This is a genomic window from Streptomyces sp. NBC_00258 (assembly GCF_036182465.1).
In the GTDB taxonomy this organism is placed as follows: domain Bacteria; phylum Actinomycetota; class Actinomycetes; order Streptomycetales; family Streptomycetaceae; genus Streptomyces.
In genome coordinates this window covers 230,687-345,337 of record NZ_CP108081.1, presented here as the reverse complement: position 1 = coordinate 345,337, position 114,651 = coordinate 230,687, and the positions used below count along the sequence as shown (strand labels likewise).

Sequence of the window (114,651 nt, the reverse complement as noted above, 5' to 3'; positions counted from 1 at the left end):
GCTCGCGGGCACGGTGGTGGGCGCTGGCCATGGACGCCTCGTGCTTCGGCAGCAGGGCGGCCAGGGCCGGGGCGTGGGGCACCATCGTCAGTTCGGGAATGACAGTGGTGATGTCGAGGCCGAGCATGTCCTCGCGGCCGAGCATGGCCTCGAGGGTGGGCACGACGTAGTCCAGGCCGTGCTTGGGTGCGCCGGGACCGTAGCCGCCGCCGCGCGCCGAAATCACCACGGCTGGACGACCGGCGGCCGGCGAGGGAGCCTCGAAGTCCATGGTGCGGCCGAAGACCATGATCTGGTCCAGCCACGCCTTGAACACCGACGGCATCGTCAGGTTGTACATCGGGACCGTGAAGAGATAGGCGCTTGCGCCGAGGAACTCTTCGATCAACGCGTCCTGTATCGCGGCCGCCTCGGCTTCCTCGGGCGTGTACTGAGCGGGGGCGGTGGCGCGGGCGTTGATGCCGGCCGCGGATAGATGAGGCACGGGCGAAGCAGCCAGGTCGCGGTGAACGACGTCGCCGCTCCAGCCGTCGAGGAGGGACTGCGCGACCTGGCGCGAGACCGAGGCCCTGCCGAGCGAGGAGGAGTCGATGTGAAGCAGGTACGACATGGGTTGGGTCCTTTGGGAGTGGGTGTGAGCGCGCTCCAGTGATCCGAGAGCGGGCCCGCACGAGGGGCTGTTGTCGTGGATTGGTGTGTGATCGCCCCGAGGGCGTTACATACTGGTAGTGCGGTTGCACACCGGATGAGAGGTTGTTGAGATGGCGTCAGCGCGACAGATCGCAGGTCCGTGCCAGACATGGCCGGAGGACAGCGCGTTCATCCGCGAGGTGCTCGACCGCATCGGCGACAAGTGGACCGTGCTGATCATCAGCACCCTGAACGCCGGTCCGTTGCGCTACTCCGACTTGCAGGCGAGCATCCCGGGGATCTCCCAGCGGATGCTGACCCAGACGCTCAAGCACCTCGAGCGTGATGGGCTGATCACCCGGACTGCGTACCCCGAGGTCCCTCCCAGGGTGGAGTACGAGCTCACCAAGCTGGGCCGGTCGCTGATGGGAGCGGTCATGGCGATGGCGGGCTGGGCCGCTGCCCACCACCGTGAGATCGCCGCCAACCGGGCGGTCAGCGAGCTGACCGGAGTCGGCCGAGGCAAGGCCGCGGTCAGCGCGTAGACGAACCGCCGTGGTGGTGCCTCACCGCTCCGCAGCGCCGGGCGTGTCGTGCGCGGCTGTCTCGTTGAGAGCCTCACCGCCGCTCGTCTCGTCGGTGGGGTCGATGTGGCAGACCCCGGTGTCGGGCTCGCACCACCCGCCGGCAGGGGCCGCGACGATCTGGAGGCCACCCTTCGGCCCGCTCATGACACACGCTTGCTCGACACGGGCCCGGCCACCTGCTCCAGCAGCTGGCCGTAGACCGGAACCTTCTGGGCCCCCGGGGCAGCGACCCGCCGATCGAGGACGACGAACGGCACGCCGGTCGCGCCCAGCTCCACACCTTCGGCCCGGTCGGCACGTACGCGGTCGGCGAACTCACCGCTTGCGAGGATCGCGTGCACTCGCCGGCTGTCCAGCCCGACCGACTCGGCGACCCCGGCCAGGGAGTCAGGGGCGTAAGGGTTGAGGGCGCCGACGAAGAAGCCGTCCTGGACAGCCGAGAACAACTCGAACCCCAGCCCCTCGTCGTTGGCGTACTGCACCACGCGGTGCAGGTCGAAGGTGTTGGCACTGAGACGATCCAGCGTGAACTCGAGGCCCTCCTTGCGGGCGATCGCCTGGATCCGGCGCTCTGCCGCCATGAAGTGGGCGGCGGTTCCGCCGTGGGTACGAATGAAGGCTTCCTCGACCATCTCCGGCTGCTTTGGCGCGGCAGGGTTCAGCTCGAAGGACCGCATTACGACCTTGAACCGATCCGCGTCCGGGCGCTGCTCGATCGCGGTCCGGAGCCGGTGCTTGGCGACGTAGCACCACGGGCAACCCAGGTCGGACCACATCTCGATGACGACCTGCGCCCCCTCGGGGTGCGTTACCTGCTCAACCATCTTCCTTCCTCACCTCACTGCTAGTGCGTAACACCATCATGAGTGAGTAAGGGAGAGCTTACAAAAGGCACTTTCAAGTGCGTGGACACCGCGCGACAGGCACTGCACGCTCATCTGCGAAGAGCCCTCATCGCTGGCCGCCGTAGGAAGGCATGCGGCAGGGGAGGCCGGCCCCGTACGTGCTGAAGCTGTGCAATGCGGCTTCAGCACGTAACGCTGCAGGTCAATACATCAGCCAGTCACCTCTGCCGGTAGCTGGCGATCGCCTCACGCAGCAGTTCTTCTGTGCGGCCCCGGGGCGCCGCCTGCTCCATCAGCCGGTTCAACACCAGCCGGTACGTCTCGGTTTCGGCGGGGCGCGTGAGGTAGATGGCGCTGTCGATGCTCTCCACGTAGACGACCTCCGGCGGCCCGCCATCCCGCAGCCGCAGATGCGTGATCGGGTAGGGCGGAGACACATCACCGCTGTTGACGAACTCGACGATGCGGATGTTGATACCTGGGATTTTGCCTATCTCCAGCAGCTGCTCCAGCTGGCGGCGCATTACCTCTGCTCCGCCGCGGGGCCGTCGGAGCACGCCTTCGTCCAGCAGAGCGGTGACGTGGGGCCGGTCCTCCTGGTGCAGAATGCGCTGGCGTTCCATCCGCAGAGTGACACGCCGGTCGTTGGCGGCGTCCAGAGGGAGCGCAGCCGACACCACAGCGTGTGCGTACTCGCGTGTCTGCAGCAGGCCAGGGACGACGAGCGCCTCGTACATGATGATGCGTTCGGCGCCTTGCTCAAGACTGATCAGCCGACGCAGGAAGCCCGGGGTCACATCGCTGTACTGGGTGTACCAGGCGCCATTCTGGGACAGAGACAGAAGGTATTCGATCTCTGCCGTTTCTTCGCGGCTCGCCCCGTAGAAGACCGCCAGATCCCGCACATCACGCACTTTGGCCGGACTGACCGCTCGCTCCAGGCGGCTGACCTTCGCAGCCGACCCCCGGATCACCTCGGCTGCCTCGCCGAGAGTCAACCGGCGATCGAGACGCAGCCGACGAAGACGCTCTCCCAGCAGACGGGCCGCGGTCTCCGGCGGTTGCCGCGGCAGCGCCGTCACCGGTACCGCGCGGGCCTGGGGCCCATCTGATCTGTCGCGCACATACACTCCTTCGCGAGACCAACGCTTGTCCGAGTCTTCCAGAGTTGAGCGGCATGCGGGTCCGGACAAGCGCTGGCTTACGCCGAGTTACGCAGTCATTCCGTCGAACTCGCCGTTGCGGGCGCCGGCTACGAAGGCCGCGAGTTCCTCGCGCGTGTACACCAGCGCGGGGCCGCCGGGATGGCGGGAATTGCGCAGAGCGACGCGCCCGTCGGGAAGGCAGGCGACTTCTACGCAGTTGCCGGCCCCCTGACTGGCTGTGCTCTTCACCCAGGTGACGTCCTGGATCTGGTCGGCGGCCACGCCGTTGTCGTACTGCATGCCGGTCTCCTCGTGAGTGATGAGATCCGCCGCGATTTCTCATATGCAATTGCACGGCGGGTATGTCATGCAAAGGTAGGGGTGGCCGGACGGCCTGAAAATCCCTCAAAAGGGTTCCTCTGACCCCGCGGTGCACACGGCGTCGGCTCCGCGGTATGCACACCGTCCGGTTCCCTCTGGTGTGCGCATCTGTCTCTCTGGGGGCGGCTCGGCCCGGCGCTGCTGCCGACACCGGCAGCAGGGGATCCAGGCAGGGCGATCCGCGGCAGAATCCCGGCGTCGGAAGGTGGCCTTCTCCCGCCGTGCCGGAGCCGGGCGCGGCGGCAGTGGCCCCCTCTCGTGGGTGCCTGGTGCCGCTCAAGTGGCGCACTGTCTTTGGCATCCGACCCTGCGGCCAGATGGTGCCCATCCCGTCACTCGTGCGGATCACGGGCGCCGGATGCGTCGTCGTCATCGGCGTATGCCCGCTCGGTGAGCAGGGCTGTGGCTCCGCTTCTGCCGCCACTGCGATGATCGCCCTGTCCGTGAAACGGAAACTGAGCTGTGCCCGGTACGGACCTGCGCCGTGCCCACGTCCGATGTCTGAGACGGCATCCGCTGGGCGGCAGGCTGCGGTCGTCCAGCCGGCTGCGTGAGACGGGCGGTGCGGTCGGCGAGGGGACTTGTTGTCGGTGCCTGCTGGGACACTCAAAGGGCGGAGCACGTTCAGCAAGGGAGATACCTCATGGCTCGCAACAGCGGATTCAAGATCAACAAGAAAGGCATCCGGGAGATGATGGGAGAGATCCAACGGGAGGTGGACAAGCACCCGGTCACCGCCCGGGTGCAGGCCGATCCCGAGGTGTCCTTCGGTGACACGAACGTCTTCAACGGGCCGGTCATCCACGGCGACGTCCGCGGCTCTCAACTGGCGTGGGGCAACAGCTCCGTGAGCCAGAGCCAGGACCAGAGCAAGCCCATCGCCCCGGGCTTCGAGGCCGTCACCGAGGCCGTGGTGGACACACTCCGGCAACTGCCCACGCTCGGTGTGTCTGACGAGGAGCTTGAAGACGCCTCGGCGGTGGGGGAGGAGATCCTCAACCAGGTCGTTCAGCCCGAGCCTGACCGCGGCGTGATCCGGCGTGCTGTGGCCGCCCTGAAGGGCTACCTTGCGCCGATCGCCACGGGAGCGGTCACGGCTGGGGCTGTCACGGGTGGCGAGGAGACGGCACGGGTTTTGATCGAACGTCTCAGCACGGCTCTGTAGGACCCGGCTCAAGGCCTGGTGGATGACGGATGCCTCTGCTGTGCAACCCACCCGGGTGGGTTGCACAGCAGAGGCATCCGTACGGTCCGGACGCGTTCGCTGATCCGATCCCTGCAGCACCGACCCGAGGTCCACGGCTGGCCAGCAGGAGGGAAACCGGCCCGTGCGGCAGGCTGCTGGCGGGCCCGGCCGGCAGGCCAAGCGCTGCTGCCGCCCCACTGCCTAACGTGACGGTACCCCTGGCTGCAGGACGGCACCGTGGGCAGGAGGAGGCGCGCCGGGCTACCGCCTGTTCCTCGGCGGTGGCAGCAGTGCTGTATCGCAGCGGAGACACGTTGTAACTCAGCGACGCACCACCGGTGTGCAGGACATCGGCTGGCTTGTAGTTCGGCAGGTAGGAGGAGTTGTCCCAGCGCAGGCCGAAGGAGGAAAACTTCCACTCCGCCAGCGGGTTCGTTTCGACCCAGGGCGCTGGCCACTGCGGTTCGAACTTCATGTTCCAGATGGCCCCCTGCCCCGGTTCTGCCCTCCTGGACACCATGAAGTGAGGGTCGGCCTTGATCTGGGCGACACTACGGGGGCCTGGGTCCAACCCGCCCTGAGTCAAGGCGATATTGTCCGGAACGGTCACATAGTTTGGGTCTGTGCCGACCAGCGTCGCGTCGATGGCGTTCGTGCCAGCCGCGTAGAAGTCGGAGAAGTAGTAGTCGAAATAGATCTCGCGCGAGTCAGCCGCCGGCACCGTCGCGATGGCCGACACGGTCATCTGCGTGAATCCGACGACCTTGCCGTTGACGATCCATTCGGCAGCGAACCAGCGGGACTCGCACATCGCGAAGCGCGAGGCGATCCACATGCTGGCGTCATTGGCGGTGTGTGCCTTGCACTCCGCAAGCGGCATGGTGCGCTGTGGGTCATCGACAACCCGCGGTGCGAGGCCGGCAGACGGGACGGGTTCCCCGACAGTGACGTTGTGCTGCACGCCACGGACTCCCTCGGGGCCGGTGCGATGCACTGCCGAGGTTGCGCCCTTGCATCAACGGCACCGACGTTGCTGCGGGCTGGGAATAGGAGACCGCGATGGGAGTCCTCGGCGACAGCGCAGATGGTGCAGCGGAAGAGTATGGCGCTTGCCCCGTCGCCGAGGTGGGTCACGAAGTGCTCCAGCTGGGTTGCCTCGTGCCCGCCGCCCATGCGCACGTCGAGCCGGAGCTGGACGAGAGCTTCGGGGTGCGCCGCCAACTCGGTGTGTCCGACTTCGCCGATGAAGACGGTCGCGTTCTGGCAGTGGACGAGCCAGCGCGGATCCCGCCAGACGTGGAAGCCGGGTGTGCGGCGGGTGACCTCTCGTAAGGTCTCCTCGGTGATGCCGTCGAGCACTTCCGGTCGCAGAAGTAGCGGCGAACCCGGAGAGAGACCGCGACCCGCCGCGAGCCCAACGGCGGCTCACCCAAGCTGCGTTGATACGAGCTGTGCGCCCGTCTCGCCTGCTTGCGAGCGACCCGGCCGGTGGACACTGCCTCCACCACCAGGACGCCGGAGGAGTCGCTGACCCGCTCCACTTGCACGGCGATTCCGGGAAACAGCACATCCTCAACCGTCTTGCTCGTCACGGCAGGAACACGCTGCCGAAACGTCCCCCGTTCTGGCCCCGGACCTGGGGATTCATCAAACTGCGGACAGAGCCAATCCCAGGGAGCGTCACCTGCTTCCTGCGTGCGACGCCCGCTGACCACGGGAGGCAGAACCAGCAGAACCAGCGGAGGCGTACGCAGGTTTCGCGGTCACCCGGAGTCCGGCCGGAGTACCAAGCGGACCAGCCGAGAGCAGCCCGACGCCGAAGCCGCCCTGCATCAGGGGGCGGCGAACGGCTCTCGTGCGGGCCATGCGAAACTTTTCACATGAATCTTAGTCGCGTCTCTCCTGCCGCCTTGTTGGTTGCCGCGGGGGCGTTAACCCTAGGCGCCTGCGGCAATGGTGAGACCGGGAGCGGTGACCAACCGGACTATGCAGCCAGTTCTGACGGCATCTCCACCGTCGCCAAGGCCGAGCGGCAGCCGACGAACGATGTCAAAGGCGAAACCCTCGAGGGGAAGCAGCTGGATGTCGCCGATTTCAAAGGCAAGATTATCGTGATTAACGTGTGGGGTTCATGGTGTCCGCCCTGCCGTGCCGAGACCCCAAATTTCGTGAAGGTTGCCAAGGAGACCAAGGCGAAAGGAGTGGAATTTTTGGGTATCAATACTCGTGACGCCAACCGGCGGCAAGCCATCGCCTTCGAAACTGACTACAGTGTGCGATACCCGAGCTTGTACGATCCAACGGGGAAGGTGGTCTTGCATGGATTCCCCAAGGGAACCCTGAATCCGCAGACCGTCCCTTCCACGATCGTTCTCGACCGTGACGGGAAAATCGCAGCCCGTTCGCTGCGTCCGCTTTCCGAGGAAAACCTACGGAAGATGATCAGCCCACTGCTCGCGGAGAAGTGATCCGGTGGAATTCCTTGCCGAAGCCCCTGCCCTGAACACAACTGTTCTTGATGGCGCTATTCTCGTCGCCCTACCCATCTGCGTGCTTGCCGGCCTTGTGTCTTTCTTCTCGCCATGCGTTCTTCCGCTCGTGCCGGGCTATCTCTCGTATGTCACTGGAATCTCCGGAACTGATTTGGCAGCAGCCCGCCGCGGTCGAATGGTGGCCGGTGCTTCCCTCTTTGTCCTTGGGTTCACCGTCGTATTCGTGTCAGGAGGTGCGCTCTTCGGCTTCTTCGGCTCCACACTCCAGGAGTACCGGGGCCTTCTGTCGAAGATCCTCGGTGTATTGATGATTTTTATGGGTGTGTTCTTCATGGGATTGATGCCATGGCTGACACAGCGTGAATTCCGCTTTCACAAGCGGCCGGTGTCTGGGCTCATGGGCGCCCCACTGCTGGGAGCTCTGTTCGGTGTCGGCTGGACACCGTGTCTTGGCCCCACGCTCTCCTCGGTGACGATTCTCGCGGCCAGCCAGGGAAGCGCCGGTCGCGGGGCGCTTCTGACCGTCGCATACTGCATCGGGCTCGGGCTGCCGTTCGTCCTGGCGGCCGTTGCCTTCCGTAAGTCGCTCGGCGCCTTCGCCTGGATCAAGAAGCGGTACGTGTGGGTTATGCGGATCGGAGGGATCATGATGATCGCGACCGGCCTGCTGCTGCTGACGGGAATCTGGGACAGCATGATCCAGTCGATGCAGGGCTGGTCAAATGGCTTCACCGTGGGGATCTGAGCGACAGCGCTTTCCCTGTGGGCGCGGGGCATAGACAGCGGGCCGATCCCCTGGCGGCCGAAAGACTCCAGCAAGGCGGCGCCCGGGCCAGAGCAGCGTGTTTGCATGGTTCCGTGCAGGTCGGCCGTGCACAGCGCGGGCTGACGTGCCCGCATGCGCAGTTGGCCTTCGGCATCCACTGCTCGGTGGCGATCGCGCGCGACCGGGTAGATCCATGACCAGGCGGACCCAGTCGCCTCCGCGTCACTGATCACGACGACATCTCAAAGGCTGCGAACATCACTGACCTCAAGATCCTCGCAGGTCGACGTATGGACTTGGTCGCCGACCGCACCGGTATGGTCAATCGCCTCAAAACACGCAGCTCACCGATGTCATCCCCGGTCCGGAGCGGGCGTTGGATCTGACCAGTACAGGCCCGCTCGCTTTGCTGATCGTCTGTCAGCCCCCGTCGCGCTGCGCCAGATCGACAGCGGCCGGCTGGTGACCTGGTTGCGCACCGCTACGTCGTCCGCGCCGACCGGTTGGCCGAGATGATTGTCCATGCCGTCGAACATCAACACACCGGCCTGTCGGAGGAGCAACGGGCCGCCCGGCTGGTGCACACCCTGGCGTAGGAGCTGCTGGCCCTCAAACAGGAGGCTGCCGAGCTTGATAAAGCCATCGGCGTCCGGGTTCGCGACCACCGGCCGTTGAAGTGATTACCAGCATGCCGGGCCTGGAGATCATCCTCGGCACGGAGTCTGTGGCCGCCGTCGGCGGCGGCATGGCGATCTCCGGCGCCACCGTCGCCGGTTTCGCACCAGTGCCTCGTGACTCCGGGACGATCAGCGGCAACCCTCGGCGTCCTCAGCAGTACAACCGTCGCCCGTGGAGAGCTCCCTGCAGCTCTGCACTGCTTCAGGATCCGGCACTGCGAGGAGAATCGCGCCGGCTCTACAACGACAAAAACGCCGAGACCAGGCGCCACACCCAGGCCGTGCTTGCTCCGGCCTGCCGTCGCGTCAACGTTCTCTGGCCTACGGCGTAAACGGACGACGCCACGAACTCACGCTGCCTGCCGCTCTCACGGCTGTCGAGAGGCGACATCAAGGAGACAGTTTTCTCCGCCAGCGTCTCTGCGCTGTTTCAACGGGAATTCCTGATGGAAGGATGCAGCAACTTTTCGTGGTGAGCGCCCCGATGCAATCGGGGCGCTCACCACGATGAAAGGCGGATTTTACATCAGCGCGAATGTGCAGGATTCATGGCTACGACGTGACGCTATACGTGTTAGAGCAAGTCAGCCCGGAACTGTTGTTGCCGATGCAGACCCAGAACGTATAGGGCCTGTTCTCAGTCAGGTTTCCGCCCACGGTCTTCGTGTACGGAGCGCTGTGCCCCAGTGTGTCCGCTACGCGAACGGGACTCGTGCTCAAGTAGGCACTGATGCCGTAGCCGTCGCCGTAAACATCGACTGCCTCGAGCTCGTCCCCGGTCGCCCTCCAGTACGCCGATCCGACCGCTCTGCCATTGTGGTAGATAACCGCTGAGCGCGACCCGTCACTCTGCTGTGCACTGACAGAGAAATCGACGTTCGACGGACCAGCAGCGGCAGTTCCTGCGCCCACGGTCAGGACTAGGCCGATGGTGACGCCGGCAGTCGTCAGCAGCTTTGCGGCACGCTTTCCTATGGAGATGCTCATTCCCACCCGTTCGTTGCACGAAATGAAGGTCGCCCAAGAACTTAATCGAACTCACAACCAAATGCTAGGCATATATTAAGCCTCGACGAAATCTCGCCAATGATCAAATCGGGAAGAATGCCCAGCTTATGGGTGGAATAGCTAATTCCCCTCTGTAGTGCCCCGCACAGTGTGATTCGCCGTGGCATGCCGAAAGTTGCGGTGCGATGGTGTTCACGCTCAAGGGCCGTGGGAGAGAGTGGTGGTTTGCCCGTGTGAGTGGAGTCCTGCGATCACTTGGACGATGTCACTCATGTGTTTGCGATGGCCAAGGTGGCGGGCGAAAGCTGGCCATTTCTTCAGGCACGCGGCGCCGGCTCGACATGGATACGCTGTGAGTGCTCCTTGCCAACGTCGACCCCGGCCCAGATCTTTAACATGGCCGCCTCCGCCAGCTGGTTGTTATGCAGGGCTTCGGCGTAGTCGGCGGGCGTCCGTTTCGTGATCACTTGAGGCCGAGCAGGGCGAGCGGGCGGTCCGGGTTGCGGGCGTTGTGTCGCAGAGCTGCGGCGATGTTGGTCGCGCCGGCGAGCCGCAGGGCGCCGATGGCGAGGTTGCGCCAAGTGGCCATCGCCCGGGGCGCGTTGCCGGTTCGCAGCTGTGAGGCGTCTTCGGCGAACGTGGTGTCTCTGACGTGGTGCAGGGCCTCGATCTGCCAGTGATCACGGATCAGGGTCGCCAGCTGGGCGGGGTTGGCTTGCTCGGCGGTGAGGCTGGTGACGGCGTAAACGGTCTTGATGGTGGTCCTGCCGGTCTTGCGGTCGGTGCGACGGCGCTTGATCTGCACGGCCTGCCGGGCTCCGGGGAAGAGCAGGCTGTTGACCGTGACCACCTTGGTCCGTCGGATCTCCGAGCGTCCGTGGCCGATGCCCCGCACGCGGCCCTGCAGCGGGATCTCTGCCCACGGAAGGGATCTGAGCTGCTTGCGGAGCTTCTTCTGGTTGCGCTTGACGATCACGATGTAGTGGGCTTCACGGCCGAGAAGCTAGTCGGCATGCTCGCGTTGGGCGTGCATGGCGTCGCTGGTGACGACCACCCCGGCCAGGTCGGCCATGGTCTCCAGCAGCGGCTTGAAGCAGGTGATCTCGTTCGTCTTCTCGCCGACGTCCAGCTGGGCCAGGACCAGGCCGGTGGTGTGCTCCAGGGCTGCGAGCAGGTGGATCTTGCGGCCCTTCGCTTTGGCCGCTCCGCGAAGGCTCTTGCCGTCGACCGCCAGGCCGCGCAGCCGGCCCTGGGTTCGGTTTTGGCGGTCGGCGAGCCAGCGGCCGACTGCGAGGTCCAGTGCGTCGCCGTCGATCCGGGCCAGCAGTCGTCGGACCGTCGTTTCCGCAGGCAAGGACCGTTTGGGGAACAGAGGGTCGAGTCGCACGCCGACGTGTTCCAGTACGTGGGGTGGAGCGTCGGTGATCCATTCGCCGACCGCCAGCAGCGACGTTGCCCCCGCCAGCACCGCGCACGCGGCCAGGGCAAGGACGCCCACCAGAGCGTGGCGCACTCCACGGGGATCACGCGGATCGGGCACCTGGGCGAGGCGGCCCAGTAGTCCGGGCACTTCTTCCGGCTCGGCCTCTGGATGCTCGCGGAGTTGGTCAAGGGCAGGCGGGATCAGCGATGATGCTTCGGCAGGCACGGTCTTCCAGGCAGGTCACGGGGCGTCGAGAACTCCATGATCTTGGAAGCCGTGCCTGTTCCGCTCTCCTTGGCGGACCGTCATGAACCGGATACCCGGCGACTACGCCGAAGCCCTGGCTTGCCAGGCCCGGACCGACGCGTCACCATGAGGAACAGCGACTCGTGGGCGACCAGGTCACAGCGCTGCAACTGCCAGTGCACTATTCGTGGTCAGGGTTGAACTCGCCGAACTGTCGCAGGAATTCATCCGCCGCTTCGACAATCACCTCTACGGGGTCCGCGACACGGCGAAAGTCAAACCACTCACCATTGATCCGCCTCTGGTCGAACCTGTCATGCAGGTGGCGTTCCAGAAGAAATCCCCCACGGGCACTCCAACGCAGGACAAGGGGAGATGCGGATCCCGCCTGCAGCGACTTCATCCGGCCCTCGATCTCCGTGGCCACGCCGATCTTCACGGCCTTCGGGTTGTCCTCCGACGACACGACGTACACCCAACGGCTATCAAGTGCAGGTTGCTTGGGAATGCGACGACGCACGCTCATCACAGCCTCCACGCTCTTCATGCGGTCCTCCAGATCCTCGTACTCGCGCGCCTTCTCCTCGATGATCTTCGTCGCTACTGTGTTGAGAACGGCACGAGCCTCCTGGGCAGTGGCAGCACCAGATTCGATCAGATCCAAGATCTCGATGACAGCAGGGATCTCAATATCTGTGCCATAACTGGGCGCCTCCCGGCGTACTTCACTTCCTTGGAACAACCTCCAATTCAGCGAGACGCCTCGGATTGGGCAGTCCGCAATTTTCAGATGCACGGTGAAGGTCTGACCCACGAAAAAAGCCCTGTCGTTGACGTGTACAGCTGAGGACCACTGAAGTCTGTCAGGGGCCACTGACACTGAGACTGCGTCAGGAGAGCGCTGCCGCGTGCTGCCGCTGCCGTGGCCCGCATAGAGCATGGGCGACGCGTCTCCTTCGCTGCCTTTGCCCCGGCCCGAAACGGGCCTCGGCTGTCGCTACGGGCTGCAGTACACGGTGAAGACTCCCTTGGTCAGGGCCCTGGTATATGTGCGTGTCTGCGAGGAGATGCCGCTGCTCGCTGCCGCATACGGATGCAGACAGGCCGGGCTGGGCGATGACGGTGTTGATGTGGGGCTCAACTGGAGCGCGCCTACACGGATGCGGTACAGCATCCTCGATGCTGCCGATCAGGCAGGGCTCTGGCCGGGATGGCGGGCGGCCCACTGGACGATGCGGTTGCAGAGAGGAGTGGAGGGCCGGACAAAGGGCCTGCCCGGGGATGACTGCGCGTGGATCTACGGAAGATTGCAGAGGCATGCGCGGTGGGTGCTATTTTGTCCCGCAGGGGGAGTGGCGAGCTCGATCTCGCGAGGTAGGTCAACTTCCCGAAGTCGTGTTCTCCGCCAGCCGGTTGACCGGGCACGGTGGTAGGACTTGCGCTGCTCAGGCAGGCTCGATCAGTAGTGGGGAACGTGGCGCAAGCAGGGTCGCATTCGGCGGCAGGGCAGATGACTGGGTACCTCTACCAGTGCGAACTGGCCCTTTTGGAGCTGGCCCGGCACAGCTGGCAGGACGCCACCGTGGAAGTCCGTATGGAGCTCCTCGACGACATCGAGTTCCTGGACCCGCAGGACAACACACCGCGGGAGCTCCTGCAGTCCAAACACCGTGAAGCAGCCGGCCCGCTGAGCGAGACCGGAAAGGACTTCTGGCGCTCCGTCGCCTCATGGATCGACGCTCTGAAGGCCCTCTCCGACCGCTCAGAAACGTCGATGCCTCTCCTGCGCCTGGTCTCGACCCAGATCGCCATCGAGAACACGTTCCTGCACCAACTGCGCCCCGGAGCCGGCAGAGATGCGAGCAAAGCGCTGGCACGGATGGAGGAGGTCGCCAAGGACGAGGACGGGCCCGACGGCACCGCAAAGGACCGCGCCCTGTTCATGGGGCTGACCCCCGCCCAGCGCCATCAGCTCGTCAGTGCCATCACCGTCAACGACGGCGCCCCCGTGATGTCAGACCTCGACTCTAGTCTGGCCAAAGAACTGGGGATCACGCCAAGCGGCCACGCTCAGGCCGCCCTCGACGAGATCAAAGGGTGGTGGTACGGAATGGCTGTCCGGCTACTGGAGCGCAAGAACCGAGACCGCATGCTCCCCTCCGTCAAGGCCGAGCAGCTCATGTGCCGTCGGGACGAGATCATCGGCCGGTATGCCGGCAAGAGCCTCCCGATCACGCAGAAACTGAACGACCTCACCCAGGCCGAGATCTCCGGCTATGCGGACCGTCTGGTCGTGACCCAGATGCGCTGGATCGGGCTGCCCGACGACGAAGTTGCCATGCATCTGCGTGACTACCACTACGCACGAGCACAGCGCTCCGAATGGCTGCGGACCTTCAAGGTCACCCCGGAAAGACTCGAGGAGTACGAAGGCGAACTCCACTACGAGTGGGAGACCGCCTTTCGCCGCCGCACCCGCCGCATCCGCGACGACATGAGTGAGGCAGACCGCCAGTGCACCGGCCAGGAAATCCTGGACGACACCATGGACAGAGTCGCGGACACGCCGCTCAACCCGGGCAGCGTCACCGCTCCGTGGATCGGCAAGGGAAGCATCCACGGCCTGTCCGACCAGGCCGACACCGCGGACGCGGACCGGGCCGTGGGCTGGCACCCCGACTACGGCCAACTGTGCAAGCGCCGCAATGAAACGCAGGAACAGTGACGACGGACCTCCACCGCAATGTGCCCGAGGCGCAGGCGCTGTTCAACCCGGCCTTCGGCGCCTACCTCCTCGCCAGCGGCATCAACGCCGCCGTGAAGAAGGCGGAAAGGCCGCTGCCCTGGCCCAGCGCCTTCCTGATCCTGCCCTTCGTGCTGCCCACAGACACCCGCGGCTCCCTGCCCGCCAAGTCCACCGTCACACTGACGGCCTGGGCGCACGACCACCCGCGCCTACGCGCTGCCTTCGCAGAACGCGCCGCCGTCCTGACCGATTACACGCGCGCCAGCCTGCGCACAGCCATGCGCCACCACGCCATAGACGTCACCTCCTCCGGGCTGATCTGCCCCCGGACTCCCAAGCCGGCCTCCGCCGCACCCGGTGAAGAAGTCGCCGACTGCGTCCGGGCAGCGGCACTCATCGGCCGCTGGCTCGCAGTGACCGACCCGCCCCGGGCGTTCACCGTCCTCGGTATCCGACCCTGACCCGTCCCCGTACAAGGAGTCCCAGAACCGCCATGCAACTGCTCGCCCTGGCCCTCTACCACCGAGACGGCAGGAAAACCCCCAGGGTCCTGCGGTTCCGCCCCGGGGCGCTCAACATCCTCACCGGCGAGTCGGAGACCGGTAAGTCCGAGGTCCTCAGCATCGTCGACTACTGCCTCGGACGCCGGGCTCCCAACCTGCCTGACGACGTGATCGACCAGACCGTCGGCTGGTACGCCCTCCTGATCGCCTTCGCCGAAGGCGCTCGCATGGTTTTGGCCCGGCCCCGGCCGACGGGTGCCTCCACCCTGCACGCCTTCACCCGCACCGGCGACACCAGCCTGGACATTCCCCAGGCCCACGAACTCGTCCACAACTCCAACGTCGCGGCCCTGCGTAGCGAACTCAGCGCCCGCCTCGGCATCGAGGACTTCCACTTCCAGCCCCCCACCGGCGCAGGACGCAGGCCCTTCGACGTCTCCATCGCTCAAGCGGCCCTGCTCTGTTTCCAGAACCAGAACGAGATCGCCGACCAGACAGCACTGTTCCACCGCCAGACCGAGTCCGGCATGGCCCAGACGCTCAAGGACACCCTGCCGTACTTCCTCGGCGCCGCAGGCCCCGAACAGGCCTTGCGCCGCCACCGCCTTGGCGAAGCCCAGCGGGCGCAACGCGCGGCCCAACGCAAACTCGACGACGTCCTGCGCCACCAGCAGGCCATGGACGCCAACGGCATCGCCCTCGTCCGCCTGGCGGAGAGCGAGGGACTCCTCGCCGACGCACCCGCGGCCCCCGACACCGCCCAGGTCCTCGACCTCCTTCACCAGGCACTGGCTGCCGTACCCGAGACCGCAACACCGCTGGAGCTGCGCGGGCGGCGCCAGGGACTCAACGACGAACGCCGTGCCCTGCGCGAACAACTGCAGGAATACGACGACGCCCTGGCCGCAGTCGGCCGCTGGCAACAGCAGGGCCGTGCCTTCACGGGCGAACTCCACCTCCAGCTCGACCGCCTCAAGACACTCGACCTCCTCGGCCCCGAGCGTCAGCACGACACCAACGTATGCCCCATGTGCACGCAGACCCTGGAACAGCCAGACCCTTCGGCGCAGGACATCTCCGAGCTGACCGACCATCTCGCGCAGGAACTCGCCCAGGCACAGACACTTCAGCCCGTCCGCGAAGAACACCGACGCGCTCTGCGAGACGACCGCGACCGCGTCACCGAACGCCTCAGGCTGAACGGCGCTCAGCTCAGAGAACTACTGGAGCACGACGAACACCTGCGCAACCTGCAGGAGCAGCACCTGCGCGTTGCGCACATCCAGGGCAGGATCGCCGAAGCACTCACCCGGACCGGAACCGACAGCGACCTCACCCGGCTGCGCGACGACCTTGCACTGGCCCAGGAGCACGTCGCCACGCTGGAACAGCTCGTCGACGAGGACGACGTCACCGCCGAGACCGAACGCCGGCTCGCCGACATCGCCGTCGGCATGACCGCATGGGCGAAGCGGCTCAACCTCGGGGGAGCAGCCGACGCCACCGAAGTAGGGATCAGCCTCAAACTGCTCAACGTTGTCCTGAGGCGGCCTGCCGGGCGCCTTCCGCTGACACGGATCGGCAGCGCCAAGAACCACATTGGCTACCACCTCGTTGCCCATCTCGCCCTCCACACCTACTTGCGACGCAACAACCGGCCGGTCCCCGGCTTCCTCATGCTTGACCAGCCCACCCAGGCGTTCTTTCCCGAAAGGCCACGCGACGCCTCAACCGTCCAGGACGCCGACTGGACCACTGTCACCGCCTACTTCAAGCTCCTCAACGACGTGGTACAGCTCAACAACGGAGGCTTGCAGATCATCGTCTGCGACCACGCGAACCTGACAGAGGGCTGGTTCCAGGACGCTGTGATCGGCAACTGGCGCCCCGACAGCGAAGGCAACCGCAACGCCCTCATTCCTCTGGACTGGCTTGCCTGACGACACCACCGGGTACGGCTGCCGAACCGTACCCGGCGCCCCTCCTTCTGCGCTTCCCAGATGTGGCGACCGCAGTACCGGCGCCCGTCCTGCTTTCACCCCGGGGGCGGGCTGCTGCGAACCCTGTGACGAAGAGAACCGTCGTCCTTCTCGAGGACGTCGAAGCGGACGGGCGGCGGACTCGTGTCCTGAGACCAGCGGCAATGACTGGCGCGTCCGGACTGCTGATGAGCGACGAAGGCCGGTGCCGGCACGTGCAGTCGGAGTGCAGGGGCATGGGCGCCGCTCCTCGAAGCGGTATTCCCCCGCCTGTAGGAGAGGATCACGAGACCGGTCAGGCGGATCCGGCCTGGAACGACGTGCACGATCCTCGGTCAGCGGCGCTTACCAAGAGTCGGAAGCCCGCCGTGAAAGGTCGCCACGTAGCCGGGGCTCCTCGGCCTTCCTGCGCACCCGGGCGAGCGCTTTGTTCTCCAGCATTGCAGGCAGACGATTCGACTGTGGGCCACATCATTTGAGCGCTTCTGGGAGCCGGAAGACATGCGCTGGGCCACTGGAGCCCGGAGACCGCAGACAACCGCGCCAACCGTGCCGAGAGTCGCTCTGGGCCCCGCCCTCCGGAACCGGGACAAGGTCACATGCCGCCAGTATCCAGGCCACCTCATCGTGCTCTCTTTGCCGACGCGAATATGTAGGCGCTGACCGCGGTCGTGAACCGGACTGATGCTGGAGTGTGGGGCAAGCGCTTCCTGTTGGCGCACACACGGTTCATGCAGAGGGTGCCCCTCTCACGTCCGAGCCGAACGGCTTCGGCGCCCGGCGCGCCCTGGCCGATCTGAACAATGCGGCGCCTCGGGGTGCTGACGGCGCCCTGATGCTGGAAGCAGCCGAGGGGGAAGGCCCGGCGGCTCGAACGGAGCCCGGACTGAGGGCACGTGGCGGGCCGCCTTTCGATACGTGCGCAGACCGGGGAGCGGTCGCATGGCGAAACCACCGGAGGGCGACGAGCCCGCGCCCGCCCCGCCCGGGCGTGGGGCCCCGAGCAGACAGGACCGCTTGGTGTCGGACGGGGGCCGGCGCCGGGGCGCCTTCGCCATGCGCCGGGCGGGTCGGACTACACATCGCGGAACCTTCCCCGGCCCGCCCGGTAATCCAACGGAACCGACTAGCCACAGGCGAGTGGGTCGAGATGGAGGTAGAAGCGCAGGCGGTCGTGTCGAGGGCGATGCCGTACATCTCGGCGAACGCCCCGTCCGCGGCCCGCGCCCGCTCCTCGTTCGTCCATGTCTCCCGCGCGTTGGCGAGCAGCAGCGGCCAGGTCGGTGTAGCGGTCGGCCAGCCCGAGGTGGCCCAGGTCGATGAACCCCGACACCTTCAAGGTCTGCGGGTCGAGGACGATGTTGGGCAGGCAAAGGCACCCGCGGCAGACGACGGTGTCGGCGGTCTCCTGGTCCCCTCGCCGCGCGACCTGCGGGGCGAGGCGGGCCAGCAGCTCCGCAGGTCGCGTGTGCTGCTGCTCAAGGGGGGAAGGACCTCCGGGGTCACCGCCTCGCGGGTCACGACGTCGCGCGCCACGGCGACCATCGCGTCCAGTCTCGGCGGAACGGGCACTGCCACACGGGTACGTCGTGCAGCCGGCGGCCCGCGTCCGCGATGCGTTCCCAGAAGACTCGCAGGTCCGCGGCGGACACCTGGTCAGCGGGTACGCCGGAGACGGCACTGGCCACCAGGCAGGCACCCGCGTCACCGGAGTGCCAGTCGAGGACCCGGGGTCCCGCTATGCCCTGGTCGCCCAGCCACGCGACCCGGTCGCGCTCGGCCTTCAGGCTGGCCGCGTACGCACTTGACGTACCGGGCGACGTCCATAGTGCAAAAGACGGCAGCTCTCGACTCTCCGGCGGTGACGGGCAGCCAGTCGCCGTCGGCTCCATCTGCGCCGAGCAGCACCGGCGACACGGTCTGAGGTCCGGGACGGTCGCTCATGGCGGCCACTCCAGACGGCCAGCCCGGCACCCCCCGGCTCGGTCCGTAGGAACCCCCGCCGGTGCCACGTACCCGGTCCGCGGCAGGGCGTGATCCAAACGAAGAACCCCCGTACCCGGAAAGGCCGGAGGGGCGGGGACAGCGAATGCTGTCCCCGCCCCTCCGGCCTTTCCGGGTACGGCTACCGGCGGCCCTTGCCCTTCTTCGGGCGCTTGGGCTTCTTCCCCGGCCGATTCACCGGAGGCCTCGTCGCCGGAGCGTTATCGGCGTTCGCCCGGTGGCCGGTCTCCTTGACCGCGAAGAGGAAGACGATCACGACGAAGGCCACACCCGCGGCCACCCCGGCGGAGATCATGCAGCCCGTCGGGCCCAGCCCCACCCAGAAGGCCAGGGCACCTATGCCGGCAGCGCATACCAGCATCGCCGTCAGGACGAGCAGCGAAACCGCTCCGGCGCCGAGGTGCGAGTCGCGGTGCATCGCCGTCAGGAGCCGAAGGCCCTTCCGGCTCACCGTGAGGTCCATCTTCTCCATGTCCAGGATCGGCTCGGCGCGCAGGCCGGGCTCCTCGTTCGAGAGGTCAGTGTGCTTGCGGCGTGCCATCGGCGGCCCTTTCGGTTGATTTCCACCGCCCCGCGTGCGCGGAGGCGATCCGATATCCCAACGCGATGCTATCAGTCGTGCGCGCGATATCAGCGTGAGTGATGTACCGAAAGTGATTGTTAGTCAGTCGAAAGGTTCCCATATGTGCTCGTGCAATCATGCTGAAAGGGGCTTTATGCCATGAACCTGACATGCTTGCCGGATCGGTGGGTGTACTGAGAGGCGGTCGCGAGAGCCGCTCAATCCTCCCTGGGGCTGCACTCTTCCGGACCCTTGTGGTGATCGCTTGCAATGATCACTTGTGGTGATCACTGTGTGGCGCTTGCTGTGGTGGCCGACTGCAGCTACTCTCGGCTGCATACTTCAAAAAGAGAGGCATCCGGCTTGACTTAGCCGCCTGAAAAGCACACTCTGTATGTACAAAGTCTGCATCAGAGTGGCATGGTGATGCGGATCCTGGGGAAGAAGTACTGAGGGAAGGAAGCGACCATGTCCAGAACTGCTGGCACCACGATTGGCGGAGGGCGTCCAGCTACTTCGGGACGAGGGGCCAGCCCTCTGGAGCGGGTCACCGTCAACCTGACGGCCAGGGCCTCCAGGGCGCTTGAGACCACGGTGGGGCTTACCGGAGACAGCAAGACCGACAGCATCAATCGAGCTTTGACCGTGTACGCCTACATCGAGCAGGTGCTCCAGCAGGGCGGTTCCATCGCTGTCCAGGAAACACCGGACGCATCCCCGCAGAAGCTGGTCATCTTCTAGCCCAAAGCAGCAGCTTGACCTTGACGAGTCGCTGACGGCTTCAGTGCGCGATTTCCACTGCCCCCGGTATCCCAGCCTCGGCAGGCCTCCGCCCCCGAAGCCCACCCTCCTTGAGGAAGCAATCCCCTGTTCCGTTGGGGGAGGCTGCAGCCGGCAGAAGACCATGGCGCAATCGATGGGCGGGGCAGAGCGCCACGAAGCCTGTTCCGCCCATTGCATTGCCACCCGGCCTGGGCGCAGGGACGCGACCGCACAGACAAGCGCAACAATCCCCCTGCTCCCGGCTTGCCACCACCGCCTCTTGGGCTCATGCACCGGACAGACTGCGGCGTATCCGCGCCGAACTCGATTACAGGAGGGGGCAAGAGCCCGGCGCAGCGGTAAGACCAGACCGACTTCCCCTGTTGCACGGCGGTGTCGGGGTCCCCGAAAAGCCTGTGCATCACGGTGGCTTGACGGGGAGCATGGACTGCGTGAACGTCAGGAACACTGCCCCCGGACGCGGTGATCTGGAGAAGATCGCCGAGTTGGCGGCGCAGGCCGATGACCAAGTAGTCAAGCAGCACACCGTCTCGCGGGCGCTGCTGCGCGAATTCGCTGCTCCCGCCAACCGGGGCTGCGGCTGGCACGTTCAGCCGTACGACCTGAACCACCCCGAGCGCCGACTGAAGACCCGGACACCCCGCGGCGTGGGCCGCATTGAGAACTTCGTGTCCTACGCCTCGGCTTCGCTGGAAGCACTGTGGGGTGAGGTCGAACAGGACCTCCCGGACGTCTTCACGGCAGCCAAACGAGGCGAGGCACTGGAGGACCCGCACCCGCGCAGGGTGCTGCAGGACCTGATCGCACTGCACTATGTGCGCTCCCAGCACTACCGTGAAGTGTTCCACCGTGTCTTCGCCGAGACCTACCAGGAACAGCTCAGTTGGCTGCTGACGGAAGGCCGGCCGCTGCTGGAGAGGGCCTCTGTGGAGCGCACGGGACTGCACACCGCGGGCCCTCAGGGGCTGCAGCTGCGGGCCGACGAAGTGCTCGGCCTTACCGTCGGGGCGTACCGGAACGGGGCGCTGCTGCGTGTGCGGATCGAGGATTCCTTCGCCAAGACTCGGCAGTTCGTTGCACGGATGGGCCTGGAGATCCTCGAGGCGCAGGAGAGCGAGTTCCTGATCGGGGACAATCCGGCGCTGACCGTGCGCTACGAGGGCAATCAGCTTCGCTACAGCATGGCGCTGGGAGATGCCCACAGCGCGGTGCTCCCCATCGGCCCCCGGCACATGATTGCCCTGGCCGCCACCGATGCGTACGGCCGCATCCCCGCAGCCCTGGTGGACCGGATGAATGTTCTCCAGATCAAGGCGGCCCGCCAGTACGTGTACACACGGCCGCACAGCCCGCTGGCAGCGCTGATCAGCGAGGTAGCCCCGCAGTGGATCAAGGAGCACCCGCAGCCGTAACCCGCAGCCAGGCACAGCGCCGGAACGGGGACGGCTGTCGCGCGAAGACGGGCGGACCGGTCCGGCACCGAGCGCCGTGGATCGCCAGAGTGCGCGCACTCAGGTGCCTTTGGTCACCATTTTCTCGCGTGGTCGGTTCGCCACTCGGCAAGGGCGCTGTGCCATCGTCGCGTGGCCGGGCAGAGCACGGTGTTGCGGGCACAGCGAGGGCGAAGGCCGCGCGGCGTGAATCACGCGACCCCGCTCTGCCCGGGGCTGTCAGTTGGCGGGGATTCCGGAGGGATGGCAGCGGCGCGCCTTGCGGCCGGAACCACAGGGGCAGGACGCGTTCTTGGCGACGTTGCGGCCGGGCCCCTCCGGCGGGCGCGGCGTAGGACGGCGGACCATGCTCTCTCCGCGGGTGCGCCAGCGCTGCAGAGGCACGGGAAAGCTGCCGGCGCGCTCGAGCACCCAGGGGCCGATGACGCTGTACGCCTCGTCCCGCGAGCCCGCGGAGAACTCACGGATCTCTTGTTCGGTGCCCTTCAGCAGCAGCCCGGCGACTGCCGGGTATTGCTTGCCCTCAAAAGCACCGAGGCCCTGCACCTTGAAGATGTCCTTGGCGAAGGCGGCGCCCGCGGCCAGCGCCGCGCCGGTGACCACGTCCCCCTCGTCTTCGTCATCAAGCCGGTTGAAGAGCCGGACGAGAACGCCTTCCGCGTCGCTGACGGGCAGGTCCTTCTCGCGCGCCAGGACGTCGGCGTATCGTTCCCGGATCTCGTCAGGCGTGCGGTAGGAGAACTCGTCCGCCTGGCTGCAGTGTTCGAAGTGCAGCGTGTAGGTGCCGGGCTGCAGTCCTGACTCGTGGGCGGTCACCGCGCTGGTGGATTCGAAGCCCACGAACCGCACCACGGGGTATCGCACCGTTCCCTTGCGGGCCTCGTCCCCCAGGCGCGAGTTGGGGGAGAACAGGTACGGGCACACCTGCGCCGCGTACAGCGCGCACACTTCGTGGACCGGAGCCTCCCCGCTGATGACGCCGTTCGGCAACGGCCCTTCCTGGAACACCGTCTGCCAGCGCAGCTCGTCGGCGAAGGGCAGACCGCACACGGCACACCAGTCGAACGCGGCCAGTGCCAGCTTCCGCCGCTCGTTGATGGAACCGAAGTTCACTTCCTCGGGGCTGCGTTCCACCGTCGCGATCACCGGGTAGCCGCGGCGGTCGACCGCCAGATGCGCCATCCTGCGGGGCAAAGCGACCGTGCCCTGCGGTGCATGCCTCAAATCCAACCCCCTGCAACCGGCCCGATCCTCGATCGGGCGCCCCCACGAACAGGACATCATCATGCACGGTGCTCGGGGAAACGTCACACGAAAGCATGATCTGCGCACCGTGGGTGCAACAGCGCGCACAAGGCGCCTTCGCCCCGCCCGTCAGAATGGACAGGCCTGGGCTTGGCCGGGGACGTGTCTGTCATCCTGGGGGCACTCTCTGCGCTGTGTCAGACCTTGACGCTACTGTCCTCAGATATGACTGCATCCCGCCGTCCGGCGAGCGAACTGCCTGCTGACCCGGCCCGGTTGCGCCTGGTCTACACCCATGACCAGTCCGCCGAGCTCTATGACCTTGAGGACACCCTGGAGTGGTGGCACGTCTCGGTACGTGCCTTGCACGAGGAGGGCCAGGAGTGCCCCCAGGGGTGCAGCGCGGCATGCGAGGGGGGCACGCAGATCGGTTATTTGAGCCTGTGCCGGCTGCGTGACTACACCGGGGACAACCGGTGGGTCGCCGCCGACGCAGAATCGGCTGATCTGGAGTCCATTGCCTCCACTGTTCTCGATCCCCGGACGGGGCAGTACACGGACGCCTTCGATGAGGCCATCGAATGCCCGGTCGGCGACCTGCTGATCCTCGACCGGGTCTTCCTGGACAAGCCATGGCGCGGTTTCGGGCTCGGACCCGTCTTCGCGGCCGAGGCGATCCGCCGTCTGTCCGGCGGCTGCTGCGCGGTGGCCGCCGAACCCAACATGGCCGAGTGGCCCGGCGACCGGGAGGACGTGTCCGAGTCCTACCGGCAACAAGCCCGCCGCAAGATCGGTGCCCTGTGGGAGAGTATTGGGTTCACACCCTTCCAGCGTGGGGTGCACCTGCTGGACACTGCTTTGCGGGAACCCGCAGACCGGCTGGCCCAGCGGCGGCAGGAACTGCATCAGCTCTCGCAGGCCTACCGTCCGGCAGCCGCCTCACCCTCGGCCGTTTCGCAGCCGGAGGCTGCTCCACCGCGGAAAGCGCCCGCGACGGAGCAGCAACGGGGCTCCACGGAGGGATGGTTGGAGACCATCGGGAGCCTGCGGGCCGATGACACGCTGCCGTACCTGCGGGGCCGCTGTGCACGGGCCGGGTGGGACAGCCGTGACAAGGCAACAGCGCTCGCTCTCGCGGCCAACGTGACCAGCCAGACAGATCTGCGTGAGCTGGGCGCACAGATCCCCGACGTCCACCACGGACTGCAGAAGGCCTTTGCCGACGCGGTCGCCTTCTCGGCAGAGTCCTTCGGTGTCGGCCCTTTCCGCGAGGACCCCAGCCTGCTCGGGCCGTTGGCGACGGTGTGGGTCTACGGATCGAACCTGCACGGCAAGCACACCGGCCGCTCCCACGGGGTCGGTGACGCCTGCCAGCACGCACGGTCGCTGAGCCCGCGCCTGGAGCGGATCTCCCTCGCGCAGTTGCTGACTCTGGAAGACTTCTGGCAATGGAACGGCCCCATGTGCTCGTTCTGCATCGGCTGGTCGGGACAGCGCCTGACCGAGGAGCAGTACGTTCACTACCTCGGCGTCACGGCCGACAGCCCGCGAACGGCCGCTCCTTGAGGACCAGCTTCGGCATGACCGCAGAGGGACGGCGGCAGACGAAACGGCAGTGTCCTTGAGGAGTGCGGGGCTGGACAGCAGCCCCGGCCGCTCGCCCCGAAACGGCTGGCGGGAAGCGGTCAGGCAGACGCTCAGCGCGGTGTGCCGATGTCCTGCTGCGGGGGCCGCCGCTGTCTGCTCCCTGCGTCAGCACGTAGAGGAAGACCTGTCTCCTGGCCCGATGGGAGGGGCGGGAAGAGGAGACCGTGGCGTTGAACCCGTTGAACCCGTTGAGCCCTTGGTGAGCGTGCGCCACGGGCGGAGTGGCTCTGGGGCTCACCGGGATGCGGCGGGTTTGACGGTCGGGCTGTAGTACCTGTGCCACATCCCGCTGGTGATGGATGCCACGACAGCTCGACCAGTTCCGGTAGCCGGTACCGCTGGATGCGGCGCGTCTAGGCCTGGTCACGGCCGCCACGGTGAGCGGATTCGAGGAGGCTGCTGTAGGAGACGGTCATCGTGCACCGCCGGGCGGGTTCGGGCGGCGAAGCGTCCCCGGCTCCCCGCACCCACCCATGAATGCAGATGCAGACGCCAGCCTCGGCCATCCACTTCGTACCACACGGCGTGAGTGCTGAGGTGTACCCGCCGATGTATCGGTTCAGAGGCGCTTGAGGAAGTCTTCGAGGACGTTGGCGAAGTCCTGGGGGGACTCGAAGAAGGCGAAGTGGGCGCCGCCCTCGCCCCGGGTCAGGACGCGCAGTTCGGCGTTCGGGATGTGCGCGGCGGTCCAGGCCTGCGAGGCGGGCGCGACGTGGCTGGCCTCCCCGCCGATGACCAGGGTCGGCACGGCGATCCGGGGAAGTACGTCACGCCAGTCTTGCATGATGTGGTCCAGGAGCAGGCGTGCTCCCCAGGGCATGGGGAGGAGGAGGTTCTCTTGGTAGAGCCAGTCCAAGTCCTGCGGGGGGATGTCCTTGGTAAGCATGGAGGTCAGGAAGTCCAGCCGAGTTGCCTCGGAGTCCTGCGACAGCATCGCCCGGGCGAAGGCGGCGGCGCCGTTGTAGTCGAGGATGGCGCCGAACCGTGCCGCCTCGGAGGCTTCCAGCCACGGCAGGATGGTGCAGGCGGTGGGCTGGTCGACGATCACCAGGGAGCGGATCTGCTCGCTGCCGAAGAGCTCGAAATAGGACCAGAGCACGGACGCGCCCATGGAGTGACCCAGGAGATGGGCCCGGTCGACGTCGAGGTGGGCCAGGAGCTGGTGGAGGTCAGCGGCGAGCGTAGCAACGCGGGCGCCGTTGTCGGTGCGGCCGGAAGTGCCGTGGTTGCGCATGTCGTAGGTGATGACGCGCTGGTGGACGGGCAGCAGCGGCAGCAACCGGTCGTACATGGCCTGGGACTGCGACCATCCGTGCAGCAGCACTAAAGGTATGCCTTCGCCGCCGGTGTCCCGGTAGGTCAGTGTGCATCCGTCCCGTGTGCTGACGGTTGCCGTGTCAGTGTCCATCTACATGTCCTTTCGTGCTGCGGACGCGAATGAGTTCCTTTTGGCGGTGCGGTTCGTCCATGAGCGTCATCATCGTGATCCCGAGGTGCAGTGCCAGGCGGGTAGAACCGTCGCTCAGGTCGAGACCGGTCAACTCGATGATCTTACTCAGTCGGTAGTAGAGCGTTGTCCGGTGGATGTGCAGGTCATCGGCTGCGGCAGGACCCGAACCCGCATGCGCGAGGTAGGAAGTGACGGTCTGTAGGAGAGTCCCGTCCGGGTCGGCGGCACGCAGCAGTTGCAGCTCCTGGGGCAGGAGGGCGGGCACGAGTTGATCGGCGGGAATCATGAGAAGCGGGCCGAGCGCGCCTAGGTCGCTCCAGGCAGCAACCGGGCCGGGCGCGACGGCTTGGGCTCGGCAGGCCAGCCGGGCCTGGGCGGCGCTATCGGCTGCATGGATCAGTCCCGGCACGGTGGAGCCGATGCCGGCGACACAGCTGAAACGTCCTGCTGCCAGGTCGGCGCTGCGTTGGAGCATCGACGCTGCGTGGTCCTTGAGGGTGGGAATGTCCGGGATGCTCTGGGAACCGAGGAGCAGGAGTCCCATGTCGCCGCAGACGGCGCTGAGGACGGCGGCACGGCGCAGCCGGGGTTCGGTGGCGACGGCGTTGCGCAGGGCGACTTCGACGTGCTTGGCGCCGGCGTTGTCGGTGGCCTTGGTGCAGGTGAGTTCGATGGCGGTGACGTAGGTGAAGCGTTGGGCGCGGTCCCCGGCGCTGAGCTCGGCGGTCGCCCGGCGTCGTGCCACGGGGTCGGAGCTGATCAGGTCCAGAACGGTGAGTTCCTGGACAGCGGGATCAGTGGTCTGCCGGTCGCGCCGGGCCACCAGGAGGACCGCGACGGTGTCGGCGACTTCCTTGATCTCAGCCTTTTCACCGGCGTTCAGTGAGCCGTCGGCGTCGATGACGACGAGCAGCCCCACCGGCTCGCCGCGCCAGCACACCGGTTGGCAGTATCTGGCGCGCATGCCCAGTTCCGGGTTGGCGGGCACTACGCCGGCTGTGGTCCAGGTGGCGGTGCCGCTGGCGAGCATGTAGCCGACCGCCCTGCTGTCGGCCTGCCGTCGTAGTACGGCGGTCACCCGGACCGCGTCCTCGTCGCCGAAGTGGGCGCTGTAGTACAGCAGCCGTACGGCTGGATCGTTGACCGCGACGGAACGGCGCAGCCGACGCGCCAGCCGGTCCACCATCCCTTGAACGTCCTCGTCTGCCACCATCTTGGCACTCTACAGAAGTAGGAAGATCACCCGTCAGAACTCGTCTGCCGATGGATGCACCGAGGGTTCCCTTGCTGGAAGAGTGGCCAGTGCCAGCAAGGACCGTGCGATCGCCCGGTTCCCACGTTCATCTTCTGTCGAACCGGATGTGACGCGCTGGCAGCCATCAGAGCAACTCTGAACACCAGGAGAACCGGAATGCCTTACATCACCAGCGTTGACGGCACTCAGATCTACTACAAGGACTGGGGCACGGGCCGGCCGGTCGTCCTGAGCCACGGATGGCCGCTGAACTCCGACTCGTGGGAGGCACAGATGCTCTTCCTGGCCGAGAGCGGATTCCGCGTCATCGCCCACGACCGCAGGGGACACGGCCGCTCCACCCAGACCTGGGGCGGCAACGAGATGGACACGTACGCCGACGACCTGGCGGCACTGATCGACGCCCTGGACCTGAACGGCGTCAGCCTGGTCGGCTTCTCCACCGGCGGCGGCGAGGTGGCCCGCTACATCGGCCGACACGGCACGGCGAAGGTCGCCAAGGCAGTGCTGGTCTCCTCGGTGCCGCCGTTCATGCTCAAGACGCCCGACAACCCGGGCGGAGTAGACGTCGAGGTCTTCGACGGCCTGCGCGCCGGTTCGCTGGCCGACCGGTCCCAGCTCTACAAGGACCTGGCCGCAGGACCCTTCTTCGGCAACAACCGCGACGGGCAGGAAGCCTCCCAGGGCATGCAGGACGCCTTCTGGCGCCAGGGCATGCAGGCCGGACACCGCAACGCTTACGAGAGCATCGCCGCATTCTCGGCCACTGACTTCCGCTCCGACCTGGCCACGTTCGACGTGCCCACCCTGGTGATCCACGGCGACGACGACCAGGTAGTCCCCTTCGAGGTCGGCGGCAAGGCCTCCGCTGCCCTGATCCCTGGCGCCCAGCTCAAGGTCTATCCCGGCGCCCCCCACGGCATCACCGACACCCACAAGGACCAGCTCAACGTCGACCTGCTGGAGTTCCTCAAGAGCTGACAGCCAGCCGGTTGCGGCGATTCGCCACCGGGCTGGTCCCGCCGCCCACGCTTGGATGGGCGGAACCAGCCCGGCCACCGCTCGGCCCTCACATCCGAACCGCGGAGACGACGGAGGAACTCGACCGCTAGTGGGGGCGGCGCATCATGCTGCTCCTTGCGTCCGGACCGCCGTTCGGCCCCGGACAGGTCGGAGCGAGCCGGAGCACGAAAACACCCGGCGGTCACCGCCGCGACCAGCGCACGGGCTGCGAACTGACGCTCCCCCAACAGAGCGTCGACCGGGCGCTGTCGAGAGCGCGGGCACCGGTCGCAGGCGGAGTCGCTCGCCTGAAGCCCCCCGGATCTTCTGCAGAGCGCGGTGCAGCCCGAATCGAATGACGTCAATCGCAGCAGCCGTCCTCACCCTCGAGCGGCAGCGCTGAAAGACCTCACTGGCTCGATACCTTCGGGATCTCTCCTGGATTTACCTGAAATGCCGGTACTAGATGGCACAGGATGAGGGGCATTGTTGCTGGCCCCATGGCTGGGGGCTTGCCAGGCGCAAGGGGGGACTGTGGCGGAGCTCGTCATGATGACGGTGGACGGTAATGGCGAAGGCACTGCCGTCTTCGAGGTCGACAGCGCCTTGGCGGGCTCGGACCTGGAACTTGCGGCGGGCGATGGCGTCGTAGCCCGAGCCGAAACCTCTCTCCGTGAAGCCCTGGACCGTGTGAGGCCAGCTCTGTCGCAGGTCTCCGAAACGGTCCGAGAACTCAAGCCGGATGAGATGGAGATCCAGTTCGGGCTGAAGATTGGTGGCGAGAGCGGCGTGATCATCGCCAAGGGGACGGCAGAGGTGAATTTCGCCGTCCGGGTGGTCTGGAAGCGTGCCTGATCCGCATGCACGCTCGGCGGGAAGGGTTCATCGTAAAGATCCGGTCAGCGGCCTCGGGCGTTCCTATCGGCCTTGGCTTCGTGGTCGGAGACCGGCACATCGTCACCTGTGCACATGTCGTCAATGCGGCGCTCGGGCGCGACAAGCACCACCGTGAGCTTCCCCAAGACGACGCACGCATTCAGGTGGAGTTCGTATTGCTCGGCGACGTCGACGGCGCACCGCTGCGTGTCTGTCGGGTGGCGGCGTGGGATCCGCCCGCGGGACCGGGCGGCGCTGGACGTGACGTGGCCGGCCTGGTCGTTGTAGGTGCAGACACGCTGCCCGTTGGAGCCGGGCCGGCGCGGTTGGTCGATGCGCGTATCGGCCTGACCCCTGATGCGCAGGTGGCGGTGTTCGGCTATCCAAGTGCCCCCGACCGTAAGGACAAGGGAGCTTGGACCAGTTGCTCCATACGGGGAGCAGTCGGTGGTGGTTTGATCCAGCTCGATGCCCGCGCCGAGGCAGCCTTGCGAGCTCAGCCCGGTTACAGCGGCGCGCCGGTTGTGGCAACGGATCGCTGGGGCGATGCGGCGGTGGGGATGCTCGCAATCGCCAGCAAAGGAGGCGCGGCGCAAGATGCGTATGCGGTGCCCCTGTCGGAAGTAGCGGCCGTATGGCCCGAAGTCCTGGGCCGGCTGGTACTTCCTCCCTGTCCGTACCGAGGGCTGCAGGCGTTCACGGCCGCAGATGCGCAAGCGGGCGTGTTCGTGGGGCGCGAGCGCGAGGTCAAACGGCTCCGGGAGATGGTGAGGGCGCAGCCGCTCGTTGTCGTCACCGGCCCTTCCGGAGTCGGCAAGTCGTCGCTTGTTGCGGCTGGTCTGCAGCCTGCCCTCGCCGCCGACGGATGGACCGTGGCTTCCTTCCGTCCGGGTGTAGCCCCCTATGAGTCAGTCGCTCGGGCCCTGCTTGATCTTGAGCGTCCCGGAGCAAGCCACTCCCTTGAACAGCTGGACCATCGAGCGCAGGCGCTGCGCGAGGACGGATTTTGGCCCGTAGCTTCGCGGGTTGCGCTGCTGACCGGCAGACGGCTGGCCCTCATTGGCGATCAGTTCGAGGAGGTGCTCAGCGGGAGCCCGGACACGGAGAAGGCACTGGAGTTCCTGCAGCATCTGCTGCCGCCCTCAGACCTGGTGCAAGACGCAAACGTACGGCTGGTCTGCACACTGCGCGCCGACTTTCTTCCCGACTTGCTGGAACTACCCGATATCGGTTCCCGTCTACAGGACCGGCAGTTGAACGTATCCCCGCTGGACGAGGCAGCACTGACACGGGTGATCGTGGAACCCGCACAGCTAGCTGGCGTGGCCTTCAGCCCGGGACTGGCGGAGCAGATCGCGGGTGAGGCCAGCAGAGCGGCAGGCAGTCTGCCGCTCCTGGAATTCACCCTGACCGAACTGTGGCCCCTGCAGCGTGAACGCCAGATCAGTTTTGACAGTTATTACGGCCTGGGAGGCGTCGCTGGAGCTCTGAACCAGCATGCGGAGAAGGCCTACTACTGGCTACACGACCAACTCCGCCTGGATGAGCAACGCATCCGCCGCGCACTGCTTTCCATGATCCGTGCCCGCGGCGGGGCAGCCAGCGCCGTCCGCGTCACCGCCGACCGTGCCCATCTCGGCAGTGACTGGTACATCGCCCAGCTGCTCGCCGAACCGGACCGCCGCCTGGTCATCCTGGGATCAGACGGACCCCAGACGGCCGAGATCGCACACGAGGCCCTGATCCGGGAATGGGACAGACTCTCCGCCTGGGTCGAAGAGGACGCCGATTTCCAGCAGTGGCTGACCGTCATGGAAGAACGAGCCCGAGACGAAGACCTGCTCTCCGCCACCCGAGTGGCGGAGGCGCAGCGCTGGCTGGGGGAACGCCGAACCGACATCCCTCAAAAAGTTGCCAATCTCATCCAGCTCAGCAGCGAAGCAATCCTCGAACAACAGCAAACTCAGCAGCTGTTAAGCCAATCTCAGCAGATAGCAGCACAATTGCGGCATCAGACCGTGGAGTTGGAGGAACGGCAGAGCACCCTTCAGGCATCCAATGCTCAACTGGAGCAGAGGGCCTCGCTGTTGGCCCAGCGAAACCGCGACATCGAAGACAAGAACGCCGAGATCGAGGACGCCCGGCAGGTCCTGGAGGAGCGCGCCGAGCAACTCGCAGTCTCCATGCGCTACAAGACCGAGTTCCTGGCGAACATGTCGCACGAGCTGCGCACACCGCTCAACTCGCTGCTGATCCTGGCCAAGCTGCTTGCCGACAACGATGAAAAGAACCTCTCGCAGAGGCAGGTCGAGTTCGCCGAGACCATCCACGGCGCCGGCTCCGACCTGCTCCAGCTGATCAATGACATCCTCGACCTGTCGACGGTTGAGGCGGGCAAGATGGACGTCTCCGCCACCCCTGCCACGCTCGTACAGCTCGCCGACTATTTGAGGGCCGTCTTCAGTCCACTGGTAGCGGAAAAGGGCCTCAACTTCTCCGTACGGGTGTCCCCAGATCTGCCTCCCACGCTACTCACCGACGAACAGCGACTGCTGCAAGTGCTGCGCAACCTGTTGTCCAACGCGATCAAGTTCACCGATTCCGGAGAAGTCGAGCTGGCCATTCACCCGGCCGGCATGGAGATGCCGTCCGCCATCCGGCTGCAGCTCCTTGAGGCCGGGTCGCTGTCGGGCCCAGATGCTGATCTCATCGCATTCGCCGTGACCGACACCGGGATCGGTATCGCGGCCAGTGAGATGGAGGTCATCTTCGAGGCGTTCCGGCAAGTGGAAAGGATCACCAGCCGCAAGTACGGCGGTACGGGCCTCGGACTCAGCATTTCGCGAGAAATCGCGCGGCTGCTCGGCGGCGAGATCCATGTGCGGAGTGAACCAGGGCACGGCTCGACGTTCACGCTGTACTTGCCCCTGCATCCGAGCGAGCCATCGCAGGACGACGAGAGAGTGGCAATGGCACAGAACGAACTCGCTGCGCTCTTCAGACGCCGTCACGGAGCGGGCTTGCCTCAGCAGGAGGACGCCCTGCCTGACGCCCAGGCGCCGTCTGCGCGCTCGGGCCCGCGCCAGGCATTGGGGGAATCAGCACGAGGCATCCGCTTTGACGGTGAGAAAGTATTGATCGTCGATGACGACGTACGCGGCATCTTCGAGCTCACCAACATCTTGGAACGGCACGGTCTGGACGTGCATTACGCCGAGAGCAGTGACGAGGCCATCAACGCTCTGGAGCAGCACGATGACATCAAGGTGCTCGTGATCGACATCACGCTGCCGGAGGCGGACGGCCCCACCGCAATCGCGAAGATTCGCCGGGCGCCCAAGTGCAGTGGGATTCCCATCATCGCACTGGCGCCGGACGGTGCACTCGGCAGTCAGGAGCTGGCTGTCGAGGCAGGCGCCTCCAGTTGCGTGGCCAAGCCCGTCGACCTCGATGTCCTACTGCCCCAGCTGCGCCGGTGGATGGAAGAATCCGCCGACGCCCCTGAGGCTGCCCCAAGATAGAGGCGCATGACGTGGCCAAAGAGTCTTGTGGAGAGATAGCCATGGAGAGTTGGTGACGACTGCGCGGCCAGAACGCCGCTTCACAGTTGCGGGAACGCTCGCAATGAAGGATGGCAGACTGGCGAACGGAGACGGCTTTAACCGCTCCAGCTTCGGAGGGGAAGAAGCCGAAGCACACACCGAGCACCACGGTGGAGCACCCGAGCGCAACACTGAGTCAGCAGGACCCCTCCGTATCCGCATCCCCGGGATCATGCGCTGTTCCCTGGAGGGCATCTGACCGGCGCCCCGGCGGGTCTGGCGGTCACCTTGACGGTCTGGCTGGACGCGCTCCTCGACGCCCGGGGATCGACTCGGCCGCCCTCGGCGGGCACCCGTACGGAGATTGGACCGCACCTCACTGCGGCCTGCACGCACCTGCCCGCGTACGCGACGCACGGCTGCGCTTCCTGTCGTTGTGATCACGAAGTCGCCCAGACCGTCGGCGTACGGGAGAGGGGTGCGCAGCCTCTGCCCGTCGGCTGTTGTTTGTGGGAGCTACGGTCACTGGTCACGATCGTGGATGCTGCCCCGTGACCTCCGAGGAGGGCATTCGTTCCTGTGTGGAGGCGGCCCGCCGCGGGCCGGGACTGCGCACCTGCGGAAGGTCGTCGCGGTTCTCATCGCCGGCGAGGGCGTCCTGTGCCATCAGACGGTAGCGGTGCAGCAGCAGGGCCAACTGTTCCGGCTGTGTATCGACGCTGGCCACCAGCGCTGCCAACAGCTCGGCGCGTGAGGTGCGTTCACCGGCGGCTGTGGCGGCTCGGACCAGGACGTTCAGCCGACGGTCGACGTCCTCCGGCCACTGCACTGAGGTCGTGCGGCGCTGTTGCTGCAGATGCAGCAACTCCATGGCTCCCCCTCGGTGACAGCAGACCAATAACGAATATATATTGCGTGCATGGTAACGCTGCTGCAAGACCGTCAGACGTCCGCGGGCCTGGGGGCCGCGCTGGGAAGGGTGCGGGTGGCGGGCCGGGAGCTGCGGCCGACGCCGGTGTTCGACACCTACTGGCGGTTCGCGTCGGCCAGGCAGGCCGTGTACGAGGCGCGCCTGGCGGGGCGGCCCCAGCCGTGGAGCGAGGACCCGATCCTGTCCAGGCACCGGTTCACCAACTGCTACCGGGCTGCCGACCGGGTCAGTCAGGCTGTGGTCTCGGACGTGATCTACTGCGGCCCGCAGCAGTGGGAGGAGGTGTTCTTCCGCACCCTGCTGTTCAAGATCTTCAACAAGGAGTCGACCTGGCGGCTGCTCAACCGGGAGCTGGGGGAGGTGCGTTGGGAAGGCTACGACTTCCGGGCCTACGACCGCGTCCTGTCAGAGGCCTTCGCGCGGGAAGAGCGCCTGTACTCGGCTGCCTATATCGTGCCGCCGCCGCAGCTGGGGGAGGAGCGCAAGCACCGCAATCATCTGCGGTTGCTGGAGATGATGATGACGTCCGGCGCCCCGGAACGTGTTCTGGACGCTGCGACGATGCGTGAGGTCTACGAGGTACTGCTCGGCTATCCCGCGCTCGGTCCGTTCCTGGCGTACCAGTTCGCCATCGACCTCAACTACGCTCCGCAGCTGCCGTTTTCGGAGATGGACTTCGTAGTGCCCGGGCCGGGCGCCCGGGACGGCATCCGCAAGTGTTTCGGTCCGGCGGCCGACGGCATCGAAGCCGAGGTCATCCGTTACATGGCAGTCTCCCAGGGCGAGCACTTCGCCCGCCTGGGTCTGACCTTCGCCGGACTGAAGGGGAGGCCCCTGCAGCTGATCGACTGCCAGAACCTGTTCTGTGAGGTCGACAAGTATGCGCGCGTCGCCCACCCGGACATCGCCGGCATCAGCGGCCGCAGCCGCATCAAGCAGGCCTACCGCCTCGACGGTGCGCCGCTGCGGGCGTGGTTCCCGCCCAAGTGGGGCCTGAACGGCTGAGATGTGCCGCCGCCGCACCGGTGGCCGGCCTGTCGTCCCGGGCGGTGTGTTCAGCTGCCGAGGCCGAACAGCGGGGTGGTCAGGGCGTCCTGGAGGGTGCCGAGTTCGGATTTGGTGCAGTCCAGGCGGGCGCAGCCGGCCATGACGGTCACCGTGCCGGGGGTGAGTCCGGCGTGCCGGGCGACCCAGGCGCACAGACGGCCCAGGGCGAGGTAGTTGCCGTAGGCGCGGTCGAACATGTAGTGGCTGCGGTAGTAGGCGGCCAGATGCACGGTGTTGTTCGCACTGTCGAGCTGGAACGAGCAGTGGCTCAGGCAGGGGAAGTCCAGCGGCTGCGTGTCCAGTGCCGCGGCCCTGACCACGGCCTCGGTCCCGTCGGTGGGCTGCGCCGGTACGTCCTCCCAGGCGGTGTCGTCGGCCTCGACATGGGCGGTTCCGGCTTCGTAGACCGCGTTCCATTTCGCTGAGGTGCGCAGCTTGTCCAGGCGCTGGATGACGCGGGCGAGCTGGTCGACCGGTTCCGGTTTTCCTGGGGTGCCGGGGTAGGCGACGAGCCGGCCGAAGTAGGTGCCGTGGGCGTTGCGCCGGACCTCTTGCAGCCGGGGGTAGAGGGCGCGGTAGCGGGCGGCGAGTTGGTCGTGGGTGGTGCAGGTGGCGGCGAGCTGCGCGGGGAAGAGCGTGTTGACGACGGTGTCGATGGGGTAGAGCGGCTGCTTGGTGCGTGCGGCGCGCACCCGGTCGAGTTCGGTGCGCAGGTGGGTGTCCTCCTGCAGGGGGCGGGTGATGCGGACCACGGTGTGGAAGGCCTTCTTGCCAGGGATCTCGGACAGGCGGGTGCAGGCTTCCACCCAGGCGCGTGAGATGTCCGGGGCGTCGACGGTGAACGTGTGCATCGGCTCGCTCCTGGTTCGGCAGGTCGGCGGGGTGCCGTGGGCGGATGGGGCGTTCAGTGCCAGAAGGCGTCGGAGCCGTCACGGCTGGGTGTGCGCTGCAGCGTCACCCGGAACAGCGGCGCGTCCGGGGCCGTGATCGTGGCGGTCATGGTGGTGTCGCCCTCGAGGTCCTCGTTCACCCACACGGCGCGGGGCCCTTCCGCAGCGTCCGGCAGTTCCAGGAAGGACATCTGGCTGCCGCTGCCGGGCGGGGTGCGGCTCAGGCCGGCCGGCAGGTTGTCGTAGAAGGCTGCGGGGATGCCCAGCAGCACGCAGTCACCGGCAGTGACCCGCAGGGTGGCGCCGTGTGCGGCGGGCAGCAGTACGTGGGCGTGGGCCTGCGTCCCGAGCGGCAGCCCGCCGGTCAGGTCCGCCTTCAGGGAGGCCGGGGAGTGTTTGAGCCACATTGCCTCGGTGGACCGGTCGATCAACTTCAGCCGTACAAGGTGGCGCACCGTCGTGGCGTACGGCGTGCCCAGCCAGCGGGCCATCCGGTAGGCGTCCAGAGGCGACCCGGGGCGTCTCAGGCCGCACCGCGACAGCGCGGCGCGGGCGGCCGACAGGGGCATCAGAAACCAGGAGGCAAAGGCCTCGGCCTCCCGCTCGTGCTGGGGCCACCCCTCGCCCCACCGCCCCGAGGACTGCTCCTCGTGATCGATGCTGGTGCCGTGACCCAGGCGGTGATGGCCCAGTTCGTGAGCGGCGGTGTGCCGCATGCTCACCTCTTCGAGCCCTGTGTTCACCAGGCACGCCGGCCCCCCGGCAAAGCGGTCCACATACAGGCCCAGCAGTGCGCCCAGCCTCCGTCCGACCACCTCCACGCCTGCCTGACGCAGCGCGCCGAAGACGTCGACGTACCCGTCGGCAGGAGGGCCCAGCTCCTTGTGGGCCTGCGCGGCCGCGATCATCGCGACGCCGTGGGCGCTGTTCCAGCTCACGCACCGCCCTCCCCGGCTCTCTGCGGGACGCCTGGCCCTTCCTCCTCGGCCTGCCGGCGGGACTGCAGGTACTCGATGAACTTCGCCACCTCGATCCGGTCACCCTCGTTCAACGGCCGTGCGGTGCGCGGAAGTCCGGCCAGCGCGTGCTCACCGGCATCGGCAGACTCCTCCTCATCCAGGAAGTACGAGGCCGGAAGCCGGTAGAGACGGGCAAGCTTCTGCAGCTCCATCACCTCCACCCTGCGCACTCCGCGCTCGATGTCGCTGACCGCCGAGCGCACGATGCCGGTCCGCTCGGCGACCTGCTGCTGCGACAGCCCCAGGTACTCACGGGTGGCCTTCAGCCGCTGGCCCAGCCGGGCCCGCTGGTCGGCATCCTCCGTGTGGGATGGTGTGTTGCCGTTCATCGTTGGTGCTCCTTCGCCTGCATGGTGTCGTACACAGTCTCAGCGAACGCCCACACCGAACGCAGAGAGCGCCCGGCCTCGGCGTCGGCGGGGACGGAAATGCCGAAGTGTTCCTCGACGCGCGCCAGTATCTCCATGACCAGCACCGAGTCGACCGGTAAGTCCTGTCCGCGGGCGGCCAGTTCCTCGTACACCTCCTCGAGAGGTCTGTCCTGGTACTCGGCCAGAAACTCGATCACGATGTCCACGATCTCCTGGACGCTCTGTAACGGCATGCTCTGCTGTCGCTCCTTTCACTCAACTCCCGGACAGGCGGCCCGGCGTGACCTACTGTAGAGCGATGTCGGAATATCCGACAGCCTTGTTGGAAGATCCTTCATGGGAGTATGCGTGCACCTCGCCCGCTATCAGCAAGCAGCCCTCAAGACCCTCCAGCCCGCCTCCGACGGGACCGACCCGGTCCTCATGCCGCTGCTCGGCCTCGTCGGCGAGACCGGATCCGTGGCCAGCGCCTACAAGAAGCGCCTGCGCGACGGCGCCGACGCAGGCCCCTCCAAACAGCAGCTACGCGAGGAACTCGGTGACGTCCTGTGGTACACCGCCGCCCTCGCACACTTGCTCGGCCTGGACCTGGAGGACATCGCCGCCGCCAGCCTGGAGAAGACCAAGGACCGCTGGCGTGCCACCCCCGACGACCAGCGCCCCCGCTTCGACGCCGACTACCCGCCCCATGAACAACTGCCCCGCCGTACCACCGTCACCTTCACCCCCACCCTCCAGCCCGACGGCCGCACCGTCATCGTCCTCACCCGCGAGGACGGCAGCCCGGCCGGGGACCCCCTGACCAGCGCCAGCCACATCGAGGACGACTACCGCTTCCACGACGCCTTCCACCTTGCCCACGCCGCCGTCCTGGGCTGGTCACCCGTCAGCCGTTTCCTCCTCGGCTGCAAACGCCGCAGCCGCCCCGGCATCGACGAAGCCGAAGACGGCGGCCGCGCCATCGCCATCGAGGAAGGCATCAGCGCGCTCATATTCGCCTACGCCAGCCGCCACCACTACTTCGAGGACCTCCGCCACGTCGACCACGAACTGCTCATCACCGTCGACCACATGACCGCCCACCTTGAAGTGAGCGTGCTGCGCGCCGCTGACTGGGAGAAAGCCATCATGACCGGGTACACCGCCTGGCGGCAGCTACGCAAACACGGCGGCGGCCATCTCCGACTCGACCTGGACGCCCAGTCCTTGACCTTCATAGAGCCCTGACCACCCGCCGGCCTCGGGATGCTGTGGCCCCCGCATCGTCCGGGCGAGCCTGCGCCGCGTCCGGGGCAGAGCCTGCCCCCCGTTGCCGGCCGTGCCGCCACGCACCGCCCGCACGGCCCTCGGCGCCGACCCGCACCCTCGACCTGCGACGGTGCGCCACTCGTGAGCGTCGGCGGCGAGCGCAAGCAGCAGGAAACGAGGTCGAGCAAACGTGTGAGGGCACGCGTCCGGGCGGGAAACGGGTACGAGGCGCGCCGCGAGCCGGACTGTCCAAGATTCCAAGATCTCTCTACGGTTGGTGTCCGATGCCCTGAGGGGCACGCGATATGTGAAGGGGGCTGTGTGGAAGCCGAGTTGGCGGCGCTTGCGGCGTCCGGGGCGACGACGCTGGTCGGCCTGATGGTTTCGGAGTCGTGGGAGCGGGCGAAGAGCGGCCTGGCCCGGTTCTTCGGACGACGGACCGCGGGCGAGGCCTTCGAGGAAGAGCTCCAGGCGGCCAGCGATGAGTTGGACAGTGCCCGGGCGGCAGGTGACGAAGGTGCCCTGGCAGAGGTCCATGCCCGGTGGCGGCAGCGGCTGGAAACAATATTCCGGGAGGATCCCGGCGCCGCGGAGGAACTGGGACGGCTGTTGTCCGAGCTGGCGCCGGACGCGTCGCGCACCTTCGTCAGCCTGGTCGCCGGAGGGGTGAACTACGGCCCCGCCTTCCAGGGGTCGCACATTCACGGTGGCATCACCTTCCACGTCCAGTCGCCGCCGTCGTCTGCGGCCGGCCTGACGTCCAGGCCGGATCAAGTACCGCCCGTGACCATTCCGTTCAGTAACCGGACGGTCGAACTTGCTGCTCTGGACGGCGTGCTCGGTGCGAGAGCGGGCGGTGCCAGATCCGTCGATGTGGGGGTGCTGGACGGACTTCCTGGGGTCGGCAAGACAACCACGGCCTGGCAGTGGGCGGACAGGGCGCGAGGGCGCTTCCCGGACGGGCAGCTGTACGTGGATTTCGCGGCCCTGCGCGATCAGTCCGCACCGGCGGCCGCCGGTGCGGACGTCTCCGAAGCCCTGGCGATGTGCCTGAGGTCGCTGGTGGGAAGCGATGACGGCATTCCGAGTTCGCTCGCGGAGCGCACCAACCTGTTCCGGTCGCGCTCGGCCGGCCTGCGTATCCTGCTCGTCCTTGACGACGTGAGCCAGCCCGCCCAGGTGCGTGCGCTGATCCCCAAGGGCCCGGGCAGCGCGGTACTGGTCACCAGTCAGGCCAGGCTCGGCGAACTGTCCCTGGACGGAGCCCGGTTGATCTCCCTCAAGCCACTGGACGCCCACGGCGGGCTGGCGTTGCTGAAGGACCGGTGCGGGCAGGAGGCGGTCGAGGCCGAACAGGAGGCGGCGCAACGCCTGGTGGAGCTGTGCAGCGGCCTGCCGGTGGCCCTGCAGATCGTGGCGGCGCGTCTGGTCACCGATGACGCTCTGAGCATGACGGCACTGGCTGGGGAACTCGACGACGAGGCCGGCAGGCTGGCCGGGATGGCACTGCAAGGAGAGGAGTACTCGGTGTCCGCTGTTCTGGGTCCCTCCTACCGACTGCTGCCGCCCCCCACCGCCCGGCTCTACCGCCTCCTCGGATGGCTGCCGGTCGGCACGTTCGACGCCGGGGTGGCCGCAGTCGCCGCAGACATCGACACGCCCAGCACCAAACGCCTGCTGGGCGCCCTGGCCAAAGCGAGCCTCGTGGAGACCATGGGCGATGGCAGGTACCGCATGCACGATCTGGTGCGCCTGCACGCCCGGGAGCGCGCGACGGAGGAAGAACCGCAGACCGAGCAGGCGGCGCTCGTCGAGCGGGTAGGCACGCACTACCTCGTCCTCGCCGCGCTCGCCGACCGGGCCCTGCGCAGGGACCGGCTGCGGATCGCCCAGCTGTCCGCCCTGCTGCGAGATACCCCCACCCCCTTCGCGGCCGACAGCGGCCCGCCTCCACTGGAATGGCTGGACACCGAACGCCCCGCCATCCTGGCGGTACTGCGCACGGCCGCCCGGCACGGGCTGCACACCCTGGTCTGGCAACTGGCCGAGGCGTTCACGGCCCTGTTCCTGTACCGCCGCTACCTCGCGGCCTGGAAGGAATCGCTGGAACTGGGCGCCGAGGCGGCTGCCGCAGCAGCGGCGTCGGCAAACACGGTGGGCGAGATCGCGCAGGCCATGGCGGCCGAAGCACGGCTGCGCAGCCTGCTCTCACGCCCCTTGCTGGACCTCGGCGAGAACGACCGGGCACGAGCGGAACTCGAGACGGCCGTCGCCCGCGCCGAGGCATCGGGCCACCTCGTCCTGCGTGCCTCCGTACAGGAATTCCTCGGACGGTACCGGGACCGCTTCGATCCATCCCGCGCCGCCGAGGCGTACCAGCACTCCCTTGAACTCAACACGCGCGCCGGGGAATCCCGCGGAGCGGCCATCGCCGCCTACTTCCTCGGGTGTGCCCAGGACGCCCAAGGCGAACACACGGAAGCCATGATCACGCTGCGCCGGGCGCAGCGCGGCCTGGCGGACGGTGAGGAGCCTGATCTGCGGATGGCGGCCCGGGTGACCGCCGCCATCGGAGTCGTACACGACCACCTCGACGACCCCGAGGAAGCGATCCGCACACTGCGCGGCGCGGCCCGGGCTCTGCGGGAGCAGCAGGCGACCCACTACGAGGCACAGGCCCTGGTGCAACTCGCCGACATCGCGCAGCGGACAGGAGACCGCGAGGACCTGGTACGCACCTGCCTGAGCCGGGCCGTTGAGATCCATGACGCGGCCGGCAGCCGCTTGGCGGAGAGTCTGCGGCGGCGGCTGGAGGACCTTGAGCGCTGACGACTGCTGCCTCGGCCGGGCACCGGCTCCCGGGCCGCTACCTGACCGGCGGGGCGGGACGAAGACGCAGGACCACATCCTCGTCCCGCCTGCCACCGATCCGCAGGAGCACCCGGGTGTCGTTGAGGGGATGTCCCGCGCGCAGACAGGCGTAGACGACCGCGGCGGACAGGCCCGGGTCCATTGCCGGGCCCGTAGCCGTCGCCTCGACGACCCGGCCGTCTCGGAGCCCGACCAGGCAGCCGCTGCCGCGCACGGCCGAAGCCGCCAGGAGGCTTCCAGGCAACTGCGCGAGTGTGTCCTGGATCCATCGCAGTGCCCCGACCACCGTGGACGCACAGTGGCGTTGGACGAGTACCGAGGCGCTCTCGGCCAGTCGGCGGTCGCGCTCGTCGTCCGCACACGCCAGATAGGCAAAGGACGCGGGCGCGTCCGCGCGCGCCTCGCCGTACGCGGAGACGGCCGCCGGAAAGCGGCACACGGCCACCGTCAGGTCGCCGCCGTCCTCGGTGACGCTGGTCGTCACCTGCCACGAGGTGACCGACGAGGCAGGCGGATCCGGAACCGGCAACACCAGGGCAGACGGCGGTGCGGAGGACGGCTCCGGGAGCTTCAGCAGACCGTAGAGGGCGGTGCGAAGCCGGGCGAGGGCATGTCCCGGTTCAGCGAAGGCATGCTCCGCGACTGCGGCGTACCGCTGGAGTGTGTGCCCGCGTACGACATCCTCCACCTGCTGGAGCAGGCCCGCGCGCGGATCGAGCAGGGGCGCGGCAGCAGCCATCCTGTGGACGGCCGTCCCAGGCACCGCGTCGCCGCCGAACGAAGCAAGCAGCAGCGGTATACCGGCGGACGCACCGTACAGCGTCACCGAGCCGTGGTCACCGACAAGCACGTCCGCCGCGACGAGCGCGGGCCGCCAGGCATGGACCGCCGGCATCAGCAACAGCCCCGCCTCCAGGGAAGCGGCCAGCAGAGTATGGATCTGCCACGCCCCGTGAGCCGACCACACATTGGGGTGGATGACCGCACCGACCCGGTACTCGTCGCAGGGAAGCTGCGCGAGCAGACGCGGAAGAAGGTCCGAAAGACTGCCCAGGAGCGAGGTGGGCCCCCAGGTGGAACTCACCATGACCAGACGCTGATGCTCCGCGACCCCCAGCGCCTCCCGGTATGCCTTCCTGCGCGGCCGACTGCCGACAAGCTCGTCGAAGCAGGGATCACCGACCAGCAGGGTGCGCCCGGCGGCCTTCGGGTGCGTGGCGAGCAGCTGTTCCTCCTGCGCCGGGTGCGAGACCGCCAGCCACACCCGTCCCGTCTCCAGCAGGGAGTCCGGTACGACCCCGGAGACCCTGTCGCCCGAACTCCGTGAATCCGGCACGAACTTCTGGAAACCCACCCCGTGCGGCAGCACCAGAACCGGGCAGTCGCCCTCCGGCACCTCGATGTTCTCGCTGGCGGAGAGGATGAGGTCAGGGGTGATGTGCCCCAACTGCTCCCAGGGCATGACCCGACACCCGGCACCGTTGAGAAGGTCGACGACACCGGCGTTGAAGGCGGACGTCGGGTCGTAGGCGAAGACGACCCTCACACGACCGTCGCCACGCAGAAGAGCCGGCAGCGATTCGAGAACGCGCACGGTCGAGGTGACCGTACGGGCGGCGACGACCAGGGTTCGCTCGCCGTGGAAGGTGCTCCACCGATGGGCATCGCGCCCTACCGGCACACGGAGAGGCTGACTACCGAACACGGCAGCCATCCCTAATAACAACACAGCCTCCTGCGCCGGTCAGCGGCTCGCGGCTCGCGGCTCGCGGCTCGCGGCTCGCGGCTCGCGGCTCGCGGCTCGCGGCTCGCGGCTCGCGGCTCGCGGCTCGCGGCTCGCGGCTCGCGGCTCGCGGCTCGCGGCTCGCGGCTCGCGGCTCGCGGCGATGGTGCGCTTATCGCATCTCAAGCGGATTGGCAATCTCTTCTAGCAGTGTTGCGGCGGGTGGGCAGCAGGATGACCCGTACACGGTAACGAACTATGTCGATCGCACGGTACGTGCCGGTTGGCAAGACCAGGCGCATGCAGAGGTTGACGCGCAGTCATCGCCAGGCAGACGTTCCATTGCTGCCCGCCGCTGCGATGCCCGAACAGGATGGGTGAGAGCTGCTGCAGATTTTCTAGTCATTCATAGTCATCTCTGGTCGTGTGTCTTGCGTACTTTGGTCTCGTGAAGCTTGCGGAGTGGGCCCGTGAGCAGGGGGTGAGTTACCAGACCGCCTGGCGGTGGGTGAAGGACGGGAAGATGCCCGTCCCGGTCCGCCAGGCGCCGTCCGGGACGTGGCTGGTCGACCAGGTCGCCGTCCAGCCGTCCGGGCGGGTGGTGGCGTACTGCCGCGTGTCGTCCCCTGACCAGAAGGCCGACCTTGAGCGGCAGGCCGCCCGGGTCGTGTCCGGTGCGAACGGGCTGGGCCTGGCTGTCGCCGAGGTCGTCGCCGAGGTCGGCTCCGGGTTGAACGGCCGGCGCCGCAAGCTGCACCGGGTGCTGTCCGACCCGCAGGCGGCGGTGATCGTGGTCGAGCACCGTGACCGGCTGGCCCGGTGCGGTGTCGAGCACCTCGAAGCCGTGCTGTCGGCGTCCGGGCGGCGCCTGGTCGTTCTCGAGCCGACCGAGACGGCTGACGACCTGGTGCGGGACATCACCGAGGTGCTCACGTCGATGTGCGCGCGCCTGTACGGGCGGCGGGCGGCGAAGAACCGCGTCGCCCGCGCGGTGGCCGTGGCGACCGGCGAGGACCAGTGAAGAAGTTCCAGCCTCAGCCCGGGTTCGTGGTGCAGGCGTTCCGGTTCGCCCTGGACCCGAACGCCGCCCAGGAGAGCGCGCTGCGTTCGCACTGCGGTGCCGCGCGTGCCGCCTACAACTGGGCTGTCGGCTGGGTCGAGGCGTCGTGGTGGCAGCGCAAGGCCGAGGAGACGTACGGCGTTTTCGAGGCGGAGCTGACCGAGTGGCGGCCGTGGTCGCTGCCGTCGCTGCGGAAGGCGTTCAACGCCGCCAAGCACACCGATGCGAGGTTCGCCGCCTGGTGGGAGGAGAACTCCAAGGAGGCGTACTCCACCGGGCTGGCCAACGCCGCTGCCGCGTTCGACAACTACAGCAAGTCCAAGCGCGGGCAGCGCAAGGGCAAGCGGGTAGGTGCGCCCCGGTTCAAGTCGAAGCGCAAGACGCGCCTTGCCTGCCGGTTCACCACCGGCACGATCCGTGTCGAGTCCGGCGGCCGGCACGTAACGCTGCCCCGACTAGGCACGATCCGCACCCACGAGCCCACCGTCAAACTCCTGGCCCGCGTCAAGGACGGGACGGCCCGCATCCTGTCCGCGACCGTCCGCCACGAGCGGGGACGCTGGTTCGTCTCCTTCCAAGCGGAGGTCAAGCGCGACCTCGAACGCGTGGCGCGCCCGGACACAGCGGTCGGTATCGACCTCGGCGTGAAGACCCTCGCGGTGACGGCCGACAGCACGGGCGAGATCCGAACCGTCGCGAATCCCGGGCACTACGACGCCGCGCGCAAGCAGTTGCGCCGCGCCTCCCGGACCGTGTCCCGCCGTCAGGGCCCGGACCGGCGCACCGGACGCAAGCCGTCGAAGCAGCGGGAGAAAGCCAACGCTGCACGCAACCGCGTGCACCACCGGGTGGCGAACCTCCGCGAAGACGCCCTGCACAACTCACCACGAGCGTTGCCGCCGAGTACGGCACCGTCGTGGTCGAGGACCTCAACGCCGCCGGGATGCTCCGCAACCGGCGGCTGGCCCGCCGGATTACCGACGCCGGATTCGGGGAGATCCGCCGCCAGCTCGACTACAAGACCCGCCAGCGCCACGCCACCCGCCTCGTAGTCGCCGACCGTTGGTACCCCTCCTCCAAGACCTGTTCCGGGTGCGGCGCGGTGAAAGCCAAGCTGCCGCTGCACATCCGGACCTACGCATGCGACGCCTGCGGCCTGGTCATCGACCGGGACGACAACGCCGCGCTCAACCTCGCCGCTCTCGCGGCGGCATGCTCGACCGGTACCGCAGTGGCCGGAGACCGGGGCACCCCCAAGCGGGTGTCGAAGCCTCGCGGAGCCGACCGTAAGACCCGCGCCACCTGCCCCCGTCGTATGACGGAGGCGGGGCGGGCAGGTGGCGCAACCCTGCCGCAGCAGCGGCAGACAGAAACTAGAGACCGTACTCAAACCGAAGCCCTCACGCTCTGGTGACGAGGCGGACCTTCCGGGCAGAAATGCCCGGAATACTGAGACCTGACTACGGTCTGGGCAACGGGTAACGGAACGCTGTCCCTGTGGCGCCCGAATGCTCGACAATCACACGAAGCAGCGATGATATGGGCACATCCACTGCTCTTCATCACGCTCCGTCGTTGACAGCACGTGGAGAGATGCCCGTCGGCCGTACGGGTCGGCGATCTCCCGGGCAGCAAGGGGCCTGTCATGGGGCGGACGAAGAACCGGAAGAACAAGGCGCGCCTCTGGCGCCAACGGCAGCACCTCAACGCGGCCGTGCCGGTACCGACGGCGATCAGCTGGACCCCGCTGAAGCAGACCTGCGGCTGCGTCGTCGACTGGGGATGGTCGCGCGACACCGCCAATCTCTTGGCGTTCCGCGACTGGTACATCAGTCAGCTCGGCACACCGTGTACCTGGCACACCAGCCCGGAGGAAGGTGCTGGCGGCGGTGGCCTGCCCGATGTGCTGATGATGTGTACTGAGCCTCAAGTCCTGCTGCATGCCCGCAGGGCCACAGGCGATTGGTGCCGAACTCGCGGCCCGCCGGGCAGCCGTCCTGGACAAATCACAGCAGGACACCATGCTGCTCGACGACGACCCGGCGGGATTCCGCAGCTGGCTGATCGCTGAGACACCCGACCCGGCCCAGGCCTGGCTCGAGCACGAGCTGACCGGACATTGTTCTCAACCAGGGCTGCTCCGCCCTGCCGCGGGATCTGCTTGAACACTTCCCTGAACGGCTGCTTGCCCCGCTGGCCGGCCCTCAGCCGGAGAGCGCGCTGCAACGTGTGCTTCTTTTCCGCTGCCCGCGGGCGGGTTGCTGTGTGCGGACATGACTGGTCGTGCCATCCCGGAAAAGTCGCGGACGGCGAGCGGTGCTCGCACTGCGCCTGCCCGTCCATGCAGCACGTCTGAACCCTCCCGCTCCCGAGTAAGGAACGCCTACCGTGAACAGCGCTGCAGAACTCTGCCCGCTCCCGGCACCGCCCAGTACCTCCACCCACTTCTCCGTCTGGGATCTCGTCGAGGAATGCTCTCGTACCCCGGCTCACCGATGCTGCGATTCTGTGGCCTATCACTCCGTCATCCTGGGAACCTCGGTCGCCCGCACCGGCGTCCTGGCCTTCGCTAACCTGGTGGTAGCCCCTTATGTGCAGCTTGAGCGGCGCAACCTTGCGGTCGAGGCCGCCAGCTTGGACGGCGTCGTGATCAGCGACGGCAGGCGGCGCTTCCAGCTCCTGCCGAAATTCTGGGCAGGCGCACACCGGCTCTGCGACCAGCCCTGGTGTCCCGAGAAGCCCGCCTGCTACCGGACGCTGTGCGAGGCGCACACGACGGAGGGTGGTAGCGAGACCGTCCGCGAGCAGACCAGTCTGTTCGCCGAGCGTTACCGCCAAGAGCGGGACTGGATGATCCACGTCCAACACGACCTCATGAGGGAGCTCATGGAGGTCGCGGTCGCGGTGGGTCTGCCCGCCGCCGAGCACGCCCAGTACTTCGCTGAGCGACTCCACCTCGCCGACGCCGACCAAACCGATGACTGGGACTATGAAGAGCGCGAGCCGGCGATCAACGAAGACCAGGAACGTCTCCTGCACTCCGTGATCCCCCGGCAGAACACCGTGCCGATCAGTGAGCAGCGGGGCGTTCCCCGGCAGATCGGCCCTCTCGACCCACTGCAACTGCCCGGCTCCCCACGGGATTTGAGGCTGGAGTTCTCCTATAAGCCGGAACGCTTGGCGCCCTGCAGCCAGGACACCGTCCAGTGGTGGAGCGTGAGCGTGAACCACCGGCCATCGGATTCCGACCCTGAGCCTCCTCTGGGCCACATCGGCCGGCTGGCACTGGCGCGGCTGAGCTGGGGGCAAGAGGAATACACATTGGGTAGCGTGCGCGGCGAGCAGTACAGCTTCGGCCGCCTGGCATCGACCGTCTTCGATGCCTGGCAGGACCCGGACAACAAGATCCATCAACTCGGCCTGGAAGCCCACGGCGACCTGCTGGTCCTCCTCGATGTCCAACTGGACCAGGCTTGGAAGGGATTCGGCCTCGGCGCCTTCCTGGCCGTAGAGGCCCTGGACTTCCTTGGTGCGGGCTGCCGTCTGGCCGCTGCGGACATCGATGATGAGGACTCACCCCAGGGCCGCCTGGTGCGGGCGGCGGGATTCCATCTGCTCGACGGCGGCCTGGCTATCCGCAACTGCGTGGGCTCGCGCAACGACGGGCATCGGCGTCAACTGGCTCTGCAACACGACCAGGTGGCCCGGTTCGCGGAGCCGGAGCGCGGCGTCCACGCCGAACCCCCTTTCTGAACAGGGGAATTCTCCACGCTGGCGGTCTTGCTGGTGCGTGGGCCTTGGTGGTTGGGGCAGGATGCGCGCGCATCCTGCCCCAACCACCAAGACACCCCGTCGTGACTGCTGTCTGTCAGGGTGACTGCAGGGGCGACGCATGCGTCGCCCCTGGTTTGGGGGTGATCCGTACGCAGCCGCACCGATCAGGATCCAGCGGGGCCAGGTCGGACGGTGTCGCCGGGCCATTGCCGCAGGTGACCGTGTAGTGCTCGGTGAGGACCTGCAGCAGTGTTTCGGCGTCGCGGACGCCGTCCTTGAGCGTTTTCCAACCTCAGGTTGACGCGTGGTGAAGGACGAGGACGGCCTTCACCATGTCGGTGATCCGGACAGATGTAGAGGTTCGCATCCGCGAGACCGACCTGGCCGATCCGACCTGCGGACTGCGCGCCGGACTGGTCGACGTCGCTCTGACCCGTGGGCCGTTCGACGAGACAGGTCCGACAGTGCACGAGCTGCGCGTCGACCCAGTCGGCGCGATGCTGCGCGACGATGATCCACTGGCCCGCCGCGACCGCCTGAAGGTGGCCGACCTGGCAGACAGGGGCTGGTTCCAGTTCCCGGACGGCACGGATCCGATCTGGCATTCGTACTGGAACGGCGGGGAGCCGCGCGAGGGTCCGGTGGTACGCGCTGTCCAGGAGTGCCTGCAGGCCGCGCTCTGGAACGGAACAGTCGGCATTGCCCCGTTCGGGCACGACCTGCCCAGGGAGCTGGCTGTGGTGCCGCTGATCGACATTGCGCCGAGCCGTGTGGTAGCGGCGTGGAATGAGGGTGACCCGAATCCGCTGGTCCGGTCGTTCGCTCAGATCGCCACAGTCGCTTACCGGGCTGAGCGTTCCGTGGCCGGCGAAGGCATGGCATGTCCGCGTGCGTACCGTGAGTGGGGGCGACAGCGCTCGGCGGGTACATCAACACCGACTCGTCGTCCTGCACCGTAAACCACACGTCCCGGGCCTAGGCCGGCGCTCTAAGGGGTCCTTGCAGAATGATCCTCTTGTGGCACGGTGGAGGTGCATGTGATTCCGTGTTTTGTGGGGTGCGACCATGGCGCGGCGGAAGCCGTGGGAGGTCAGTGACGAGTTGTGGGCGGTGATCGAGCCGCTGTTGCCGAAGCATGAGCGGCGGTTCCGGCATCCGGGGCGCAAGCGGATCGATGACCGCAAGACGCTGCAGGGTGTGCTGTTCGTTCTCTACACCGGTATCCAGTGGGAGTACCTGCCGCAGGAGTTGGGGTTCGGTTCCGGTCCTACCTGTTGGCGGCGGCTGGCCGAGTGGCAGGAGGCGGGGGTGTGGGAGGAACTTCAGCGGGTGCTGCTGGACCGGCTTCGGGCGGCGGACCGCCTGGACTTCGACCGTGTCACCGTCGATGCCTCGCATGTGCAGGCCAAGCGGGGGCGAAGCAGCCCAAAAGTCGGCCCGAGTCCGGTTGACCGTGCACGGCCGGGCTCGAAGCACCACGTGCTGACCGAGGCGCACGGCATCCCGCTGCGGGTGTCGCTGACCGGCGGTCATCGCAACGACGTCACCCAGCTCCTGCCCCTGGTCGACAGCCTTGGGCCAGTGAGGGGCAAGCGGGGCCGGCCCCGGCGCAAGCCCCGCACGTTATACGCCGACCGCGGCTACGACCACGACAGCTACCGTCGCCGTCTGCGTGAGCGCGGCATCACGCCGAAGATCGCCAGGCGCGGTGAGCCGCACGGTTCGGGCCTGGGCCGCGTCCGGCGGGTCGCCGAGTCCGCTATCGCCTGGCTCCACGGACCCCGCCGCCTACGGACCCGCTGGGAAACCCGAGACGACATGCACGACGCCTTCCTCCAGCTCGCCCACTGCATGACCCTCGCCCGCAAGAACCCGGCTTTCTGAAAGCACCCCTAAATGGACGAGTCAGGCGCCCGGGCAGGGTCGTCCCAGGGGGCTGGGGGCCTGGAGGTACGCAATTGCCTCCATAGCGGTACGGCGCTCGTTCCCGGTGGGGCATCGAGACCTGGGGGGCGGGCTGGCCGTTGGTGATGATGTTCTGCTCGAATCCGGCCGGGGTGAGCATGTTGTAGACACGGCCGACTTCGGATTCGACGCGGAAGCCGTGGCGGACCTTGGGCGGCAGGTAGATGTAGCTGCCGGGTCCGGCCGGGATCTCCTCGTCTCCGATGGTGAACACGAAATCACCTTCGAGGATGAAGAACGCCTCTTCCTCCTTGTCGTGGACGTGCGGTGGGGCGACGAGTCCTTGGGGACACAGTTCCTCGAACGTGCAGGACCGGCCGTCGGTCTGGCTGCCGTCGGCGAGCACTCTCCAGTACGTGCCGACGTTCCAGTAGGCCGGGGACTGGTCCGGCGCCCAGACATAGGGGCGGGCGGTGCCGGCGCTGTGGGGGAAGCTGGTCATGACGGTCCCTTTGGTCTTTAGTGCATGGGGGAATGGATGACGGAGTCGACGGTGATGGTCAGCAGGAGCCGGGTCTGGCCCGGGCCGCCGTACGAGGCGTAGGGGTGGCCTGTGTACTTCTGGGCGAGTTGTTCGATGCTCTCGGCGGCGCCGTCGGTCGTGGTGCTGGTGACGCGTCCCCGTACGGAGAAGTAGCGGGAGGTGTCATCCGGGTCGGCGATGCTGACGGCCACACGGGGGTCGCGTTGAACGTTTTTGGTTTTGCGGTAGCCCTCGACGGTGTTGATGAGGATGTGTTCACCATCGGTGTCGACCCAGGTCTGGGTGAGCTGGGGCGAGCCATCCGGCATGGTGGTGGCGATGAAGCAGGGGCTGGGCCGGTTCAGCAGTTTGAGGAGTTCGCCGGGCAGGGGTGTCATGAGGTATCGCCCTTCCTGGGGGGAAGCTGTCGGTAGGAGGTGCCGATGCCGGCGGTGCGCTCAGCGCAAGGAACGGAAGGTGGTCCGGACTTCGTCAACGAAGAGTGCCGGTTGTTCCAGGGCCGCGAAGTGCCCGCCCACCTCAAGCTCGTTGAAGTGGACGACGTTGCTGTAGCGGCGTTCCACCCAGCGCTGGGACTTCCGGACGTGCTCCTGCGGGAACATGCTGAATCCGGTAGGCAGTGTGATCGGTGCGGCGGCGTTGGGCGCGGAGGGCCGTGCCGACCGTGCCATTTCCCAGTAGGTCCGCGCAGAGGACGTCCCGGTGTTGGGAAGCCAATAGAGCATGATGTCGTCGAGCAGCTCGTCCAGGGTGAAAGATGCTTCCGCGTCCCCCGGCGTGCCGCAGGTGTCCTGGAACATCGCGTAGATCCAGGCAGCCAGGCCGATGGGGGACTCCGCGAGGGAGTAGCCAATGGTCTGAGGGCGGGTTGCCTGCTCCTTGGCGTAGCCCGAGAGGTTCTCCCAGAAGTAGGCGGCGCTGTCGAGCATTGCCTGCTCATGCTCGGTGGCGTCCCGGATCTCGTCGGGCGTTGGCGGGAACATGGCGAAGTTGAGGTGCAGCCCGACGCATCCGTCGGGGGCCTTGCGGCCGATCTCGTCGGTGACCGCGCATCCGAGGTCGCCGCCCTGGGCGCCCCATCGCCGGTAGCCGAGCCGGTCCATCAGCGTGATCCAGGCATCGGCGACCCGGGGGAATCCCCAGCCGGGTTCCGTAGGCCGGTCGGAGAACCCGAATCCCGGCAGCGACGGCACCACGAGATGGAAGGCGTCCCGCGGGTCACCGCCGTGGGCCACGGGATCGGTCAGTGGGCCGATGACCTTGTGGAAATCGAGGACGGAGCTGGGCCATCCGTGGGTCATGACCAGCGGGAGGGCGTCCGGCTCAGGCGAGCGCACATGGAGGAAGTGAATGCCCAGATCATCGATGATGGTGCGTGACTGGCCGAAGCAGTTGAGGGTCTTCTCGCACCGCCGCCAGTCGTAGGTGTTGAGCCAGTAGTCGTGCAGCGCGCGGAGCTTCGCCAGCTGGGGTCCCTGGCTGGTGTCCGGAACGGTCTCTGGATCGGGCCACCGGGTGCGGGAGAGCCGCTCACGCAGGTCGGTCAGCTGTTCCTCCGGTACGGACAGGGTGAAGGGTTCGATGAGTTCGGACATGGGGCGTGATCCTTACCGGGCGATACCGCGCCGACTGCGACGCGGGTGGATTCAAGGGAGGCGGAATCCGGTGATTCAGAGGGTGTCGGGCTGACGGGTCCGTTCATCGGTGACAATCTCGGGCACCGCGTCCAGGACCTCCTGGAGCCAGGCGATCTCGGCGCGCAGCCTGTGCGCACTGTGACTGACCGCTAGTGCCTCGCTCACCGTCAGGTAGCCGCCGTCGATGGCGTTGGCGTTCAGCGTCTCGGTGTCCGAGAGCATGGAGGCGAGTTCATCCAGCCGGGATGCGATCACCGGGTGGAGCTCGTCCAGCTTCTCCGGGTCCAGGCGGGTGAGGGCCAGGTCGAACGGGTCCGGCTTCATCCAGATGTGGCGCAGACTCTCGGACTGGAGTTCCTTGAGACGCAGCCGCCCTTCACCGGTGATGCCGTACACCTGACGCTCGGGCAGATTGCCCTCCTTCTCGGTCCTGAGCTCTTCGAGCAAGCCCTCAGCCAGCAGGCGCTTGATCGCCTGGTACAGGCTGCCCACGGACACGTCCGTCCACAGGTGCAGATGTTCCCGCTCGGCCTGGAGGCGCACCCTGTGCCCGTGCATCTCGCCGTTCCTCGCGAACGTGTCGAGGATGAACAACCTGATCGATGACATGCGACTACTCTTGCATGAGTACTCATCCATAGGCAACCGGTCGATGTGCTGAACATCGGCTCCGGGAGCGACCGCGTCGAGGTCACGAACGGGATTCATCGCCGAGCTCACCGCCGTGACTGAACAGTGAGCGATTTCCAGCATCCCGATGCTGACCGCAAGTTGGACGCCCTGCGCAACGACAAAGCTCCTGGTAGACGGGTTCTCGACCAAGATCACCCGTGCCTGCCAGGAGCTTCGCATGCTTGTCTACTCATCCTCGATCGATCTGTCCAGCCGAACCCTGCGGTTCCTTACCGGTCAACTGGCCGCGCGGCGGGCGAAGATCGGTACACGGTGGCGACGTCTGGCCGTCGGCCGCCAGGCTCTGCTCGCCCTCGCGCACCTGCGGTGCGGTGATACCTACGCCCAGCTCGCTGCCGGATTCGACATCGGGATCGCCACGGTCTGCCGCTATATACGCGAAGCTGTCGAGGCCCTGGCCGCCCTCGCGCCTTCACTCGCCGAGGCGATGCGGACGATACGCGAGAAGGCGTTCGTGATCCGGGACGGCACTCTGCTGCCGATCGACTGGGGGCACCTCCCGGCCGAAGGCTGGGGGAGATCGCTGCGGACTCCCCGTACTACTCCGGGAAACACAAGCGGGACGCGGCGCCGTCCGGACTAGGACCTACCGGGCCGCAGCCCTCTCTACGGATCCGTGCCGATGGGTGTCTACGCCAATTGCCTGTGCGGTACTGCGGTCCGTGAGCAGATAGCCGGTGACTGGCCCGGAGTGCTCAGTGCTCCTTGAGGAGTGGGGCCCGGCGCAGGAAGTCGGTGCGCAGTCCGGCGATGACCCTGTCCGCCTGCTGCGGGGTGGGCGGGGTGACCGGGGTGCGCGGCCAGGGAACCGAAGACCACTCGCGTTGTGCAGCTGCAAGCCGCCCGGCCGGAACGGTCATGGTAGTCGGCAGGTTGCGCCTTACCTGGACGGCGGCGAGCTGGAACGCAGGAGCCAGCCGGTGAAGTTGCAATGGATCGAAGATCAGCAGATGAGGAGCGGCTGCGTAGGGCGTAGCCGCGACGATCCCGACGTGTCCCGCGTAGTCCATGAAGAACAGGCGATTGTGCCTGTTGCCCAGCACCTGCTGCAGTTTCTGCTGCCATGGCTGGGAAAGAAGCCACTTCTCCTTGGCTCTCGTCAGTTCGGTGGTGTCGTCACTGGCGGCCCCGGCACGGAAGGCGGGCAGAAGATCCCAGTATTCCTCTTCCGCCGCGCGGGCAGCCTCCTGCAATTTCGACACGAACGAATCGGCCATCTCGCCGGGCACGGTGAGGATCTTGGGAGATTTCGTGAAGGGACCGGTCCTGATAACGAGGACGCCGGGTGAGGTTCCGATCTCGGTTACGTTCGCCACCGCGATGGCGGGTACCAGGCGGGGATGGGCAGCATTGGCTTTGCGTTTGGCCACGGGGAGGAAGCTCTTTCAAGGATGGGGCGGCAGGACCGCCGTCGGCGAAGAGGGCACCTTGCAGCAGGCGCCTGTCGGCGCCTGTTCGCTGCTGGCAGCGGCTCGTCGGTGACATGGAGTGCAACGAGCGGATGATCTGAGGAGATGCGTGTCAGATCTGCAGAATCGGATCGTCATCGAAGCGTCCCACCAGCTGGTTGTCGAGGAGTTCCTTGGTGATGGCTTCGGTGCCGGTCTCGATGGCTTCCTGGGCTGCCTGGCAGATCAGGTAGGACAGCGGCTTCATGTAGCCGCCGGTGCGTTCGTGCAGATGCGCGGCGAGTTTGAGTAGGTCGCCGGGGCTGTGCCCGTGCAGGCGCAGGTCCTGGTCGAAGAACTTGATGACCTCGTGCCAGATGTCGTAGGTGTCGGGGCTGTAGGGGATGGGGTTGACCGCGAGGGCAGGGATTCCGCCTGCGCCGCCTGCAGGTGCCTCGGCCCGTTTGCCGCGGCGGGCGGCGTTGACGATGTCGCGGGCGCCGGGACCGCAGTAGACGAAGGAGATGCTGAACTCGCTGGCGAGGTAGCCGAAGTAGTCGAAGGCCGTCTTCAGTTCGGAGTTCTCCAGCCGGTCGATGCCGTCGACGAGGACCAGACGGGTGCCGCGGGTCTTCATGACGTGGCAGACGGGGCCGGTCATGTCGGTGCTGCGCTGGCCGCTTTCGGGATCCTTGGTGTGCTGGTGGCCGACGAAGTCGGCGAAGGGGATGGACCAGTCCAGCTTGCTGGTGGGGGACAGCGGCACGTTGATGTGGATGACCGGGATCCGGGTGCGGTCGGCGGGCAGCTGGTCGCCGACGATGCCCTCGAAGGCGCGGCCGATCTGCCGCAGCACGGTCGTCATGCCAGTCTCGCCGGGGCCGTCGATGGCCAGGTGCAGGGGGCCTTCGCTGCGGGGACTGCTGGCCAGCCACAGCCGCCTGGCGAGGACAATCGCCTTCTTCAGGGCGGGAGTCTGCACGGTCCGCATCGTGGCGTGGTAGCGCAGCCGCCCGTCACCCGGGCCGACGGGCGTACCGGCGGGCGGGCAGCCCGCCAGGTCGGGCGGGACGATGACACGGTTGACGTAGGCCTGCCAGCCGGGACGGACGGTGGGCCTGGGAGGCCGGTCGCCATCACCGGCACTGGGGGGAGACACGGTCACCTCGGCACCTTCTCTGGTCTCAGGAGCCGCCGGGCGGGCTCTGCCCGCCCGGCGGGAAAGGGGAAGCGGGCTACGTGGTCTTGCCGTACGGTCCGCCGCCCTGGCCAGCCGGGCCGTGGGCGTCGGGCGGCAGGCACAGGTGCCGCGGATCGATGTCCATGGCGGGCAGGGCCGGGATGCTGCCGAAGACGGGGGCGGGGATGCCCGCGTAGGGATTCTCCAGAGGCGCGGGGCCCACCTGCGGTCCGCGCTCCAGGGGCGCTGGCCGGGGCCCGGTGGTGCGGGCGGGGCCGCGGCCCGCGCGTTCCAGCAGCGAGCGCACGACGCGGGCGATGGCCAGTTCGTTCTTGGTGCTGCCGCCCTCTTCGAGGTGGACGGCGGTGGCCTGGTCCCAGACATGCTCGCTCCACGCGTCGCCGATCAGCCGCTGGTAGACGAAGTCGGCCTCCGCCCAGGTGCCGGTGCGGTGGTCCTGCAGCCACACCTTCTCGGGCTGATGCGGGTGGTAGCGCACCGGCCAGCGCTGTCCCTTGCCCGGCCAGCCGGACGCGGCACCCCGATAGCCGTTCAGTGCCCGGCTGTCATAGGTACGGTTGCGCAGCCGGATCCCCTTCTCAGTGACCTGCACCCACGCGGTGGGCAGCATGCGCAGCCGGTCCTCGGCGCTCAGCCGCACCGGCGCATAGCCGCTGCTGGCCACGTACGCGGCGAACATCTGGTTGGGGGTACGCGGCGGCATCGACGGCAGGAACGGGTTGCGCAGTTCCTCGTGCGGGCGCTGCTGCCAGCCCGTGGCGATCCATTCCTGCAGCAGGTCGTTGAGCTGGTCCAGGCGCCACAGCCGTTCGGATGCGGCCTTCTTGCCGCGGTGGGTGAAGTCCCGGCCGGTGTAGCCGGTGAGGAACTGGCTGAAGAGGCTTTTCACCGCCCCGAAGGTCCGCTCGATGATCGCCTTGTGGGTGGGGGAGTGGTAGCAGGCCGGGCGCACCGAGATGCCGAGGTAGGCGCACGCGTCCATGAAGGCCCGCCCGGCGAACGCCTTTCCGTTGTCCATGACGATCATGTCCGGCACGATCACCGGCCGGGCGGCCGCGTCCTGCATCCGCTCGTCGGCCTGGACCAGCTGCGCATACGGCAGCCCCGAGCCCTTGGCACCCGCCCGCTTAGACCAGCCCGGCCGCATCGGCTGCGGCGTGCACATCTCCGCCAGCAGCAGCAGCGCGTCAACGGCCTTGGTGGCCCGGCCGCCGTGGCGGCGGCTGTTGGGGCCCGTCTTGGTGCCGCTGGACTTCGGGCGGATGACCGCGGCCAGGATCGACCGGGTGGCCACATCGATGGCCGCGGTCAGCTCGACGGAGACGACCTTGCCGGTCTCGTCGATGGCCAGCACGTCGAGCTGGGTGGTGTCGATCTGCACCTGCTCACCCGGTGCGGTCGCCAGGGCGGGCGTGAACGGCGGCTCGGGACGGTTGCTGTCGTCCCCGCGGCACCGCGTGGTGTCCTTGCCGGTGCCGCACTCGATGCCGAGGCGTTCCAGCAGCCGGTAGAACGTCGCCCGTGACGGCAGCAGCCGCCCGGCCTCCTTTTTCTTGAACTTCTTCACGCAGACTCTCCTGAGCAGCTCGAACAGCCGGGACCTGGTCCCGGAGGACTTGTTCTTCAACCGGCCGTGGACCTGACGCAGCAGCCGCACGACCCGCTCATCGACACGGCCATGGCTGCTGGGTCTGCGCAGCCGTCGTTTGTCGACCAGCCCCCACACCCCCTCGGCCAGCCAGGCCAGCCGCTTGCGCTCCACCGTCGCCGCCGACACCTGGTGATGAGCGGCCTGCAGCTCGGCCGCCTTGAGCGCGTAGCGCTCACGCAGCGCCGTACGCGACGGGTCGTAGCCGGGGCGCGGCATGGTGCCGGGGACGGCGAAGCCGGGCAGACCGGTGTCCACCTCCAGCACGTGGTCCAGCCAGAACTCGACCTCGTCCCGCGCCTTTTCCGGCAGCCCTTCCAGCAGGGCCACACTCGCCAGGCCCTCCCGCACCGGCGCCGCCCCCTGCCCGCCCGCACCATCGCCGCCGCTGTCGTCGGGGGAGGCGAGCACGGCGAAGCCCGGCGCACCGAGCAGCGCATCCAGCAGGACGACGGCGTCCTCGCCGTCGGCGCGATGGCTGAGCAGATGCACATGGCTGCCCTGAAGGGCCGCGACCAGGTAGGTGCTGCCGCGCCAGCGCACCACATCACCCACCGCCACGGCCCCCGTCGGAGCCGGCGCGAACGCGGGCATCACACCGCCACCTGGGGTGCCGTGGACGACCACACCAGCGACCGGGCCGGCACGAACGGCACGCTCCAGTCGATGAGCAAATCCCGCTTCCAGATCAGGTGATGCGCCTGCGCCACCGCCGAAAGGTCCGGCAGGCCGCTATCGGCCACCCCCTGGACGAGAGACATTGGCGTGGCGAACACGGCATGCAGGAGCCGGGCCGCGTCCGCATCCGCCAGGCGCGGGTGCCGGTAGCGGGACAGACGCCGCTGGTTCTCCGCCGTCACCGCATCCGGCGGGGTGTGCACCTGCAGCTGCCAGCCGGCCTGGCGGCGGGCCGCATCCAGCAGGCGAAGCGTCTGGAGCCAGTCGGCGCCCGCCTGCCCACCCGGTGTGCGTACCACCAGGCGGGCCCGCCCGTTGGTCAGTCGGGCGAAGAAGTCCGGCACACAGGCGCCGTGGCTGTCCGCCCAGCTCAGCTGCACCGGCCACGCGGTGAACGCGGCCACCTCAGGATCGAAGTCCAACGACCGGGCCGCCGACAGTCCCTCCAGCGTGGCGCAGCCTGCATGGCGGGCCGCACCGGCCGGCCGCCACCAGGTCGCGATCGCCCGTTTGCCCCGGTACTGCACCGGCTTCCACACCGGCTCCCGCTCTTCCAGCTCCTCGTGCTGCACCTGGCCCACCGGCCGCCGCACCAGCCGCCCGGCAGAGGAGTGGAACTCGGCCCACACCACATCACTCACAACGCACCTTTCACGAAAACATGGACGTCGCCCGTGTGATCGATCCGGGCGACGTCGAACACAGTGACGGCCCGGCCGGCAGGCGGGAAGGAGATCAGGCTCGAACACTTCGATCGAGCGAGGCGTGAGCGGTGGCGCGCGCCTCGCTCGATCGTGCGAACGAACCGCCCGTCATGGCGGCCCATCCGATGTGCCACACGGCGACAGGCCCGGCGGGCGGAGTCCGGAAGGGGGCGTGAGGCAGCCGCAACCGCGCGCATCGCTCGAACGGGTGGGGGATACCGCGTATCGGTGCAGGTCAGATCGTCACACCCGCGGCAGAACGTTCATGCGGGCCCACGCAACCCGTTCGGGACGGGCAAGCTGCGCTGCCAAGCGCACTGCTTCCCCATTTGCCCGCCCTGACCAGGGAGTTGCCCCACCGTGGACGAACTCTTCCCGCCGGACGCGGTGGTGGCCACCGCCGCGTCGCGCGCCCTGCCCCCACCGGGCGAACGGCACCGCCTGCGACGGCAGTCCAACCTGTCCGTCCACCAGGTGGCCGACGCCTGCTCAGTGACCGAGGCCACCATCCGCGCCTGGGAAAACGGCACCACCACCCCGCGCGGCCACAACGCCGAGGTCTACCGGAACCTGCTGGAGGGACTGAGCGCACGGCTCACCCAGAACCCCGCGCCCCCGCATCCGGCCGCCACCGCGCCGGACTGGCCCGCTCTCGGAGCCCTCCACCGCGAGATCCCCTCCCGGGCCGCCACCGACCTGCCCTGCCGACGCTGCCAGCAGCCCACCGGCCAGCGCGTCGGCGGCAAACCCCAGCATCTGGGCACCCGCTGCCCCACCCCCGCCCCCGGGATGCAGCCAGCGTCACCGCTGCTGGCGTCCGTACCGCTCCAGCAGGCAGTGCTGGCCCCCGCGCAACGTGCGCCGGCCAGCCCTCCGCTCCCTGCTGCCGAGCGGCTGGCCTATCCCACGGCCGGGCGCCGCACCACCGCAGGCCCCCTCGCCGTGGTCGACGACGATCCCGGGCAGGGCCTTGCCGCCCACTTCCCCGACGGCCACCGCCATACCTTTGCGGCCGACCGCTTTGCCGGACTGCTGTCCTGGGCCCTCACCGCCGGCCTGGGAGCACCCAGCCTCAAACCCGGGGCCGGACTGAACGCGGGCCCGCTGCTCGTTCTGACCGAGGCGGCCGCCGCCCGCCTGGCCCTGCCGCTCCACCCACCGACACCGCCGCAACGGCATCCGCGCAGTGACCACCCCCTGCTGCAGCAACTGCGGGCGATCGGCTGGCAGACCGACAGCCAAGGCCTCGGCCCCTGGACCACCCTCCACCCCAGCACCGCAGACCCCGTCCGCGACGCCGTCCATCTGGCCGTCACCGCCTGGGGCGCCCTCTACCGCGACGACTGGCAGCTGCCCGCACACCTCAATGCCGCCCAACTTGCCCGCCTGCTGGGCCAGTACACGAGCCTGCTGCGTACCCCGCTGGGACCGCCCGGAGTCTGCGGTCACCGGCTCATGAGCGACCTGCGCCCGCCTCCGCGCCAGCACGCCGTCACCAGGATCCCGCTGTGTCCGGGCGCACCGGGAGCACTGACCGAGCACGTCGATCCCGCCCCTTGCGAAGCGCCCGCCGGTCACCGGCTCACCGTCGGCCGAGCGGCCGCGGACAGCCTCGCTGTCGAAGACCTCAGCTGGTGGCGCACGCCCACGGACGCCGAGACCGACTGCGAACATGTGGTCTGCCTGGCCGTCAACCTGCCCTATGTCGCCGACTCCAACAACGTCCGCATCGCCAACGGGCCGGCCCACGAGGTCAACCAGCCCGCCTTCGACCGGAAGACCCCCGGAAGCTGGCTCGTCGCCCTTCCCCCTGTCCGCCCCCAACACCCCTATCTGCCGTCCCCCTTCGTCACCGAAGACCTGGCCTGGCATCCCACCCCGGCCGTGGCCTACGCCCAGGACCGGGGCGTCACCATCCGGCCCGTCAAGGGCTGGCTGCGCACCGGCCAGGCCGGCCCCTACCTCTACCCCTGGTACGACCGCCTCCGCCGAGCCCACTTCACCGCGCTGGAGAGCCTCGGTATCACTGCCGGGATGCCCCCGGACGCGTTCGCGGCCGCCCTGCACGATCTGCCCCACGGCGACCCGGCCGGCGTGACCCTCCTGCGCGCCGTTCACGCCTCCGCGGACGGCGGCATCGCCAGGCTCGCCGCGCAGCCCGCCGATCCCGACCACAATCCCGCCCTGCCCTGGCCGAGTCCCGCCGACCCCAGCTGGCGCCCCGACCTGCTGGCCGCACTCACCGCCAACACCCGCGCCCACGTGCACCGCAAGCTGTGCCTGACCGCCCGCACCGGACACTTCCCGCTGGCCGTGCACACAGGGCACATCATCTACGCCACGCGGACCCCCAGCATCCTGGAGATCACCGGCGACGCCGACAGCGGATTCAAGGTCGGTATCTCTGCCGGCCATGTCAGGCCGGTCGCCGTCCGCAGCATGGACTGGTTCCTCGACCACTGCTGTCAGGGGCAGAACCCCGCACAGCGGCTGAAGAACGCCACCACACCATGGTGACCGCCACCACGCCCGCCCGAACGGATGCCCGCGGGCCGTCCGGGCTGCTGCCGCGCCCTTCACGGCAGGCTGGTCACCGGCCCGCCCAGCCGCCAGGGCAGACACGAGGACTCTTCCAGCATGTCGTCTTCGGACAGCGGCCGGTGCGGCTCGAGCGGCTGCATCTGCCCCGACCGGTAGCCCGGCGGCGGAGCTGTCTGCGCCCGCCGCGCCACCACCGGGGTGGTGATGCGATGCCGCACAGTCCAGGTCCGCAGCGCACGGTAGCCGCCATGCTCCATCTGCTCCGGCATCCCCAGCCGCTCACCGACCCACGTGATCCAGCGCCGCGACACCCAGTCCGGCGCACCGTTGTCGAAGTCCCGGCCCCAGCCCCGCTGCCGCTCGTGCACCGCCATCGCCTCGGCCACCGTGACCGCCTCGGGGTAGACCACCAGCGGCAGCGCCCGCGGCTGGCGCACCAGGCCCAGCGCCCGCTCCCGCACCGCCCACACCGTGTCCGAGCCCATCTGCCGACACTGCCACCAATACCCGGTCACCTGCAGGGCATCGGCGAGCAGGGCCCGCGCGTACGGGCCAACCCGCTGCTCCAGCCGCACCCGGCGCCGGTGGGCCTCCACGACCTCCTCCAGCCCCGCAAGACTCATGTGCTGCGCACGGTCGGCGCTCTGCAGCCACTGCCCGTGCCGCACGCACACCTGCCAGGACGCACGCACGGCCAGCCACGCCGGCGGCAATCCGTCGCTGCGGCGGGCCGTACACCCCGCGCACTCCGCCAGCACCGTCCAGCCAGCAGGCCAGGGGCCGATCCGGGCCGGCCGTGCGCGCGGGGCTCCCGGCCCCGAAGCCGCAGTGGGCAGAGCTCGGCGCAGATGTGCCTCGTCCCGGCCGGCGAGTACCGCCAGCATCCCCAGCCCCCGGCCGTTCACCAGCACCTCGCTCGTGCGCGGGTCCAGTCCGTGACGTGCCCGAACGCCCAGATCGTCCAGCACGTCTGCAGCCGGAATGCCATTGACGGCAGCCAGCCGCGCGACGAACGAACTCGTCGCCTCCTCCCGGACCGCCGACAGGTCCACCGCCTTCGCCGACAGCACACCCACCGCCTCCCGCCCCTCACATCCGCTCTCCGGCCGGCCGCGTGTGACCGTGCCCCGCCGCCTGTCCGGACAACGATCACCACCCGGCCGGGGCAACGCGCCCCCGCGTTCCTGCAGGAGGACTGCCGCACCGTGGCCCACCCCAGCACATCGGTCGCCGAAGCCCTGGACGTCGCCGACGCCCGGCACTGGACCCGCCGACCCCCCGTCAGACCCGCCACGCGGCTGCGTCATCTCCTGCGCGACCAGGACGCCGCCGACCTGGCCCCCCGGCTGTTCGCCTACCCGGACGCGGTCACACGCTGGGCCGCAGGAGACACCGTCGGCCTCAACCCCGCCCACAGGACCCTCATCGAACGGGAGATCTACCGCACCTGGCAGCCGGACGCGAGGCGCCGCGCCCACCAGCAGATCCTGCACCACGACGGCTGCGTCACCGTCCAGCTGCACGCCCGCTTCACCTACACCACCAGCTGCGGCGAGTTCCACGACCCCCGGGTGCGTCCCCTGACCGAGGACCTGCCCACCGTGCACGCCCGAGCCCTCTTCGACGCCCGCCACCGCGACGCGGACGAGGACGAACTGCGCTGCATCCTGGCCGACGGCATAGGCGAGGCCTACTTCTTCCACGCCCTGCCCGCCGACCAGCAGCAGGCAGCCGTCGCCATCAGCGACCTGCACTTCGTCCAGTTCCACTACTGAGCAACGCCCCCAACAGCAGAGCCCGCTGCACCAAGCCCGCCCTCCGCTCGGCGCCGAGCGCCACCAGCGCATCAAGGCGCCGACTACCGCCTCCACGATCCGCAACGGCCGCCGCACCGTCCGAAAGAGACAACACCCATGACCCTCATCTACGCCTTCCAGGACACCGCCGGGCACTGGCACGGCGACCTCGACACCCCCCTCCTCGACGCAGAACCCGAACACGGCACCCTCACCTACCTGCCCGTACCCGGCACCCCCGAGGCGGCCAGCCCCTTCGCAGGGCAGACCCTCAACGTCCTGTTCGCCGTCACCGACCTGGACCCCGGCCCCGTCACCTACCAGCTCGACAGCGGCGGCACCTTCCCCGCCTCCTGGCACGTGCACACCCTCCTGGCCACCCCCATGGGCAGCCAGACCATCCCGGACCCGCCCGACTGCGACAACACCCCCGAACCGTGCCTGGAAGTGACCCTGACCGACCACGGCCGCCGCTACGTCCTGACCGCCGCCCGCCACGACGACGGCCGCCTCACCGCCACCCTCACCGCCAGCACCCCCGCAGGCGACATCGAAGGAGAACTGTGCGGGGACATCGACGTCCCTCATCTCGACGGCCTGGCCCGGCTGCTCGGTGCCGCAGCCCGCGCCGCCCACGCACCACAGGCAGCCCCCGCACCGGCTGCAGCCGCCACCATGCCGCCAGCCGGTTCCGCACCGGCTGCCCCCAGCCCTCCGGCACCCCGGCGCGGTGAACCGTGGACCGACGAGGAGAGCACCCGCCTGGCCGACCGCTACTGCCATGGACGGGACTTCGCCGCTCTGGGCCGGGAGTTCGGCCGCAGCCCCCTGGCCATCCAACACCAGCTCGCCCGCCTCGGCCTCACCCGCCGCCCCGCCCTCCCGCGCCCCGTCGCCCCGCCCACGCCGGCGCCGAAGCAGACCCAGGGCCCCACCCTCGAAGAACGCCGCCAGACCCACAGCCGCTCCCACGAGAAGTGGGAGACGGCGGAAAAGGAACAGCTCGCCCAGCGCTGCGCCCAGGGCGCCACGGCCGAGGAGATGAGCCGGGAGTTCGGCCGCAGCAAGACAGCCATCGAAAGCCGCCTGAAGGCGATCGGCGCACAGGGCCCTGCCGCCGACAAGGCCCGCATGGCCGACTTCTGACCCCCGGGCCGACAGCCGGCGTCGACCAGGACACACCATCCACGGCATCATGCCAAATCAAATATCTGATCAGGCTTGCATGCCAGTGGGGTGCCCCGGTACTGTCCGAGCACGGCAGGCGATTGGACCCCGAGGAGGCAGGAAGTGCTGCTGACCACGGGACAGGCGGCCGAGGAACTGGGCTGCGCCGTCACCACCTTCCGACGTCTCATCACCGCGGGCGTCCTGCCCGGCCTGTCCCGCCGCGGCGTCCGCGTCATGACCCCGCTGCCCGTCGTCCAAGCCCTGCAAGAACGTGCCCACGCCCCCCTGCACCGCCTGGGCGTCACCGAACTCGGCGTGCTGCGCATCGACGCGGCACGCCAGGTCGACGACGACCGCCAGTGGATCGGCTACGCACCCCGCCTCGGCCCCGACCGCCTCCTCAACAGCCTGAAGGGCTGGTGGCGCTGCGACGCACCGACCATCGCCGCCGCAGACGTACTGCCCGTCACCCTGTCCGGGTACGTGGTCGCCGTCCTGACCGGCCTGCACCCCTTCGAACGCAACACCGAAGGCCGCTACGCCTTCTCCGCCGCACGGCTGGCCGGCTACGTCACCGACCTGGCCGCCCCCGCCACCGAACTGACCTCCCGCGTGAAGAGCGACCACGCTTTCGCCGAACTACTGCTGGGCACCCGCCTGGCATCGCACTCCGGCGGAGCGATCGCCTATGTCACCGCCAACACCACAAAGCCGACCCCCCCCCACGGCTGCACGAGGGATCATGATGGACGCACAGAGCTACAACACCGGCCTGGCCGAGCTGCGCACCCTGCGCGACCAGATCAAAAAGACCACAGCAGCCCTGGCCAGACTTGAGACGGAACGCTCCAAAGCCATCACCGCACTGGCCGACTACGACAAGGCCAAGGCCGACCGGATCGCACCGGCCGCCGGGATCAGCGTGGCCGAGACCGTGGCCATCGCCCCCCAACTCGCCCCCGACAGCCTCGCCGACAGTCCTGCCGCCGCCCCCACCGACCCCCTCCCGGGCCAAGCACTGACGCCGCGGCACACGACGCTGCGCCGGCGGCGCAGCAGGCGCCCGCCCCTCCGCCGGGCGCCGGGCAGGATCCCCCCGCCGCCGTCGGCGTCCCCCGCGCCCTGCCTTCTCTGCCCGAAGACACCGAAACGGGCCGCTGGTTCACCCACACCCCCGGCCTGATCTCCCAGCGCCCGAACTTCATGCAACGGCCCCGCTCCACGGTTTTCCTGGACACCGCCACAGGCGTCCTGGTCCACCGCGACCACACCACCCGCCTCGACCTCGGCGACCAGTCGGCCGCCGCCATCCTCACGGCCGTGTTCCACACCGTCCCCGACAGCGTGGAGCGGATCTACATCACCGCCGGTGACCCCTGGCACCACGACGCCGACCGATACCCCTACCTGCGCGACGCCGTCGCCGCCTGGCTGAACGCACCTGTGCCCGGCTGGCGCACCGACACCGGCCAGGGCAAGGACCGCCTGGCCGGACACTTCGTCCACGTCCGCAACCCCGTCGGCCGCTACCAGCGCGACGACGGCAAGCACCGCGTCGAAATCCGCTCCGCGGGGGAGTGGTTCGACCTGGAAGACGGCGACGACCCCGCCATCGTCCGCGACACGTTCCTCCTCCTGTGGCAGGAACTGCGCCGCCACTGGCCCGACGCCGTGATCATGGGCTCGCCCTCCCAGACCGGCCGCGACCTGTGGACCCGCACCATCCCCGAGCGAGGCAAGTACGCCGACGGCTACCCCGTCCTGTCCGAGGAACTGCGCGGTCTGCTGCACGCCACCGCCGGCCAGGGCCGCAACGAACTGATCACCCCGCCCCGCATCCCCGCCCAGCTGCCGGGGCTCCTCGAATACGACCGCACCTTCGCCTACGCCAAGCACACCTGGAAATCCCCCGTCGGCACCCCCCGCCGCATCACCCCCCGCACCTTCGCCTCCTGGACGGCACAGGAGCAGACCAACGCCCTCTACGGCTGCGGCCACTGGCACGTCCGCGTCACCGTCCCCGACGGCTGGAACCATGTCGGGATCCTGCCCGCGCCCGCCCCCGGCGAACGCGCCTGGCACTACCCCCACACGCCGGGCACCACCTTCACCACCTGGGCCGGAGGACCCGAGGTCCACGCCGCGCTGAACAACCCGATCCAGCCCTGGAAGGTCGAAATCCTCGACGGAATCCTCTGGGAAGCCGGCAAGCCCCTCACCGACTGGGCCAGGAAACTCAAGGACACCTGGGCCAACCTCGCCGCCCAGGAACACTTCCAGGGCGACGAACGCAACAAGCGACCCGCCCACCTGGCCTCCCGTGCTGTACGCGCCATCCTGCTGTACGGCATCGGCTCCTTCGCCCAGCGCCCCCGCATGGTCACCGGCACCACCCCCCGGAGCATGGAGCGCGACGTCCCGGCAGACGCCGAGATCATCGGCTTCGACGACAACGTGATCACCTGGCAGCAGCCCACCGGCTTCGCCTGGGATCCCAACGCCCACCCCGAATGGGCCGCCACCATCTGGTCCGGCGCCCGCGCCGCCCTACTCACCCAATACCACCGCGACGAAGACACCTACGCCGGCGCCCTGCACGCCGCCCCCGGCAGCGTCGCCGCCTTCCGCACCGACGCCGTGTACCTCACCAGCGCGCAGAACTGGCCCCACCGTCAGCAGCCCGGCGACTACCTCCTCAAGGGCCACCTCACCGGACCCCTGACCGCCCCGGACAGCGAGGAAAACCTCCTCGCCCTGCGCGACGCCGGACGCATCGCCCTGGCCGCCAGCCGCAAGGAGACGTGATGCCGCCCGGACGCCGACGCAGCCGACCTGCCGCGCCGCGGCAGCTGAACGAGGCCGCCCGGCTCGCCGACCAGCTGCAGGCAGCCGGCTACACCAAACGCGACATCGCCCGCATCATCAACCGCGACCCCTCCCTGGTCTCCCAGTTCTACACAAAGAACAAAGGAGCCGCCTTCGTCCCCGCCCTCCAACAGGTCCTGGCCGCCGTCCAGATGGGCGGCATCACCGACCCGCCTGAACTCGCCGCCATCGCAAGCCAACACATCACCCGCCGCACCACCGCCTCCGGCGCCGCGGCCCGCGTGCGCAGCAAAGCCGTCCTCATCACCCCCACCGGCTCCGGCACCGGCCGCGTCGGCGCCCAGGCCATCGCCTCCGGCTCCTCCCGCCTGCGCCCCCTGATCGCCGAAGCCGCCCGCCGCGGCCTGCGCCTGGCCTTCACCGTCCGCCTCGCCAAAACCGCCTACGTACACCCCTCCGGCAGCCGCACCGACTCACCCGGCATCCGCCGCGACGTCATCCAGCGCGCCGACCACAGCGAGGAACGCTCCTACGGCTCCGCCCAGACCGGCGGCCACGACGCCGCCACTTTCGCCCGCCGGGTGGACGCCGCCAGCGGCGACGTCACCGCGGCCGTGCACCAGTGGCTGGTGGAAACCGGCCGCATCCGCCCGGACGCCCACATCATCCACCTGGAGATCCGCACCTGGCGCCCGCGCACAGGATGACTCCCGAGCCCGAGGCGGGATGCGGCAGGCGCGCTGCCGTAGCTATGCGCAGGCGGCGCAATCTGGGAGATCCCTACTGCCGGGCCGCTTGCTTCCACCAGGCGGCGGAGGCATCGCGCAGGGTGTTGGTGCCGCAGTGGATCTCGCCCATGCCGAGGTGGTACGTGTACCAGTCGTCGACGTACGACACCTTCAGGCCGACGTGCGTGTACGCGGCAGTGACGGCCTCGGTGAAGATGTCCTTGCCGCCGATGACGGGCCCCCACTGGCGCGGGGCGAGGTAGCGGTCGCGGGAGAGCAGGACGCCGTTGACGGCGCCCGGGACGTAGGCGCTGGTCTCGACGGTCTCAGCAGCCGGTGCGGGGGAGGGGGCGCCCTCGGCGGTCCGGTTGCCGTCGCGGCCAAGGAGTTGCTGCTGGCCGTGCTTCTCGGCGGCCTCCGGGTCTGCACTGCCGCCGAGACGGCGGAGCAGCGGCACGCGGGCGCCGGCGCCCGCGTCATTGGTGCCCCGGGTGTAGAGGGCGGGCACCCGGACGATCTCGTCGTCGGTGACGCCCGTCTCCCGCTTCAGGACCTTCAGGTTGGCCGCGATCTTCTGGGCTGCCATGGTGTTGTCGGACACCAGGCGAGGGGAGGCGAGGGCCTGGTCGACGGTCTCCTTGGGGGCGGCCACACCGTTGAGGCCCGGGACGGAGAACATCTTGGCCGCGCCGTGGCCGTCTTGCTGCGCGTCCTTCAACAGCCGCACACCGGCCTGCGGGTCGGCGACGCCGATCCGCCAGCCCTGAGGGGTGTCGGCTGGCAGGAACTGCACGAACTCGTCGACGTGCCCCACATGCAGCCACGAGGTGTCCAGCAGGAGCGGGTCTTGCAGGCCCTGGGACTTGAGCAGGGTGCGTATCTCCTTGGAGGGGCGTACTCCGCTGCCGTCCTTGCGCTCGCCCATGATGATCCGTCCGGCCGGGAACGAGCGGCCCTGGTGGGTGTAGGGCGGAATGGTCTCCAGGTTCCCGTAGGAGTTCAGGGTCTCCCAGCCCTGCATGTCCCGGCCCGTGGCCTGCACGACGCCGATGTTCGGGCCGCGCAGTTTCTCGTAGAGTTCGCGGCCCGCTTCCCGGTCCTGGGCTGAGCGCAGCATGACACGCATCGTCCGCTGTCGTCCGTCCGGCTCGGTCATGTTGAGGTAGGCCGGCTCGACGAAGTCCTGGGCCCAGATGTCGCCGTACTTCTCGAAGGTCACCAGCGGCTTGGTGATGCCGGCCCGCTGGGCCTCCTTCTCCAGGTTCTTGACGAACGTGCGCTGGTGCTTGGCCCAGGCTTCGTTGCCGCGGACCTTGGTGACCATCAACTGCTGGGTGTCCTGCAGGGCATGGTGGGTGAGCAGCGGGGCGGCGCGCAGGATGACGGTGTCGGCGGCGGTGCCGGAGGAGGCGGTGACCTTCAGCCGGATCGCCGCGCGGCCGTCCCACTTCGCGCTGTTGCGGATCACGTCCTTGCCCTCGACGCCGAACTCGGCGCCGGAGCGCAGTTCGGCCGCCGTCAGCCGGGTCTGCGAAGTGACGGGCTTCCAGGCGCCGTTCTGCTTGACGAAGACTCTGGTCTGCTCGGCACCCGTGGTGACCTTGATGCTGCCCTTGGCGTCGGAGGGCAGGTTCGTCATCGGCACCGAGCGGACCCGGGCCAGGTCTGCGGCGTCGGCCCCGCCGTTGACCCTCTTGTCGGAGGCGTCGTTGCACGCGGCCAGCTGAGTGTCGGAGAGCCGACGGCCGCCCGGGCCGGTCGTCGGGCACCGCTTGCTGTCGTCGTCGATGTTGGGCAGGAAGACCGCACCCCGCCCGACGGACCAGGTGTCCTCACCGGCGGTGTCGGTGCCACCGGTGAGGTCGACCCGTCCGTCGCGGTCGACGTCCGCCCTCAGATCGACACGGAGCGGCTCCTCCGCGTACGCCAGGGCTGGGGGTGCCAGCACCGCTCCCGTTGCGGTGAGGGCGACCAGGGCCTGTCTAGCGTGTCTCGTACGCACATCGTGTCCTTTCGTTCCACGCGGCTGCCCCCGTTGGGGAGGAAGAGGCGGAACGGGTGCTGTGCGTTGGCTGGGTGGAGAGGAAGTTGTCCTGGACGGTCAAGACGCTTTGTTCTCCGGGTGGAGGCTGCCTGCCGGCGGCGGCAACCGGCCATGGCGGGCGCCCCGGGCTCGCGTCCCAGGCAGGCCTGGACGCCCACCGTTCCGTGAACTTGCGGGCGGAGCAGCCCGGTTGCCGGGCGACTGTGAAATCCGGCTGGCCAGCGATCACGGCCTGATCCCGGGCTGTCCTTTGTCCTTTTCCAGGTACGGGTTAAGCGGGCTGCGGAGGTCCTGGCCCGGTCCCCGGAACGAGGCGAGAGAGCGAGCCGCCACCGGGCCGCCGAGGTGCAGGGGTCTCCGAAACCACCCACGCAGGCGGGTGCGCGGGATGCGCCCTGGAACTCCGTCGCTTGCCAGGCGTCGGCGTACTCGTTGTGCAGCGCGAAGCGGGGCGCAGACGCGTGCTGAGCGCGCCGGCTTGTCGAGCTTGTGGTGCCAGACCGTGCGAGACGGCGCCATGTACTCCTACAAGACGCTGGCAGGGAACGGAAAAGACAGCGCCAGATGGGCTGATGCGGCTATGCGCTCCAGAGCGGGCAGTTCATCTCAAGGCGGCGGGGCGGAGCTGCTCCTGGTCCAGTACCAACAGTTCCATGCCACGATCGGCGCACAGCTGGCGGGCATGGTCGACGGTGGAATCGGGGAGAGCGTCGACGGCGGCCATGAGGTGGATGTCAGCGCCGAGACGGGCGCTGAGTTCGATGTCGCGTGCGGTCTGTTCCTCGTGGAACTCGCTGGCCCGTGTCTTGAGTTCGCCTGCCAGGACACGGCCGCCGAACGTGCCGTACAGGTCGACCTCGGCGCGTTCGGACGCGCTGAAGACGAGGTTGGCGCCGGGCAGGAAGTATGAGGCAGGCTGCAGTTGTTGCAGGGCGGCGATCGCCATGAGGTGGGGCAGCACTCCCTGGTCGCTGGCGCGGTCGAGGAAACTGTCGAGCCGATAGTGCAGATCCACACCGGTGTCAGTGGCACGGAACGCTGAGGGGGAGGCGCAGCCCGGGCAGCGTGCTTCTGGGCCGACGCTGGCGAGCGGGATGAAACTTTTGACCCGGCACTGCTGACAGTCGATGGCGATGCCGCGTTCCGCCCACCCCAGGGCGCAGGCCCGCTCAAGGGCGGGCAGCGCGTCCCTGCCGGCCAGGCCCTGTAGCTGGCGGGCGGGGGCGTAGCGGCGCTCCATGCGGCTGCCCCATTCGGTGGCCAGTTCCTCGACGCCGGCGGGCAGCTCGTGGCCCTGATGCTCGAGCTTGGCCAGTGCCTTGAGGAAGTGTTCGGTGCGGCGAGTGGTCAAGGCGACGACCGACTCGTACAGGTGAGGCTCGAGCAGGGCGGCGGGGTCGGTCTGGGCTGAGAGGGCGGCACCGAGTCGTCCCTTGTCCGACAGTTCCCAGGTGACGGTGTCCGTCAGCAGGTGCTCGACTACGGCCGGCAGTTCCGGGATGGTCAGCGTCAGCTGGTAGCGGTTCTGGGCGTGGGTACTGATCTGGATGCTGTCCTGATGCCAGACAGCGTTGCGGACCACCATCTCGGCGCTTCTGGGCCGGCGCGGCAGTCCGTCGAAGGCGGTGCTGGACAGCCGGACCAGGGTCTGTCCCGGCCGGGTGAACCTGACAGGGGAGGAGAATTCGATGCTGGTGGGCCCGGCGTAGAAGTGTGCGTCGACATTCGTCCACTGGCCCCAGGACCGGTCGAAGACCAGCCACAACCGCGGGTCCGCATCGACCGTGTACGTCAGGTCGCGCGATGGATCGCGCTGTGCCCACATCGTGGTCTTGATTTCCTCGGCCGCGCCGGGGGCCAGTTGGAGGGTGACGGCCAGCGCATGCAGCTCGCCGTCAGGAAGGCCCGGGCCATACAGCGCGACATCAGGTGAGCTGTCGGGGTGCTCGCGCAGGTGCCGGGCGACATCGTCGGCGAAGCGGACCCAGTGCTCGACGCCGTGGCGGGGCACAAGGACGACCGAGGTGGGGTTGATGCCAAGAGGCCGCAGGGCGCGCAGCGTCCAGAAGAGCGCCAACTGGCTGACGTCGTCGGGATCCGTCACCACGATCGTCATAGGCCCGCCGACCAGGGCGTGGCCCTCAGCGGAGTGCTCCCGAAACTGTGACCGGCCCTGCTCCAGCAGCGTCCGGCTGTGGAGCTGGGCTGTCGCGACTTCCACATCGCTCAGCGGACGGCTCACCGGCAGGACCTTCTGCAGGTCGTGCAGTGCCGCCGCCGCCACATCGCCGGCTGCCGCAACCTGCCACAACGGTGCGCCCGCCTGCGCGATCAGATAACTCTGGTCCCACTGGACGGGCCCCGCCACGGACGCCGGATGACAGGTGAACCGGCCCGCACCTTCGTCATCGATCCGGCTCAGCGCGACCAGGGGCAGTCCCAGTTGCCGGGCGGCTTCCTCGGCCTCGCACTCGTCAAGGTCAACATTGACCGCCCCTTGAACGTCCGCAGCTTTGATCATTTCTTGCCAGGCCTCGGACACTCCTTCACCCGGCACGGGCACGATCGGCTCGGTGATCCCGGCCCACCGGGTACTGGCCTCGCATACCGCGCGCCGGAAGCCGTCGGCACTGTTCTCACCGATCAGGTAGACCACCCGCGCCGCCAGCACCGAAGCCATCACCGGGTGTTGGCCGTAAGACTCTTTGCGCTCCATCCTTTGATCTTCGCAGGGAGTCCCGGCCTTCAGACCGGGCGCGAAGCGCCGGAGTTCTCTGCCGTCAGGGGGCGTGACAGCCAGGTAGGCCGCTTCTGGTCCTCGATGTAGTCCTTGGCGATGCTCAGCGGTGCACCGCCGCATGACCCGGCGAAGTACGAGGGCGCCCAGAACACGGACCCCGTGCCGATGCGGTTGATCCGCCCGGTGTACTCGGCCCCGGCAGGGGATCCGGTGCCAGGATGGCCACGGGGCCTTGACTGCTGTGACCCACCAGCGGGTCGTGCCGGTAGTCGGTCACCGTCCCCGGGTGGCGCGATGTGCAGTCCGGGAAGGAGGCGCCTGTCGGGCGTTCCCGTCCGTTGTTCCCGCCGGACAGGCCTGCGGGTTCCGCTGCCCGGATGTCCCTGCGTGTGCCGCTCTTCGGGCTTCGGCGCAGCATCAGAAAGGAGCGCAGGCCGTCACCCAAAAAGCTCATTATGTATATCGCTTCTTATCCGGCGAGGGGCGCTGCCGTCGAAGGCGTGCTGTTTCTTGATTTCCTGTGCGGAGTCGGCTAGAAATGTCAGCATTATCAGTGGTGCTGGGCAGTCATGGATGGTCGCATTGAAATACAAAACCATTCCGGTGGGCGATATTCGGGCCGACAGGCCTCTGCGGAATGTATTGGGATCTGTCGATAAGCTGAGGAGTTCCATCAAGCGGAATGGTATGCGTGTCCCACTGCTGGTCAACCCCGCGGATCTCAGTCTGATTAGCGGATACCGGCGTTATGCGGCGTGCCGGGGGTTGCGGAACATTGCTGTACGGGCGGCCCTTCCTGCTGATGTCGCCGAAGCCTGCTTCGAGATGGGGGAGCACGTCCGTCGGCCCGACAGTACGTACGCGCTGCCCATGACGCCTCGGGAGAGGGTCGGCCTGGCGATGAGGCTTGGTGAACTGCCCAAGCCTGTGCAGCCGGGTAAGTTCCGCTACGAGGACTGCATTGCCCCAACTGTCGACATCTCGGCAGCCATTCTCCAGCGCATCCGTACCGTGGTGCGCGCGGCCCAGGAGGATGCGCCCGATCCCGATGCCGCGATGGTAGGCGCCAGGAAGGTTCTCGGCCTCATGCTGCAGGCGGTCGAACGTCCCGTCGACGGCTGGACCACGGGTCAGACCATCCGCCTCCTGCATGCACTCCTCCGGGCCGGTGAGCATCCGGAATCCCTCGAGGACGTGTGCTCCTCCTCCCGTGTGCGGGGACAGCGGGCGGAAGGGCATCCTCTCCCGTCGGCCCAGCAGCCCGCAGGGGTGTCACCCGAACGCGGCGTCCCACGCCAGCACCCGTTCCCGCGAGCCGAAATCAGGCGCGGCATCGACACGATTTCCGGAGCGTGTGCCGGCCTTGAAAGTCTCCCCATCACCGGGATTCCCGTGGAAGAGGCGGGATACCTGGAGCGGGAAATTAAAAAGAACCAGAGAATCCTACGTCGTATCTTGAAGTGCGTGCAGGAGAGCTGAATGATTGACGTACATCCGCACAAGAAAATCGAGATGGTTGCCCCCGAGAACGTGACCACCGATCCACGGGTCAATACCAGGCCGGTGGACCGCAGCTGGGTGGCGCGCAAAATCCGGGAAGGATACGACGTCAAGAGGATCGGCGTGCCCACCGTGTCCGCCCGAGGCGATGGCACGTTCGTGTGGCTCGACGGGCAAAATCGCGGTGCCCTGTGTGTAGCGGCAGGCAGCGGAGCCACGAAGATCAGCATGATGGTCTTCCGGAGCCTGACCCTTGCGGAAGAAGCCGAACTCTTCCTCGGACTCAACGACAACCGCCGCGTAGCACCCATTTACAAGTTCCTGGCCGAAGTGACAGCCGGACGGAAGGAAGCGCTCGAGATCACCCGCATCGCAGGCCAGTTCGGATGGACGGTCTCGGACGCCGGCGGACCCAGCAACATCGCTGCGGTCGCGGCCCTCAACTCGATCTTCCGCTCCACGAAACCGGGTGGAGCGACCCTGCGCGCCACTCTCAAGATCGTAACCCAGGCATGGGGACACACCCCCGACTCCGTCAACGCCCATCTGCTCCTCGGGCTTGCCTCCGTGCTGAACGAAGCCCCACATCTCATCCCGGCTTCCATGATCAAGAAGCTGGCTCATCACGACGGCGGCCCGGCGGGCATTCTCAGGAAGGGACGTGGCTTTCGGTCGGCCACCGGATGCACCGTCACCCAGGGCGTCGACCAAGTCATCCGCGCCATCTACAACAGCGGTCGACGCTCCGGACGTCTGGCCACGTGGGGACCACCCGCCCCCCGCTCTGCCGGGCAGGAACAGATGGCCGCACGGGTGTGACAGCACGCAAGGCTGGGACTGCGTCCAATACCCGCACACCGGGCATGTGGCCGGCGCACTGAGCAACGGCACAGACCGGCGAAGCCGTTGGCGCAGACCACCAGGCCACGCGCACCCCAGTGCAAACCAACAGGCACTGCTGCAGGCCATCGTGACGACAGTGAAACGAGAACTGCTCGGCGGGAGCGCACGCCCGCTGCCCGCACCGAGACGCAGGGATGTACCCCCACACGCGGGTACATGGCACACAGCGCCGAAGCCTGCCGGGAGGCCGGTGCGAAGACCGGCTGAGGGCGGGGCATCGGACGTCAGCGCACGCCGGTTGTGCCCCCGCCTGCCTGCCGCCGACTGCTCTGGTGCGGAGAGGGAGTGGCCGTGCGGTGGCGCTGCCGTCCCGGCGAGCGTATCGGCATTTGATACCGCGGACGGTGCAGCATCCCGCTCGCGGTCCAGATGCCCGAGACGGTCGCGGACCTCTGGGTAGAACTCCGTGTCCTGAGGCTGGTACGGGGCCTCCCCGCCAGCACCGGTGTCATCAGCCGGGCCCCTCCTGCGATCAGCAGCATCGCCAACTGCGCCGTGGACAGCCGAAGCGCCGGGAGCCGGCGTCTCCTCCCTGCCGCAGGCACGCGACAGCAGCCGATCCGCGTCGCCATGCCCCCATGCGGCGGCCTGCGCGAGGTACTCGGCCGCCTTGTGGGCCGCTGCATCCGCGGGAGGCCCGGATCCTGTGGAACTGTGAACGGCACTGGAGCGCAGGGCGACGACCGCCATCCGGAAGGAGGCACCAGGGTGCTCGGCTCGCACAGCGACGGCGAAGGCCGCGCGGGCGGCTTTCATCTCACCGCGCCGCAGCGCCTTCGTGCCCAGCCGGTAGGCGCTGTTGGCGTCGGCGCGCAACTCCTGGTCTGCAGGACAAGACCCGCGCAGGCTCGGATCACCCCAGTCGCCATCAGGCCGGTCCCACCAGTCACCACACCGACTCCGGGCCCTCGACGGCACATGGTCTCCGCCCCCGCTCACGGTGGTGGCCTCCCCGCTGCGGTTGCTCGCTTCGAACCTCTTGTGGTTCACATCAATCACCGTTCCTGGCCTGCTTCCGGTCCACATGCGCCTTTCGCAGACGATCTTTGATCTCTGGAATCTCTCGGATCCTCTGGCGTCCCCGGGCCCACTGCTGATCCACTTGGTTGCGGGAGATACTCAGCCGATTGGCAATCTCGACGGCAGGAACATCCTGGCTGCGCAGGAGCGCCACCTCCCGCATCTGTGAAGGAGGCAGCGCAGCAATGGCCGCGTGCGCAGCGCCGATCAGTTCCTCATCGTCCGAAGGGCCCCACACCTGCGGATCCCTCACCACCACAGCACCCTGATCAGACAGCGGCAGCCGCCGCTCCACTTCCAGCGTGTGATAGCTCTCCACCAAGTCCACGGTGGCGGCTTCGTGAGCCACTTTGAGGGCCAGCCGCGAGGCGATCTTCTTGACGTAGGCGACGGGATTGCCCCGGGGATCGAGCCGGCCGCCGCGCCACGCACGCTCGATGGCTTCATCCGCGATGTCCTCCCGTGTGGCCACGCTCAACTGTGTGAACCTGCCCAGGCTGCTGATGACTTCTCCCCGGGCCCGGCCAAAGCGCGGAGCGCTCAGGGCCCAGAGATCAAACGAGCCTCCAAGACACGGCTCGTTGCCTGCGGCGCCGCTCACCACGGCCCGTGATCCTCCCGCTCGCCGGCTGCCGAAATTGGTGGCGTCGGCCACCACATGGTCAACTGCACCCCACCGGGGACCTGGCAATGCACGGCTGCCCCTATGGGCAGCGCCGTGAGCAGCCGCCCAACCAGCTCAGCTGTATTGCCTCCCGCGGTCTGCTGCGGCTCGACCGGACTCGGGCATGGTCTTTTGCCACGAACCAACCGCTCCCAGAGCCTGAGCACCAGACGGTGCAACCCCAGCATGTGTGCCACGGGGACCAGGCTCACGATAGTCATCACGTACTCGGCCATCGGGGACGTCATCTCGTCGCTCTCTTGCTGCTCGGGAAGATCTGGGCTGGCCTTTCACCTCCTCATAGCGATGCTGCCGACCCGTTCTTAACGAGCGCCGGAAGACTTCACCCGACAGGACGCATCGCCCGGCGGATGTTCACCGGTACGGACCACTGAAGGCGAAGGCGACCGCAGCCTCCCTGCACCAGCTGCGGAGGTACACCCCGAAGAGCCGGAAGGTCGCCAAGCTACTGAACGGGCACATCCGGTCCAATGCGCTGAAGGGGAAAGCCGACTACTCGAGCCGGAGGCCCCGGCCTTTCACACCGGGGAGGAATCACATCCGGTGTTGCGACACCCGGACCAGGGCGCGGAGGGCTCGTAATGCTGTCGGCCTCGCCCAGGTGATGTGAACGCGTGTGCCTGTGATCGCTGGTCGGAGTGGTGGCTGTGGTCCACCGACACGCTCGTCATGCGCTTGCGCAGCACCGCCACCGTCTGCTCATGCCACCAGGCCCACACCTGGCGTAGAACGAGTCGCTGCCCCTGGGGCAGAGCCGCACGCAACTTGCTGCGCACCGCCCGGTCGACGTCATCGATGACGGTCACGGAGTCGATGGCGCGCATCCGGCTGACGAACACCACCTGTTCGGCCATCCCTGATCTTGCGTGGGTATCCCCGGCTTCAGCTGGGGAGGGAAACGCATCCTTGGCTCGTAGGCGTGTAGCGCCGGAGTTCACTGCGTTGTCAGTGGGCTCCGCTAGGTTGCCGTGATCGAAGGGGGGTGGGCTGGATGATCCGTGCGTACAAGTTCCTCATGCGGCCTGCTGTCGGCCAGGCGATCGCGCTCGATGCGATGCTGGCCGATCACTGCTCGCTCTACAACGGGGCGTTGCAGGAACGCCGGGATGCCTATCGGCATGTCTCGAGGACGAGCGTCAGGTACGGGCAGCAGTCGGCGCAGCTCAAGGAGATTCGGGCGTTCGACCCGGAGCGTCAGGGCCGCTGGTCGTTCAGTTCGCAGCAGGCCACCCTGCGCCGTCTGGACAAGGCGTTCCAGGCGTTCTTCCGCCGGGTCAAGGCTGGTGAGGCGCCCGGGTATCCGCGTTTTCGGGGCGTGAACTGGTTCGACACGGTGGATTTCCCCAAGGACGGCGACGGCTGCCGCTGGGACTCCACCCCGCACGACCCCGTGACCCGCGTACGGCTCCAGGGTGTCGGGCACGTCAAGGTCAACCAGCACCGGCCGGTGGTCGGCAGGGTCAAGACCGTGTCCGTCAAGCGCGAGGGCAAGCGCTGGTACGCAGTGCTCACTGCCGAGCAGGCACAGCCCGAGCCGCTGCCCAGGACGGGCAGCGTGGCCGGCGTCGACATGGGCATAGCCAACTTCCTCGCCGATTCCAACGGCGAGTTCGTTCCCAGCCCGCGTCACGGGCGCAAGGCCGCTGCGAAGCTGGAAGCCGCACAGCAAGCCCTCGCCAGGTTCCCGCGAGTCCGGCGCGACAAACGGACCGCCAATCACCGCCGTGCCGTCCAGAAGGTTGCCGACCTGCGCCGCAAGGTCCGCCGTCAGCGGCTCGACCACGCACACAAGACCGCCTTGGGCCTGGTCCGCGAACACGATGTCATCGCGCACGAAGACCTCAAGATCCGCAACATGGTCAAGGCCCCCAAGCCGAAGCCCGACCCCGAACAGCCGGGCGCGTTCCTGCCGAACGGGGCCGCCGCGAAAGCCGGACTCAACCACTCGATCTCGGATGCCGGATGGGGGGTGTTCCTGACGATTCTGCACGCCAAGGCTGAAAGCGCCGGACGAGAAGTGATCGCCGTGGACCCCGTAACCCTCCCGGACCTGCCCTGAATGCGGGCACGTCTCAGCGGAGAACCGGCCCACCCAGGAGAAGTTCCACTGCGTCTCGTGCGGCCACTCGGCGCACGTGTACACGGTGGGCGCCCTGAACGTTCTACGGGCCGGGCTGGTCCGTCGCGACGCCAACCCGGCATAGCGAGAAGCCCCCGCGTTCACGCGGGGGAGGAGTCACCGGCAGTTTCAGGCTTGTGCGACCCGCATGGTGATCTCGGCGATGCGCTCCGCGGAGAGGTCGGGGGGCAGGACGGGCTGGACGAGGTGGCTGACCGTCAGGCGCACCACCGCTTCGACGGCCAGGTCTCGCGAGTGGGCGTCGATTGCGGGCCAGACTTCCGCCGCGTAGGCGGTGAGCATGCTGATGGCGGTGTCCAGGAGGGGCTCGGAGCGGGTCGTCAAGTGGGTGAGCAGGTCCTCTTCACCGCCCCGGCTGCTGGTCAGGATGGCTTTGATCAGCGGATTGTCGGCCGCCGTGTGCAGGGTGTACCCGATGGCGGCGGTGATGGCGGCCCTCATGTCGCCGGGGTGCGCGAGGAGTTGGTTCTGTATGCCGGTGAGAAAGCGTTCGACCTCGCGCATCACCAGTGCCTGGCCGATGGTCGCCTTGGAGCCGTACTCGGTGTAGACGGTCTGCCGGCTCACTCCGGCGGTGGTGGCGATGTGGGTCATCTTCAGCCGGTCCCAGCCCTCGGCTGCGACCCGCTCGTAGGCGGCGTCCAGGATCCGTTCCTTGAGCATGGAACGGACCGACTCTCGATAGCGCGTCATCTCGGCCCCATCCTAACGAGCAACGCCCGACACCTTGACGACTTAGTGGAGCTCTGTCTAGTTTCTGGACAGTTAGTGGTCGAAGTGTCCAATGGAGGTGGGGCATGGCAGGAACCTCGTATCCGCTCGGAGCGCCGGTGTCGCACGTGACGTGGCGAGACGGCAAGCGCTACCTGTGGTTGCTCGGACTGGTGCTGCCCGCCTTCCCGTTCGCTGCGTGGGGGCTGGCAGCGGCCACAGGGAACGGCTACTTCTGGTGGCTTCTGCCGCCGGTCGTCTTCGGCGTGATCCCACTGGTGGACCTCCTGGTCGGCAAGGACTCCGATAATCCGCCCGACAGTGTCCTCACCTGGCTGGAATCGGACCGGTACTACCGCTGGTGCACCTACCTGTTCCTGCCCCTCCAGTACGCCGGGCTGGTGCTGGCCTGCTGGCTGTGGTCCAGCGGCGGCCTGTCGGCCACGGACAAGGCGGGGCTGACCGTCACTGTCGGCATCGTCGCCGGGTTCGGCATCAACACCGCGCACGAACTGGGCCACAAGAAGGACACGCTGGAACGCCTGCTGGCACGGATAGCCCTCGCCCAGACCTGCTACGGGCACTTCTACATCGAGCACAACCGCGGCCACCATGTGCGGGTCGCCACCCCCGAGGACCCCGCGAGCTCCCGCCTGGGCCAGTCCTTCTGGCAATTCCTGCCCCGCTCGGTATTCGGCAGCGCCCGCTCGGGCTGGCACCTGGAAAAGCAGCGGCTCGGCCGGCTGGGCAAAAACCCGTGGAACCCGCACAACGACGTACTCAGCGCATGGGCAATGTCAGCGATCCTCTTCGCCGCGCTCACCGCCGTGTTCGGGCCGGACGTGCTGCCCTACCTGGCGGTCCAGGCGGTCATCGGCTTCTGCCTGTTGGAGGTCGTCAACTACCTCGAGCACTACGGGCTGCTGCGGCAGAAGACCCCCTCGGGCCGCTACGAGCGCTGCACCCCGCAACACAGCTGGAACAGCGACGACATCGCCTCCAACATCTTCCTCTACCACCTGCAGCGGCACAGCGACCACCACGCCAACCCCACCCGCCGCTACCAGGCCCTGCGCCATTTCGAGGAGTCCCCACAACTGCCCACCGGCTACGCGGGAATGATCGTGCTCGCCGTCCTGCCGCCACTGTGGAAGCGCGTGATGGACCCCCGGCTCCTCGCCCACTACGACGGCGACGTCACCCGGGCCAACATCCACCCCCGCACCAGGGGCAAGGTCCTCACCCGCCACGGGAGCTGCTGATGAGGCGCTACCTGTGCCCTGTCTGCGGCTACGTGTACGACGGGCGCGCCGGTGCGCCGCGAGAGGGGTTCCCCGCCGGTACGGCCTGGGCGGACGTGCCCGACAACTGGCCCTGCCCCGACTGCGGGGTCCGTGAGAAGATCGACTTCGAGGAGTTGGCGTGAAGGTCTGGGAATGCCTGGTATGCGGTTTCGTCTACGACGAGGCGCAGGGCTGGCCCGAGGAAGGCATCGCCCCCGGCACCCGCTGGGAGGACATCCCGGACAACTGGTCCTGCCCCGACTGCGGTGCCGCCAAGGCCGACTTCCAGATGGCCGAGGCATCCCGTGCCTGAGACCACACTCCGCACCATCGCCGTGGTCGGCACCGGAGTCGCCGGCGCGACCGCCGCGCTGACCCTGCGCAAGGAGGGCTTCGACGGCCGCATCCTCCTGATCGGTGAGGAACACCACCCCCGTACCGGCGCCCCCCCGCTGTCCAAGGACATCGTCAAGCGGGCCATGACGCCCGAGCGGCTCCGCCTGAAGCCGCCGACGGCCTGGCAGGAACTGGGCATCGAACTACGCACCGGCACGAAGGTCACGGGCATCGCCGACGGCACCCTGGAATGCTCCGACGGAGGCCGACTGCCGTACGACAGACTGCTGCTGGCGACCGGAGGACGCGCCCGCACCCTGCCGTACGCCGCCGGGCATGACCATGTGCACACCCTGCGCGGACTCAGCGACGTGCCCGCTCTCCGCGCCGACCTGGAGTCCGGCGGCCCATTGCTGGTCATCGGCGCCGGACTCGTCGGTCTGGAAGTCGCCGCGAGTGCCCGGTCGGCAGGACTCGACGTCACCGTCCTGGAAGCCGACGCGGAGCCCTTGCGCCGGGTGCTGCCCACCCACCTGCGCCACGCCGTCCTGGAACTGCACCGGGCCCACGGGACGCGCGTGCATACGGATGTCACGCTCATACGACTCACCCGGCGGGACGGCATGCTCGTGGCAACCGCTCGGGACGGAAGAAACTGGCACGCACACACGGTGCTGATCGCCGTCGGCATGCGGCCCGACATCGAACTGGCCGCCCAAGCGGGCCTGGACGTGGGTGACGGCATACTCGTCGACGCCCTGGGCGCGACCAGCGATCCGCGCATCTTCGCGGCAGGGGACGTGGCTCTGTATCCCGACCCGGCCCTTGGACGACGGGCGCGCGTGGAACAGTGGAACCACGCCCAGCAGCAGGCCGCCGCAGCCGCTAGGAACATGCTCGGCGCCGGGACACCCTTCAGCGCCGTGCCCTGGTCATGGACCGACCAGTACGGCGTCATGCTGCAGATCGCCGGCCATTTCACCGACGCCGACTCCCTGACGGTGCAGGGCGACATCGCCGGGTTCGACTTCGCCGCCCTGGCGATCGCGCACGGACTCCCCGTGGGAGCTGTGGCGGCCGGAAGACCCCACGACTTCCGCGCCCTGCGGACGGCCCTCGACCACGTGGACGGCAGCCCGTCCCAAGCCGCCCTACGGACACCGGCGGTCACGCACGCACTTCTCACAGGCGAACAAGCGGCGGGCCACGCTCTTCGGCCTGGGCAAGGAGAGCCAGACGTCCCGGACACCGGCGGATCACACACTGCCGCAGGCTGACGCTCTCGGCCTTGGCGTCCGCTCCCTGCTTCCCGCCTCACCGCGGCCGCCCGCAACATCATTGACACCGCCGGCTGCGCGCTGACGTCTGCGGGCGGCCCTATCCCCATCGCGTCGTGCCAGGGCACGCTGCTGCCGCACCCGTCGTCCTGCGCCCTGCACCGCGACCGCCATCCCACTCACGCACGCGCTCACCCGCCCGAGGCGGACGTACGCCGCACCGTGCGCTGCGCACTGGGCGAACTGACCGTCAGGTGGCCTCACATCGTCAACCACCCCAACCCCTCTGCCCGGGCCTGCCACGCGCCCGCATCCGCATCCGGCGCCCGATCCCGCCGCCGCTCAGCGACTGCCCCGCCCTGCAGTACGGCGCCCTGGCGCTGCACTACCTCCTCGACCACAGAGGAGCACCGCTGCCGCCGCAGTCATGGGACAAGACCCGAGCAGCATCCGCTACTTGGTGTGCTCGGCACCCGCGCAGTCCCGGACCGCAGCTCGCCGCCCGGCCCTTCGCGCGGACTCTCCGACCCGGCGAAACCCAAACCGGGGCCCAGCGGTCGTGCCGTGGGTGCTCCGGAGGCTGTTCAGCTGGCGGCTGTCTCCGGCTGCGGCTGGGCCTCGGTGGACTGCGGGGCGGTGGCGGCGGTGTAGAAGACGGATGAGCCCTGCTTGGTGCGGTGGGCGTGGCTCTTGGCGACCAGCCCTTCGACCGTGGTGCGCACGACGGTGGTCTTGATGGTGCGGTCGGGGTGGGCCTGGGTGAGTGCGGAGGAGATCTCGGCCGCCGAGCGCGGCTCGTTCTGCTGCTTGAGGTGGTTGCGGATCAGCTCGACGAGGGACGGCCTGCCGTCTGCCTTGGACGCCTTTGCCGACGAGACCTTGGCAGCCGTCTTCTTCGACGCTGCTTTGCTCGCACCCGCGGCGGCCGTCTTCTTCGACTTGCTCTGCTTGGGCTCGGCGGCTTGGCGGGGCACGGACGAAGCGGCCTTGGCGGCCGCCTCGGCGGCGGGGCCCACGCTGCCGAGCGCCTGCTGCATGTTCACCAATACGGTGTGGTCATGCTGCAGAGCACGCAGCTGCTCCTGCAGGGCGTCGACTTCCGCGCCGATGCGTTCCTGCTCCTTAGTGTTGCGCTCCAGATCACCCGTGATCTGGGTGACGTACTGCGACGTCAGTTCTGTACCGCTGGCCTGACTTCCAGACATGACATGGGCCCTTTCTGCAGCGCGCAAGCACGGTGGCAAAAGCATCAACCGTATGCGCCAGTGGATGACCGGATGGCCCGCAGGACACCACTGCGGCAGCCTGCAGGAATCTAGAGATAGTACGCACGAGTGGAACCAGATGTTCCTGCTGAGTGATGTGTCACTCTCCGTGAAGGTGAGGCGGCCAGTAGATACGGGTGCACCACGCCAGTAACTGGCAGTTGTGCCGTCAGTGCCGTCACCGTTGAACCGCCGCTCGGCCCACCCCGATCCGAGGTGACGAGTGCCAGGAGATTTCCTCGTCGCTGATGTGCTGCCAGCCAGCCAGAAGACGGGAGCGGACCAATTGGTCGAGGAGGTCCTCGATCTGCTGTGGGGACTGGCCGCACAGCCGGGCAAGGAGGTCGAGTTCCGCGTTCCCGGTGCTGTCACAGGTGTGGGCGGCGAGTGTCAGCGCGGTGAGCTGAACCGAGGGAGCCATCCCGCGCGGCGCGGCCAGGGGAGCGGGGCGCAGGGCCCAGTGGGCCGCGCGAGCACGGGCGCTGCGGCCGGAGGCCTGGTTCTGCATGGCCGCATCGAGCAGACGGACTTCCATGGGGGAGCGCGGCCGAGCAGGGCAGATCAGCCATCCGGCGTGCTCGAGTTCGCTCCACAGTTCGGTACGGCCCCGCAGCCGCATGCCGCGCAGGAAGCCGTTGGGGAGCTGGACATGCCCCTGATGGTCGGCGCGCAGCGCGCACTGCAGGGCCAGCAGGCGGGCGGCGGGGGAGGAGTATCGGGGCAGGGCCACCGCAAGGTAGGTGAGCATTTCCCTCACGCACAGCCGCTCGCCCGGCCCGTGAAGGGGACTGCGGCGCCGGGCTGTCCGACGCGTCGTTTTCGTCGGCGAGGGGCCGGTCAGTGTGTCGGGTACGACGGCGGTGTAACGGGTTGCGGCCGCGCAGGCGGCGCAGGCATCCGCAAGGCGCCACATGCGACCGCTGCGGTCACAGGTCAGGGTCAGCAGTACCGGGCCGGCGCAGCCGCGGCGGCGTGGGTGCCATGAGCAGCCCCGTGCCCGGCACTGGCAGGTCCGCAGATGCCCCGGCAGTGCGTCGTGTTGGGCATGGCGGGCCAGATGGGTCAGCGCGGCCGACCGTGCGGAGGAGGCCGGCAGCCGGTAGCCGTGAAGCGTGCAGTGAGGGCAGCTCAACAGCGGTCCGCCCGGCTGCGGGTGCAGCCGTACGGTCCAGATGCGCGGCACCGTGTCATGCGTGGAGAGCCTCATCCGGCTCGTCGTCCTCCGATCTGGTCCGTGCCGCTGAACTTCCGTGTCCCAGACGTCGGGAAACGGGAGCCAGGCACGCTGCGGTGCTGATCCTGCACCACGGATGTCACCCCTTCCCTAGCAAATAGTGCAGAGGTCTGCACTGACGGGGCAGGGTTCTGCACCGTCGGATGGTGGGGTGACGATCTTGCCGCCCGACCCCGACCTCACCGCGCTGCGCGTGACGCTCGCACGGTTGAGGAATGGGCGCGGATGGAGCTTCGATGAACTCGCCCGTCGTAGCGGCCTGGCCCGGCGCACCCTCATCGATCTCGAGCACGGTCGCACCACTGGCAGCGTCACCACCTGGCACGCCCTCGCCCACGCCTTCGACGTCCCCATCGAACACCTGCTGGGCCCGCTCTGCGACGACCACGCCCCGCCTGGATCCACGGCCTCCTGACCTGGTCGCACCCGGCCTGGCGCGCCGGGTGAATCACCCGAACCGGCGAGCAGGCATAGAACGCGTACTCGCCTACGCAGTCATGCGTTCGGCGCCGCTGGGCTGTCCGTGGGACACCGCCCTCGTCGCCCCCACCGCTGCGGCGTGGCACCTGGCACGGTCCGGGCCATGTGCCCCAACACCGCCTCCACCAGCCGCCACCGGGACAGCAGCCCCCGCACCACGTACCCGCGCCGCCCGCTGCGCGTGGCCGCCGCCAGCCCCAGCCGCCTGCTGCGCGCCGGCCAGAGCAGTCGCTGCCGCCAGTGCGGCCACCGCATCGACCTCTACCAGCGAACCGACCAGCGGCCCATCGCCCTGCACCCCGCCGAACTGGCCAGCGCCGATGTCCCACCGCCGTGCCGCTGGCACCTGAGCAGCGGCATCGCCCACCCCCACGGCGACGGCAGCCCCTGGTGCCGCATCCCGCACGCCGTGCTCTGCCCCAGCCGCACCGCAACCACCCGGACGAGCCCTCACATCGAGGCCATGCGCCGCCAACTCGCCGTCCGCACCCGCCGCCTCATCGACACCGGCGCCATCACCCAGACCCCGCCCACCTCCGGCGAGACTCTCGCGGACAGCCGGGCTGTCGTACAGCTCCTGCTCGGCCGCTACCTCGCCGAGGGCCCCATCGACGGCATCCGCTGCGTCGCCCAGACACGCCAGCGCCGCCGCTGCCCCCACCCCGTCCTCGACCCCCGCACCCCGGCCGGCATCTGGACGCTCCTGCCCGTCGGCCCGCAGCACGGCCAACTCGCCCTGCCCGACGCCCTGATGGCCGTCTACGACCTCAGCCGCCTGCCCTACACAGAGCAGCTGCGCTGGCGCACCCAGCGCTGCCCCGCCCACGCCGCCACCCCCGGAGCCGCCGACCTCACCCTGGCCGGATGGCAGGTCTTCGACCCCCTCCTGCACACGGCACACATCCGCACCTGCCTCCCACACCCCCCGCCAAGCCGCCGCAGGGAGGCGTGACGATGCCGCACCACGCCCTGGAAATCACCCTGACCCGTCCCCTTGCCCCCGCCGAACTCCGCCATGCCGCCCGCGTGCTGCCGCTCGCGGCCGACCACGACACCACCCGCCTCATGGTCCTCGCGCGCGCCAAAACTCCCGGCCGGGCAGCGCACCGCCTGCGTCAACTCCTCGACACGCAGTTGCCCATCGACGTGATCACCACCCACTACCCGGACGCAAGCGGGCAGGTCCTGCTCAACGTCGCCTTCCCGGCTGCCACCCGCACCACCCTGAAGACTGCCGCCGACCACACCGGCCAAAGCCCCGAGCGCTTCGTCCAGCTGGCCCTGCACCGCGCCCTGGCCCAGCACGCCAGCGACGAAGCCGACCGCCTCCACCAGGAGGCGAGGCACCTCCTCACCCACACCACCGCCGCGCACCTCCTGGCGGCCGTCGGACACGCTCTCACCCAGACCCCCGGAGCACCGCAGCCATGAACCCGACCGACGAACAGACCGCCGCGGCCGACGCCTTCCACACCGGCGACCACCTGGCCCTGCAGGCCGGAGCAGGCACCGGAAAGACCACCACCCTGGAACTGCTCGCCCGCACCACCAAGCGTCGCGGCCGCTACCTCGCCTACAACCGGGCCATCGCCCAGGACGCCCGCTCCCGCTTCCCCTCCACCGTCACCTGCAAGACCGCCCACGCCCTGGCCTACGCAGCCACCGGCCACCGCTACACCCAACGTCTGAACGCTCCCCGCCGCCCCGCCTGGCAGACCGGACAAGCCCTCGGCATCACCAAAGCCATCCGCATCGGCGAACGCGACCTGTCACAAAAGACTCTCTCCAACGCCGCCCTGCGCACCGTGGCCCGCTTCTGCCACACCGCCGACCCCGCGATCACCCGCCACCACGTCCCGCACCTGCGCGGCCTCGAAGACTGCAACCTGCACGCCGAACTCGCCGCACACATCGTCCCGTTCGCCCGCAAGGCATGGGCTGACCTGCAGCACCCCGATGACGGCGCAGTCCGCTTCGACCACGACCACTACCTGAAGATCTGGGCCCTCACGAATCCGAAAATCGACACCGACTTCCTGCTCCTGGACGAGGCCCAGGACACCAACCCCGTCGTCGAACAGATTTTCCTCAACCAGCGCGACCATGCCCAGCTGGTGATGGTCGGCGACTCCGCCCAGGCCATCTACCACTGGCGCGGCGCCAAAGACATCATGACCGGCTTCGACGGCACCCAGCTCGCCCTGTCCCAGTCCTTCCGCTTCGGCCCCAGGCTCGCCGACGAGGCCAACCGATGGCTGACCATCGCAGACGCCCCCATCCGCCTCACCGGGACCGAGACCGTGCCCACCGAACTCGGCCCCCTCACCCGGCCCGACGCCGTCCTGTGCCGCACCAATGTCGGCGCCATGGCTCAGGTCATGGACCTGCTGGATACCGGATACCGGGTGGCACTCGTCGGGGGAGGGGACAGCCTGCGCGCCCTGGCCCTGGCCGCCCACGACCTCAAGGAAGGCCGCCGCACCACCCACCCCGAACTGATCCTGTTCCCCTCCTGGGGCGAACTGCAGGACTACGCCACCCACGACCCGGCGGGACGCGACCTGCAGCCGCTGGTCGACCTCGTCGACACCCACGGCACCGACGCCATCCTGGCCGCCGTCGCCCAACTCGCTCCCGAAAACCAGGCAGAGGTGACCGTCTCGACCGCCCACAAAGCCAAAGGCCGAGAATGGGCCCGTGTGAAGATTGCTGACGACTTCACCCCGCCCCCGGACAGCGATCAGCAAGACGATACTGGCCGTGCTCTGCCAGGCCCCATCGACGGTGGTGAAGCCCGCCTCGCCTACGTGGCCGTCACGCGCACACGCAGAGGCCTCGACCTTGGCGGCCTGTCCTGGATTCACAGGCACCCCGACGGCAGAGGCGGACCCCACGCCCCTACGCGGGATCCCGGTCTTCTTGGAGCCGAACCGTCCGAACCAGCTCACGAGGCATAGGACGGCTGTCCGCGCCGCCGCCGTACTCCAAGACGACGGCGTGCGGGTATTGCGGACAGTCGGCACGGCTGCCTCGCCGTTCAAACGGGCTGCCGGTTCGCCACGGCGTGTCGTGGCGTTGTACACCGTGCGCTCACCTGTGCTCTGCCCCGGGGGCTGCAGGAGCCGTTTGGGCTGAGCAGTGTCTGGCTGACCGAGTCCGCGGGGCGCGAGTTGAGAGGGCATCAAATTTGGATAGATAACACCATATGTTTTAGCTATTCCGTTTCGCCTGAAGCCTCAGGCAGGTGTGCTTCCGCAGGCTCGCCGTGGTCGATCTTCATCGACGTGCGCACCGATGAGGGCGCCAGAACTGAGACGGCGCCCGCGACGCTGAGCTCGTTGTGGGTGGTGCTTGTTTCACCAGCGGCGCGGGCCAGAGGAAGATCGACGTTCACGGGCTTCACGGAGACCTTGATCTCCCCTTTGTCCTGGCATCGGACGGCGACGATCAGGGCATCCCCCTTCTCGCGCTCGCCGAACTCGAAGGTGCCGCCACCACAGGTCTCGCCCTGACGGCACGACGAGGGTCCTGGTGTCGTCCAAGTCGGGTGGGGACTTCACTGAGTCCTGTTCAGGGCGGGGAGATGCGTCGGGTGCCGTTGTGCTGGGCGTAGCCGGCTCTGGAGTACTTGCGGCGTCCGTCTCCTCAGAGGTGCAAGCGGCAGCATGGTTGCTGACACAGAAGGCTCAGCCCCACGGAAAGCCGCCGGGACACTACTTGGTTCCTCGTAACGGGGCAGGTTGGTGACCTGCGGGGATCATCTCTGTGGAGCGCTGACCTGGCTCTTTATCGATTGCTTGCGATGGGGTGCGACGGTCTTGGTTGGGTGTCCTGCGGGCTGGTGGAGCCGCTTGTGGGGAGAGGACGCGGGACGAGGTGACAGTTCTGTGGACTGAAGTTCGCGGCGGTGTAATCGGCGGCCCGGTCCGGACACGTACAGGGTGAGAGCCACAGGACGGGGAGGGCGCAGCATGGGGCAAGCAGCGGATGACTGGAACACCTTCGAGGCGATCTACCGGTCCACGTACGTGCCTGTGCTGCGTTTTCTACGACGTCGGGTGGCGTGGGATGACGCGGAGGACGCGGCGGCAGAAGTGTTCGCCACGGCATGGCGTAGGCGGCAGGACCTGAAAGGCGAGCCCCGTCCATGGCTGTACGGAATCGCCCGGCACGTCGCGGCGAACACACTGCGGTCTTCTGGTCGGGCCGCACGACTCAGTGATCGTCTCCGCGATTGCTCGGCGGAGGGAGATATCCGAGCGGCAGAGGACGAAGTCCTGGGCCGCTTGGGAGCGGTCGACGCCTTGGCCCAGCTGTCCCCGGACGATCGTGATGCGCTGATGCTCGTGTCCTGGGACGGGCTGCAGGCGAGCGACGCGGCGAAGGCCATGGGGCGCAGTCGGGGAGCCTTCGCCGTCCAGTTACATCGGGCGAGACGGCGCCTGGAACGAGCCATGACTGAAGAGGGCTTGAACCCGGATGAATTGTCGTCGTTGGCACTTGAGGGGAGAGCGGGATGAAGAGGGAAATCGAACGCGTGCGAAGGCTGCTGCCCAATGCCATCGATCCGGCTGCGGCGTCAGTGCCGCTCGGAGAGTCTGCCCAGCTCTCCGAGCGGGCTGAGCGTGAACTGACGAGCCTCCGCTTGTCGGCAGTCGCAGAGGCAGGGGGAGCGTCCCGCAGCAGGCCCGGCCGCAGGATCGTACTCACCGCTCTGGTGGCCTCGGCAGCGGCAGGCGCGGTGGTCAGCGGAGGCATGCCGTGGCCCGGATCGGAAGGAGAGGCCGTTGCCCACGCGGCAACCCCTCCGGTGCTGTCCCTCACGCCGGTGAAGTCAGCACCGCAGGACTTCCTACAGGACTTCGCGACAAGAGTGGCAAAGCTGCCAGGAGAGCGAGTTCACGGACCGTACGGGTACACCAAGGTCTGGGGGTGGGCACTGAACACCAGTGGTGACGTGCCTGGCGGAGTGGCGAACGCGGCGGTCCCAGAGGAAACGGAGTCCTGGGTCAAGGGCGACGCGTCGGGCCGCAGGCGCATCGTGTACGGGGATCCGATCTTCCCTAACCTCGCGCAGGAGAAGGACGCTCGAGACGCTCAGCTCATCGCCGGAAAGAAAATCGAGGACACCGAATACGGCCGGGGGAAGTTCCCGAGCCCGGAGAGCGACGCCTGGAAGGACGTCGCACCGTTCTCTGCGAGCCCCAAGAAACTGGCGCGGCAGCTTGGTGAGGTGAACTGGGAATCCGGGCTGTTGGTCAAGGGTGTCGAGGACATGCTGCGCTACGCCGGCAGGTCAGGGCCCGTGGCTCCGGCTCTCCGCGCTGCAGCCTTGCAGGTTCTGGCCGAGGCACAGGACGTGAGTGTCGCTACGACGACGACGTGGCAGGGGCAGGAGGTCGTCGCGGTAACCCAAGGGGAAACCTGGAAGGGGAGCACTTCGCGCCAGTCGGTGCTCTTCGACCCGCGTACCGGCGATCTGGTGGGCAGCGAGGATGCCCTGTTCGGGAACGCGCGCGCGTTGAGGATCAAGGTGCCGGCGACGACATCTGTGAGCGAGGTGCTGGCACGGGCCACGGTCGGGGAAATCGGTGAAAGGCCTAAAAAATGACCGAACGGAAGCGGCCGAGGCCCCCATGGGTCAAGACACTCCGGCTACGCGGCCACGATCCCTCCCGGGGCGAGCCGAAACCTGAACTTTTGATGGAGGACGTGAGGCAGGGAGTCTTGGATGGATTGTTCGAGGCGGGCGCCCTGCTTCCAGAGATGCCGCAACTGCGGCAGATGTACGCCCTGAGCCAGGACGGTGTACGGGACGCCATGTTGTGCCTGCGGCGCGAGGGGATTGCGAATCTCCACGATGAGTACGAGGAGACCTACTTCGTCGACGACGACTACGTGCGCAGCGTAAGGGAGACATCTGGTGACGCCGGGTGACGCGCCCGCGCATCGGACACGCCACCCGGCCGGTCAGGATCTGACTAGAGGCGGCACGCCTTGACGAAGGTCGCCTTGTCGTTGTTGATTCCCAGGCTGGAGACCTTGGTCCAGGGGTTCTCCACCCAGAGTTGTCTCACGAGATTGTCGTACACCGTGACCTTCATGCCCCAGTGGTCGATGTTCCGGGTGGTGTTGACCCAGGAACTTGTACGCACACCTTCCGTGAGCAGGTGCCTGGGGTACTGGAGCGATACCAGCGACGTACGGCCCGTCTGACCAGGCAAGTCAAGGCCGTGGTCAAGGAGTTAGCGGGCCGGGCCGGGGCTCGTTTGCTGGCGATACTCGCGGTGGGCATCTCGCGGCACACCGCCCTTCGGACACTGCTGCGTATCCCACTGCCCACCGGCCGAATACCCCGCGTGATCGGCGTCGACGACTTCGCTCTGCGCCGGCGCCACCGCTATGCCACCGTGATCATCGATGCCGAGACCCACGAGCGGATCGACGTGTTGCCCGACCGCACGGCCGACACGCTGGAAGCATGGTTACGCGCTCATCGGGGCGTCGAGGTCGTCTGCCGCGACGGCTCCGCGACTTACGCCGAGGCCATCCGCCGTGCTCTGCCCGACGCGGTGCAGGTTGGTGATCGCTGGCATTTGTGGAAGAACCTGTGCGAAGCCGCGCTGAGCGAGGTCAAGGCGCACAGCACCTGCTGGGCCACCGTCCTGGACGCGCCCCTCTACGACGGCCCCCGTGCACAGACCACCCCTGGAACGCTGGCACCAGATCCACGACCTGCTCGACCAGGGCGTGGGCCTGCTCGAATGCGCCCGCCGTCTGCAACTGGCCCTGAACACCGTCAAACGCTACGCCCGCACCGATCGGCCCGAGCGGATGCTCCGCGTCCCCAAATACCGCGCGAGCCTTGTCGACCCTTACCACGAACACCTGCGCAAACGCCGGGCCGAAGACCCCGCCGTCCCGGTCAAGCACCTCTTCGAAGAGATCAAATCCCTCGGCTTCACCGGATGCCTCAACCTCTTGCACAAGTACATCAACCAAGGCCGCGCGGACGCCGACCGCAGCCACATCTCCCCTCGCAGACTCGCCCGCATGCTCCTCACCATGCCCGACAACCTCAAGGCCGAACATCAGCACCTACTGGACCGGCTCATCGCGGCCTGCCCCGAGATGACCCAACTCGCCGTCTACGTCCGGGACTTCGCCCAGCTCCTGAAGCCTCACCCAGACAATGCCGACGCGCTCGAACTCTGGATCACCCAAGTCCGCACTGCCGATCTGCCGCACCTGCATGCCTTCACCCGAGGGCTGGAGCGAGACCTCGACGCCGTGATCGCCGCGTTCACACTCCGCTACAGCAACGGCCCCACCGAGGGCGTCAACACCAAGACCAAGCGCATCGCCCGCCAGATGCACGGACGAGCAGGCTTCACCCTCCTCCGCCACCGCATCCTGCTCGGATAGCACCACCCTCCGTCACCACCGAATGTGAGACAGGGCCGTTAAATTGACACACCCGTGCGTCGAAGGGAGCGAGCTGTTCCATCAGCCGGGTGGGCAGCTGGATACGGCGGGCGAAGTCCTTCGGTCCAGCGAATTGGTTTTACAACGCGCAGGGTGACGACCATGCGGGCGTTGTCCTTGTTCAGTCCGGTATGAGGGCGGGCGCTGACGTGCCGTGAATTATTCCCATGGTCTGCGCACGCCGAACGGCTAGCGTCGGCGGCTGTCAGCCAAGCCGCTGCATGCGCCCGAGCGATGAGGACCGAAATGCCGCACCTGATCGCCGATGCCACGTGGGCACCCCCTGCGCATGGACGCCAGCAAACATCTGGTCGCGCCGTTCAAGGGGTTGCCGTCCGCGACCCCGGCCCGCCGCTGCAAGGCGGTCTGTGAGCCCCGCCAAGGAGCTGCCTGTCGCAGGGACGGGAAGCTGTCTTTTGCCCGCGAACACATGCCGTGCTTTGTCGGCGCTGACTCCGTGATGCGAGTGGCGGCGATGAGTGCCCACGTGGCATCGGCGATCAGCTGTGCTTGTTTCCCTTCCGGCGCCAGGCGGGGACATTCGGGCGCCGCTCCTTCAGGGGGCGATGCGCCGCTGTGTCCCACGCGACGCCCTGACCGACTGAATACAAGGAATACGCACCGTCCATCACACCCGGACACGGCCAGGGTGACTCAGGTCACAGGGTGGCGGTGCATCGCAGCGGGGGAGCCAGCGACTTTCCGTGGATATAGGGGGCTGGCCGGAACGGGGACGGTGTAGATGGAGCAGAGCCGAGCCGAGGGGTTCGACGGGTTCGTGGCAGCCCGTTGGCCGGCGTTGCTGCACCTCGCGCGCCTGCTCGTCGGCGGCGACCGGCACCGTGCCGAGGATCTGCTTCAGGAGGCCCTGGTCAAGCTCTGGTTCGCCTGGCCCAGGGTCGCCGAGGAGGCGCCGGAAGCGTACGTACGCAAGGTGCTGGCCCGTGCGGCGGCGCGCTCGGCGCGGCGCCGCTGGTGGGGTGAGCGCCCGGTCGAGCAGCTGCCCGAGCGGGCAGAGGCGGGTGATGTGTCCGCCGCGGTGGCGGAGCGCTCGCGGCTGGAAGCCGCGCTGGGCCAACTGCCGCCCCGGCAGCGGGCCGCGGTCGTACTGCGCTACTACCAGGACCTGCCCGAGAGCCAGGTGGCGCAGGTGCTGGGGTGCCCGGTGGGTACCGCCCGGTCCCATGCGTCGCGTGGCGTGGCGCGGCTGCGTCGGATCCTGGCCGATGTCATCGAGCCGGTGGGGTGAAGGGGAGTTGATGGATCACTTCGAGCTGGAGCTGTCGCGGATGATGCGCGACACCCAGGAACCCGCCCCCTTCGAGGCGCAGCACCGGGCACGCCTGCGGGCCGGTGTGCGGGCCCGCAGGCGTGCCCGCACGCTGCAAAAGGCCGTCGGGTCGGTCCTGGCCGTTGCCGGACTCGGCATCGGCTTGCTCCTGCTACCCCACAACCCCGGCGAGAACCGGCCGCAGGCGCCCCTTCCGCAGCCCGCAACCAGTCCGGTACCCCCGAGTACTACCCCATCGCCGGCAGTAACCGGCACATCCCCGAGCGAGACCTCCACCGCGGTTCCCGCCAACGGGCTCACGACGGCGCCCGCGGCACCGGCCACGACCGAGAGCTCGGTCACGGTGTCCTCGAATCCGCCCCCGTCCGAGACGAACACCTCGCCGCCCTCCAGCTCGGGAACGCCGAGCGCGACGGCTCGGACAACTCCGACGACGCCGGACTCGTCGTCACCGTCAGAGCCGGAGGAACCCGGATAGCGGCGCCCACACCGCCTCCCCCCATCCGCAACTGCTGATCGCAGGGCGTGCCCTGGGTGACTTCGGCATGCCCGACGAAAAAAGACAGACATGGACAGAACGTGATGAATGCTATGGATCAACTGCCGCTGCGCCCGCCCGTGTCGGTGCATCACCGGGAGCCCGTCCTCGACGTGGTCGTCCCGGTGTTCAACGAGGAGGCGAGCCTGGAACGCAGCGTGCGGCGCCTCCACGCACACCTGCGCGAGACCTTCCCGTACCCGTTCCGCATCACCGTCGCCGACAACGCCAGCACCGACAAGACCCCGCGGATCGCGGCCCGGCTGGCCGCCGAACTGCCGGAAGCGGAGTGGCTGCGGCTGGCCGACAAGGGACGAGGCGGGGCGCTGCACGCGGCGTGGTCAAGGTCACGGGCCCCGGTGCTCGCGTATGTGGACGTGGACCTGTCGACCGATCTGACGGCGCTGCTGCCGCTGGTCGCCCCGCTGATCTCCGGCCACTCCGACATTGCCATCGGCACCCGCCTCGCCCGGGGCTCGAAAGTGGTGCGCGGCCCTCGCAGAGAGATCATCTCCCGCTGCTACAACGTCCTGCTGCGCTCCACCCTCGCCGTCGGATTCTCCGACGCGCAGTGCGGCTTCAAAGCGGTGCGCCGTGACGTCGCCGAGCGACTGCTGCCCCTCGTGAAGGACACGGGGTGGTTCTTCGACACCGAACTGCTGGTGATAGCCGAGCGGGCCGGGCTGCGCATCCATGAGGTGCCGGTCGACTGGGTGGATGACCCCGACAGCCGGGTCGACATCCTCGCCACCGCCCTGGCCGACCTGCGCGGCATCGCCCGGATCGGCCGGGACCTGGCCCGCGGCACACTGCCCACAACCGCGCTGCGCCGAAGCGCCGCCGACCCCGCACCCACCGGCCTGGCCGGGCAACTGCTGCGCTTTGGCGCCGTGGGAGCCGTGAGCACCGTCGGATACGTGCTGCTGTACGCGGCGCTGCGCCCACCTGCGGGACCACAGGCCGCCAACGCGCTGGCCCTGCTGGCCTGCGCGCTCGCCAACACCGCGGCCAACCGCCGGCTCACCTTCGGGCTGCGCGGCCGTACCGGTGCACTGCACCACCAGGCCAAGGGCCTGGTGGTCTTCGCGGTCGGCCTCGCACTCACCAGCGGGTCCCTGGCCGTACTGCACCACCTGGCACACCGACCGGCGCGCCCCACGGAGATCGCAGTGCTCGTCGCCGCCAACCTGGCCGCGACGCTCCTGCGCTTCCTACTCTTGAGGGCCTGGGTCTTCCCCGCCCGTCGGCGTGGAACGGGAGCCACGGCCGCATGAGCGACACGACCTCCTGGACGGCCCGCCTCGCCGTCCATCCCGACCCCTCTGTCCCCGAACGCGGCGACGATCTGCGCACCCGTCTGCTCCGTACGGCCAGGCACTACGGTCCCGTGCTGGCCCTGTACGGCGTTCTGAAGCTCATCGGCTTCGCCGTCTTCATGTACCTGCTGGACTCCGCAGGGGACTTCCGGCGGAAGAACCCGCGTTTCGGCGGCGGCGCCCACGCCTGGGACGTGCTGGCGAGCTGGGACGGCTGGTGGTACCAGCAGATCGCGGCACACGGGTACGACCCCGCCCTCGTCCGTATTCCCAACGCCAAGGGGCTGATCACCCTCGAAGGCAACTCGGCGGCGTTCTTCCCGCTCTACCCGGCGACCATGCGACTGGTCTCCGAAACCACAGGCCTGAGTCTGTACGGCTCCGGCATGCTGGTCTCGGTCCTCGCCTCGTTCATCGCCGCCCTCGGCATCTACGCCGTCACCGCCCATTTCGGCGGCAGACGGGCCGGCCTGGCCGCAGCCGGCCTGTGGGCCGTCTGGCCCGGCTCGGGCATGGAGTGGTCGGCCTACTCGGAGTCCCTCTACGTCGCCCTCGCCGTCTGGGCCTGCCACGCCGTGATGAGAGGACACTGGCTCACCGCCGGCGTCCTCACCTTCACCGCCGGCCTCAACCGGCCCACCGCCGTCGCACTGATCGCCGCCCTCACCGTCGCCGCGCTGCTGACACTCCACCGCCGCCGGGAAGACCTCGCCCGCCTGTGGACCGCGATACTGATCGCGCCGCTCGGGCTCGCCGGCTACCTGCTCTGGGTCGGCAACCGGATGGGCGACCTCGGCGGTTACTTCAAACTCCAGGAAGGCGCCTGGGCCCACACCTTCGACTACGGCAAACACACCCTCAACGTCCTCACCGGCGTCGCCGTGGGCCACTTCGACTATCTCTCCGCCTACCCCTTCGCGGACACCATCGGTGTACTGGTCGTACTGCTGGGCCTGCTCCTGATCCCCCTGCTGATCCGCCTGCGCCCGCCGACCGTCCTGACCGTCTACACGCTCCTCACCTTCACCCTCGTCCTGGGCAGCCAGCAGATATTCGCCAACGTCTCCCGCTACCTCCTCCCCGCCTTCCCCCTCTTCATTCCCCTCGCCATCCCCCTGAGCCGCCTCCGCCCGCCGATGCTGTGCACACTGCTCGCCATCACGGCGGCCGCATCGGGCTCATACGCGGGATACGTACTCTTCGAACACGGAATTCCATAGAGGCCGTTGTCTCCCGTTGTTTGATCCCGGGACACGCGCGTCATTCTGGTTGTCGCCTCCTCGCGCCACGAGGCGGTGTTCTCGCCTGAAGCGGCGGGCCACGAGGTCAGTCATGGCCAGGTGGATCATGGCCTCGCTGCTGGTCGCGCACGGCTGCAATGTCGGCTACACGCCGGTCATCGGTCGGCGGGATCGACGAGCTGAAGTACGGCAGGTTGTCCCACGTCGACCAGACGTATCTGCGGCTGGCCACCTACCGGGCCGCGAACGCCACCCTCATCGAGCACCAGGCGTCCATCGGCCTCGCGCAGGTGTGGGGCGGCGGGCTGGTCGCCTCCGTGGACGGCATGCGGTTCGTCGTCCCCGTCCCCTCGGTCTACGCCCGCCCCAACCCGAAGTACTTCGGGCGCCGGGGCGGTGCGACGTGGCTGGACATGATCTACCGGGCGGAATTGCGTCGAATGCAACACCCGACGTAACCGCACCTAGAAGCCGTGATCTGTGAAAGGGAGGGGCGTCAGCCCTTGGCTGACGCCCCTCCCTCCGACGGTTGGTGCACCACGACCAGCCCCGCATGGTGCCCGAGAGGCACCAATAGAACGTTCTGGTGGTGAAAGCCTCCGGAATGACGAAAGCCCAGCCTTGTAGGAGGCCGGGCGATCGTTGCAGACAGGAACGTTGTGTCCTGCGCGGTGTGAGAACCTGCATGACATCACGTCCTGGATGCGATTTCAAATGCAACCAGGAAGGAGTGATCATCGTGGCTAAGAACCCGAAGCAGACAGGCAAGAAGGCGGCTTCCAACGCCAGCAAGGTGCTGGCTGACCCGAAGTCGACCAAGGCCGAGAAGTCGGCGGCGGCCAGCGCGCTGGCCCAGACGCCGTCGACCAAGAAGAAGAAGTGATTCTGGCCGCCCCGGGCCTACACCTGGGGCGGCCAGCCCATTTCCCCTGGTCGGAGGCTCTGGCGTAACCGATTCAACGATGTTGCGTTAGATGCATCGTGAGTCGAGGGGTGGATCTGCCAGGGGCCGCGCACTTGGTGCTGGCCGACGGGGTTGTGCATCTGGAACCGGAGCCGGCCGTCTTCGAGGCGATGCTGGACGGCTGGGCCCGGCAGCAGAGGACCCGTTTCCTGGACGAAGACGGGACGATCAAGCCGCGGCTGTCAGTGGTGCGGAGGTTCGCCGAGTTCACCAACCAGTACCCCTGGCAGTGGGAGTCCGCCGAGGTTGAGGCGTTCATCGACCACCTGAGGTCGCGGCGGAAGAAGTTTGCTGTCTCCACCGGCCGGAACTACCAGAACGCCCTGCGGATGTTCTGCGAGTACGTCACTGATTCACGCTACGGATGGCCGCTGCGCTGCCTGGACCGGTTCGGTCAGGCACCCGCACAAATCCTGCATGAGTGGAACACGATTACCCACAGCAGTGAGTACGAGGGCGATGCCAGCCGACGCCCACTGACCTACGACGAGGTCCAGGCCCTGTTCGATGCGGCCGATGCACGGGTCGACGAGATCCGGGCCCGGCGCCGCAAGGGATCCCTCGCCGCCCTTCGGGACGCCATCCTCCTCAAGACCGTCTACGCCTACGGACTGCGCCGCCAGGAAGCTTGCGGTCTCGACCTGGCAGACCTGCGGCGGAACCCGAAGATGTCGCAGTACGGCCGGTTCGGCGGCCTGTTCGTCCGTTATGGGAAGGCGTCCAAGGGCGGCCCGCCCAAACGACGCACCGTCTTGACCGTCCCCGAACTGGACTGGATCGCCGACCTCCTCGACCAGTACTTGGACGAGGTCCGCCCGGCCTTCACCCCGGGAAAACACCCCGCGCTCTGGATCACCGAACGCCGCGGCCGGATGTCCGCCCGCCGCCTGGACGAAGCCTTCGAGACCGCCCGCAAGGCGGCGGACCTGCCCGAAGAACTTGACTTGCACGGACTCCGGCACAGCTACGTCACGCACCTCGTCGAGTTCGGCTACCCCGAGCGGTTCGTCCAAGACCAGGTCGGCCATGCCTACGCCAGCACCACCGCGATCTACACCGGCGTCTCGGACGACTACCGCAACCGGCTGCTCCAGCGGATGTTGAAGGAACGGCACGCCGAGCTCTGGGAGGACGACGAGACGTGATCAAGAAGATGGGCTACCAGTGGCACCTGCGGCAGATCATGGCCACCCGGCAAATGTTCCAGACCACTGACCTGGTCGGCCCGCTCGCAGAGCGAGGCGTCGCCCTGTCCCGGGAGCAGGTATTCCGCCTGGTCACCCAGACCCCGCAACGGCTTTCGATGGACACCCTCGCGGCGCTCTGCGACATCCTTGGCTGCCAGCCCGGTGACCTCATCGAAGTCCGCGTCGTCAACGAGGAGATCCGCAAGACCGCAGACGAAGCACCTCTCCGGCCGCTGCCGGCCGCCCGCCGGACCACGATCCGCCGCCCCGAGGGACTATGACCAAGGCTCGCGACCGGTGGCGAGCCGAACAGCGACAGGCCGCCCTGGATCGCGTGATCACCGCGCTCACCGCCTCGCTGCCCGACCTGGACCGGGCACAGGCAGGCCAGGCCGTCGCCGAGGCACACGCCGCAAAGGGCATCCCGCTCCGCGACCTCGACCAGCACCTCGCCGACCACCCCAAGGCCCTGACCTCCGGCGAAGCCCACTGCCCGCCTGTCGTCGTCCGCCTCGCCAAGGTATTGCACACTGCGGGACACACAACCGTGGTCCGACCGGCCTGCACCGACTGCGGAAGATCCAACCTGGAGCTCCCCCGGCTCGGCCCCAACGGGCGCCTCTGCATCAACTGCTCGGCCCGCAGCAGCAAGGGCACCTGCGACCGGTGCGGTCGAACCGACACCCGGCTCGCCGCCCGCAGGGCTGAGGGCCTCATCTGCTACTCCTGCTATCGCGTCGACGCGGACGTCATCGAGGAATGCGCCGCCTGCGGCCAACTCCGCATGCCGGTCACCCGTCGGCCGGACAACTCCCCGCTCTGCGTCTCCTGCTGGGAAGCTCCCCAACACACCTGCGTGAGCTGCGGCACCGTTGGACCAGCCAAGTCGAAATGCTCGGGCGGGCCGCTCTGCGCGTCCTGCCACCACCGCCAGCAGAAGCCGGTCCGGGAATGCGGCCGCTGCGGACAAGTCCGACCCATCGCTCGTCGGGCCACTCGCTCACGGCCGGACATCTGCGAGGACTGCCACAGTGGGCCGGCCATGACCTGCTCCGTCTGTGTGAGAGTCCGCCCCTGCCACCGCGGGACGGACGGCGCCTGGACCTGCCGGAGCTGCCGCCCGGGGGCCACCCGGGAGTGCTGCCGCTGCGGACGGACTCGCCGAGTCCACACCCGTTGGCCGATCGGCCCGGTCTGCTCGACCTGCTACACCGTCGTGCTCGACGCGCCCGCGACCTGCACCGGCTGCGGCCGCCACCAGCCGCTGATCGGCGTCGCTGAGGACGGCACCGGCATCTGCGGAGCCTGCTCGGGCACCGCCTTCGACTACACCTGCCGCACCTGCGGGCTCGGCGGCAGAACCTACGCCGACGCCCAATGCGCCCGCTGTGTGCTCACCGACCGCCTTCAGCAACTGCTGGCAGGCCCCGCCGGGAACATCCCAGCACCTCTACAGTCGCTGCGAGACACGCTCGCCCTGGCCGAGCGTCCCCGCGGCATCCTGCACTGGCTCAAGCACAGCCCGAACGCCGCCCTCTTCGCCACCCTGGCCGCCTCCGGAGAACCGATCACCCACCAACGGCTCGATCAGCTCCCTCTCAGCCGACACCTGCACTACGTCCGCCACACCCTCGTGCACCTCGGCGCCCTCCCAGAGCGAGACGAGGAACTCGACCGCATCCCCGCCTGGCTGGACACGGTCCTCGCCGACCGCCCCGCCGGCCACATCCAGCTGGTCCGCCCCTACGCGCACTGGCACCTGCTGCGACGAGCTCGACGACGCGCCGCCCAGCGCCGCCGCCCGGCGGAGCCGGGCTCCTTCCTCCGAACCCGGGTCCTAGTGGCCCTGGAGTTCCTCGCCTGGCTAGACGAGCATGGCCTTGACCTGGGCGGACTTCGGCATGACCACCTCGACCGCTGGCTGGACGCAGGCAACACACGCACCTACGCGATCCGATACTTCCTGTCCTGGACCGCTGGCCGCGGCCTCACCGGCAAACTCACGGTCCCTTCCATTCCGCGTCAGCAGCCCAGTCGGCTGATGGACGAAGACGGTCGCTGGCAGCTGCTGAAACGGTGCTTGACCGACTCCACGATGGCTCTGGATACGCGGGCCGCAGGCGCACTGATCCTTCTGTTCGGCCTGCACGCGTCCCACGTCCGGCACCTCACCGCGACCCAGCTCACCAGCCGCGACGGCAATAGCTACCTCACCGTCGACCGGCACCCGGTTCTGCTGCCGCCCCGACTCGCCAGAATTCTCCACCAGCTGGCGGAAGCACCCCACACCCGGGCCGCGCTCACCCGCACCACCCGGGGCGAGCCATGGCTCTTCCCCGGCCTCGTCCCCGGCCGCCCCACCTCTCAGACCGGCCTCAGTTCGAAACTCCTCGCGCACGGCATCGACACCAGGCCGGCCCGAAGCGCGGCCCTGGTCGCGCTCTTCGGTGACCTGCCCGCACCAGTCCTCGCGAGCATCCTCGGCCTCCACCCCAACACCGCAGTCCGCTGGGCAGGGTTCGCCAAGACCTCCTGGGCCAGCTACCTCGCCGCCCGCGCTGCGGACCTTCAGATGGAGAGGAATACGGCACCGCAGGAATAAGTGGCCTGCGCCAGTAAACGACCAGGCGGCGGGACTGGGCGGGAAGGTGGTGGCCGGCACCCCGCGCGACCCCCTGTACGTGCTGGACGTCCTCTACGACCGGGACGGCGGCAAGCACCCGGAGACGATCGTCACGGACACCGCCTCGTACAGCGACATCGTCGTCGGACTCCTCACCCTGGCCGGGTTCGCGTACGCGCCGCAGCTCGCCGACCTGCCGGACCAGAAGATGTGGCGCATCGACCGCACCGCCGACTACGGGGCCTTCACCGACGCCGGCCGTGGTCGGGTCGACCTCGCCCGCATCGAGCGGCAGTGGGAGCACATCCTGCGGATCATCGGCTCCATCCACACCGGCGCCGTCCGCGCGTACGACGTGATCCGGATGCTGTCGAGGGACGGGCGGCTGACCCCGCTGGGGGACGCGATAGGGGTGCCGCCCGCAGCTCGGTCTCGCGTTACTCAATGTGAGACCGAGCTCTCGGCGCCAAGGAATACGCGACACCGCAACATGCGAGCCCACCAGTCCACACCCGCATCCGATGCGAGATTCTCGCGTCGGATGCGACGAGCGGAGAGTGATGTGTGCGACATCCCGTGAGTTCCCCTGAGCCTCGATGAGTCCCTGGCAACGTGGCCAGGGGGCTCTTCCTCCTTCGGGTGCTCTGTGGCCTTGTGACGCAACTTCGGGATTCTTGAAGCGTTCTCACCTCGTCCGACTGATCCGCAGTCGGGCCGAAGGCGAGGAGGCTCGGGTTGGCGGCGCTGGCAGTCGTACGGGACCTGCGTGAGCACTGTGCCCCTGCGTCGGCGGAGGAGCTGGAGCGGTTCGAGACGGACGTGCTGTCCGGGTTCGTCCTCGCGCGGGCCTCGGCTGGCCTGGCGGACGGCACGATCCGTGGGGACGTCGGGCATCTGGACCAGATCAGGTTTTGGTTCGGCCGGCCCCTGTGGGACATGGAGCCCGCTGACGCTGACGCGTACTTCGGGAAGGTGCTGCGGAACTCGCCGAGCGGTACCCGGCTGGCCCGGTCGCAGGCGCTGACGACGTACTTCGTGTTCCTGGAGCTGCGGCACAAGGTAGAGCTCCACCGGATGACCGGCCGGGTCGTTGAGTGCCCGATCGACGAGATGAACCGGCCGCGTGGGGTCAAGGACGCCCAGCTGCGGATCCCGCCGAGCGAGCCGGAGGTCGGGACGCTGTTCACGGGCTGGGGCGGCGAGCTGGCGACGTGCCGCAAGTTCGCCCCTACGGCCAGGAACTACACCGCCTCGAAGCTGATGTCCCAGGTCGGCCTGCGGGTGAGCGAGGCATGCAAGCTCGACCTGGCCGACATCAAGTGGGACCTGGGCCGCTTCGGCAAGCTCCACGTTCGCCACGGCAAGGGGACCCGTGGATCGGGGCCACGTGAGCGGATGGTGCCGCTGATCAACGGCGCTGATCGGACGCTTCGATGGTTCATCGAGGACGTCTGGGGCCAGTTCGACGACGATCACACACGCCCTGGTGCCCCGCTGTTTCCCTCCGAGCGTAAGAGCACCGATGGCTTCTCCCGCCGGGTTGGCGACGACGCCCTGCGAAGCGGGCTCAAGGACGCGGCCAAAGCGCACCTGCCGGGGTGGGGCGAGACGCTGACTCCGCACGTCCTTCGGCACTTCTGCGCGTCCCAACTCTACGGGAACGGGCTTGACTTGCTCGCAATCCAGGAGGTTTTGGGGCACTCCTGGATTGCCACGACCATGCGATACATCCACGTCCAGCAGACCCGGGTTGAAGATGCCTGGGTCGCCGGGACGGAACGGGCCGCGAAGCGGCTGGAAGGACTGGTCCGATGAGGTGGAACCTACGGCTGACCGCCGCGAACAAGGGCGTCTGGAAAGCCTCCGAGCTCCAGCGGAGCCTTGCAGAGCACGGCCTGGTGATCTCGGCCGGGAAGATGTCCGGACTGTGGTCCGGCCAGCCCGTCTCACTCAAGCTGGAGGACCTGGACGTCATCTGCGTCGCCCTCGGCTGCGAGATCAGCGATCTGCTGATCCCCGAGCCGGAGAAAGTCCGGCGCCTCGGCGAGGAGACCGGCCTGCAGGCCGCCGTTGCGGCTGGCCCGGCCCCGGTGGTGGTTCCGCGTCGCCGTGACGGCCGGTCTCTGCCGCCGATGTGATGGCCTACGTTCTGCCGGCGGGCAAGTGCAAACCGCCAGCCAGTTGCCCGACCTGCTTCGGCTGGGGCGTGCTGCCCGGCCGCGCCTGCGGCGCATGCGAGAGTTTCCGCCGCAACGAGGAGCCTGCCGAGTGCAGGGGCTGTCGGCGAACAGTGCGGTTGAAGAAGGGCTACTGCCGTCTGTGCTGGCATCAGGCGAGTCAGGACGCCAGGGGGCAAGTCACCGTCTTGGAGCCCTACTTGGAGAAGGTGCAGCATCATCAACTGTTTTTCATCAACCTCCATCGTCCGCGTCAGCCCGGCCCTCCCAGAGGTAAGCAGGGACGACGTCGGGGTCGCCCGCGCCACCCCGACCCGGCCCCCGCCCACCAGCCGGTCTCCGGCTGGCTCCAGCCGCCGCTGTTCGAGGCCCGCCGAGATTTCACCCGGTTCAATCGCCAGGAACATGCCCGGCTCGACAACCCCTGGCTGGCCTGGGCCCGGCATACCGCACATCGTCTCGGCGAAGCGCATGGCTGGCCTCGCGGTGTCCGCCTCGACGTTGGCCGAGCCCTGGTCATCGTGCTGTCCGGCCATGTCAGCGGCGAAGTCGTGCGGCACTCCGAGATCTTCCCGGCCCTGCGATCCCGCGGGCTCAGCGTCCAACGCACAGTGGAAGTACTCGCCGACATCGGCGTCTTCCAAGACGACCGGACGCCGTCGTTCGAACAGTGGCTGGAGCGCAAGCTCGAAGGCATCGCCTCCGGAATCCGCCGCGACGTGGAGCATTGGGCCCGCCTCCTGCACGACGGTGGCCCCAGGTCCCAGCCTCGCGACGAGGCCACGGTCTGGGGCTACCTCAACCGGATCCGTCCCGTCCTGCTGGAGTGGTCTGTCCGCTACGGCCATCTGCGCGAGGTGACGCGCGACGACGTCCTCACCCAGCTCGATGCTCTCCACGGCAGCCAGCGACGGCACAGGCTCATCGTGCTGCGTTCGCTGTTCGGCGAGCGAAGAAGAGCGGCACCATCTTCAAGAATCCGACCAGCCGCATCCGCGTTGGCCAGCACGAGTACGGCATCCTCCAACCCTTGGAGCCCGAGCACGTCAACAACTCCGTTGCCGCGGTCGCCAAGCCGGCGGACCGGCTGGTCCTCGCGCTCGCCGCGGTGCACGCCGCGCGATCCGGTGCGATCCGGCGCCTTCAACTCGACGACCTCGACATCGGCAATCGCAAGCTCGTGATCGACGGCCGGGTGCGGCCTCTGGACGCGCTGACACTGCACGTCGCCCGCGAGTGGCTGGACCACCGACGCTGCCGCTGGCCCGACACCGCTAACCCGCACCTGCTGATCAACAAGTTCACCGCCTTGGGCACCGGTCCGGTCAGCGCGGTCTCCCTGACCACACCGCTTCGCGGCCAGGCCGCCACTCTGGAACAGCTCCGCGTCGACCGGCAGCTCGAAGAAGCCCTCTCCCATGGCCCCGCCCCCCTCCACCTCGCCGAGGTCTTCGGACTCGATGCGAAGACCGCGATTCGCTACACGGACTCCGCGCGGGCGCTGTTGGAACAGGCCGCTGAACAGCAGCTTCGATGAAACCTGCTCGACCGGACGCACGATGAAGGCAATCATGAGCGAGTGACCTCGACCGAAGCAGCTGCAACCGCTCTACAGGACCATGCCGTCCTCTGGAGCATGGGCGAGATCCGCGCAACCGACGTCGTCACCGCTGCCTGTGATGCACTCGTTGCCGGCCTCGACAGTCCTGCCCTACGGATCCTGGCCGCGTGCACACGCGCGGAGGCGGACTACGACGTCCCCGACCTCCTTCCCCCGGCACTCGACGAACTGGGCCTCACCTTCCACCCAGCGGGCAGCGTTGCCGGACAGGAAGCCGCCGCGCGAGCACTTGCCGCCCGGATGCTGGCCGGCGAACTGACACCACGCGAGCTGGCCTTCCGGATCCACCAGCGCTTCGGGCAGCTCTGGCCGAGCGACTCGCCAACCTGGACGACGACTACGACGTCCTCGAGTACGGCTACAGAACACTGGCACAGGTCGATGCAGAGGTCACGGCCGAAGCTCTTCGCCTTGCACAGCACCCTCGCGTTCCAACCGAACCCACGGATCTACCGACCTGAAGCAGATCGGTGGACCTGCGGGTTCAGGCTGAAGGACCTTCGATTTCCTTGAACCCACGGGGATCAAGGGGTATGCCCCAGATACGCCAGAAACCCGCCACGGGGTGATCTTGCCCGTGAGGGCGGTGACGTGGCGGGTCTGACGGCGCCGCCGGGTTACCCCTGCGTCTTGATCCCGATCGCCGGGTTCAGGTCGTCCAGCTTGACCTTCAGGCCGGCCGGGGCATGCAGGAGTGCCGCCGCGATGAATGCTCCGTTCGTGACGTACGTGCGGGTCGCTTCCTCCATCACATGCTTGAGGCCGTACGAGGAGTTCTTCCCCGGCGCCTTAGCCATGTCTGCTCGGCGATCCAGGCGTAGGCGGCCTGAACCTCGTCGAGACGGACAGGCGTCATCGAACGGGTGTCCGAGGGCAAGTTGCTGGAGCCGTACCCGTTCTCGTTCAGCTGCGGGTGGATGGCGGTGAGGGTGTCGATATCGGCCTGTGTGACGGTCATGTCGGCTCTCCATTTGGTTAGTTGGGCTCGGGACATTCTGTCCCCAACTGCGGGGCGGCGTTGCTGGGATTGGGCTGCCGGCCTCTGCGTCCTGGCGATCGTCCGCGACCGCGCGGCGGCACCTGGAGTCGATATGCCCCGGCGACCACACATGGTGACACCGCTATCGCGCACCATCAGGAATACGCGACACCTCAACATGCGCGCCTACCAGTCCCAGCCCCCAGGACGTGCGCGGCGAGGGTGGGGCCGCTGCGGCGGGTCTGTCAGGGGCGAGAGCGACCGATTTCTGTCCTGAGCGGGAGAGCCGGAGTCCACGGCCGTGCGTGCCAGGCCCTCGCCGTCAGGCAACCGTTTCCACCCCGCTACTCGTGATCCTTCCTGCGGTCTCCGCCCATGGCGGACTCATGTACCACCGCGCCCGTCACGAGCTGGCGACCACCGATGGCGTCCCCGGCATCAGGAGGCCGGGGAGGCTCCCAGCTTCTGCTGCTGGACGGTTGGGCCCGGGTGTCACCGGCTGGCACAATTTCCGGCAGAACTTTCCCGCGTTCGCCGGAGTCACCACTGACGATCGTGTCAGTGCAGAGCGGACTCCTCGTACTCCGTCACCGCAGCGTCCGAACGGACTGCCTGATCACCAGTTGGGTGCTCAGTACCACGTGGTCGTCGGCCGCCGGGCGTTCCTCTCCTTCCAATGCCAGTCGGACCGCGGTGCGGCCCAACTCCTCGTAGGGAACGCGGACTGTGGTGAGGGCTGGGCTGAGGTCGGCGGCGAAGGGGACGTCGTCGAAGCCCACGAGCGAGATGTCGCGGGGGACGTCGAGACCGGCCTCGTGCAGGGCGGCGAGCGCGCCGGTCGCCACGATGTCGGTGCCCGCGAAGACCGCTGTGAAGTCCAGGCCGGCTTTTAGTGCCTCCCGGGTGCGCTGGTAGCCAGAGACACGGGTGTACGGGCCGGGCATGTCGAGTTCCTCGGCGTAGGGCACGCCGTGGGCGCGAAGCGCGTGCAGATAGCCTGCCCGGCGTTGCTCGGCTGTGCTCAGCAGAGGGGTGCCGCCCAGGAAGAGGGCGCGTCGGTGCCCGGCGGTGAGCAGGTGGTCGGCGGCCTGGAAAGCGCCCCCGCGGTTGTCGTACTCGACCACGGTCACCGGAATGCCGTCGGGCAACGGCGGACGGCCGACCAGCACCAGCCGGGAGCCCGCGGCGTCCAGTGCTCTTGCGTACTCGGCCATGCGCTCGTGATACGCGTCGTCCTGCACCGCTCCGCCGACCAGGACGACCGCGCCCGCGTGCTGTTCGCGCATCAGTTGCACCAAGTCGCCCTCGCGGCCCGGGTCGCCGCGAGTGGCGCAGACCAGGCTCAGCCTGCCCCGGTCCGCGGCCTCCTGCTCCACCCCGGCGGCGACATGGGCCAGCGACGGCCCGGTGATGTCCTGGATGACCAGCGCGATGGGGCCCGCCACTCGGCCGGACAGGGCCTTGGCATGCACGTTCACCACATAGTGCAGTGACTCCACGGCCGCCATGACCCGGGTGCGGGTGGTGGCGGAGACCGGGTAGTTGCCGGCGAGAGTGCGGGAAACGGTTGCCACGGAGACGCCGGCCTTGGCGGCGACATCACGAATGGTACTGGGCCGGTCGCCGCCGTCGGTGGTACCCCGTCGGCGACTGGCCCGTTTGGGTTCGGCGTTTGTTCGAGGACCGTTTCCGTTGACCGTCACGGTCCGACGTTACTGCATCGACCCTCTCTTGCCGGGGGAGTGGGCGGGAATTAGGGTCCTGGATCAGTAATCGTTTTCTATCCAGTGGGTCCCGGGAGTGCGCCGCATGTCCGTCACCTACCTGCGCTGGGGCACCGACGACCTGTCCCTGCTCCTTTCGCACGACCCCGCAGGGCCTGTGAGACTGCTGGCCGTGGGCGAGGCCGCCGCACTGCCCGACCCCGCGCGCGAACCGGAACTGTGCGTCCGGCTCGCACACCGTGCTCTGCCTCTGGTCGAGGTCCAGACCGCGGGCAGCGGACGGCTCGGCACCTCGGGCAAGCGCCACGTGGACGGCGCCGCCGCGCGTGCGCTGCGCTACACCGGTCACACGGAGGACCATGAGCGGGGGAGCGGAACAGGCCTGCGTACCCTGCGGGTACACATGGCCGACGAGACCACCGGCCTGCACGTCACAGCCGTGTGCACATTGCGCGAGGGGCTGCCGGTCCTGGGTACCGAGGCGTACGTGGAGAACACCGGTGACCGCCCCCTCACCCTGGAGTACATCTCCTCCTTCGCCCTTTCCAACCTCGCGCGCCATCTCGGCGACGGCCAACACTGGGAGGACGGCATGGCCCTGTGGCTGGCGGCCAACCCTTGGAGCGGCGAGTTCCGCTGGTCCCGGGCCACCCTGGCCGAACGAGGCCTCTACGACGTGGGCATGGTCCCGTTCGGCCAGACCGGTTCCAAGAACCGGATCGCCCTCACCAGCACCGGATCCTGGTCCTCTTCCGAGTCTCTGCCCTCGGGATGTCTGGAGGAGACTACGACGGGCCGCGCCCTGATGTGGCAGATCGAGCACAACGGCTCCTGGCACGCCGAGATAGCCGACCGCTTCGGCGACGTGTACCTCACCCTGTCGGGCCCCACCGATCGCGAGCACCAGTGGCGTCGCCGCCTCGCCCCCGGAGAGTCGTTCCGCAGCGTCCCGGTCGCCACGGCGTTCGTGCCGTCGGGCGGGTTCGAGGCCGCACTCGCCGCGATGACCCGTCACCGCCGCGCCACCCGGCGGCCGCACCCCGACCACCAGGGTTTGCCGGTCGTCTTCAACGACTTCATGAACAGCCTGATGGGCGAGCCCAGCACCAAAGCCCTGCTACCACTGGTGGACGCGGCGGCAGCGGCGGGCGCCGAATACTTCTGCATCGACGCAGGCTGGTACGACGACGAGCCGCCCGGCACCGTCGGCCCCGGCGGGGTGCCCGGCTGGTGGGACGCAGTGGGGGAGTGGGAGGAGTCGGCCGCGCGCTTTCCCGGCGGACTGAGCGAGGTGCTCGACCACATCCGCGCGGCGGGCATGGTCCCCGGGCTCTGGCTCGAGCCGGAGGTCGTCGGCGTACGCAGCCCGCTTGCCGCCGCCCTCCCCGACGAGGCGTTCTTCCGCCGGGATGGCGTACGGCTGGCGGAATGGGGCCGCCATCAGCTGGACCTGCGCCATCCGGCTGCCCGCGCCCACCTCGACACGGTGGTGGACCGGCTGGTGCGCGAGTACGGCGTCGGCTACCTGAAACTCGACTACAACATAGACATCGGCCCCGGCACCGACTCACCCGGTCCGGGCGATGGCCCAGGAGACGGCCTCCTTGGCCACAACCGGGCATACCTCGACTGGCTGGACGGGGTCCTCGACCGGCACCCGGCCCTGGTCCTGGAGAGCTGCGCAGCTGGCGGCAGCCGTACCGATCACGCGATTCTCTCCCGTCTGCCGATCCACTCCGTCACCGACCAGCAGGACTTCCGCCTGCTTCCCGCCATCGCGGCCGCGGCGCCCACCGCGGTTACTCCGGAGCAGGGTGCTGTCTGGGCCTATCCGCTGCCGGAGCACGGTGAGGCCGAGCTCGGCATGGTGATGGTTTCGGCGATGCTCGGCCGCGTCCACCTCAGCGGACGCCCCGACCTGCTGACCGAGGAGCAGGGGGCGCTGGTGCGCCGGGCCGTGGACACCTACAAGTCCTTCCGCCACCTGCTGCCGGGCGCCCTGCCCCGCTGGCCGCTGGGGCTCCCTGGCTGGCGCGACGGCTGGCTCGCACTGGCGCTGAACGCCGAGAACGGCACGACTCTGCTGGCCCTGTGGCGGCGCGACGGCGCACCGGAGACGGTTGCTGTCTCGCTGTTCTGGGTGACCGGAGACGACGGGCCGCAGGTGCTGTTCGCGGCCGGTCCGCAGCCGACGTACGAGTGGGACGGACAGGGCCGCCTCCTGCGGGTGGGTCTGCCGGCCGAGCGGTCGGCGGTACTGCTCGCGTTCGACGCGGACTTCGCCGCGCCGACCTGAGCCAGGGCGGCCGGGAGCCGGTCATGGGCGGATGGCCCGGCGCCGGATACGGACGCCGAGCCGGCCGGATCGTGTTCCGGGCCCGTCGACAGGCCAGGGGCCCGGTCCGGTGTCGGCCATGAAGGGGCCGAAACCGGCCAGACCGTGTCCTGGTGCGCGGGCCGGGCGTGAGCCTGATGCTGCGACAGGCCGTAGGAGCGGACCGCGGCATGCGGCATCCACGTCGGGACACGGGCGGTAAGCAATAACGGGGTCGGGCTGCAGGACGATCTCCAGGTTCAGCAGCCCGACATCAAGGGCAACGGCCGACGCGCAACACGCGCCGGCCCGAGCAACGGTCAGCGCCTGCGCAGCACCACCGTCGTGCCCGGCTTCACGTGCAGCTTGGCGCTGCCACCCACCCTGGCGCCGCTGACCAGGTCCACGGACGCCCCGAAGCCCTCCGTGGAGAAGGTGTAGCTGCGGTTCGCGGTGGTGTTCATGGCGATCAGGTACGGGCCGTACACACAGCGGTAGAAGGAGGCGCGACCGGCGAACGGGGTCTCCTTCCCAAGCGGGGCGTCCGGCACGTCGTCGGGTGCCTTGGCCAGCGGCAGCACCTGGCCGGCGAACGCCTGGTGCAGTGTGCCGCCGGGGGGCGGGAAGCCGCCGTCGGGGATGGTCAGGTCGCCCACGGCGAACTCGAAGTTGACCCAGTCGGGCTCGGTGTGGGCCCGGCCGTCGGGGACGTACTTGACGTCCTGCCACACGGTCGCCGAGCGTTCGATGCCCTCGGCCGTGATGTGGTGCACGCGGGCGAGGCGGTTGACGCCCCAGCGTGCCCGCCAGTACAGCGAGGCGTAGAGGATCTCGTCGCCGTGCTTGACCGCGACCAGGCCGTTCTCCTCGTCGCTGAAGACGAAGTCGGGCCGCCCCGGGCCCATGGGGAGCGGGGCCGCGCTGCCGGTTGCGCCGCTGATGTACGCGTAGTCGTCGGCGGTGGACAGCAGGTTGAGGTTGGTCCGTGCGGAGGCGCCCAGGTCGTATGCCTCCTGGAGCACCTCGAAGACCTGCTTGTCGGCGATGGACTGCTTCGCGTACGCCGTGAGGTCCGGGTCCTTCAGAAGCGCGGCGAGCCGCAACGGGTGGCCGTCCCACTTGTTGCCCTCGTCGTAGGAGACCTTCCCCGGATACTCGGCGTCGCGCCAGCCGACCACGGCCTCGATACGCATCGTCCGGTAGCCGTCGGCGTCCAGCGCCAGGTGGCGGAAGACCATGCGGGCCTTGGTCATCCTGACGAGATGGTCGCGCAGCCTGTTGTCCTCGACGCCGCCGACGCCGATGACCGCGTCGTAGACGAGGGAGAGCCAGTCCTGGAGGTCTCCGTAATTCCCGGCGTAGCCGAGTTCCTTCGAGATACCGGTCTTGCTGACCTGGTAGTACGAGCCGCCGAGGGGCTTGGTCGGGGTGCCGTCGGCGCGCTCCGGGCCGAGCCAGGGGGACAGGCCCACGGACTGGTAGAGGTAGTCGCGGGCCTTGGCCTCGCCCCAGGCGTCCGCGGAGCCGAGGAAGCTCAGGCCCCGGTCGGCGAGGTAGAGGCCGAGGGCGCAGATGATGGCCTGGTTGGTGTACTGCGGGAAGTTCTGCCGCCAGTACTCGCGGCTGGCCAGCAGCATCTTCGCCCACGCGTCGCGGCGGATCACGGGCTTGGCGGTCGCCGTGGCGGGCGGCGTGAGCGTCAGGTCGTCGAACCAGGCGGTGCCTGCGGTGGCCAGGCGTAGGTGCAGCTCGATCTGGGTGGCGGTGCCGGGCGTGGTGAGAGTGGCGGTGACGTGTTCCCAGTCGTGGGTGCCCGCGGAGGCGTAGAACTTGTTGTCGCCGCCGACCAGGGCGCCGGAGGCGTTGAAGAAGAGCACGTCGAGGTAGGCGCCGTTGGCGCCCACGCCGTCGGTCCTGATCCATGCGCCGTAGGTGTACGTGCCCTGTTCCACCGGGATTTTCGCGTTGTGGGCGAGGCCGACCGTGCCCGACGACGGGATGGTCACCTTCGCCGAGGCGGCGCCGCCGCGCGCGACGGTGGTGTCCCGGGTGACGGTGCCCTGGCCCGCCCAGGTCGCGGAGCGCCAGCCGGTGGGGAGGGAGCCGCCGAACTCGAAACCGGCGTTGGAGATGGTGCCCGGGGAGCCGATGACCGGCCCGTCCAGCAGCGGCTTCAGCGCGTCACCGAGCTGGAGCAGGACGAGACCGATCCGGCCCAGCCCCATCCACTGCTGGCTGGAGTCCGTGATCATCTTCTGGTTCGTGAGGTGGTTCCAGTACACGGCGTCCAGGCTGCTGGTGATCTGCAGGGGCACGGCGCTGTTGCGGTATGCGCCGGTGGACGGCATCGCGTAGGCGCGGGCCAGGAACTCCAGATACCACAGGTCCAGCTGGGGCGAGGTGCGCGATGCCTCGGCGGCGGCCTGGGCCGTTACCCGGGCGTTGATCGTGTCGACGACCTCGTTGCCCGGTGAGGGACGCAGACCGGGGGAGGGGAAGGAGCCGGTGACGTCGGTGCCGGTGAGCCGGAAGTACGGCTCGTGGTGGGTGTAGAGGCGGTAGACGCCACGGCTGGGGCGCTCCATGGGCTTGTAGTAGTCGGCGGCGGAGAGCGCGTATCCGGCGACCCGGCCCATGGCACGGATCTCCAGGCTGATGGAGTGCTTGGCCTCGGTGAGTTCGGCGGGTAGCGGGAGGGTGTGGAAGTAGAACCGTTCCGGGGTGCGCGGGTCCTCACCGGCGATGTCGAGCGGGTCGACGGCTCCCAGGTGATAGTGACCCACCTGCTTGCCCCCGGCGAACAGCTGCAGACGGCCCAGGTCCTCGCCGGCGTCCGAGCCCCAGAGCTTGATCGTCACATAGGTGGTGCCCTTGGGACGGCAGGCCATGGTCGCGGCCAGGGTGCCGCCCCAGAAGTCCGCGGTGTCCTTCGGGTTGAGGGCCCGGCTCGGCTGTCCGAGGCCGCCGGTGACGACGTCGGAGTACGTGGTGGTCAGGTCGTGCGCCGTCTCGGACGCGCTGTCGCCGAAGACGAGCGTGTCGAGCGCGCCCGCCTTGGCCTCCGCGGAGGCCGGGGACGGCACCGCATGAGCGGGGTCGGCCTGCCACACGTGGCCGGCGGTGACGACGCCGGCGGTACCGGCGGCCAGCTTGAGGAGGGATCTGCGCTGGAGGGCTTCGGACATGGGCGGTGGTCCTTTCAGGTGCGGCTCAGGGCGCGATTCCATCCACCGGATGCCGGGGCGGCGGCCCGGGACGGAGAAGTTCAGGCGCTGGTGGCGAGCGCGGAGCGGCGGACCCCGTGGGCGGGCTGGAGGCCTGCAGCGAGGCGTTCCAGTTCCTCCACGACGGTGCCGCCGAGGCGTGCCAGCTCGTTTCCGAGCGAGCCGGCGATGTGCGGGGTGAGGAAGACGTTGGGCAGTCGGTACAGCGGGGAGTCGGCGTGCAGCGGCTCCGGTTCGGTGACGTCGAGCACCGCGCTGATGCGGCCGCCGACCAGTTCGTCGGTGAGGGCCTCGGGGTCGACGAGGGCGCCCCGTGAGGTGTTGATCAGTACGCCGCCGTCGGGGATCAGCGCCAGGCGCTCCCGGTTGAGCATCCGGTGTGTCTCCGGGATCTGGGGCGCGTGCACGCTGACGATGTCGCTGGTACGCAGCAGCTCGTCCAGCGGTAGCGGTACGGCGCCGAGCGCCGTGGCCTCGGCGTCGTCCAGGTACGGGTCGTACAGGGCGACCGAGAGGTCGAAGGGGCGCAGCAGTTCGAGCACCCGGCGGCCGACGCGGGAGGCGCCGATGAGCCCGACCCGTCGTCCGAGGTTGCCGATCGCCGCGTACTCGCCGGTGGCCGGGTAGACGTGCTCGGCCCGGAAACGCTCCCGCAAGCCGAAGGCGTCCTTGCCGGCGAACAGGATCGCGGCGAGCGTGTACTCGGCGACCGGGACGGCGTTGGCCTGGACGGCGCTGGAGACGGCCAGCCCACGTTCCCAGAACGCCTCACCGACCAGGCTGCGCACGCTGCCCGCCGCGTGCAGGACAGTGCGAAGCCGCGGGGCGGCGTCCAGCACCTCGGCGCCGATATGCGGACAGCCCCAGCCCGTGATCAGCACCTCGGCCTCCGCCAGCGCCCGGGCCGCCGTCGGATCGGTGAAGTCCCGCACTACGAGAGCGGGATCGATCCGCACCAGCTCCCGCAGTCGCGTCATCACGTGCGGCGGGAACAGCTCGGGAACGTGCACCGGGTTCATCGCGAACAGGGCGGCGGGCAGATGCGGCGGCGTGGACATGGGGCTCCTGCTTCGGCGCGGAAGGAACGGAGGAGAGTTCAGTAAACGTATTCCACGCTAGGCAGTCGAAGTGACGCAGGTCAATGTCTCGCCAGTGACTCCCTCTTCCTGATCTTCAAGTGCCCCAGCGGGCGAGCGCGTTGAAATATGCAGCTCAGGGGCATCGTCAAGGTAACATTCTGGAGTTTTTGCCGAAACAATCCAGTGCCTCCCTCTTGTGGTGTCGCCCGTTCCCTGCCTACGGTCCACGGCAAACGGTTACTGCCCGTCTGTCTCCGGGAGTTGTAACCGCCTCCCTTTCCTGCCCTGCCGCTGACCGCGCCGGTTTCCCCACACCGCCCGCGTCGTCCCGTTGTCACCGTGGAGGACCGATGTCCGAGTTCCGTAAGAGAGCCGCAGTTCCCGTCGTCGCAGCTGCGTCCCTCTCCCTGCTGCTGGCCGCCTGCTCCGGAAGCGGAGGCACCGAC

97 protein-coding genes and 14 pseudogenes (2 of these 111 only partly in view) are annotated in these 114,651 nt (G+C 68.2%); 65 read left to right on the top strand and 46 right to left on the bottom strand.

Going from position 1 to position 114,651, the window contains the following annotated elements:
* On the bottom strand, window positions 1-610 hold the 5' portion of the coding sequence (locus OG718_RS01525; RefSeq protein ID WP_328842883.1) for an FMN-dependent NADH-azoreductase. The gene continues 38 nt to the left of window position 1, outside the view; only the first 610 of its 648 coding nucleotides appear in the window; its start codon is at window positions 608-610; its stop codon lies beyond the left edge, outside the window.
* Window positions 611-761: 151 nt separating this feature from the next.
* Here OG718_RS01525 and OG718_RS01520 point away from each other — a divergent pair, with 151 nt between their 5' ends.
* Window positions 762-1,175, top strand: coding sequence for a winged helix-turn-helix transcriptional regulator (locus OG718_RS01520; protein WP_328842882.1), 414 nt, complete (start codon window positions 762-764; stop codon window positions 1,173-1,175).
* A 21-nt stretch (window positions 1,176-1,196) separates the two neighbouring features.
* Here the strand turns inward: OG718_RS01520 and OG718_RS01515 are convergent, their stop codons facing one another.
* The 4 genes from OG718_RS01515 to OG718_RS01500 form a co-directional block, all read right to left on the bottom strand.
* Window positions 1,197-1,361: a hypothetical protein gene (locus OG718_RS01515; RefSeq protein ID WP_328842881.1), complete on the bottom strand. Its 165-nt coding sequence runs from the start codon at window positions 1,359-1,361 to the stop codon at window positions 1,197-1,199.
* Window positions 1,358-2,041 carry a DsbA family oxidoreductase gene (locus tag OG718_RS01510; protein WP_328842880.1) on the bottom strand — a complete coding sequence of 228 codons (684 nt, stop codon included), beginning with the start codon at window positions 2,039-2,041 and terminating at the stop codon, window positions 1,358-1,360. The genes OG718_RS01515 and OG718_RS01510 overlap by 4 nt, the downstream gene beginning before the upstream one ends.
* Window positions 2,042-2,280: 239 nt before the next feature.
* Complete coding sequence (locus OG718_RS01505; RefSeq protein ID WP_328842879.1) at window positions 2,281-3,144, bottom strand: DUF5753 domain-containing protein; 864 nt, start codon at window positions 3,142-3,144, stop codon at window positions 2,281-2,283.
* Between the two features lie 129 nt (window positions 3,145-3,273).
* Window positions 3,274-3,507 (bottom strand): DUF397 domain-containing protein, encoded by a 234-nt coding sequence (locus tag OG718_RS01500; RefSeq protein ID WP_328842878.1) that lies wholly within the window; start codon window positions 3,505-3,507, stop codon window positions 3,274-3,276.
* Window positions 3,508-4,231: 724 nt separating this feature from the next.
* Between OG718_RS01500 and OG718_RS01495 the strand changes: the two genes are divergently transcribed.
* A complete protein-coding gene (locus OG718_RS01495) occupies window positions 4,232-4,753 on the top strand; it encodes a hypothetical protein (RefSeq protein WP_328842877.1) in 522 nt (173 codons plus the stop codon).
* Here the strand turns inward: OG718_RS01495 and OG718_RS01490 are convergent.
* A complete protein-coding gene (locus OG718_RS01490) occupies window positions 4,737-5,735 on the bottom strand; it encodes a hypothetical protein (protein ID WP_328848001.1) in 999 nt (332 codons plus the stop codon). The two genes, OG718_RS01495 and OG718_RS01490, sit on opposite strands and share 17 nt — an antisense overlap.
* A gap of 173 nt (window positions 5,736-5,908) precedes the next feature.
* Window positions 5,909-6,133: pseudogene (locus OG718_RS01485) on the bottom strand (CbrC family protein); the annotation flags it as partial.
* A gap of 521 nt (window positions 6,134-6,654) precedes the next feature.
* Between OG718_RS01485 and OG718_RS01480 the strand changes: the two are divergent.
* Together OG718_RS01480 and OG718_RS01475 are read left to right on the top strand one after the other, a co-directional pair.
* Window positions 6,655-7,242, top strand: a complete 588-nt coding sequence (locus OG718_RS01480; protein ID WP_328842876.1) for a TlpA family protein disulfide reductase — start codon at window positions 6,655-6,657, stop codon at window positions 7,240-7,242.
* 4 nt (window positions 7,243-7,246) lie between these two features.
* Complete coding sequence (locus OG718_RS01475) at window positions 7,247-8,011, top strand: cytochrome c biogenesis CcdA family protein (RefSeq protein ID WP_328842875.1); 765 nt, start codon at window positions 7,247-7,249, stop codon at window positions 8,009-8,011.
* Between the two features lie 374 nt (window positions 8,012-8,385).
* Here the strand turns inward: OG718_RS01475 and OG718_RS01470 are convergent, their stop codons facing one another.
* From OG718_RS01470 to OG718_RS01455, 4 genes and pseudogenes are all read right to left on the bottom strand, one after another.
* Window positions 8,386-8,697, bottom strand: coding sequence for a hypothetical protein (locus OG718_RS01470; protein ID WP_328842874.1), 312 nt, complete (start codon window positions 8,695-8,697; stop codon window positions 8,386-8,388).
* 564 nt (window positions 8,698-9,261) lie between these two features.
* Window positions 9,262-9,696, bottom strand: coding sequence for a hypothetical protein (locus tag OG718_RS01465; RefSeq protein ID WP_328842873.1), 435 nt, complete (start codon window positions 9,694-9,696; stop codon window positions 9,262-9,264).
* A 643-nt stretch (window positions 9,697-10,339) separates the two neighbouring features.
* Window positions 10,340-11,215: pseudogene (locus OG718_RS01460) on the bottom strand (ISAs1 family transposase); the annotation flags it as partial.
* A gap of 352 nt (window positions 11,216-11,567) precedes the next feature.
* A complete protein-coding gene (locus tag OG718_RS01455; RefSeq protein WP_328842872.1) occupies window positions 11,568-12,200 on the bottom strand; it encodes a GIY-YIG nuclease family protein in 633 nt (210 codons plus the stop codon).
* A 696-nt stretch (window positions 12,201-12,896) separates the two neighbouring features.
* Between OG718_RS01455 and OG718_RS01450 the strand changes: the two genes are divergently transcribed.
* The 3 genes from OG718_RS01450 to OG718_RS01440 are packed head-to-tail and all read left to right on the top strand — an operon-like array spanning window position 12,897 to window position 16,575.
* Window positions 12,897-14,111, top strand: a complete 1,215-nt coding sequence (locus tag OG718_RS01450; protein ID WP_328842871.1) for an ABC-three component system protein — start codon at window positions 12,897-12,899, stop codon at window positions 14,109-14,111.
* Complete coding sequence (locus tag OG718_RS01445; protein WP_328842870.1) at window positions 14,108-14,593, top strand: three component ABC system middle component; 486 nt, start codon at window positions 14,108-14,110, stop codon at window positions 14,591-14,593. Before OG718_RS01450 ends, OG718_RS01445 begins: the two co-directional genes overlap by 4 nt.
* A gap of 32 nt (window positions 14,594-14,625) precedes the next feature.
* Window positions 14,626-16,575: a DUF3732 domain-containing protein gene (locus OG718_RS01440; RefSeq protein ID WP_328842869.1), complete on the top strand. Its 1,950-nt coding sequence runs from the start codon at window positions 14,626-14,628 to the stop codon at window positions 16,573-16,575.
* A 1,165-nt stretch (window positions 16,576-17,740) separates the two neighbouring features.
* On the opposite strand, the pseudogene OG718_RS01435 reads toward OG718_RS01440, so the two are convergent.
* Both OG718_RS01435 and OG718_RS01430 read right to left on the bottom strand, forming a co-directional pair.
* Window positions 17,741-18,558: pseudogene (locus tag OG718_RS01435) on the bottom strand (APH(3'') family aminoglycoside O-phosphotransferase).
* Between the two features lie 181 nt (window positions 18,559-18,739).
* Complete coding sequence (locus OG718_RS01430; protein WP_328842868.1) at window positions 18,740-19,159, bottom strand: hypothetical protein; 420 nt, start codon at window positions 19,157-19,159, stop codon at window positions 18,740-18,742.
* Between the two features lie 489 nt (window positions 19,160-19,648).
* Here OG718_RS01430 and OG718_RS01425 point away from each other — a divergent pair, with 489 nt between their 5' ends.
* Together OG718_RS01425 and OG718_RS01420 are read left to right on the top strand one after the other, a co-directional pair.
* A complete protein-coding gene (locus OG718_RS01425) occupies window positions 19,649-19,921 on the top strand; it encodes a hypothetical protein (RefSeq protein WP_328842867.1) in 273 nt (90 codons plus the stop codon).
* Window positions 19,922-20,394: 473 nt separating this feature from the next.
* Window positions 20,395-21,375, top strand: coding sequence for a DUF4238 domain-containing protein (locus tag OG718_RS01420; protein WP_328842866.1), 981 nt, complete (start codon window positions 20,395-20,397; stop codon window positions 21,373-21,375).
* A gap of 258 nt (window positions 21,376-21,633) precedes the next feature.
* Here OG718_RS01420 and OG718_RS01415 read toward each other — a convergent pair whose 3' ends face one another.
* Window positions 21,634-22,596 (bottom strand): SEC-C metal-binding domain-containing protein, encoded by a 963-nt coding sequence (locus OG718_RS01415; RefSeq protein WP_328842865.1) that lies wholly within the window; start codon window positions 22,594-22,596, stop codon window positions 21,634-21,636.
* Window positions 22,597-22,884: 288 nt separating this feature from the next.
* On the opposite strand from OG718_RS01415, the gene OG718_RS01410 reads away from it, so the two are divergent.
* On the top strand, window positions 22,885-24,225 hold the full coding sequence (locus tag OG718_RS01410; RefSeq protein WP_328842864.1) for a hypothetical protein: 1,341 nt from the start codon (window positions 22,885-22,887) through the stop codon (window positions 24,223-24,225).
* 640 nt (window positions 24,226-24,865) lie between these two features.
* Here OG718_RS01410 and OG718_RS01405 read toward each other — a convergent pair.
* Both OG718_RS01405 and OG718_RS01400 read right to left on the bottom strand, forming a co-directional pair.
* A complete protein-coding gene (locus tag OG718_RS01405; RefSeq protein WP_328842863.1) occupies window positions 24,866-25,714 on the bottom strand; it encodes an alpha/beta fold hydrolase in 849 nt (282 codons plus the stop codon).
* Entirely contained in the window at window positions 25,704-26,969 is a 1,266-nt protein-coding gene (locus OG718_RS01400; RefSeq protein WP_328842862.1) for a PucR family transcriptional regulator, read from the bottom strand. The genes OG718_RS01405 and OG718_RS01400 overlap by 11 nt, the downstream gene beginning before the upstream one ends.
* Window positions 26,970-27,167: 198 nt before the next feature.
* Here OG718_RS01400 and OG718_RS01395 point away from each other — a divergent pair, with 198 nt between their 5' ends.
* From OG718_RS01395 to OG718_RS01375, 5 genes and pseudogenes are all read left to right on the top strand, one after another.
* On the top strand, window positions 27,168-27,992 hold the full coding sequence (locus OG718_RS01395) for an alpha/beta fold hydrolase (protein ID WP_328842861.1): 825 nt from the start codon (window positions 27,168-27,170) through the stop codon (window positions 27,990-27,992).
* Between the two features lie 284 nt (window positions 27,993-28,276).
* Window positions 28,277-28,416: pseudogene (locus OG718_RS01390) on the top strand (IS5/IS1182 family transposase); the annotation flags it as partial.
* A gap of 131 nt (window positions 28,417-28,547) precedes the next feature.
* Complete coding sequence (locus OG718_RS01385) at window positions 28,548-28,868, top strand: CU044_2847 family protein (protein ID WP_328842860.1); 321 nt, start codon at window positions 28,548-28,550, stop codon at window positions 28,866-28,868.
* Window positions 28,869-28,873: 5 nt separating this feature from the next.
* Window positions 28,874-30,658 (top strand): annotated as a pseudogene (locus OG718_RS01380) (serine protease); the annotation flags it as partial.
* Window positions 30,659-30,784: 126 nt separating this feature from the next.
* Window positions 30,785-32,410, top strand: a pseudogene (locus OG718_RS01375) (ATP-binding response regulator); the annotation flags it as partial.
* A 550-nt stretch (window positions 32,411-32,960) separates the two neighbouring features.
* Here the strand turns inward: OG718_RS01375 and OG718_RS01370 are convergent.
* Complete coding sequence (locus OG718_RS01370; RefSeq protein ID WP_328842859.1) at window positions 32,961-33,302, bottom strand: hypothetical protein; 342 nt, start codon at window positions 33,300-33,302, stop codon at window positions 32,961-32,963.
* A 48-nt stretch (window positions 33,303-33,350) separates the two neighbouring features.
* Here OG718_RS01370 and OG718_RS01365 point away from each other — a divergent pair, with 48 nt between their 5' ends.
* A complete protein-coding gene (locus OG718_RS01365) occupies window positions 33,351-34,367 on the top strand; it encodes a nucleotide kinase domain-containing protein (protein ID WP_328842858.1) in 1,017 nt (338 codons plus the stop codon).
* A gap of 50 nt (window positions 34,368-34,417) precedes the next feature.
* On the opposite strand, the gene OG718_RS01360 is transcribed toward OG718_RS01365, so the two are convergent.
* The 4 genes from OG718_RS01360 to OG718_RS01345 are packed head-to-tail and all read right to left on the bottom strand — an operon-like array spanning window position 34,418 to window position 36,922.
* On the bottom strand, window positions 34,418-35,260 hold the full coding sequence (locus OG718_RS01360) for a hypothetical protein (RefSeq protein ID WP_328842857.1): 843 nt from the start codon (window positions 35,258-35,260) through the stop codon (window positions 34,418-34,420).
* 53 nt (window positions 35,261-35,313) lie between these two features.
* Window positions 35,314-36,237 carry an ImmA/IrrE family metallo-endopeptidase gene (locus OG718_RS01355; protein ID WP_328842856.1) on the bottom strand — a complete coding sequence of 308 codons (924 nt, stop codon included), beginning with the start codon at window positions 36,235-36,237 and terminating at the stop codon, window positions 35,314-35,316.
* Window positions 36,234-36,647: a helix-turn-helix domain-containing protein gene (locus OG718_RS01350; RefSeq protein ID WP_328842855.1), complete on the bottom strand. Its 414-nt coding sequence runs from the start codon at window positions 36,645-36,647 to the stop codon at window positions 36,234-36,236. Before OG718_RS01350 ends, OG718_RS01355 begins: the two co-directional genes overlap by 4 nt.
* Window positions 36,644-36,922 (bottom strand): acyl carrier protein, encoded by a 279-nt coding sequence (locus tag OG718_RS01345; RefSeq protein WP_328842854.1) that lies wholly within the window; start codon window positions 36,920-36,922, stop codon window positions 36,644-36,646. The genes OG718_RS01350 and OG718_RS01345 overlap by 4 nt, the downstream gene beginning before the upstream one ends.
* Window positions 36,923-37,025: 103 nt before the next feature.
* Here OG718_RS01345 and OG718_RS01340 point away from each other — a divergent pair, with 103 nt between their 5' ends.
* Both OG718_RS01340 and OG718_RS01335 read left to right on the top strand, forming a co-directional pair.
* Entirely contained in the window at window positions 37,026-37,916 is an 891-nt protein-coding gene (locus OG718_RS01340) for a nucleoside triphosphate pyrophosphohydrolase family protein (RefSeq protein WP_328842853.1), read from the top strand.
* A 342-nt stretch (window positions 37,917-38,258) separates the two neighbouring features.
* Window positions 38,259-40,766 (top strand): NB-ARC domain-containing protein, encoded by a 2,508-nt coding sequence (locus OG718_RS01335; protein WP_328842852.1) that lies wholly within the window; start codon window positions 38,259-38,261, stop codon window positions 40,764-40,766.
* Window positions 40,767-40,803: 37 nt separating this feature from the next.
* Here the strand turns inward: OG718_RS01335 and OG718_RS01330 are convergent, their stop codons facing one another.
* Entirely contained in the window at window positions 40,804-42,522 is a 1,719-nt protein-coding gene (locus tag OG718_RS01330; RefSeq protein ID WP_328842851.1) for a hypothetical protein, read from the bottom strand.
* A 457-nt stretch (window positions 42,523-42,979) separates the two neighbouring features.
* Between OG718_RS01330 and OG718_RS01325 the strand changes: the two genes are divergently transcribed.
* From OG718_RS01325 to OG718_RS01295, 7 genes and pseudogenes are all read left to right on the top strand, one after another.
* On the top strand, window positions 42,980-43,552 hold the full coding sequence (locus OG718_RS01325) for an IS607 family transposase (protein WP_328842850.1): 573 nt from the start codon (window positions 42,980-42,982) through the stop codon (window positions 43,550-43,552).
* On the top strand, window positions 43,549-44,643 hold the full coding sequence (locus OG718_RS01320; protein WP_328842849.1) for an RNA-guided endonuclease TnpB family protein: 1,095 nt from the start codon (window positions 43,549-43,551) through the stop codon (window positions 44,641-44,643). Before OG718_RS01325 ends, OG718_RS01320 begins: the two co-directional genes overlap by 4 nt.
* Window positions 44,535-45,005, top strand: a complete 471-nt coding sequence (locus tag OG718_RS01315; RefSeq protein WP_328842848.1) for a zinc ribbon domain-containing protein — start codon at window positions 44,535-44,537, stop codon at window positions 45,003-45,005. The genes OG718_RS01320 and OG718_RS01315 overlap by 109 nt, the downstream gene beginning before the upstream one ends.
* A gap of 231 nt (window positions 45,006-45,236) precedes the next feature.
* Entirely contained in the window at window positions 45,237-45,662 is a 426-nt protein-coding gene (locus OG718_RS01310; protein WP_328842847.1) for a hypothetical protein, read from the top strand.
* A 437-nt stretch (window positions 45,663-46,099) separates the two neighbouring features.
* Window positions 46,100-47,344 (top strand): hypothetical protein, encoded by a 1,245-nt coding sequence (locus tag OG718_RS01305; protein WP_328842846.1) that lies wholly within the window; start codon window positions 46,100-46,102, stop codon window positions 47,342-47,344.
* 374 nt (window positions 47,345-47,718) lie between these two features.
* A pseudogene (locus OG718_RS01300) lies at window positions 47,719-48,213 on the top strand (LysR substrate-binding domain-containing protein); the annotation flags it as partial.
* Between the two features lie 217 nt (window positions 48,214-48,430).
* Complete coding sequence (locus OG718_RS01295; protein WP_328842845.1) at window positions 48,431-49,249, top strand: IS5 family transposase; 819 nt, start codon at window positions 48,431-48,433, stop codon at window positions 49,247-49,249.
* A gap of 169 nt (window positions 49,250-49,418) precedes the next feature.
* Here OG718_RS01295 and OG718_RS54290 read toward each other — a convergent pair.
* From OG718_RS54290 to OG718_RS01280, 4 genes and pseudogenes are all read right to left on the bottom strand, one after another.
* A pseudogene (locus tag OG718_RS54290) lies at window positions 49,419-49,772 on the bottom strand (cupin domain-containing protein); the annotation flags it as partial.
* A 17-nt stretch (window positions 49,773-49,789) separates the two neighbouring features.
* Complete coding sequence (locus OG718_RS01290) at window positions 49,790-50,191, bottom strand: PPOX class F420-dependent oxidoreductase (RefSeq protein ID WP_328842844.1); 402 nt, start codon at window positions 50,189-50,191, stop codon at window positions 49,790-49,792.
* Between the two features lie 60 nt (window positions 50,192-50,251).
* Window positions 50,252-51,409 (bottom strand): epoxide hydrolase family protein, encoded by a 1,158-nt coding sequence (locus OG718_RS01285; RefSeq protein WP_328842843.1) that lies wholly within the window; start codon window positions 51,407-51,409, stop codon window positions 50,252-50,254.
* A gap of 75 nt (window positions 51,410-51,484) precedes the next feature.
* A complete protein-coding gene (locus tag OG718_RS01280) occupies window positions 51,485-52,060 on the bottom strand; it encodes a helix-turn-helix transcriptional regulator (RefSeq protein ID WP_328842842.1) in 576 nt (191 codons plus the stop codon).
* 241 nt (window positions 52,061-52,301) lie between these two features.
* On the opposite strand from OG718_RS01280, the pseudogene OG718_RS01275 reads away from it, so the two are divergent.
* Window positions 52,302-52,705, top strand: a pseudogene (locus OG718_RS01275) (helix-turn-helix domain-containing protein); the annotation flags it as partial.
* A gap of 134 nt (window positions 52,706-52,839) precedes the next feature.
* Here the strand turns inward: OG718_RS01275 and OG718_RS01270 are convergent.
* From OG718_RS01270 to OG718_RS01255, 4 genes are all read right to left on the bottom strand, one after another.
* Entirely contained in the window at window positions 52,840-53,514 is a 675-nt protein-coding gene (locus OG718_RS01270; protein ID WP_328842841.1) for a hypothetical protein, read from the bottom strand.
* Between the two features lie 151 nt (window positions 53,515-53,665).
* Entirely contained in the window at window positions 53,666-54,697 is a 1,032-nt protein-coding gene (locus OG718_RS01265) for a TniB family NTP-binding protein (RefSeq protein WP_328842840.1), read from the bottom strand.
* A gap of 70 nt (window positions 54,698-54,767) precedes the next feature.
* Window positions 54,768-56,975: a Mu transposase C-terminal domain-containing protein gene (locus OG718_RS01260; RefSeq protein ID WP_328842839.1), complete on the bottom strand. Its 2,208-nt coding sequence runs from the start codon at window positions 56,973-56,975 to the stop codon at window positions 54,768-54,770.
* Window positions 56,975-57,700 carry a TnsA-like heteromeric transposase endonuclease subunit gene (locus tag OG718_RS01255; RefSeq protein ID WP_328842838.1) on the bottom strand — a complete coding sequence of 242 codons (726 nt, stop codon included), beginning with the start codon at window positions 57,698-57,700 and terminating at the stop codon, window positions 56,975-56,977. The genes OG718_RS01260 and OG718_RS01255 overlap by 1 nt, the downstream gene beginning before the upstream one ends.
* A gap of 423 nt (window positions 57,701-58,123) precedes the next feature.
* On the opposite strand from OG718_RS01255, the gene OG718_RS01250 reads away from it, so the two are divergent.
* Window positions 58,124-60,280: a helix-turn-helix domain-containing protein gene (locus OG718_RS01250; RefSeq protein WP_328842837.1), complete on the top strand. Its 2,157-nt coding sequence runs from the start codon at window positions 58,124-58,126 to the stop codon at window positions 60,278-60,280.
* A gap of 59 nt (window positions 60,281-60,339) precedes the next feature.
* On the opposite strand, the gene OG718_RS01245 is transcribed toward OG718_RS01250, so the two are convergent.
* Window positions 60,340-61,380, bottom strand: a complete 1,041-nt coding sequence (locus OG718_RS01245; RefSeq protein WP_328842836.1) for a hypothetical protein — start codon at window positions 61,378-61,380, stop codon at window positions 60,340-60,342.
* A gap of 129 nt (window positions 61,381-61,509) precedes the next feature.
* Between OG718_RS01245 and tpg the strand changes: the two genes are divergently transcribed.
* The 6 genes from tpg to OG718_RS01215 all read left to right on the top strand — a co-directional run bounded on the left by tpg (window position 61,510) and on the right by OG718_RS01215 (window position 66,803).
* Window positions 61,510-62,079 (top strand): telomere-protecting terminal protein Tpg, encoded by a 570-nt coding sequence (gene tpg, locus OG718_RS01240; RefSeq protein WP_328842835.1) that lies wholly within the window; start codon window positions 61,510-61,512, stop codon window positions 62,077-62,079.
* Window positions 62,080-62,217: 138 nt separating this feature from the next.
* On the top strand, window positions 62,218-63,246 hold the full coding sequence (locus OG718_RS01235) for a hypothetical protein (protein ID WP_328842834.1): 1,029 nt from the start codon (window positions 62,218-62,220) through the stop codon (window positions 63,244-63,246).
* 144 nt (window positions 63,247-63,390) lie between these two features.
* Complete coding sequence (locus OG718_RS01230; RefSeq protein WP_328842833.1) at window positions 63,391-64,107, top strand: helix-turn-helix domain-containing protein; 717 nt, start codon at window positions 63,391-63,393, stop codon at window positions 64,105-64,107.
* On the top strand, window positions 64,013-64,453 hold the full coding sequence (locus OG718_RS01225) for a hypothetical protein (RefSeq protein WP_328842832.1): 441 nt from the start codon (window positions 64,013-64,015) through the stop codon (window positions 64,451-64,453). The genes OG718_RS01230 and OG718_RS01225 overlap by 95 nt, the downstream gene beginning before the upstream one ends.
* Window positions 64,454-64,473: 20 nt before the next feature.
* The gene (locus OG718_RS01220; RefSeq protein WP_328842831.1) at window positions 64,474-66,075 is read left to right on the top strand and encodes a hypothetical protein; all 1,602 of its coding nucleotides are present in this window, start codon (window positions 64,474-64,476) and stop codon (window positions 66,073-66,075) included.
* A complete protein-coding gene (locus tag OG718_RS01215) occupies window positions 66,075-66,803 on the top strand; it encodes a helix-turn-helix domain containing protein (protein ID WP_328842830.1) in 729 nt (242 codons plus the stop codon). The genes OG718_RS01220 and OG718_RS01215 overlap by 1 nt, the downstream gene beginning before the upstream one ends.
* A 73-nt stretch (window positions 66,804-66,876) precedes the next feature.
* On the opposite strand, the gene OG718_RS01210 is transcribed toward OG718_RS01215, so the two are convergent.
* The 3 genes and pseudogenes from OG718_RS01210 to OG718_RS01200 form a co-directional block, all read right to left on the bottom strand.
* Window positions 66,877-68,826 (bottom strand): protein-arginine deiminase domain-containing protein, encoded by a 1,950-nt coding sequence (locus tag OG718_RS01210; protein ID WP_443054860.1) that lies wholly within the window; start codon window positions 68,824-68,826, stop codon window positions 66,877-66,879.
* Window positions 68,827-69,469: 643 nt separating this feature from the next.
* On the bottom strand, window positions 69,470-71,584 hold the full coding sequence (locus tag OG718_RS01205; RefSeq protein WP_328842828.1) for a hypothetical protein: 2,115 nt from the start codon (window positions 71,582-71,584) through the stop codon (window positions 69,470-69,472).
* Window positions 71,585-71,613: 29 nt separating this feature from the next.
* A pseudogene (locus OG718_RS01200) lies at window positions 71,614-71,760 on the bottom strand (transposase); the annotation flags it as partial.
* Between the two features lie 421 nt (window positions 71,761-72,181).
* Between OG718_RS01200 and OG718_RS01195 the strand changes: the two are divergent.
* Both OG718_RS01195 and OG718_RS01190 read left to right on the top strand, forming a co-directional pair.
* A complete protein-coding gene (locus OG718_RS01195; protein ID WP_328842827.1) occupies window positions 72,182-73,087 on the top strand; it encodes a ParB N-terminal domain-containing protein in 906 nt (301 codons plus the stop codon).
* The gene (locus OG718_RS01190) at window positions 73,088-73,927 is read left to right on the top strand and encodes a DUF6551 family protein (protein ID WP_328842826.1); all 840 of its coding nucleotides are present in this window, start codon (window positions 73,088-73,090) and stop codon (window positions 73,925-73,927) included.
* A gap of 1,075 nt (window positions 73,928-75,002) precedes the next feature.
* On the opposite strand, the gene OG718_RS01185 is transcribed toward OG718_RS01190, so the two are convergent.
* Both OG718_RS01185 and OG718_RS01180 read right to left on the bottom strand, forming a co-directional pair.
* Window positions 75,003-75,686, bottom strand: a complete 684-nt coding sequence (locus OG718_RS01185) for an RNA polymerase sigma factor (RefSeq protein ID WP_328842825.1) — start codon at window positions 75,684-75,686, stop codon at window positions 75,003-75,005.
* Window positions 75,687-76,234: 548 nt separating this feature from the next.
* A complete protein-coding gene (locus OG718_RS01180) occupies window positions 76,235-76,570 on the bottom strand; it encodes a hypothetical protein (RefSeq protein ID WP_328842824.1) in 336 nt (111 codons plus the stop codon).
* A gap of 137 nt (window positions 76,571-76,707) precedes the next feature.
* Between OG718_RS01180 and OG718_RS01175 the strand changes: the two are divergent.
* Window positions 76,708-77,920 (top strand): annotated as a pseudogene (locus tag OG718_RS01175) (RNA-guided endonuclease InsQ/TnpB family protein).
* 44 nt (window positions 77,921-77,964) lie between these two features.
* On the opposite strand, the gene OG718_RS01170 reads toward OG718_RS01175, so the two are convergent.
* A complete protein-coding gene (locus OG718_RS01170) occupies window positions 77,965-78,549 on the bottom strand; it encodes a TetR/AcrR family transcriptional regulator (protein WP_328842823.1) in 585 nt (194 codons plus the stop codon).
* A gap of 104 nt (window positions 78,550-78,653) precedes the next feature.
* Here OG718_RS01170 and OG718_RS01165 point away from each other — a divergent pair, with 104 nt between their 5' ends.
* From OG718_RS01165 to OG718_RS01150, 4 genes are read left to right on the top strand one after another with little or no spacing between them, the layout of a single operon-like run.
* Window positions 78,654-79,829, top strand: a complete 1,176-nt coding sequence (locus OG718_RS01165) for a fatty acid desaturase (protein WP_328842822.1) — start codon at window positions 78,654-78,656, stop codon at window positions 79,827-79,829.
* The gene (locus tag OG718_RS01160) at window positions 79,829-79,993 is read left to right on the top strand and encodes a rubredoxin (RefSeq protein ID WP_328842821.1); all 165 of its coding nucleotides are present in this window, start codon (window positions 79,829-79,831) and stop codon (window positions 79,991-79,993) included. The genes OG718_RS01165 and OG718_RS01160 overlap by 1 nt, the downstream gene beginning before the upstream one ends.
* A complete protein-coding gene (locus OG718_RS01155) occupies window positions 79,990-80,163 on the top strand; it encodes a rubredoxin (RefSeq protein WP_328842820.1) in 174 nt (57 codons plus the stop codon). Before OG718_RS01160 ends, OG718_RS01155 begins: the two co-directional genes overlap by 4 nt.
* Entirely contained in the window at window positions 80,156-81,463 is a 1,308-nt protein-coding gene (locus tag OG718_RS01150) for an NAD(P)/FAD-dependent oxidoreductase (protein WP_328842819.1), read from the top strand. Before OG718_RS01155 ends, OG718_RS01150 begins: the two co-directional genes overlap by 8 nt.
* A 584-nt stretch (window positions 81,464-82,047) precedes the next feature.
* Here the strand turns inward: OG718_RS01150 and OG718_RS01145 are convergent.
* Both OG718_RS01145 and OG718_RS01140 read right to left on the bottom strand, forming a co-directional pair.
* Window positions 82,048-82,668 (bottom strand): hypothetical protein, encoded by a 621-nt coding sequence (locus OG718_RS01145; RefSeq protein ID WP_328842818.1) that lies wholly within the window; start codon window positions 82,666-82,668, stop codon window positions 82,048-82,050.
* Between the two features lie 238 nt (window positions 82,669-82,906).
* Window positions 82,907-83,935 (bottom strand): hypothetical protein, encoded by a 1,029-nt coding sequence (locus OG718_RS01140; RefSeq protein WP_328842817.1) that lies wholly within the window; start codon window positions 83,933-83,935, stop codon window positions 82,907-82,909.
* 178 nt (window positions 83,936-84,113) lie between these two features.
* Between OG718_RS01140 and OG718_RS01135 the strand changes: the two genes are divergently transcribed.
* The 4 genes from OG718_RS01135 (at window position 84,114) to OG718_RS01120 (ending at window position 87,399) form a co-directional block, all read left to right on the top strand.
* A complete protein-coding gene (locus OG718_RS01135) occupies window positions 84,114-84,377 on the top strand; it encodes a helix-turn-helix transcriptional regulator (protein ID WP_328842816.1) in 264 nt (87 codons plus the stop codon).
* 168 nt (window positions 84,378-84,545) lie between these two features.
* Window positions 84,546-85,394, top strand: coding sequence for a DUF6083 domain-containing protein (locus tag OG718_RS01130; protein WP_328842815.1), 849 nt, complete (start codon window positions 84,546-84,548; stop codon window positions 85,392-85,394).
* Window positions 85,391-85,873, top strand: coding sequence for a hypothetical protein (locus OG718_RS01125; protein WP_328842814.1), 483 nt, complete (start codon window positions 85,391-85,393; stop codon window positions 85,871-85,873). Before OG718_RS01130 ends, OG718_RS01125 begins: the two co-directional genes overlap by 4 nt.
* Window positions 85,870-87,399, top strand: coding sequence for a UvrD-helicase domain-containing protein (locus OG718_RS01120; protein WP_328842813.1), 1,530 nt, complete (start codon window positions 85,870-85,872; stop codon window positions 87,397-87,399). Before OG718_RS01125 ends, OG718_RS01120 begins: the two co-directional genes overlap by 4 nt.
* A gap of 257 nt (window positions 87,400-87,656) precedes the next feature.
* Here the strand turns inward: OG718_RS01120 and OG718_RS01115 are convergent, their stop codons facing one another.
* On the bottom strand, window positions 87,657-87,836 hold the full coding sequence (locus OG718_RS01115; protein WP_328842812.1) for a hypothetical protein: 180 nt from the start codon (window positions 87,834-87,836) through the stop codon (window positions 87,657-87,659).
* 577 nt (window positions 87,837-88,413) lie between these two features.
* On the opposite strand from OG718_RS01115, the gene OG718_RS01110 reads away from it, so the two are divergent.
* Genes OG718_RS01110 through OG718_RS01100 form a run of 3 tightly spaced genes read left to right on the top strand, consistent with a single transcriptional unit; the run spans window position 88,414 to window position 90,379 of the window.
* A complete protein-coding gene (locus OG718_RS01110) occupies window positions 88,414-88,962 on the top strand; it encodes an RNA polymerase sigma factor (RefSeq protein ID WP_328842811.1) in 549 nt (182 codons plus the stop codon).
* Window positions 88,959-90,053 (top strand): hypothetical protein, encoded by a 1,095-nt coding sequence (locus tag OG718_RS01105; protein WP_328842810.1) that lies wholly within the window; start codon window positions 88,959-88,961, stop codon window positions 90,051-90,053. The genes OG718_RS01110 and OG718_RS01105 overlap by 4 nt, the downstream gene beginning before the upstream one ends.
* Window positions 90,050-90,379 (top strand): hypothetical protein, encoded by a 330-nt coding sequence (locus tag OG718_RS01100; RefSeq protein ID WP_328842809.1) that lies wholly within the window; start codon window positions 90,050-90,052, stop codon window positions 90,377-90,379. The genes OG718_RS01105 and OG718_RS01100 overlap by 4 nt, the downstream gene beginning before the upstream one ends.
* Before the next feature lie 44 nt (window positions 90,380-90,423).
* On the opposite strand, the gene OG718_RS01095 is transcribed toward OG718_RS01100, so the two are convergent.
* A complete protein-coding gene (locus OG718_RS01095; RefSeq protein ID WP_328848000.1) occupies window positions 90,424-90,597 on the bottom strand; it encodes a hypothetical protein in 174 nt (57 codons plus the stop codon).
* Here OG718_RS01095 and OG718_RS01090 point away from each other — a divergent pair.
* The 16 genes and pseudogenes from OG718_RS01090 to OG718_RS01015 form a co-directional block, all read left to right on the top strand.
* Window positions 90,589-91,867: pseudogene (locus tag OG718_RS01090) on the top strand (ISL3 family transposase); the annotation flags it as partial. The gene OG718_RS01095 and the pseudogene OG718_RS01090 overlap by 9 nt on opposite strands.
* Window positions 91,868-92,669: 802 nt before the next feature.
* Window positions 92,670-93,176, top strand: coding sequence for a SigE family RNA polymerase sigma factor (locus OG718_RS01085; RefSeq protein ID WP_328842808.1), 507 nt, complete (start codon window positions 92,670-92,672; stop codon window positions 93,174-93,176).
* Window positions 93,177-93,186: 10 nt separating this feature from the next.
* A complete protein-coding gene (locus tag OG718_RS01080; RefSeq protein ID WP_328842807.1) occupies window positions 93,187-93,696 on the top strand; it encodes a hypothetical protein in 510 nt (169 codons plus the stop codon).
* Between the two features lie 113 nt (window positions 93,697-93,809).
* Window positions 93,810-95,030 carry a dolichyl-phosphate beta-glucosyltransferase gene (locus OG718_RS01075; protein WP_328842806.1) on the top strand — a complete coding sequence of 407 codons (1,221 nt, stop codon included), beginning with the start codon at window positions 93,810-93,812 and terminating at the stop codon, window positions 95,028-95,030.
* Window positions 95,027-96,292 (top strand): hypothetical protein, encoded by a 1,266-nt coding sequence (locus OG718_RS01070; protein ID WP_328842805.1) that lies wholly within the window; start codon window positions 95,027-95,029, stop codon window positions 96,290-96,292. The genes OG718_RS01075 and OG718_RS01070 overlap by 4 nt, the downstream gene beginning before the upstream one ends.
* 127 nt (window positions 96,293-96,419) lie before the next feature.
* Window positions 96,420-96,732: pseudogene (locus OG718_RS01065) on the top strand (Tn3 family transposase); the annotation flags it as partial.
* Window positions 96,733-97,052: 320 nt separating this feature from the next.
* On the top strand, window positions 97,053-97,196 hold the full coding sequence (locus OG718_RS01060; RefSeq protein ID WP_328842803.1) for a hypothetical protein: 144 nt from the start codon (window positions 97,053-97,055) through the stop codon (window positions 97,194-97,196).
* Window positions 97,197-97,306: 110 nt separating this feature from the next.
* Window positions 97,307-98,422: a tyrosine-type recombinase/integrase gene (locus OG718_RS01055; RefSeq protein ID WP_328842802.1), complete on the top strand. Its 1,116-nt coding sequence runs from the start codon at window positions 97,307-97,309 to the stop codon at window positions 98,420-98,422.
* Window positions 98,419-98,745 (top strand): helix-turn-helix domain-containing protein, encoded by a 327-nt coding sequence (locus OG718_RS01050; protein ID WP_328842801.1) that lies wholly within the window; start codon window positions 98,419-98,421, stop codon window positions 98,743-98,745. The genes OG718_RS01055 and OG718_RS01050 overlap by 4 nt, the downstream gene beginning before the upstream one ends.
* Window positions 98,742-101,066, top strand: coding sequence for an XRE family transcriptional regulator (locus OG718_RS01045; protein WP_328842800.1), 2,325 nt, complete (start codon window positions 98,742-98,744; stop codon window positions 101,064-101,066). The genes OG718_RS01050 and OG718_RS01045 overlap by 4 nt, the downstream gene beginning before the upstream one ends.
* 1 nt (window position 101,067) lies before the next feature.
* Window positions 101,068-101,496: pseudogene (locus OG718_RS01040) on the top strand (Tn3 family transposase); the annotation flags it as partial.
* 326 nt (window positions 101,497-101,822) lie between these two features.
* Window positions 101,823-102,902 (top strand): tyrosine-type recombinase/integrase, encoded by a 1,080-nt coding sequence (locus OG718_RS01035; protein WP_328842799.1) that lies wholly within the window; start codon window positions 101,823-101,825, stop codon window positions 102,900-102,902.
* Window positions 102,899-103,225 carry a helix-turn-helix domain-containing protein gene (locus tag OG718_RS01030; RefSeq protein ID WP_266757512.1) on the top strand — a complete coding sequence of 109 codons (327 nt, stop codon included), beginning with the start codon at window positions 102,899-102,901 and terminating at the stop codon, window positions 103,223-103,225. The genes OG718_RS01035 and OG718_RS01030 overlap by 4 nt, the downstream gene beginning before the upstream one ends.
* Before the next feature lie 239 nt (window positions 103,226-103,464).
* Window positions 103,465-104,448 (top strand): hypothetical protein, encoded by a 984-nt coding sequence (locus tag OG718_RS01025; RefSeq protein WP_328842798.1) that lies wholly within the window; start codon window positions 103,465-103,467, stop codon window positions 104,446-104,448.
* Complete coding sequence (locus OG718_RS01020) at window positions 104,445-104,801, top strand: hypothetical protein (protein WP_328842797.1); 357 nt, start codon at window positions 104,445-104,447, stop codon at window positions 104,799-104,801. The genes OG718_RS01025 and OG718_RS01020 overlap by 4 nt, the downstream gene beginning before the upstream one ends.
* Before the next feature lie 42 nt (window positions 104,802-104,843).
* On the top strand, window positions 104,844-105,398 hold the full coding sequence (locus OG718_RS01015) for a hypothetical protein (RefSeq protein WP_328842796.1): 555 nt from the start codon (window positions 104,844-104,846) through the stop codon (window positions 105,396-105,398).
* Window positions 105,399-105,502: 104 nt separating this feature from the next.
* Here the strand turns inward: OG718_RS01015 and OG718_RS01010 are convergent, their stop codons facing one another.
* From OG718_RS01010 to OG718_RS01000, 3 genes are all read right to left on the bottom strand, one after another.
* Entirely contained in the window at window positions 105,503-105,634 is a 132-nt protein-coding gene (locus OG718_RS01010; protein ID WP_328842795.1) for a hypothetical protein, read from the bottom strand.
* On the bottom strand, window positions 105,634-105,843 hold the full coding sequence (locus OG718_RS01005; RefSeq protein WP_328842794.1) for a hypothetical protein: 210 nt from the start codon (window positions 105,841-105,843) through the stop codon (window positions 105,634-105,636). The genes OG718_RS01010 and OG718_RS01005 overlap by 1 nt, the downstream gene beginning before the upstream one ends.
* Before the next feature lie 608 nt (window positions 105,844-106,451).
* The gene (locus OG718_RS01000; RefSeq protein WP_443054859.1) at window positions 106,452-107,567 is read right to left on the bottom strand and encodes a LacI family DNA-binding transcriptional regulator; all 1,116 of its coding nucleotides are present in this window, start codon (window positions 107,565-107,567) and stop codon (window positions 106,452-106,454) included.
* Between the two features lie 106 nt (window positions 107,568-107,673).
* Here OG718_RS01000 and OG718_RS00995 point away from each other — a divergent pair, with 106 nt between their 5' ends.
* Window positions 107,674-109,884, top strand: coding sequence for a glycoside hydrolase family 36 protein (locus tag OG718_RS00995; RefSeq protein ID WP_328842793.1), 2,211 nt, complete (start codon window positions 107,674-107,676; stop codon window positions 109,882-109,884).
* A 338-nt stretch (window positions 109,885-110,222) separates the two neighbouring features.
* Here OG718_RS00995 and OG718_RS00990 read toward each other — a convergent pair whose 3' ends face one another.
* Both OG718_RS00990 and OG718_RS00985 read right to left on the bottom strand, forming a co-directional pair.
* Window positions 110,223-113,087, bottom strand: coding sequence for a Tat pathway signal protein (locus OG718_RS00990; protein WP_328842792.1), 2,865 nt, complete (start codon window positions 113,085-113,087; stop codon window positions 110,223-110,225).
* Window positions 113,088-113,167: 80 nt separating this feature from the next.
* The gene (locus OG718_RS00985) at window positions 113,168-114,184 is read right to left on the bottom strand and encodes a hydroxyacid dehydrogenase (RefSeq protein WP_328842791.1); all 1,017 of its coding nucleotides are present in this window, start codon (window positions 114,182-114,184) and stop codon (window positions 113,168-113,170) included.
* A 371-nt stretch (window positions 114,185-114,555) separates the two neighbouring features.
* Between OG718_RS00985 and OG718_RS00980 the strand changes: the two genes are divergently transcribed.
* Window positions 114,556-114,651, top strand: the 5' portion of a protein-coding gene (locus OG718_RS00980) for an ABC transporter substrate-binding protein (RefSeq protein WP_328842790.1). Its footprint extends 1,233 nt past the window's final position; 96 of the gene's 1,329 nt are visible here — the first part of the coding sequence; the start codon lies at window positions 114,556-114,558; its stop codon lies off the right edge, out of view.

Coding starts and splice junctions, on each gene's coding strand:
- OG718_RS01520 (WP_328842882.1), top strand. CDS start 762: ATGGCGTCAGCGCGACAGATCGCAGGTCCGTGCCAGACATGGCCGGAG.
- OG718_RS01515 (WP_328842881.1), bottom strand. CDS start 1,361: ATGAGCGGGCCGAAGGGTGGCCTCCAGATCGTCGCGGCCCCTGCCGGC.
- OG718_RS01510 (WP_328842880.1), bottom strand. CDS start 2,041: ATGGTTGAGCAGGTAACGCACCCCGAGGGGGCGCAGGTCGTCATCGAG.
- OG718_RS01500 (WP_328842878.1), bottom strand. CDS start 3,507: ATGCAGTACGACAACGGCGTGGCCGCCGACCAGATCCAGGACGTCACC.
- OG718_RS01495 (WP_328842877.1), top strand. CDS start 4,232: ATGGCTCGCAACAGCGGATTCAAGATCAACAAGAAAGGCATCCGGGAG.
- OG718_RS01480 (WP_328842876.1), top strand. CDS start 6,655: ATGAATCTTAGTCGCGTCTCTCCTGCCGCCTTGTTGGTTGCCGCGGGG.
- OG718_RS01465 (WP_328842873.1), bottom strand. CDS start 9,696: ATGAGCATCTCCATAGGAAAGCGTGCCGCAAAGCTGCTGACGACTGCC.
- OG718_RS01450 (WP_328842871.1), top strand. CDS start 12,897: ATGACTGGGTACCTCTACCAGTGCGAACTGGCCCTTTTGGAGCTGGCC.
- OG718_RS01440 (WP_328842869.1), top strand. CDS start 14,626: ATGCAACTGCTCGCCCTGGCCCTCTACCACCGAGACGGCAGGAAAACC.
- OG718_RS01430 (WP_328842868.1), bottom strand. CDS start 19,159: ATGGCACGCCGCAAGCACACTGACCTCTCGAACGAGGAGCCCGGCCTG.
- OG718_RS01425 (WP_328842867.1), top strand. CDS start 19,649: ATGTCCAGAACTGCTGGCACCACGATTGGCGGAGGGCGTCCAGCTACT.
- OG718_RS01415 (WP_328842865.1), bottom strand. CDS start 22,596: ATGGCGCATCTGGCGGTCGACCGCCGCGGCTACCCGGTGATCGCGACG.
- OG718_RS01410 (WP_328842864.1), top strand. CDS start 22,885: ATGACTGCATCCCGCCGTCCGGCGAGCGAACTGCCTGCTGACCCGGCC.
- OG718_RS01405 (WP_328842863.1), bottom strand. CDS start 25,714: ATGGACACTGACACGGCAACCGTCAGCACACGGGACGGATGCACACTG.
- OG718_RS01400 (WP_328842862.1), bottom strand. CDS start 26,969: ATGGTGGCAGACGAGGACGTTCAAGGGATGGTGGACCGGCTGGCGCGT.
- OG718_RS01395 (WP_328842861.1), top strand. CDS start 27,168: ATGCCTTACATCACCAGCGTTGACGGCACTCAGATCTACTACAAGGAC.
- OG718_RS01370 (WP_328842859.1), bottom strand. CDS start 33,302: ATGGAGTTGCTGCATCTGCAGCAACAGCGCCGCACGACCTCAGTGCAG.
- OG718_RS01365 (WP_328842858.1), top strand. CDS start 33,351: ATGGTAACGCTGCTGCAAGACCGTCAGACGTCCGCGGGCCTGGGGGCC.
- OG718_RS01360 (WP_328842857.1), bottom strand. CDS start 35,260: ATGCACACGTTCACCGTCGACGCCCCGGACATCTCACGCGCCTGGGTG.
- OG718_RS01350 (WP_328842855.1), bottom strand. CDS start 36,647: ATGAACGGCAACACACCATCCCACACGGAGGATGCCGACCAGCGGGCC.
- OG718_RS01345 (WP_328842854.1), bottom strand. CDS start 36,922: ATGCCGTTACAGAGCGTCCAGGAGATCGTGGACATCGTGATCGAGTTT.
- OG718_RS01340 (WP_328842853.1), top strand. CDS start 37,026: ATGGGAGTATGCGTGCACCTCGCCCGCTATCAGCAAGCAGCCCTCAAG.
- OG718_RS01330 (WP_328842851.1), bottom strand. CDS start 42,522: ATGGCTGCCGTGTTCGGTAGTCAGCCTCTCCGTGTGCCGGTAGGGCGC.
- OG718_RS01315 (WP_328842848.1), top strand. CDS start 44,535: ATGCTCCGCAACCGGCGGCTGGCCCGCCGGATTACCGACGCCGGATTC.
- OG718_RS01310 (WP_328842847.1), top strand. CDS start 45,237: ATGGGGCGGACGAAGAACCGGAAGAACAAGGCGCGCCTCTGGCGCCAA.
- OG718_RS01295 (WP_328842845.1), top strand. CDS start 48,431: ATGGCGCGGCGGAAGCCGTGGGAGGTCAGTGACGAGTTGTGGGCGGTG.
- OG718_RS01290 (WP_328842844.1), bottom strand. CDS start 50,191: ATGACACCCCTGCCCGGCGAACTCCTCAAACTGCTGAACCGGCCCAGC.
- OG718_RS01285 (WP_328842843.1), bottom strand. CDS start 51,409: ATGTCCGAACTCATCGAACCCTTCACCCTGTCCGTACCGGAGGAACAG.
- OG718_RS01280 (WP_328842842.1), bottom strand. CDS start 52,060: ATGTCATCGATCAGGTTGTTCATCCTCGACACGTTCGCGAGGAACGGC.
- OG718_RS01260 (WP_328842839.1), bottom strand. CDS start 56,975: ATGCCCGCGTTCGCGCCGGCTCCGACGGGGGCCGTGGCGGTGGGTGAT.
- OG718_RS01235 (WP_328842834.1), top strand. CDS start 62,218: ATGACCCTCATCTACGCCTTCCAGGACACCGCCGGGCACTGGCACGGC.
- OG718_RS01225 (WP_328842832.1), top strand. CDS start 64,013: ATGATGGACGCACAGAGCTACAACACCGGCCTGGCCGAGCTGCGCACC.
- OG718_RS01220 (WP_328842831.1), top strand. CDS start 64,474: ATGCAACGGCCCCGCTCCACGGTTTTCCTGGACACCGCCACAGGCGTC.
- OG718_RS01215 (WP_328842830.1), top strand. CDS start 66,075: ATGCCGCCCGGACGCCGACGCAGCCGACCTGCCGCGCCGCGGCAGCTG.
- OG718_RS01205 (WP_328842828.1), bottom strand. CDS start 71,584: ATGGAGCGCAAAGAGTCTTACGGCCAACACCCGGTGATGGCTTCGGTG.
- OG718_RS01195 (WP_328842827.1), top strand. CDS start 72,182: ATGGTCGCATTGAAATACAAAACCATTCCGGTGGGCGATATTCGGGCC.
- OG718_RS01190 (WP_328842826.1), top strand. CDS start 73,088: ATGATTGACGTACATCCGCACAAGAAAATCGAGATGGTTGCCCCCGAG.
- OG718_RS01180 (WP_328842824.1), bottom strand. CDS start 76,570: ATGGCCGAACAGGTGGTGTTCGTCAGCCGGATGCGCGCCATCGACTCC.
- OG718_RS01170 (WP_328842823.1), bottom strand. CDS start 78,549: ATGACGCGCTATCGAGAGTCGGTCCGTTCCATGCTCAAGGAACGGATC.
- OG718_RS01165 (WP_328842822.1), top strand. CDS start 78,654: ATGGCAGGAACCTCGTATCCGCTCGGAGCGCCGGTGTCGCACGTGACG.
- OG718_RS01160 (WP_328842821.1), top strand. CDS start 79,829: ATGAGGCGCTACCTGTGCCCTGTCTGCGGCTACGTGTACGACGGGCGC.
- OG718_RS01145 (WP_328842818.1), bottom strand. CDS start 82,668: ATGTCTGGAAGTCAGGCCAGCGGTACAGAACTGACGTCGCAGTACGTC.
- OG718_RS01140 (WP_328842817.1), bottom strand. CDS start 83,935: ATGAGGCTCTCCACGCATGACACGGTGCCGCGCATCTGGACCGTACGG.
- OG718_RS01130 (WP_328842815.1), top strand. CDS start 84,546: ATGTGCCCCAACACCGCCTCCACCAGCCGCCACCGGGACAGCAGCCCC.
- OG718_RS01120 (WP_328842813.1), top strand. CDS start 85,870: ATGAACCCGACCGACGAACAGACCGCCGCGGCCGACGCCTTCCACACC.
- OG718_RS01110 (WP_328842811.1), top strand. CDS start 88,414: ATGGGGCAAGCAGCGGATGACTGGAACACCTTCGAGGCGATCTACCGG.
- OG718_RS01105 (WP_328842810.1), top strand. CDS start 88,959: ATGAAGAGGGAAATCGAACGCGTGCGAAGGCTGCTGCCCAATGCCATC.
- OG718_RS01100 (WP_328842809.1), top strand. CDS start 90,050: ATGACCGAACGGAAGCGGCCGAGGCCCCCATGGGTCAAGACACTCCGG.
- OG718_RS01085 (WP_328842808.1), top strand. CDS start 92,670: ATGGAGCAGAGCCGAGCCGAGGGGTTCGACGGGTTCGTGGCAGCCCGT.
- OG718_RS01080 (WP_328842807.1), top strand. CDS start 93,187: ATGGATCACTTCGAGCTGGAGCTGTCGCGGATGATGCGCGACACCCAG.
- OG718_RS01075 (WP_328842806.1), top strand. CDS start 93,810: ATGGATCAACTGCCGCTGCGCCCGCCCGTGTCGGTGCATCACCGGGAG.
- OG718_RS01070 (WP_328842805.1), top strand. CDS start 95,027: ATGAGCGACACGACCTCCTGGACGGCCCGCCTCGCCGTCCATCCCGAC.
- OG718_RS01045 (WP_328842800.1), top strand. CDS start 98,742: ATGACCAAGGCTCGCGACCGGTGGCGAGCCGAACAGCGACAGGCCGCC.
- OG718_RS01030 (WP_266757512.1), top strand. CDS start 102,899: ATGAGGTGGAACCTACGGCTGACCGCCGCGAACAAGGGCGTCTGGAAA.
- OG718_RS01010 (WP_328842795.1), bottom strand. CDS start 105,634: ATGGAGGAAGCGACCCGCACGTACGTCACGAACGGAGCATTCATCGCG.
- OG718_RS01005 (WP_328842794.1), bottom strand. CDS start 105,843: ATGACCGTCACACAGGCCGATATCGACACCCTCACCGCCATCCACCCG.
- OG718_RS00995 (WP_328842793.1), top strand. CDS start 107,674: ATGTCCGTCACCTACCTGCGCTGGGGCACCGACGACCTGTCCCTGCTC.
- OG718_RS00990 (WP_328842792.1), bottom strand. CDS start 113,087: ATGTCCGAAGCCCTCCAGCGCAGATCCCTCCTCAAGCTGGCCGCCGGT.
- OG718_RS00985 (WP_328842791.1), bottom strand. CDS start 114,184: ATGTCCACGCCGCCGCATCTGCCCGCCGCCCTGTTCGCGATGAACCCG.